The organism is Paenibacillus elgii NBRC 100335 (assembly GCF_004000865.1).
Taxonomy (GTDB): domain Bacteria; phylum Bacillota; class Bacilli; order Paenibacillales; family NBRC-103111; genus Paenibacillus_G; species Paenibacillus_G elgii.
The window spans coordinates 1-85,874 of sequence record NZ_BIMB01000030.1 but is presented as its reverse complement, the minus strand read 5'-3'; the positions used below and the strand labels follow the sequence as shown (position 1 = coordinate 85,874).

The window sequence follows — 85,874 nt, the reverse complement described above, 5'->3', positions numbered from 1 at the left end:
GAGCCTATATTCGTGACGCTTGCTGCGGCGGGAGCGGCTCCCCGCACGGTATGGGCCGTGCCCTCGGCAGTCGGCCTGTCTCCGCTAGTATGACTTGACCGTCAGTTGGTCCAGGCTCTTGAATTCGTAGCCCTGCTGCCGGGCGCCGTCGATGATTCTTCCCAGCGCGTCCGCGTTATCTTTGGATACCGTGTGCAGCAGGATCACAGCTCCGGGGTGAAGCTGGGCCATGACTTGATTGTAGGCGTAATCGGCCCCTTTTTGCGCCCTCGTATCCCAGTCCTTGTACGCGACCGACCAGAATACGCTCGTATACCCGAGCTCCTTGCTAACCGCGAGGCTGCGGTCGTTGAAGATGCCCCGCGGCGGGCGCAGGTAGATCATCGTCTGCCGTCCGGTAATTTGCGCAGCGTCCGCTTTTACCTTCTCCAGCTCGTCCTTGATTTTGTCGCTCGAAATCTGAGTCATGTCGGGATGGCTCCACGAATGGTTGCCGATCAGGTGGCCTTCGGCCGCCATGCGCCGCAGCAGCTCCGGCTGATCCTTGATGTAGTGACCGGTGACGAAAAAGATCGCGGGGACCTTTTTTTCCTTCAGCACGTCGAGCACGCGGGCGGTATACCCGTTCTCGTAGCCGTTATCGAAGGTGAGATACAGCTCCTTTTGCGTCGTATCCCCGAGAAAAATAGCCCCGTGCTTCTCCACAGTGGGCTTGAAGCCTTCTTCGTCGATGGAGGGACGGCTGCCGTTCTTACTCTTCTTAAACCCGAAATGGTAGGCGCCGTCCCCTGCGGCGGCCGCTTGGACCGGGACCGCTGCCAGCAGACCGGCCAGCAGGAGGGTGGCAATTGCGATACGTTTCAAGGGTTGGGCTCACTCCTTCTTGTTTTTGTCAGCTAGAAGTCATTATCCCTCGTCCCCTGAAAAATATGTGCCTTCTCCGGCTTTAGTGAAACCAATGATCAATCGAACTCGTCCATAACATGTAAATATTTACTGAATTTAAAAAAGGAGGATTTTGCAGCATTCATGCTTCGGTTCAATCGCTTGCTTATGGTTGCATTGTTGTCGGTTGCCCTGCTATCCGGCTGCTCAGACAAAACGGAACCCCTGCTCCCGGAACTGGGGAAAGAAAAAGTAAGTATCAAAGTTGCCTATTACGATAAGAATGCATTTTACCAGCAGTATGGAAATTTATTTATGAGCCGGTTCCCGAACATTAGTGTGGAAGTCGTTTCCACCGAAAGCCTTTTTCATCCTGATAAAGATGTGATGGCTGAATTTCAGAAGCTGATGGACAGCGAGCAGCCGGATATCATCTATTTCCAGACGATGGATCTGTTCCAAGAGGCTATTCGCAAGGGCGAGCTTTACGGATTAAACGAGATCATCAAACAAGATAAGTTTGATATCGAGAATATGTTGCCCGGCGTGACCGAGTTGATTAAAGCGAAAGGCGAAGGAACGCTCTACGGGCTGGCGCCCACTTTTTCCAGCCAGGCTATCTATTACAATAAAGACTTATTTTCGGAATACGGGGTCCCTTTCCCGAAAGATCAAATGACTTGGGAGGAGTTAGTTCAACTCGCCCGGCGATTTCCTTCGAACGGGCAAGGAAACGAGCGGATTTACGGTTTTGCTCCTTCCTACCCCGCCGCAGCACAGGTCGGGTTTCATTATTTGAGCAGCATCGCAGCGGCCAAGGGGCTGTCGTTTGTCGATCCTGGCCAGATGAAGGTTACCATTCGTACGGAAGAGTGGAAACAAGCAGCCCAGTTGACCGTAGAAGGGATGAAATCAGGGGCATTCTATGTACCGCAAAAAAATCCCGCAGCGAACCAAGGGAAGCCAAAGACTATGGAGGATGTTCTAAAAAGAAACTTGTTTATTACAGGAAAAGCAGCCATGATTTTAAGCTCTTCCAACTTCATGGAAACCATTCAACGGGCCAAAGATACGCTGAAGGATGTCTCCCCCGTGAATTGGGAGATCGCGACGGTGCCGATCGATCCGCGTTCCCCGGACGCTTCCCATGCCATGTCCGTATCGAGGATATTCTCGATCAACGCCAAGTCGGCCAATATCCGCGCAGCCTGGGAGCTGGTCAAATTTATTAACAGCGATCAAATGGCAAAAACAAACGATAACAGTTCTCCTGGCGAATTGCCTTCCAGATCGGCTTATTTAAAAGAACGCGATGGCCATAGCCTCGCCTCTTTCTACAAGCTTAGGCCGAGTGAAGCAAGTCTCAACAAAGATTTGGAAAATGTTCCACAAAGTTTCTTTCCTTCCTTTGACCAATTAGTCTCCCAAGAACTCCAACAAGTGGTTGAAGAAAAAAAATCGTTGGACGACGCCTTAAAAACGCTGCAGGAAACCGGGCAGCAGGAACTCGAAAAAGCAAAGCAGGCAAAGAACTAAATTTAACAACTCCAAAAAACCGGAGACGCTGCCTCCGGTCCTCTTTAGGATTTACGTATATCTATAAGCCCCAATATCAATCCATCTCCATCGGATGAGGGTAACCGTAAGCGCCGTAAAAGGTGCAGGTCTTTGCCGCGCAATCCGCGGCGTAATCGAGGGCCGACTCCATCCCGCCGTGTTGGATGTACGCGGTAAGAAAACCGGCGATAAAGCTGTCACCAGCACCCATCGTATCGACAACTTCGGTCGGCTTAACGCCCTGAACATAGCGCTCACCGTTTCGCGAAAACAAAGCTCCTTTGCCCCCCAGCGTAATGCCAACGATTTCGACTCCGAGACGATGGCAAGCTTCAATCAACGGGTCGAGCTGATCATCCGGCAGGTCCGCGCCGGAGAAAAAGGCATATTTGATATGAGGGCATACCCTCTGCAAATAGTCCGTGCCGACATTCGTCGAAAAGTCGAATGAAATGTCGCACGCGGTTTTGATCTGAGCGAGCTCTCCTTCGATATTGGAATAGCAGCTTGTATGACATACGTCGAATTGAGAAATGTACTCCATATCGTGAGGAGTCAGCCTTAAGCGAACGATGTGCTGCGCCGTATTTTTCGGGCCGCCTACGAAGACGCGATTTCCATCGACCAGTTGAACACCAGGTGAACCGCTCGGAGCGTACACTTGTCGGGAGAGCTCATAGCTTACCTGCTCGTGGTCAAGAGATTTCCTGATATGCTCCGCTTTTTTGTCGTTCCCGAAGACGCCGATGTACGCGCATTCTTCGAAACCGTTTCTTTTGCAATTGACTGCCACATTGACCGCGTTTCCGCCCGGATAATACAGCTGTTGATCCAGATAGCAATCGACGACATTGTCTCCAATCGCAATCATTTTCATAATTACGGCAACCTCCCTTGATTCAGGCTCGTTCACCCTTTTACCGAGCCTGCGGCAATTCCTCGGATAAAGTATTTTTGCATAAAGATAAACAACAGAATCAGCGGCAGCGCCGACATGACCAAGCCTGCCAGCAGCACGCCCCAATCCGTGGACAGAGCGTCTTTAAAGCTCATCAGCCCCGCCGGAATCGTCTTGTATTTTTCGGAATCAATGAAGATGATAGCGAATAAAAATTCGTTCCATGCATAATAAGCGATCAGGATGGTCGAAGTCAAAATAATCGGAGTCGACATCGGCATGAAGATGCGCCAATAAATTTGGAACGCGGTGCAGCCGTCGATTTTCGCTGACTCCTCGATTTCTTTGGATACGCCGAGAAAGTACGAACGGATCAGCAGAACGATAAGCGGCAGCCTGAATGCGATATAAGGCAAAATTAACGCCAGAAGCGTATTGTGCAAATGCGTTTGCTGCAACAGGATGTAAAGCGGCACAAGACACACTTGCGGGTTAAGCATCATTCCGCCCATAACGAACAGCAGTGCCGCTCTGTCGAATTTGAAAGAATATCTGCTGAGACCGAAGGCGCACAGCGATGCAAGCAGGACGACACCCGCGATTGTGCTGATCGTCACGATGCCACTGTTCACAAAGTAGTTGGCCACGCCTTTGCTCCAGGCGGTCGCATAATTGGAGAACAGCCATTTGCTCGGCAGCCCCCAGACCGAGCCGAAGATTTCATCGTAGCTTTTGAACGACGAGGCGAGCATCCAGGATAATGGATAAAGGATTACGACAACACCCGCGGCGAGCAATAATAAAATGATCGTTTTACTAATGCTGAATTTGGCTGTCACAGATTAATCCCCCTTGCCTGTTCTGAAAAATACAGTCTGCGCGAAAGCCAGTACAGCCGTGATAAGAAACATCAGCATGGCAATCGTAGAGGCATAGCCCATGCTGTCTTTGAAAAATCCGGTTTGATACATATGAACCGCGATCGTAATCGAGCTCGTTCCGGGACCGCCGCCTTTCGTCATAATAAACGGTTCGTTAAATACCATGAACGCGCCCGTGATCGTAATGACCGAAGTTACGAAACACATCTCCTTCACCTGAGGCAGCGTGACGTTGAAGAAGCTTCTGATCTTCCCGGCGCCGTCGATTTTAGCCGCCTCGTATAGATCGGCCGGTATTTTCTGAATAGCGACGATGAACAGCATCATGCAGTAGCCGACGCTTTGCCATTGCGAAACCGCGATGACGGCATAAATCGCCGTGGAGCCCGATCCAAGCCACGGTTTCGCCCAGCTGCCGAGCCCGATCGCTTCCAGAAAAAGATTGAGCAGACCGTCGGTAGGATGATACACAAACGTAAACAGCAAGCAAATGACGGTGATCGAAATCACGACCGGGATAAAATAAATCGTCCGGAAAAAAGGAGAAATTTTGCGGAAGGCTTCGTCTTCTAATACGGCGGCCAAAATCAGCCCGAACCCCACCTGAAAAATGACCGAGATGACAGCGTATTTTACATTGTTGATTAGAGCGGTAACGATAACGGGGTCGGAAAAGAGCATTTTGTAATTGTCCAATCCGATAAAGCTTCTTTTCCCCGAAAGCATGGAAAATTCCTGAAAGCTGTAAACCAGGTTTTGTATGAGTGGCATATAGACGAACAACGCCAGCATGAGCAGGCACGGAAAAATAAACAAAAAAGGAGCCAGCTTGCTTGATTTCACTTTGTCTCCTCCGATCTATCACCTATCAGGAGCATTGGTTTGGTAAAAACCGAGTCGCAATGCTCCCTCGTTCCAATCCGTTCGTTACTTTGCACTTTGAAGCAATTTGGCCGCCTTCTGCACGCTTTCCATAACCTGCTGAGGCGTCATCGACTTGGACGCCATCGCTTGGCCGCCTTTCATGAAGGCGTCCGCTATGGCAATGTTCATCGCATTGTCGAGCCAAGGCGTCGTCTCGGAAGCGTTCATAATGACATCGACCGCTTCCAAAGTTCCCTTCGGAGAGTTCTCGGCGGTGGCGGAGCCTTTCACGGCGGTCATTGCCCCGGCATCCTTCTGGAATTTCGCCGCATTTTCAGGCGATACGATAAATTTCACAAACTTCTCGGCGAGCTCCTGATGCTTGCCTGTATTGCTGATCATGAATCCTTCCGGAGCCCCGGTTAACGCCCCCGGATTGCCCTTGCCTTCGGGAAACGCAGGGAAATTGAAAAAGTCGAAATCCAGCTTGGGGTTTTTCGTCAAATAGCCGAGCTCGGCAAACTGCAAATACATGACCGGCACCTTTTCCGCGATAAACAGATTTCTGGCGGCCTCGTGATCGATGGATGTCGCGGCCGGCCCCATGTAAGACACCAGCTTGTCCCAATATTCAAGAACTTTTACATAGCCGGGGTCCGAATATTGCGCCGTTTCCGTCTTGTAATCCTTCGCGATGACCTCGGGGCTGAGCATCCGCTGGTTCATCGTGCCCAAGTAGTGACTGACGGCCCATGTATTTTGCAGCCCTTCCATGAGTGGTGCGTCGTATCCGGCGCCCTTCAGCTTATCTAGCGCGGCAATTAGTTCGTCCCACGTCTTCGGCTTCTGTATGCCCGCCTTTTCGAACGCTTTTTTGTTATAAAAGAACGCCTTTCCGTCCATCGTAAACGGAACGCCGTAAATTTTGCCGTTAAACGTGAACGGCTTGATCTGCGATTTAATAATCGTATTCGCCCAGGTCGCATCGGAATCGAACATGGACGTGACGTCTTTAACCTTTCCGGAAGACACCAGGTTTTCCGCAAAGCTGTCGGACCAGGAAGTGAATACGTCGGGGATGTTGTTGGAAGAAACGAGCACCTTGATCTTTTCTTTGTAGCTGTCGTTCAGCACCGATTCCATTTCAATCTTCACGCCGGGATTTTGCTTCTCGAACTCCTTCACAATGTAGTTGAAATAAGAATTTCTCGGTTCGCTGGGCCAGCGGTGGAAAAATTTTAGCGTGACCGTCTGTTGGTCCTTCGACCCCGCCTGATCCCCGTTCGTGGAGCTGCAGGCTGCCGTCAGTAAAATGAGAACGCTTGCAAAGATTGCGGTTGTTTTTCTTTTCATAGATGATTTCACACCTCCGCTAAAGATAGACTCCGTTTGGATACGTCAATCCCCGCCTGCCGCTTCTTTGCCGCCGCTTTGGTTATGGCGGTAGTTCCCGAACCGGGAAACGCCATAACCAAAACATACGACAGCCTATCTTTTGATTCAAGCGGCAAATATTAATAGTCCATTTTCCACATGTAACGGCGGACGGAAAGCGGGTGTCCTCTAAATTCCGACAAATACTGAGCGTACTGTCTGAGCACAACGCCGGCGACCAGATTGGCGAAATAATTGCGCACTTCGGCCGAGATGCCTTCCATATCGAACGTTTCCGCATCGATAAGTACGATTTTGTCGGAGAATTTCTGGCAGAAATCATGTGCGCGGTCGTCCATCAGACGCGTCTCGCCGATTCCTTTGATGATAATGAAAGGTACGTCGTAATCGGTAACTTCGAACGGCCCGTGGAAGTATTCGCCGGCATGAATCGCGCTGGAATGAATCCACTGCATCTCTTGAAGAAGACAAATGGCGAACGAGTAAGCCAGCGAGTAATTGATGCCGCTCGCCATCGTGTAAATGATCGGCTCCCGCTTGTAATCGCTTCCGAAAGCTTTAGCCGCTTCCAGTGTATTGGCTTTGTTTCGTTCGAACACGTCGTGAAGGCTTGTCTCGACGGAGGCCACGGCGCGGGCATACTTTTCGTTCGGATAGAGCGTATTGAGAATGCCGAAGATCAATCGGTATAAAATGCCGTAATTGTTTTCTTCCGCACGCGCCTCTGTTCCCCAGTCGTAATGCAGTCTGTATTCGGCCGCGTTCCAGAGCGGCGAGTCGACAAGATGGGAAAGGCTAATTGTCAACGCGCCTTTGGAACGGGCAAATTCCGTCGCTTCGACGGTTTCAGGCGTATTGCCGGAATGAGAGCAGGAGATCACGACGGATTTGTCGTTAAGCGCTTTCGGAGATCGAAGAATAAATTCGTTGGATGAGTAAACAGCCGAAGGAATATCGATTTCTCTGTCAAGAATGTACTGCGCCGGGGTGAGAGTCGCCATCGAGCCGCCGCATGCAACAAAGTAAATGTTGCCGATTTCACGTGATTTTACTGCCTCGATCGCCGCTTTCAGTTGTTGTGCATGCTCTTGATTCATAGAAATTGTAGCCTCCTGTTTGCTTATATTCGTCACGTTACATCTCATAATGTATCGTATTGTAACGTGATGTACGTTATGTTACTATAGATCTTGTACAAATTCAACAGCAAAATAAAAAAATATCCCCGGAGACGATTGTGCAGCGATGTCGTTATACTCTTCCCGCGTAATGGTTTATAATGTGGGTAAGTTCTAATATATCCCTGGTGCTCCGTTACGGAGATTAGATTCGAGAAGGTGGAAATATGAGCAGACTGGACCAAGACAATGTTGTGCCGATGTATATTCAGTTGAAGCAGATTATTAAGGACGAACTGGCCAGCGGTAAGCTCAAGCCTGGACAGAAGCTGCCTACGGAATTTGAATTGTGCGAGATGTACTCGATCAGCCGCCGGACGGTTCGATCGGCGATTAACGAGCTTATTGAGGAGGGGCTGCTCACCCGGAAGCAAGGTAAGGGGACCTTTATCAGTTCTAACAAAATCGAAAGAGAGCTCGGGCCCATCCTGGGGTTTTCGGAAATATGCAAGATGAACGGACTAGCCGCTTCCTCGGAGGTCATCGAGCAAAAACGAATCGAAGCCAGCCCGTCGCTTGCAACGGCAATGGGTGTTCCCGTCCATTCCGAAATCGTTTCCATCAAGCGCGTCATGATGGCCGATAACGTGCCCGTCATGCTGGACTTCACGTATCTTCCTCCCCAATATATGTCGCTGCTGGACGAAGACCTGACGAACAAATCGCTCTATGCGACGCTGCGGGATCAATTTCACGTTGTTCTGAACAGGACTCGGAGATCGATCCAGATTGTGTTTGCCGATGCGTTCCAATCCAAACATTTGAAGGTAAAAAAAGGATATCCTCTCTTGATGATTCAGGGACCGGTATACTCCCCCGACATGAAAGTCATCCATTACGGAGACCAATACATCGTCGGCGATAAAATAAAATTTTATATCTAACCCCAAAACAAAAAAGCCACGATTAACGTGACTTTTCATGAGACGATATTCTTGTCTTAGAACACGGCGTTTCCCCGGAACAACCGCTCCCGCAGCAGCTTCACGAGAGCGGTCTTCCTGTTTCTAGTTTGAGCGTGGTAGGAAGCTATGGATATCGATACCGAGCCCTTGCGCGAGACGCATCCCGTACTCCGCATCCGCCCGGAAAAAGTTGCAGATGGCGCGCAGTTGAATGTCCTGCCCGGTCTGCTTCAGATCGTTGATCAGATTACGGATCAGGTTGTCCTGCTCCTGCTTCGTGTAGCTGCGGTACCGCTCGCCTGCCTGCGTGAAATCGTCGGTTTTCTCGATTTTTTGCCGGACCACAGGACCCGTCAGCGGCGCTTCACTTTCCACATAGGCCGGGTCTTCCTGCGGACTGCCGGAAGCGCTATTCGGCTCGTAGTTGACCGTGGACGTATCCTGCTTCACGTTCATCGCTCCGTCCCGCTGATGGTTGCGGACCGGCGCATACGGGCAGTTGATTGGAATCTGCAGATAGTTCGCGCCGAGCCGGTAGCGCTGCGTGTCAGGGTAGGAGAACAGACGGCCCTGCAGCAGCTTATCCTCGGAAGGCTCGATCCCCGGCACCAAGGCGCTCGGCGAGAAAGCGGACTGCTCGACCTCGGCGAAGAAGTTGTCCGGGTTCCGCTTCAGCGTCATCGTGCCGATCCGGTGCAGCGGATACGCATCCTCGGGCCATACTTTCGTCGCGTCGAGCGGGTCGAAGCCCCACCGATCCAAGTCCTCCGGCCGCATCAGCTGCACATGCAGCTCCCACTGCGGGAAGTTCCCGTCCCGGATCTGGTCGAACAAATCCCTGGTCGCATGGTTGAAGTCCCTGCCCTGCACCTCCCGGACCTCATCGGCGGACAAATTCACGACGCCTTGCAGCGACTTCCAATGATATTTAACGTACGTGACTTTGCCTTCCGCATTCACCCACTTGAACGCGTGTACGCCGAAGCCGTCCATTTGCCGGTAATTGGCGGGAGTACCGTGATCCGAAAACACCCAGGTCAGCATATGCGTCGATTCCGGCGACAGCGTCATGAAGTCCCAGTACCTTGCCGGGTCCTGAATATTGGTGTCCGGTGCGGGCTTGAGCGAATGTACCATATCCGGGAATTTCAGCGCGTCGCGGATAAAAAATACCGGCAAGTGGTTGCCGACGATGTCATAATTGCCTTCTTCTGTGTACAGCTTCACGGCGAATCCGCGCGGATCGCGGGCCGTCTCCGGCGAGCCGGTGCCGTGGATCACAGTCGAGAACCGAACGAATACGGGCGTCTCCTGCCCCACTTCTTGCAGAAAATGCGCCTTCGTATAAGGCTTCATGCTCCGCTCGACGCGGAATACCCCGTGCGCTCCAGCGCCGCGCGCATGCACGACCCGCTCCGGGATGCGCTCCCGGTCGAAGTGGGCCAGCTTCTCCAGCAGATGGTAATCCTCCAGCAGTGCCGGTCCGCGGCGGCCGGCCGTACGCGAATTTTGGTTATCTCCCACGGGAGCGCCTTGATTGGTCGTCAAACGATGGTTCATATCTTGATCTCACCTTTCATTTATATTTAGACTTGATCTAAATTATGAGATCATTGTACCATCGCTGCACGACCGAATCATGAGCATTCCGTGAGTTTTTCATGAAGATCGGATGAAGCGGGCGGCCGACGGTTTAGTCGGCCAGCCTGTATCCGACCCCGCGCACCGTTGCGATGTACTGCGGTGCGGCGGGATTGTCGCCCAGCTTTTTACGCAAGCTTTTCACATGAACGTCGACGACGTTGCTGCCGCCGACAAACGAGCTGCCCCAGATGCGGTCCATGATCTCGTCGCGCGACATCACGGCCCCTTGCGCTTCGAGCAGCATCAGCAAAATCTCGTATTCCGTCTTCGTGCATTCGATACGGCTGCCGCCGCGCAGAACGGTCATCTTCTTGGTGTCGATCTGCAGATCCTTGAAGGTGCCGACGCTACTCCCTTCTTCCGCATCGGCGAGACCGCTGAGCTTGCGCTCGATCCGGTACATCGCCTCTTGCAGACCCGTCGGCCACGGCTGCAGCTCCCCGAGTCCGGCGAAGCTGCTATCCTCCATCTCCCGCTCGCCGACCAGCAGCACCGAACGGGCCTGCTTCTTCGGATCGGAAGCGAGCGCCTCCCGGATGCCGGCCACGCCTTCCCATTCCGCTGTTGTCACGTCGAATACGAACAGATCGACGGCCAACGCATTCATGACCTGGGCCTCGAATCGGTGAAACACGAGAACGTCGTAGCACTCGCCTGCCAGTCCGTTGATCAGCGGATGCAGCGCCCCGGGGAACGGACTGATGACGGCCACGCGCTTCGTTTCGGCGCACAGGAAAGGCCGCGTGCTAGCCGTTTCTCCTGCGCTTGGAGCCATAGGAGCCGCCGGGCTTCCGGCAAGGCGCTCCGTGTCGGCCATTCCGGTGCCCTCAGCTTGCGAATAACCCATCCGCATGAGCGGCTGCATTACGCGTTCGGATGTTTGCATGAATAGCATACCCCCTCGAAGACGACTTGACTGTGATGCACGTCGTAGTTCGTTTTCGCCGCAACCTCCCGAATCCAATCGGCGGGCGGCGCGGACAGCACTTCATCGACCCGTCCGCACTTCTTACACACGATATGGTAATGGTCTTCCGTTCTTCCGTCGTAACGGCTGGCGGTCTCCCCCAGCTTGAGTTCCCGAATCAACCCCGCATCCGTCAAGTACCGAAGCGAGTTGTATACCGTGCCATAAGCAAATTGGTGTCCGTTCATACGCAGCCGTTCCATAATCTCGGCGGCCGTCGGATGATCCTCGCAGCTTTGGACAAGATCCAGAATCGCTTTGCGCTGCGTGGTTAAATTCAATCTGCTCATCAGGCTCACCCCTTAGTAGTATTTAGACTTAGTATAAATTTAATTGAGGCGAAGGTCAAGAGTGCTCCCGTTTTGTCCTTCTATCATTTTACCTCAACCTTCCATATTTCTCCATACACGAATCACTTTGAATGAACCGGTTCCCCTGCTTCGTAAGAAATTTGTAAGAAATCGGGTAGCTTTTTTGACAAAAGTCTCCTTTAATATAGACATATGCGCTTGCAAGCAGCCGTAAATTCGAATGCAGCATTCAAGGAGTAAGATGATGCAGAAGTACAATGTGCTGGTGGCCGACGATGAACCGGAGATTCGGGACGCCATCGAAATCTATTTGAAGAACGAGAATATGAACGTGTTCAAAGCGAGCCACGGCTTGGAGGCTTTGGACATTCTGGAGAAGGAAGATATCCATCTGATTATTCTGGACGTTATGATGCCCGGCTTGGACGGCATCCAGACGACGTTCAAAATTCGCGAAAGCTGCAATATACCGATTCTCATGCTGTCCGCCAAATCCGAGGATACGGACAAAATCCTGGGGCTGACCGTCGGCGCGGACGATTATTTGTGCAAGCCCTTCAATCCACTGGAGCTGACCGCCCGGGTGAAATCCCAGCTTCGACGCTACACGCTGCTGGGCCATTACAAAGCAACCGAGGACGAGCTCGAAGTCCGGGGCCTCGTGCTGAACAAACGCAGCAAAACCGTCTTCGTGGACCAGGAGGAGGTTCGGCTGACGGCGACCGAATATAGAATCCTTGAGCTCTTGATGGAGCATCGGGGGCGTGTGTTTTCGATAGAGGAGATTTATGAAAAGGTATGGAAAGAGCCGTATTTCAACGGCGAGAATACGGTAGCGGTACACGTGCGTCGAATCCGCGAGAAAATCGAAATCAATCCGCGGGAGCCCAAATATTTGAAGGTGGTGTGGGGCATTGGCTACAAAATCGAGAAGTAAGCTCGTCCCTTGGCTGGCTTGGGGCTTGCTCTCTTACCTGATTGCGCTTGGGCTGCTCGCAGCCTCGGACGTGCTAAAGAATCAGGAATATCTTCAGAAGGATTATTACTTTCGCTCTCCGGCCTTCTACGAGCAGCTTCAGCAGCATTTCAATCTGTTTCGGAACGTTCATGTGGTCTATAACCATTGGGAGGATAAGACGGATGCCGAGAAGATCGGGCAGGCCCGGATGGAGCAATGGACCCGGCATTTTGAAACGGTGAAAAACATCGAAGTCGAGCAAAGAAAGGCAGAAGTGCAGCATCAAATCCTGAACCTTCAGACGTTGTTGGGCGATGTAGTTGCGATAGCAAAGGAAAAGCGGGAGCAGGCCGCCAATTCCGCGGAAGACTCAGGAGCGGAGCAGGCCAAGGCACAAAGTCAGGACGCGCAGAACCCGCCGGACGCTGAAGAGCAGAACGAGATTGCGCGTATTAGAAAAGAAATTGCCTTACGGCAAGACACAGAGGCCAACATCTTACCGAACGCAGAGCGGCAGAAAAACGAGCGGATCGAGAAGGAAATCAAGAACTATCTTGATTTTCATAACAAACAATACGCTGCCGTCAAACACAGCTTGTCGGCCCGCAGCGGCTTCTTTGAATATTATATCAGAGACCTCGAGACCGGCAAGAATTATTCCAATAAGAGCGGGTATCCGGGTCAAGGGGATATGCAAGACGCGTTTTATGCCATCCGCTTGCCGCAAACAACGTTGGAAGGCGGCGCTTTGCAATCGATCAACCGTTCTTTTCAACAGTATCGGCTGGAAGGTATTTTTCTATTTCCCAAGGAGCCCCGTGGCTTCAGTCAAATGATTGCCGACCACGCCTACTTCAATACGCTGCGGCAGCGGTTAATTTACGAGCTATACCTGCTGGGGGCCGTCGTGGTGGCCACTGCCGTATTGATCTTCTATATGCGCCGAAATCGTTGTGGGATCGAAGTTGTACAGCAGAACTATACGGCTGTCATCCGCGGGATACCGCTGGAGCCTCGCCTGCTGCTCTTTTATGTTCTGACCATGTTTGCGTTAAGCTACGGAAGCTCCGCCGCCTTATTCCGGCTGCCTGTTGGTCCGAGCCATTTTGCACAATGGACGCTGCTGGCGCTGCTGATCGGCTGTCTGGGCCTCCTGCTTGGCGATGCCGTGCTGCTGCTGCGCAATCCGCAGGCGCTCCGGGAGCAGTGGGAGGCAGGGGTTTACCGCAAGCTGCAGGGCTATATCCAGGCTAAACTGGTCGATCGACTTATCCTGACGAAGGCCATCTTGATTTTCGTTATGACCGTGCTGTTCGGCGTCTTCCTGTTCAATGTTATGAAAAATTTCAACTTCAACAGCTTCACTTACTTTTACTACGGAACGCCCTTCCCTGAAGGATATGTTCTCTTTTATACGTTTGTCGTCATTCCTTACCTGTTCCGCCGAATCCTGACTTTTTCCCGCATCCTGACCGGGACGGAAGCGATTGCCTCCGGCCGGTTCGACCATACGATCGTGGAGAAAGGCCGCGGCAATCTGGCCCGGCTGGCGCACCTGCTGAACAACATCAGGCAGAGCATCAAGACATCCGTCGAACGCGAGACGAAGAGCGAGCGTCTGAAGTCCGAGCTGATTACGAACGTATCCCACGATCTGAAGACGCCGCTCACCTCGATCATAAACTATGTCGATTTGCTCAAGCATAAGGACTTGCCCCCGGAGACCGTCGCGAGCTATGTCGAGGTGCTGGATCGGAAAACGCAGCGGCTGAAGGTGCTGATCGACGATTTGTTCGAAGCGTCCAAGATGGCGAGCGGGTCCGTCGAATTGGCAGTGGAGCACGTCAACGTCGCCGACCTGCTGCAGCAGGCACTGGCCGAATTCAGCGACAAAATCGAAGCTTCCACGCTCACCTTCCGCGTCCGGGTGGACAACCCGAAGGTAACCGCTCCGCTGGACGGACGCAAGACATGGCGCGTCTTCGAGAACCTGATCAGCAATGCGCTCAAGTACGCGATGCCGCATACCCGGGTTCACCTCGCGTTAACCGAGGAAGCGGACAAAGTCGTCTTCACGATCAACAACGTTGCCGCCTATGAGCTTAACTTCGATGTGGACGAAATTTTCGAACGGTTCAAACGGGGCGACACGTCGCGCAATACCGAAGGCTCGGGCCTCGGGCTCGCCATTGCGAAAAGCATCGTCGAGCTGCAGGGCGGACAGCTTCGCATCGATATCGACGGGGACTATTTCAAGGTGCGCGTCGAGTTCGCCCGGGAAGCCAAGGCCGCCGCGTCTTAACCCTTACGATCCGCCGCCCCGTGCAAAAGGGCATGAAAAGAAGAGGTCCGGGATACAGCTCCCGCGGCCTCTTTGTCATCACAGTATACAAATGAGAACTATATAACAAAAATGTGCGTACTTACGCATTCGGGTGTTGAGGGTTATAATCCTTAACAGGAACCAATATTTTCCGAAAGCGAGGCGTTACTTATGGAAGCAAGAAAACAACAAATTATTGAGGCGTTTCAGTTCAGGCATGCGTGCAAGGAATTCGACAGCAGCAAAAAGATCAGCGACGCGGATTTCCAGTTCATTCTGGAGACCGGACGACTGTCGCCAAGCTCCTTTGGCTTCGAGCCGTGGAAATTTGTCGTCGTGCAGAATCCGGCAGTTCGCGAAAAGCTGCTGCCGTTCACTTGGGGGGCATCCAAGCAGCTGCCGACCGCCAGCCATTTTGTCGTCATCCTCTCCCGTACAAAAGCCGATATGGTCGCCGATTCCGACTATATTCAAAACATGCTGACAAACGTCAAGCAGTTCCCGGAAGAGATCCGCGCCCACTTCACCAATATCTACCATAAGTTTCTGGAAGTAGATTTCGACCTGCTCGGCAACGAACGCGTCATGTTCGAATGGGCAGCCCGGCAGACCTATATTGCCCTGGGTAACATGATGACGGCAGCCGCTCAGATCGGCATCGATTCGTGCCCGATCGAAGGGTTCGACAAAGCGAAGGCAGAGCAGGTGCTTCGTGAAGAAGGGATTCTTCAAGGCAACTTCGGCATTTCCTGCATGGCCGCTTTCGGCTACCGCGTGAGCGAACCCCGCCCCAAAACAAGACAATCGCTTGAGCAAGTCGTGCAGTGGGTGAACTGATCCCCGATCTGCCCCATAGACCAACCCCTTCGACCCTTAGCGGAAGAAGGGGTTGCTTGTTTTACCGGTCCGCCGCCTTTCGCTTAGGTCCCGCATACATTTGCTCGGCGAACGACTGATCGGATATTCTGAAATGCGTGTTCGAGGCAATTTTCGTGAAGTTGGCCAGGTTTTCTTCAAGTACCACTTCCAGCGTGGTCTGAACCTTCCCCGCGATCCGTTCGACACTTGTGAGTATGAACGCCGTACGGGCATCGGCATTGTACGGGTTCTCCACCTTCAGCGACTCGTCGGCAAAAATAAGGATCTCCCGGGCTTCCGCCACCCGGGCGCGGTGCAAGGTTTTGTCCCTGGAAGGAATCCCCCGGATAAACAGGAAGTTATGCTCGTCCAGCGGCGCTGTGGCGAGCCGGTCATCGATCAGCACGACGTCCGTGGACGGCTCGTTTTTGAGGATGTTTTTGATCGTGATCCGGGCGCGGCCGCTCCAGCCGATGACGACGACATGGCCGCCGCCGTGCTTCGTATAATCCAAGTCTCCGTTCTTCCTTCTCTCTTGCCTCTCGACCAGCATTTCATAGAGCCTCCCGATAAATAAAGTAAACAAACCGACCCCGCCGACAATGAGCAGAATGGCCCACAATCGGCCGAGATCGGTTTTCGGAAACGTGTCCCCATAGCCGACCGTCGCGAGCGTAACGACCGTCCACCACAGTCCGTCGTAAACCCTGGGAAACTGCTCCGGCTCCAGAATCGGCATCAGAACCGCGCTTGTGAGCACCAGCAGCCCGGTGGCGAGCGATAAGGTTCTCATACGGATTTGGAACACGGAAAAAAACAGCTTGCGAAATTGGAACCAGAACCTCACTTGATTTTCTCTCCTTCGCCATGTCGAATAACAGGATTCTACAAAGCGGATTTCGACAGCACACCGTAATGAAGGGATTTCCGCCCCCCTGATCTGCCGGTCGCATACGAACCTGCTTCCGATGCAGGCAGGCGTATCCTATGATATATACCGATAAATTCGCGCTGTAAAAATAGTTTCCTGCACCCGGAAAAAGACTTTTTCCGACAATGTTCCCCGTGAAACGATTTTATCCGCTGGAGCGCTTCACTGCGCGATTTTTCGTTCTTTTTCGCGTTGGTCCAAGCTGCAAAATATACAAAAAAAACCCTCCGCCATGAGGTCGTTTCCAACCCATGCCTGCGGAGGCTTCTTAACCATTAAGCTTTATTCTCATGCCGCCGCACGAGCAGCAAGTAACACAGCACCGAGCTGACATCGGCTGCGGCGATCACGATCCCCATCGGCACGGCGGTCTGATTGCCGGCGATGCCGACCAACGGCGCCACAATTCCGCCGAAGATGAACGACAGTACGCCGAGCAGAGCCGAGGCGCTTCCCGCCGATTCGCTCTGATTGCGCATCGCCAGCGAGAATCCGGCCGTAGACACGATCCCGACGCTGGATACGACGAAGAATAAAGGCACCAGAATCGCATAGAGCCCGGCTCCCGACACGATCGCAAGCAGCAGCGCCACACCGGCGACCGAGGCGAGCGCCAGCCCGCTGACCAGCAGCCGCTTGTCGCTGACCCGTCCGGCAAGCCGGCCCGTAACCTGCCCCGCGAGAATGATACCGAGGCCGTTAATCGCGAAGCAGACACTGAACATCTGCGGCGATACGCCGAAAATATCCTGAAGCACAAAGGGCGAGCCTGAAATGTAAGCGAACATGGCGGCAATGACGAAGCCCTGTGCCAGGGCGTAGCCCATGAACGTCCGGTCGCTCAGCAGACGGCGGAACGTCGTCAGCGTATTCCCCAGGCCTCCCTTGGACCGCCGCTCCTGCGGCAGCGTCTCCGGCAGGGCCAACACGACCGCGATCAGCATCAGAACGCCGATCAGGCCGAGTACGACAAACACGCCGCGCCAAGAGGTGACTTCCAGCAGCTGCCCGCCCGCGATGGGCGCGAGAATCGGCGCCGCCCCGTTCACCAGCATCAGCAGCGAGAAAAACTTCGTCAGCTCCGTTCCCGAGTACATATCCCGCACGATGGCCCGCGAAATGACGATCCCTGCAGAGCCTGCCATCCCCTGGATAAAGCGGAGCAATACCAGCAGTTCGGCGGATGGCGCAACAGCGCAGAGCACCGAAGATACGCCGTAGAGGATCAGGCCGATCAGCAGCGGCAGCCGCCGGCCGCGTACGTCACTGACCGGCCCGGCATACAGCTGGCCGAGAGCCAGCCCGAGCAGACAAGCCGTCAGGCTAAGCTGGGCCATCGACGTACTACTGTTCAGCTCACCCGCCAGCTTCGGCAATGCGGGCAAATACATATCGAGTGACAGCGGCCCGAATGCGGACAACGAGCCTAAGATGAACACCATCCATATTCGGCGCGACGGCACGGAGCCCTGCGCCGAAGCTTCGATCCGGCTCATAAGCCCACGCCTCCGTTCCGCATCCGATGCTCATTTCCCATCATCAGCATCGCAGCCGGATTTTGGTCAAGCACAACCTTTCCTACCCGATTCATACACCCACACATCTCTTTCTTATCCGTAATTGGGACAGAGGCAGCTTCTCTCTATTTTCTTTCTATTCTGCGGTCCTTTGTTGTAACAATTATAGTTACATGTAGGTTTAAAAGTCAATGCAAAATGCGCTCGACAGCCGAGACTAACGGCGCATGAAAGCCGTGCTGTCCGACCCTTACACTAAAAAAAGAACGCAGGCGGCCTCCCGTCCCGAGGCACCTGCGTTCTGCTGCCGATCGATTCCGGCCTATCCGCCGAGCTCAATCGTATAATAATCGTTCGCGTTCAGCGCCCGGAAGCCGCACGACTCGTACAGCCCGAGCGCTCGGGGATTGTCCGCCGCAACCTCCAGCTCGAAGCGGACCGTACCGCCTTCCCGGTATGCGCGCTCTATCGTCCGGGCCAAAATCTCCCGCCCGCATCCGCGTCCCCGGTACTCCGTTAATACGCAGAAACCGAAAATAAAGGCGACGCCTTCATCCACACGTACATTCAGCTTACCGATCGGCTTGCCGCCCAACTCCGCGACATACCTGTTCTCCTTCCCGTCAGCCACGGTCTTCTCTACGAACACTCTGGCATCCTCGTACGAAATATCGAACCCCTGCATGTCGAGCTCCGTCAGTACTTCGACATCGTCCGCCGTCACCAATCGGAGTTCCAGAGCTTCCGCTTGCCGCGTATCCGGAACTTTCGGCGGCTGCCCGTCCGGCACCCGCATCTCCATCCAATGTTCGGAGAACGAATAGACCGCTCCCCGGGCCTCTAGGAACGCTTTGCCCGAAACCGAACGCTCCTGACATATAAAGATCAATTTCGGAATCCCGCGGCGCCTGCATTCTTCGGTCGCTGCATCGGCCAACCGGGTGAACACGCCCTTCCGCCGGTGCTGCGGATGCACCATGCCGCTGATCTCCACTTCCGTCGTCCGGAAGGAGTAGATCCCCAGAAACCCGATAAGCTCTTCCCCTTCATACATCAAAAAGTCGTTCGTCACCCCGGCCGGCCGTTCGGAAAGCATTTCCCAGTTCAGCTTCAGTGTAATGCCGTCCTCCGCGTTACACAGGTCTGCGAGCACCCGAATATCGCGCAATTCTTGCTCTGAGAACCCTTGTTTCTCGACCAATTTCAATCCGTTTCCTCCTCTTCGTTACCATATTAGTCTTTAGTATACAGTCGTAGAGAAGGCTCCAGCGGATAATGATTGGTTTACAATCATTTTTTCCACAAGCATCCGCTCAAAACACACCGCTTATAACAGCAGCTCCAGCCACTCGTCCTTACTCACTTGCCCGAAATAGTGCTGCAAATTCACATCGTCCAGCACTCCGGCCAGCGCAGCCGTATCGTAACGGACGCCTTGCAGCTTGGCGGCAAACTCGGCCGCATCCCCTTGACCGAAGAAATCGCCATATACTGCGGCCTCGCGGATCACTCCCGCTTCCACGTACAGCCGGACGTCGAACGTGCCGGCAGACAGACGCTTCACGCGGTGAACATTGAACGCCGGGGACTTGCCGTAGTTCCAATCCCAGCTCCGGTACCGTTCGTCCGCAAGCTGCCGTACCGCATCCCAATCGGCTGCGCTCAGCTCAACCCGCTGAACCTCCGATCCTTCGAAGATCGAGTCCAGCAAATGCTGCCTGAACGCCTCAATCGTCATCGGCCCGCTCAAAAATTCCGTAATGTTCGCCACCCGGCTGCGGACCGATTTCACGCCCTTCGACTTGAACTTCTCCGGATTGACGTTCAGCGCGGACGCGACATGGTCCATCTGCGAATCGAACAGCAGCGTACCGTGGGTAAACATCCGCCCTTTGGTGGCAAACTGCGCATTGCCGGATATTTTCCGCTCCCCGACTTGAATGTCGTTGCGCCCCGTCAGCTCCGCCTCGACGCCAAGCCGATGCAGCGCCCGGATCACCGGCTCGGTAAACTTGCGGTAATTGTGGAAGGACTTCCCGTCATCCTTCGTAATGAAGCTGAAATTAAGGTTGCCGAGATCGTGGTATACCGCCCCGCCGCCAGACAGACGCCGCACGACATGAATGCCGCGGCCCTCGACGTACTCCCGGTTAATCTCCTCCGCCGTATTCTGGTTTTTCCCGATAATGATCGACGGTTCATTGATATAAAACAACAAATAATCATGGTCCGCCGGAAGCTGCTTCAGAGCATATTCCTCCAGCGCCAGGTTCAATGCGGGATCGGTAATGCCGTTATTGTCAATGAAAAGCATGCGCTTCTCCCCCTTTTCCTCTTCGAACGGACAACTCCCCGTTCCAGCTCTATTATAGCAAGGGCCGCGGCCCGGATCGAGCGTCCTGCCCGCCCCAGTCCGTGCATGAAAAAAACGGCGCAGGAAACCCTAGAGCAGACGTCCCCGAATGAACAGGGATCGAAGCTTGTTGATGGCAGGTTCCCCGGCCGACAAGCTCAAGCATTCATCCAAAGGAGCTCGCCAGATGAAGAAAACATTCGTATGTGTCGCCCTTCTCCTTGCCGTCTCGATGTCTGGTTGTAATCAACCCGCCAAAACGCCGCCGCCTGCAGATCAAGGAGCCGCAACCCCCGCCCCGGGAGGCGGAACCGCTACCGTGGATGCGCAAGCGATCTATAAGCAAAATTGCATCAGCTGTCACGGCGCCAATTTTGAAGGCGGGGTCGGCCCGAACCTGACGAAGGTAGGCGGCAAGTACTCCAAAGACCAAATTGCGGCAATTGTTGCCAATGGTAGAGGAGGCATGCCTTCCTTCAAGGGAAGGCTGTCCGATGCCGATACCAGTGCTATCAGTGACTGGCTCGCTGCTAAAAAATAAGGCTCTATTCGCGGTACCGAAACACACTGCTACTCCCCAATCCCCTGAACCCGCACGTTGTCGAACAATGGTGCGGTTTCTCCAGGGGATTTTTTATGTAAAATTGTGCCATTCCTTTTCTTGGGCGTTTCTGCTATTCTGTTATTCGATCGGGCTTCCGGCCCATCCGCGGTTCGAGACCATCCCGCGTTATCAAAACTAAGGGGGAAACCGTACGTGTTTAATTTGGCATGGGGAATTATGTTTGTTGTCGTGAATTTTGCTTTGTTTCTGCTTTGCTATCGTTTGTTCGGGAAGAAGGGACTGTACGCCTGGATCGGCTTCGCCACCGTGCTGGCCAATATCCAAGTCGTCAAAACGATCGAGCTGCTCGGCATCGTGATGACCCTAGGCAATACCGTCTACACGTCGATCTACATGTCGACGGACCTGCTCAACGAGAAGTATGGGACGAAGGAAGCGAAGCAGGCGGTATGGTTCGGCTTTTTCAGCTTGATCGCTTCGACGGTCATCATGCAGATGGCTCTCGTGTTCACGCCGCAGGAAAGCGACATCGCACAGAGCTCGCTCGAGACGATATTCGGCTTAATGCCGCGGCTGGCGGCGGGTAGTCTATGCGCCTATTTTATCAGCCAATTCCTCGATGTGAGGATGTACAGCTATCTGAAGAAGCGATTTCCGGTGTACAACCAGTTCTGGATTCGGACGAACGGCAGCACGGGGCTCAGCCAGCTTGTGGACTCGCTGGTCTTCTGCACCATCGCTTTTGCCGGGGTGTATACGCTGGACGTCTGGCTGCAAATTTTGCTGACGACCTACTTATTCAAATTCGTCATCTCCGTCGCTTCGACGCCGGTGCTCTACATCGCCCGCAGCTTCCGCATCAAGGAAGACGGGAATTGACTCGTTATAAAGGCGCTTCGGTTCGCATACGCGGCGGGAGCGCCTTTGTTGTTTAAGGGTTCCCCCGATTGTTAGAAGCAGGTTTTGAACACGTTCCTCACAGCTGAGAGGTGATGAAGCATGAAAGTACAAAATTGTCCTTCTTGTAATACCTACAGTAGAGAATGCATAATCGTCATCCAGAATGCGCTGAACCATTCGGAAGAGATTCTAAAGTGCAGTATCTGTTCCTGGAGCGGAAAGTGGTCGGTCATGAAAGTGCGGGAAATCCCAGAAGACAAACCGATCCCAGGCGTCGAACCGATTACTGATTATGGTGTGCTTCATTCAGATACAGCTAGAATTACATATACAGGAGGTTGTTGCCCTCATTGTGGGGGGAGTGATCCTTTATGCTGGTGTATGACGATCGATTTCTGTGAGCCTCCTGGGTAACAAGGCTGCCGATCTTCTATCAGACCCTGAAATGTTGGTCACACATCATGGTCCGCTGGACGCCAGCCCACGGCGCGCTGTAGTGAAACTTTAATAAGCGGAGAAAAGCCACCGAAGGCCGGTCAATCGGTGGTTTTTCATTTGCGCTGCTTACGTTTTAGTCATTAACACTTAGCGAACAGGAGATTTTTTGCCAAAATTAGTCCGCCATGTGAAAACACGCCCGCTTTTGTGATTCAACCCCCGCACTCCCCATCTCTTCAAAAAAACTTTATAACCAACTTTTGAATCCTGACATCCAGTTGTCAGTTAGGCTAAGGTATAGTATGTATATAAAGCTTAAAACATTTCATATCGGAGGTAGACAATCAACTCATGGGCAAAACAACCAACAAAACCGGGATGGTCGTAGCGGGGCTGCTTCTCGCGATCCTGATGGCCTCGATGGACAATACCATCATGGCGACCGCGATCGGAACGATCGTCGGCGAGCTTGGCGGACTCGATAAATTCGTCTGGGCCACCTCCGCTTACATGGTGGCGGAAATGGCAGGGATGCCGATCTTCGGCAAGCTATCCGATATGTATGGACGTAAACGATTTTTCGTCTTCGGAATCATCGTTTTCATGCTCGGCTCCGTGCTCTGCGGAACGGCCACTTCGATCGTACAACTAAGCATCTACCGCGCGATTCAAGGCATTGGCGGCGGGGCCTTGGTGCCGATTGCGTTTACGATCATGTTCGACACCGTCACACCGGAGAACCGCGGAAAGCTCGGCGGGCTGTTCGGCGCGGTATTCGGTATGTCCAGTATTTTCGGCCCGCTGCTCGGGGCTTATATTACCGATTACATTCACTGGAGCTGGATTTTCTATATCAACCTGCCGCTTGGCTTCATCTCGCTCGTCATGATTGCGCTCTTCTATAAAGAATCGCCGGTTCATTCGAAGCAGCGGATCGACTGGTGGGGCGCCATGACGCTGGTCGGAGCCGTCGTCTGCCTCATGTTCGCGATGGAGCTCGGCGGCAAGCAGTATGCTTGGGGCTCGGTTCAAATCTTGGGCTTGTTCGCCGGATTTGCGGTCCTTACCCTGCTGTTCCTGTTCGTGGAAAAGCGCGCCGAAGAGCCGATCATTTCGTTCAGCATGTTCCGGAACCGTCTCTACGCATCAAGCAATGCCGTTGGGATCTTGAGCGGGGCGGCGTTCATTACGGCCTCCGTGTATATTCCGATCTTCATTCAAGGCGTGCTTGGCGGCACGGCCACCAATTCCGGCCTCATGCTGCTGCCGATGATGCTCAGCTCGGTCGTTACGGCGACCTTGGGCGGTTTCTTGATGACGAAGATGCCGTTCCGGTCGATCATGATTCCGACGCTGGCTTTGCTTGTGCTGGGTCTTGCCCTTCTCACGACCTTGACGCCGGAATCGCCGCGTTTTATCGTCACGCTTTACATGATCTTGACGGGCCTTGGCATCGGAGCTTCCTTCTCCGTGCTCAGCAACGCGGCGATCCATTCGTTCCCGGCCAGCCAGCGCGGGGCGGCGACGTCTACGCTCAATTTCCTTCGCTCGCTCGGCATGACGCTTGGCATCACGCTGTTCGGCATCATCCAAAGCCATGCGCTGACCCGGAAGCTTACGGATGCCTTTACAGGTAGCGGTCAAGCCGCCGCTCCGAAGGGTATCGATTTCGGCGACCCGCATGCGCTGCTCGACCCGGCCACCCGAGCCCAGATCCCTCCGCAAGTACTGGGTACGATCACGGAAGGGCTGTCGTCCTCGGTCGTCCTGACGTTTGCCTGGAGCCTGATCCCGGCAGGCTTGGCGCTGGTTGCAGCTTTCGCGATGAGCAAGGAAAAGCTGGACCCGGCAGCCGAAGCGGCGGCTTCCCACTGATATGCGCTTGAAGCCTGTGTCCCCTTTGTGGAGACGCAGGCTTCTTTTTTTGCTTACGACAAAGCTTGTCCCAGACGGTTCACTTTCGCCAGCCAATGCTCTCGCTCCGTGTCCGTCAACTTGCCGACTTGACCGATCGAGGTTACCTTGACGGGCCGGATGCCGCAGAACTGCAACGTGGACACCTTCATCATCCGATGACCCGGTTGGCCTTGCACAAGCCGGTAATACCAGACAGGCCCATCCATCGTCACGATCAGCCTCGCCGTTCTGCCTTTGAGCAGCTGATCGGGCAGCGGGGAGCCTTTCTTGTATTTAAAAGCGTAGCCCGGCAGGAAAACGCGGTCGAGAAAGCCCTTGAGCAGCGCAGGCGGACCGCCCCACCAGATTGGATACGTAAAGACCAGATGCTCCGCCCACCGGATCGATTCCTGCGCCTTGACCAGATCGTCCTCCAATGGAAGCTTATTTTTGTAGCCGCCCGATAGATTCGGGTTAAAGTCCAGCTCCGCCAGACGAATTACCCGAACCTCGGCCCCGACAGCCGCGGCTCCCTCCGCGTAAGCATCCCCCAACGCCCATCCGTAGCTGTGCTCCACCGGATTTCCTTGCACGATCAAAATTTTTTTCATGACTGAACCCGCTCCTTTTAGTTAGCATTCACTAACTTTGTATACAAAAAGAAAAGGTCAAAGCTGACCTAATAAGTGGGAAAACCTCTGTTTCACTTCCGCTGCCAACGGCTCTAGGCGGGCCGGAAGCTCCCCATGCAGGCTGGAGAGCGCCATCTGATTGAACGCTCCGATAATCAGCACGGCCGACAACCGGGCATCCTGCTCGGGAAGCTCTCCACGCTCAATGCCTTGCTCGATGAAGGCAACGAGGGCGTCGAATAGCTGTCTCTCTCCGCTGCGGCTGGCTTCCATGAAAATTTCATGCTGCTGGGCAAGCAGCAGCATGCCGTACTGGTCCTCATCATGCATGCGCAGCACTTCGTCAATCAAGCGGTGGAACCGGCTGCGGAACGTCCCCGGCTGCCCGGCCATATAGTCGATCAAGCGCGTATAGCCGCCGCAGTAATGGGAGAACGCTTCGAGCGCCATCACCTGCTTGCTTTTAAAATGCTTGTAAATGGCGGCATCGGTGACACCGGCTGCCTCCCCGATCTCTTTGACGGAAATGCCGTCGATCCCTTTGGTGGCGAACAGACGCATGGCCGCCTGCAAAATATCCTTTTTCTTGCTATCGATATGAGGCTTTTTCATCATGAGAATATTGTAAGTGAACGCTAACCAAAAAGCAAGAGCAACGTAAACAAAAAAAAGGCACCCGGCAGGGCGCCCTCTTGTTAAAAATTAATAAGCGAGTGTAAACAGACCGTTGATATGAGTCAAATAGCGCATGTTGCTCGCTTCTTTCATCAGCGAAGCCGGAAGGCCTTTGAGGCGCGTTTGGTTTCCGCCAACCGTACCGATTGCGTCTTTGCGGCCAAGGCTCGCCAGCGTACCGGAGAATACCGGCGTGAACGTATCCATCGGCGCGTTGTTGAAGTAAGCGAAAATGTTATGTCCGATCGTCTCGCCCATTTGCCAAGCCAACTGTGCCGTCGGCGGGTAAGGACGTCCTTCGTTGCCCATAACGACCGCGCTGTCGCCGGCGAGGAAGATATCTTTATGGGACGTGGATTGCAAGCCTTCCGTTACCGTTGCACGGCCGCGGTTGACTTCGATACCGCAGTTGGCCACGACGGAGTTGCCTTGTACACCACCGGTCCAGACGAGCGTGTTCGTCTCGATGGAGCTGCCGTCCTTGAGGAATACCGTATTCTCCTGCATTTCCGTAATCGCAACGCCGGTCAGGAACTTCACGCCGCGCTTCTCGAGGCTTGTTTGCGCACGCTCGACAAGCTCTTGTGCGAAGCCGGCCAAAATGGACGGACCCGCTTCCACGGTATACAGGGAAATATCGTTAAAGTCGACGCCTTTGCTGCGGCAAAGCTTAGGCAGCATGTCCGCAAATTCGCCGACAAGCTCGATGCCGGTCAATCCGCCGCCGCCGACAACGAACGTCGCATCAGCTTTGTTTTTCGTGCGGCTGTACTCGTCGATGCGAGCTTCCACATGCGCGCGAAGGCGGTTGGCGTCGTTCACGGATTTCAGAACGAAGCTGTGCTCCTTCAGACCCGGAATGCCGAAGAACGCCGTTTCGCTGCCAAGAGCAATAACGAGCACATCGTAATCGTACGTTTTGCCGCTGGCCATCAGAACTTCTTTCTGGTCCGGGCGAATCTCTTCGACCGTATCGATCTGAAGATTGACATTTTTACCGCGCAAGAGCTTTTCCAACGGCAGGGCAACCGCTTTTTCCGTCAGGTTGCCCACAGCCAACCGGTGCAGCTCTGTAATAATCTGATGCGTCGGATAACGGTTAACGACCGTAATCGTCGCTTCTTCCGCCGTCATGTAATTCCGGGCCGTCAGGGCGCTCAGCAATCCGCCGTAGCCGCCGCCTAGTATCAAAATATGCTTAGCCATCCTGTTCATCCGCTCCTTGATTCAGCTTTCCTATATTATTGACGCTGCTGCTGGCGCTCAGCCAAGACATCCAAGAATGCCTGAGAAAAACGGAACATCTTTTGGACTTGCGGGTCTTTCAGCATTTTGAGCAAACCGAACAGACCGATCGTTGTGGATTCGTCCTGCGCACGGTCGTTCGCTTCGATTGCCGCGGATGCCAGACCTTTGGCTTTGTCCTGAATCGGCTTCACGAATTCTTCGACGCCGCCTTTGATGTCCTCGATAAAGACGCGGTCCGTGGCTACATTTTGTACCAAATCGTACGTTTTGGTGAGGATGGTCACCATTTCCGCCAGCTTCGGCAAATTCTCGACCAACACCGTTAAAGACTCCTGCACCTCGGGCTTCATCAACTGATCAAGCACATCCAAGGATTCCCGGGTGGGCTCGGCTGCAACTACCGCTTGTTGAGTGGATGCTACTGACATTAGAGAACGTCCTCCTTTACATTGGAATAGAAGTCCGTTAATTGTGTCGATACCTGGTCAGGCAATGCAAACATCATGTTTTTCTCGAAAATATAGGAAGCGAGAAGAAGCCCGTTCGGAGGCCCCCCTCACGCTTGTTACAATTTTCACATTTTCGGGAGCATGATCAGGTCGAAACGGAACCCTATATACTTATAGATTATACCTCCGAAGAGGGAGCCGTGGAAAAACAAATTTCGACATTTGTGAATATTTTGTGACTAACCAACGTTCAATTTTCAGGAATGTGTCCATTTGTAGTCAGGAACCGAAAGAACTGGGAAAAGTGCGGCCGCAGATTATTTTCGGGACCGGTGCGGCTTCCTTCATCCGGCCCATTCTTCTCTCCGAGCTACTTGCCAAAATCGGGCGGCTGTGTTATTATCATTGTTGTCCCTAACGCGGAGCCGTGGTGTAGAGGCCTAACATGCCTGCCTGTCACGCAGGAGACCGCGGGTTCGAATCCCGTCGGCTCCGCCATTGATTAACTTCATTGCAAGGGATGAGAACCCATAGGGTTCGTCGGAGCGTTCACTTCGATAGCGTTACTTCGCAGTCTCGGAGTGAAACGGAGAGTATCCCGTCGGCTCCGCCATGATTAACTTCATTGCAAGGGATCACATACATCATACATAACCAACCGGGCAGGGGAGATCCTGCTCTTTTTTGTATACCTGCGAGGTGATTCGATGAGACGCGGACGGTTCGCCCCGACGCCTTCGGGACCGATGCATATCGGCAACGCCTTTACGGCGCTGCTCGCCTGGCTGCAAATGCGGCACGCCTCCGGTACGTTCGTACTGCGTATCGAGGATATCGACGGGCCTCGCTCCCGCCCGGAATATACTCAGCTCATCGTAGAAGATCTAACCTGGATGGGATTGGACTGGGACGAAGGTCCAGCCACCGGCGGCCTTTACGGGCCCTATCTGCAAAGCCAGCGGCTGGAGCTGTATGAACAGGCGGTCCGGCGCTTGGAGCGCAGCGGACGGCTCTATCCTTGCTATTGCAGCCGGGCGGAGCTGGCCGCCATCGCCAGCGCCCCGCATGGCCTTGCCTCGGAAGGCTCCGTTTATACTGGGCTGTGCAAGGCGCTCAGCGAAGAGGACCGCGCGCGCAAAGCCCAGATTAAGCCCCCGTCCTTGCGGGTGGCCGTTCCGGAGCGCTCCTTCTCCTTCGCGGACGGCATGGCGGGCGTACAGCACGTGCTGCCCGGCGCTCTCGGCGATTTTGTCGTCAAACGCGCGGACGGACAGTTCAGCTACCAGTTGGCGGTCGTCGTCGACGATGCCGCCATGGAGATCACTGATGTGCTGCGGGGAGCGGATCTTCTCGATTCGACCCCGAGGCAGCTCGTCTTGTACGAGCTGCTGGAGGCGGCTCCGCCGAGCTTCTGCCACGTTCCGCTGCTCTGTGGTCCGGAGGGCGGCAGATTGTCCAAGCGGGACCGCAGCCTCTCTCTGGCCACTCTCCGCGCCGCCGGCATTCCGCCGGAGCGGCTGATCGGCCATTTGGCTTATGCAGCCGGCCTGCTCGACCGCCCCGAACCGGCAAAAGCGGCTGAGCTGGTTCCGCTATTCACGCTGGAACGCCTCTCCGGCCAACGAATTGCTTTAAGCCGGGAGACGCTCGGCCTTCTGACCGCCAGCGCTTGAATATATTTTAACCAAAAAAGGACCGTTCCACGCCTCATCCTCTGGCGCGAAACGGTCCTTTGTCTTTGCCCTGCCTACTCCTCTCCCATTGCCAACCATTGCTCATAGAGGCGGTCAAGCTCTTCCTGCGCAGCTTCCCGCTCCGCCCATCGCTCGCTAAGCGAACGCGTATCCGTACCCGCCTCCTGCTCCTGCTCCTGCATAGCAGCATCCAAGGCGGCGAGCCGTTCCTCCGCCTGGACAATGGCCCGCTCCAGCGTGTCGCGCTCCCGCTCGCGGTCCGCCGCTTTCCCGCGCCCGTTCGTCCTGCCCTGCGCCGCGGCTGGAACAGCAACCTTGGCCTTCACGGCCACAGGAGAGGCGGCTGCCCCGCTCTGAACGCCCCAGCTGCCGCGCTGCTTCCGCTTCTCCTGATACTCGTCGAAGCTGCCCAGATAGACGGTGATCCTGCCTTGGTCCAGCTCCCAGATGCGTCCGGCCAGCCGGTTGATGAAATACCGGTCATGCGAGATGGCGAGCACGGTGCCCGGGAACGTCTCCAGCGCTTCCTCCAGCGCTTCCCGCGAGGCGATATCCAAGTGGTTCGTCGGCTCGTCGAGCAGCAGCAGATTCGGCTTGCGAAGCACCAGCAGCGCCAGCCTCAGCCGCGTCCATTCCCCGCCCGACAGCAGATGGATCGACTTGAACACATCCGGGCCGTAAAACAAATATTTGGCCAGAATCCCCCGAGCCTCTCCTTCCTCCAGCCCTGCTTCGCTGCGGAAATAGTCCAGCACCGACTTCTTCGGCCCATCCGGGTATTCCTGCTGGGCCAAATAGCCGATGTCCACGCGCGCACCCCATTCGAAGCGCCCCTCATCGACGGCTTCCTCGCCGAGGATCAGCTTGAACAAGGTCGATTTTCCCGACCCGTTCTTCCCGATAAGCATAACCTTGTCGCCGTAAGCCAGCGCTCCGTCGACCGCGTCCAGCAGCTTCCGGCCTCCGTAGCTTTTGCCGATTCCTTCCAGCGTCACGACCTTGCGTCCCGAACGGTCCGCCTGCGTCAGCCCGAAATCGGCGCTCTTCGCCTCCAGCATCGGTCGTTTCAGCTTCTCCATGCGGTCCAACGCCTTTTGCATCGAAGCCGCCCGCCGGAAAAACTTCCCGTTGTCGCCGATCCGCCCCCACGTTTCCAGCTGCTTGATCGTCTCCATCATCTTCTTGATCTTTTTCTGCTGCTCCTGATAGTCGGCGAACTGCTGAAGCAGCCGCGCCTCCTTCTCCTTCATATAGCCGGTATAGTTGGTGAAGTACGACTGCGATTCGCCATCCTCCAGCTCGACAATCTTCGTGACGACCCGGTCCAGAAAATACCGGTCGTGCGAGACGATCAGGCACGAACCGTCGTACTGGGTTAAATAGTCCTCCAGCCATTCGACGCCGTGCAGATCAAGGTGATTCGTCGGTTCGTCCAGCAGCAGCAGCTCGGGCTTGCGAATCAGCTGCGAGGCCAGATTGATGCGGGTCTTCTCTCCTCCCGATAGCGTGGCGTACGTCTGGGCATAGCTGCCGCGGTCAATGCGCAGGCCGTCGGCGACCCGCTCGATGACGGCATCCAGCTCGTAGCCGCCCTCGCGCTCGAACTTCTCCTGCAGCGCCGCGTACTGCTCCAACCAGCCGGCCAACCGGTCCGGGCTGTCGGAGGTGCCAGGCTCCGACATGAGCTTCTCCAGCTCCGCCATTTTCAAGCGGCACTCCAGCAGCTCCCGATGGCCGAGAGCCAGCACGTCATAGACGGTCCGGCCTTCGAATTCCGCCGGAATTTGCGTCAAATAGCCGATTCGGGTCCCTTTCCGGACCGTAAGCTGCCCGGCGTCGGGACGAAGCCGTCCCGCGATCAATTGCAGCAAAGTCGATTTGCCGCTGCCGTTGCGGCCGATCAGTCCGATACGTTCGCCTTGCTGAATATCCAAGTTTACGTCTTCAAGAACAAGCTGTGCGCCATGGTACGCTTTTATATTTTGACAGTTAACGATCATCTTAAGGAATCCTCCTAGTATGATCCTAACCTCTGTATGCAACAAAAAGAGCCGCAGGAAAAAATCCCTACGGCTCTTCGGACTAACATCCGTTTGCGGTTAAGGTAGGATTATTTTCGCGAATGGTGAAACCGTATAGGCATTTTTGGACAGACCTCTCCCGTTGACGGAAAAAGCATGCACAATGCCAGCCAAAAGCATCAACAGCTGGCTAATACGGTTGTTCACCATCTCGTGATTCATCCTACCTCACCTCCTCTTGTTCAAGTTATTTACAACTTTACCATACCGGACGGGCGGTTGGCAAGCTTCACCGGCATTCACCGTCCCGGATGAGCGCCATCAACATCTCACGCTGCGGTTATGCGGCTTCGTGTCCGGCAGCCAATGAATGCGCGATTGCGGTGTACGGACAGTTTATTTTTTCAGGATGAGTCTTAATTGCACGGTCACATTGTTCTCGGTAGATACGACAACCGCGTGAGGATTTTTCAAACCGAAATCTTCGAAGGTAACGACCGTGCTGCCTTCCATACGGATCGCGTCTTGGCTATAAACCGCGTCGCTCTTGAACGTGACGTCCTTGGGTTTGCCATTCACGGTAAGCGTGCCGGTCATATCGAAGGAAACCTTCTCCCCCTCTTTCCACGTCTTGGGGAAGTTCTCGATTGACTTTAATGTAAATTTGGCTTCGGGGTTCGCAGCGGCGTTCAGGAACTTCTCCCCCCGGACATGCTCGTCCCTTTGCGAGTTGCCGGACGAGATCGATTTGAGGTCGAGCGCCGCCTCGGCTTTCATCTTGGACGGATCGGACGAATGGAGCGCCCAGCTTCCTTTCACCGCGCTGCCTTCAAAATTCACGGTTTCCTTGGAGGTCGTGACCGAGAAGTATACTTTGGAATCCGTGCTGATGTTCCACTGCCCGTCCAGCTTGCTTGCTTCAACGGCTCCCCCGGCGGCCTGCGCCGAAGCATTCGCAGGAATGACGTTCTGTACCGCAACGTGGTTCCCGGCATAATAATCGTAAGCGGCATAGCCCCCTCCGACGACGACGACAGCACCTACGGCAAAAGCGACCAACTTCAGTTTCATAATGATTTTTCCTCCTCGTCATATGAGCTGCGATGCAGCCTGTTTTCTTCATGGGCAGATACGCTTGGCCCCCGGAAACACTACGTTGTGTAGTGTTATTGGCGATAAAAAACCCCGCACGCTGATGCAAAAAACCATCGAGTTCCACTTCATCAGTATAGCACCATCGGCGACGGTTACACTACATATAGTAGTGTAATAGAGCGCGAATATATCAAGCCTTCCCCATACTTGAGGCCTATCGTAACCGGTCTGCCTTAATTTTAACTGAAGCGAAGATTAAAATAAGATTAAAAATTTTGCGAGACCCTCGGGGGCCGAAGGCCTCGCTTATTCGCTTCTACGGGTAAATCTTCTCGCCGCGCTCCAGCATCGTTACGAATTGCTGAATTCGTTTTGCCCGCGTTTCCGCCTTTTTCGCGCTGTGGATTCGGAACAGCACGGCAAACCGGTTCTGTTTATCGAGCGCTTCGAAGAAAGCTTTGGCTTGCGGATTGCGGTCCAGCTCACTTTGCAGATCGTCGGGTACGGTGGCGCGGCTTGCCGACTCGTACGCCTTGTCCCACTGCCCGTTCTCCTTCGCGGCTTCAATGGCCCGGAGGCCAGGAGGCTGCATCCGGCCGCTGGCGATCAGCGCTTCCGCTTTTTCCTTATTGACCTTGGACCAAATGCTCTTCGCCCCGCGCGGCGTAAACCGCTGAAGCCAAGTGCTCTCGTCGTAAGCTTCCTTCCGGCTGTCGATCCAGCCGTAGCACAAGGCGCTTTCCAGCGCTTCCTGATACGTTAACGTCACGACATCCGCTTGCTTCTTCGCCAGGTGCAGCCTTACTCCGGCCGATGCGTCATGATTTTGCTCCAGCCAAGCTTCCCAAGACGGCTGGTCTGCAAACAATAAGATCGGCAGTTCGCTTTCTTTCCTGGACATGCGTCACTCGCCTCCCGGACCATGTAATTTATCCGTCGGTTGACTGATTGGCCCCGCGCCTCAACGCAGCAGGGACAAGTCGAAGGACGGAACCAATCCTTCCTTCGCCGCCCGGCCAAGCAAGGCCTCCACCGCACCGTAGCCGCTCTCGCCCAGATTCTCCGTATATTCGTTCACGTACAGGTCGATGTGCGCACGGGCTACTTCCGGAGAAAGCTCCTGCGCATGGCTCATCACGTAGTCTTGGGAGGCTTGAGGTTGCTCCCACGCGTACTTGACCGAGGCGCGGGCCCATTCGGCGATCGCCTCGCGGTCCAACGACCGGCGGGCGATGATCGCCCCCAGCGGAATAGGCAGACCCGTGTCCGCTTCCCACCAGTTGCCCAAGTCAGATAGCAGGGTCAAGCCGTACGAAGGGTACGTGAACCGGGCTTCATGGATGACCAGCCCGGCATCGATTTGACCGTCCCGCACCGCAGGCATAATCTCGTGAAACGGCATCACGACGATCTCGCCCACGCCGCCCGGCACCTGCTGCGCCGCCCACAAGCGGAACAGCAGGTACGCGGTCGAGCGGTCGCTCGGTACCGCGACCCGTCGGCCGGCCAAAGCGGCAGGGCCTTCGGCGCTGACCGCCGGATTGTTCGTGAGCACCAGCGGCCCGCAGCCCCGTCCGAGCGCGCCCCCGCAGGGCAGCAGTGCGTATTCGGAAAGCACCCACGGCAGCGCCGCGAACGATATTTTGAGCACGTCCGGCCCTCCCGGCTCCGCTGCGAGCCGGTTGGTAATATCGATATCCGCGTACGTCACATCAAGCTTCGGAGCGCCGGGCACCAGCCCGTGAACCCAAGCGTGAAACACAAACGTATCATTCGGACAAGGAGAAAAAGCGATCTTCATCGTAGCACCTCCAGTAAAATTGCGCCCGCCGCTTCCAGCGCGTCCAGCGCCTCTTTGATCCGCCAAGCTTCGCGATCGCGCGGGCCGACTGCATTCGAGATGGCGCGAAGCTCCAGCGCCGGCAACCCGCGGTCGCGGGCGGCTACCGCCACGCCGAAGCCTTCCATGGCCTCGGCCGCAGCCCCCGGCATCCGGGCCGCCAGCTCCGAGGCGGTCGCCGCCGTGCCGGTCACGGTGGACACCGTGAGCACCGGACCCGTATGCGCCGGCAGCCCGGCACTTTGCAGCGCCTCCGTCAACCGCGCAGCGAGAGAGGCATCGACCGCGATCCGGCTGGAGCCGAAGCCCAGCTCGTCCACACTGCGGAAGCCTTCGGGCGTCTCGGCGCCCAGATCGGCGGCGACGATCGCGTCAGCCACCACCAGCGAGCCAATCTCCGCCCGGCCGGGAAAGCCCCCGCCGATCCCGGCGCTGACGACCATGCCGTATTCAGCCGCAGCCAAAGCCTTCGCGGCGCTTGCCGCCGACGCGGCCGGACCGACGCCTCCAGCCACGACGTCGAACCGTTCGTCGCCCCGCAGCCCGCGCAGCACGGCATCTCGCTCGGCCGGAACGGCCGTTATCACCAATACGCGCAGCCCCATCTGTTCCTGGCCGGCGTTGATTTCATGACTCATTGTTTATTTCTCCTTCACGACACCCTTGTTCCCTTCGGGCAAATGTTTTCTGAAAACGGCTGTCTTCCTTCTTTTTAACTTTAATACTTATAAGGAATGATGTAAACTTCCTGCCGCCACCGCGCCGCAGACCTTTTTTAACGAGTCATAATTGATATTGATTATCAATCTCAATACAAGTATGATTAAGTTGTGCGACTTTAGCAGGGGGAACGCGATCGCTCGTCCCAGCGGAATGGAACGGATGAGCACTTCGGGCAATGCCAGTTGATTGCAGGAGGTGTGTGAATAGAGCGCGTCGCTAATCTTAACAAGGGAGAGGATTACGAATGAAAAACGAGGAACTGTTTGACGTCACGATTATCGGCGGAGGGCCGGCCGGTCTTTTCGCATCCTTTTACAGCGGCTTAAGAGAAATGAAGACCAAGCTGATCGAATATCAGCCAAGACTGGGTGGGAAAGTCCATGTCTATCCGGAAAAAATGATTTGGGACGTCGGCGGTCTGACGCCAACGCTCGGCGAGAAGCTGATCGAGCAGCTCGTCCAGCAAGGGTTAACCTTCGATCCTACTGTGGTATTGAATCAAAAAGTAGAGCGGATTGAACGCGGCGAAACCGGCGTATTCGTCCTGCATACTTCTGCAGGTGAGCAGCATTACACGAAAACCGTCATTCTTGCCATCGGTGGGGGAATTTTGGAGCCGCAAAGAATCGAATTGGAGGGCGCCGAGAAGTTCGAGGTATCCAACCTGAGCTATACCGTCAAATCGCTGAGACGGTTTAAGGATAAAACCGTCATCATTTCCGGCGGAGGAAACTCGGCGGTCGATTGGGCAAACGAGCTGGAGCCGATCGCCAAGCAGGTATATTTGACTTATCGTAAGGATACGCTGTCCGGGCATGAGGCACAGGTGAAGCAACTGCTGAACAGCTCGGCCCAATGCTTCTTTCACACAACGATTACGAAGCTGATTGCGGCCTCCAATCAGGAGAAGATTGAGCGGGTGGAACTGACCAACCATGAGACGGGCGAAGTACAGGAGCTGATCATTGACGAAGTGATTATCAATCACGGCTATGAACGGGACAGATCGCTGCTGGAAAATAGCGAGGTAAAGCTTGAGATGGCGAACGAATACTTCCTGGCTGGTCAGACAACCAGCGCTACATCCGAGCCGGGAATTTATGCGGCGGGAGATATTATTTCGTACGAAGGGAAAGTGCATTTGATTGCCGGAGCGTTTCATGACGCGGCAAATGCAGTCAATCAGGCCAAGCTGTACATTCAGCCGGAAGCTCACGCAAGCGGCATGGTTTCTTCCCACAATGAAATTTTTCAGAGCAGAAATCGTGAACTTATTAAGCAATTGATAAAATAGTAAAATTTGTACCGGAAAATTTTAAGCCGGATTTCTACGATGCAGAAATCCGGCTTTTATAACACAAACCTATTGTCCTAGAAGGACAGAAGACCGACGGAATACAGGAACACCAGAATGATCATAATCGGTGATACGATCTTCAGCAGGAACATCCAAGCGCGGTACCAGAAGCCGCTCAGGCCCGCTTCTTCCCCGGCCAATTTCCACGCATAGCCGGTAAACAGCGTAACGACCAAGCCGCCGATCGGCATGAGCACGTAAGCCGTCATAAAGTCCACCCAATCGAAGATCGACTTTCCGCCGGGAGTGAAGGAGCCGAGCACGCCACCGACCGAGAGGGCGGACGGAATGCCGACTACAAAGCATGCGATAGACACGATAACCGCCGCTTTCTTCCGGGTCCAGCCCCAGCGGTTCATCGAATACGCAACCGGTACCTCCAGAATGGAGATAGCGGAGGTCAATGCGGCGATCGCGAGCAACAGGAAGAACAACCCCCCGAAGATCGCGCCAAACGGCATCTGGGCGAACGCGGCAGGAAGCGCCATGAAAGCCAGCCCTACCCCTTCACTAGGCTTCAAGCCGTAAGAGAAGACAGTCGGAAATATAACGATCCCGGCAATAAACGCATAAATCAGATCCCCGAACCCGATCGCAAGCGTTGCGCTGCCGAGGGATTGTCTCTTGTCGACATACGATCCGTACGTGATCATGATGCCCATCCCGAGCGATAAGGAGAAGAAGGCATGCCCTAAGGCAATGAGAGCGGACTCCGCATCCAGTTTGGAGAAATCCGGCTTCAAGAAAAACTCGACCCCTGCGCCGGCGCCAGGAAGCGTAAGCGAACGGAACATCAGCACCAGCAAAATGACCAGGAAGCCCGGAATCAAAATTTTATTGAACTTCTCGATCCCACCGGAGACGCCCCTCGCAAGAACCCAGGCGCAGACGATCATAACGACGGCTTGCCAGAACAAAGGCCAATACCCGCCCGCAAACGTAACGAACTTATCCTTGTAATCGGCGCCTTGCTGGAACAGCATCCCTGTAAACGATTCCAAGGTATAATGCAGCGTCCACCCGGCAACGACGGCGTAGTAGGACATGACCAAAAAAGCGGTGATGACGGATAAAAATCCGAAGTAGCTCCATACCTTTTTATTGGTCAGCTTGTAAAAAGCTAGCGAAGCATTCGCCCGGCCGCCCCGGCCGATCGTCATCTCGGCCAACAGCACCGGCAGTCCCACGATGATCAAACAAACGATAAACAACAGAAAAAATGCGGCTCCCCCATGCTTGCCTGTAATGTAAGGAAACTTCCACAGGTTGCCGAGCCCCACCGAGCTCCCGATCGCGGCCAGAATGAAGCCGCTTGAAGAAAACCTTTCTCCTTTCTCTCCCTTGGCTTTAGGAACGTTTTCAGAACCTTGATCGTTTTTCATACTCTACTCCCCAACTTTTATAGGATAATAACACTAGTATAAACAAATTATGGAATTGTCTGAAGGTAAAATTTTACATATGCTCCGACTTAGGTAGAATAACTTCCCCTCCTTAGGTCCAGTTCAAAAACCGCCACAGGTCGGTTTTCGCAAGATCGCTTGCAGACTACAATAAAGACATGAAGCAAGCACAAAACAACCGACTAACGAAAATGAAAAATATATATTTCGAAAAAGGAGAATGTTTTATGAACAAAAAATTATACCGCTCCCGCAGCAACAGCAGGCTGACCGGCCTTTGCGGAGGCCTCGCGCAATATTTCGGTCTGGACGCGACGCTCGTCCGCCTGCTGGTCGTCATCGCCGCCTTCTGCAGCTTCGGTACTGTCACGCTGATCTATTTTGTTCTCAGCCTGCTTGTCCCGAAAGCACCGTACGACGACTACGCAGTCATGAACCCTTATCATAACTACTAATCTACAAAAATCTACGTCAAACTATAAAATACGACAAAAGGAGCTAAAAACAACCATGGGAGTATTAACGAGACTATCCGATCTATCGAGAGCCACCGCACACGAGGCGCTTAGCAAGCTGGAGGACCCGGTGATGATGCTGAATCACTACCTCCGTACCATGAAGGAGGAAATCGACGCGGTCCAGCGGACGCTGAACAAGCAGTCCGGCGCAGAACGGTCGCTGAAAATGCAAATCGACGCCTACAACCGACTGGCTGCCCAATGCGATAAAAATGCCGCCGAAGCGCTGGCCGACGGCCGCGAAGCGGAAGCCCGCCAAGCGGTCGAAGCGAAGCTGCATTATTTGGACAAGTCGCTGGAATGCTCGGAGTGGTATGAAGCCGCCAAGCAGCGCTCGGAAGAGCTCTCTCAGCAGCTGGAAGAAACGAAAGCGGCCTACGCGGCCATGCAGGAGAAGCGTACGGAGCTCATTGCCCGCGCCCAGAAAGCGGAAGCCCAGGTCAAGCCTTCGGCGCCCCGCTTCCTGTACAGCTTCGAGGGCGGCGCAGCCACCCGCGGCTTCGAGCGGATCGAGGAACGAATTATGCAGTCGGAAGCGCTGGCAGAGCTTAGCCGCCGGCCTGCCGCTCAGCGGTAAGTTTATCGATAAAAATTAAGTAGGAGGGGGCGACTAGCCCCCGTCCTCTTACACTTTTCCTACTCGGGGCGCCGCCAGCAAAACGCTAAGGAGCTTTGAACATTGAAGAAAGCCGGTTTTCACCACTCTAACGGTGTAATCGGCTTTCTTGCTATCTCTGGTTCAACGGCAGCCGTCGATAAATCGGTCCACCACTTTAAAATTGAGATGTGTCAATCGATCAGTCAGACTTTTTGGTTATTCTTGGAACCACCCGCATAAGCAAAAAGTGGTTCACTAAGTTTGAATTCAAAGGTTTCTCTGTCAACTATACCAACAGTCATGTTGCTATCATAAAGCTGCAAGAGAAAACTGGCCATTTCATCGCTTGTATGGTATGAATTGAAAATTTTGTCATAGTCATACTCGCTCGTATTGTTTGCCACTTTTCCAAATTCGGTTTTGGTTGCCGCCGGTGCCAAAACTTTAGCTTGTAATTTTGCATTGGCAGCTTTCAGTTCATGGGCTAACCCCTCGGTAAACGCGCTGACAAAAAACTTGGAAGCACAGTAAGTAACGGCCGTTGGTACGAGTGTGTATCCGCCAGCTGAAGAGATATTGATTAATTGTGTACCATCCACGTCTCTATAATCACGCACATACAAGGACGAAAATATAGTTAGGGCTTCCACGTTTAGGCGCAGCATGGTTTCAATCTTTTCCAAGTCTTGACCGGAAACACTGTCATAACTACCGAAACCTGCATTATTAATCCATGTTTCGATTTGATACTCATTTAATTCTCGATAGAGTTGATGGGCGTTTTGACTGACGGATATATCGACTGCTTTCACCACAATATCCAGCTCGGGAATATCCTGCAAAATTTCTCTTTTCAGTTCATTCAGATTGCTTTCGCGGCGAGCAACAAGTACGATATTTTTCTTACGTTTTGCGAAAGCTTTAGCTGCCGCGTAACCTATACCGGAGCTTGCTCCGGTAATAACTGTATATTTCCCCTGTTTATCCATTCTAATCTTCCCCTTTAACTTAGCATACTGACAATTATGCAACAAATGAAAAGGTGGCCGGTATCCCATTCTTCTCAAATGATTGCCTAATACTCTCACAGCCATTTACGCTACGTACGAATCTGAATTATGATGGGACTATCAAGGATGGAGGAACGGGAGGATCTTATGTCTGAACGAATATATGAACAGCAGGGGGAGCTTGCCAAACTCATTGAGCGTTATTCAGGCCGGGACGGTGTTCACGCGACTGCAATTCCGTCTTTATTTTTCACTCGTCGATCTAACGTTACTGGATCAAATTTTGGAGTTTACAATCCTTCCTTTTGCATGGTCGTTCAGGGTGTGAAGGAGGTATTGCTGGCACAGGAGCGCTTTAGATACGGTCCTGCCGATTACCTTGTTGCATCCGTTGACCTGCCGGTTACCGGCCAAGTCATGGAAGCCTCTTCCCAAGTTCCGTATTTGTCTCTCAAACTAGAATTTACCCCAAGTCAAATCTTAGAGATTTCAAGCGATTCTGACAACCGAGTTGGCCCGAAAGAAAACGCTAAGCGAGGTATGTTTGTCAGCCGGATGGAATTATCTTTGTTGGATGCGGTAATCAGGTTGGCTCGTTTGCTGGATAACCCTAAGGATATCCCGGTACTTGCTCCTCTCATCACGAAGGAAATTCTCTATAGGGTTCTGCAAGGGCAGCATGGAGTCACACTGAAACAAATTGCTATTGATGGAAGCAGCACCAAACGAATCAGAGACGTTATCAAACATATCATGAATAACTATGATAGGTCTTTTCGGATTGAGGATCTTGCGGAAATAGCGAATATGAGTGTTTCTTCGCTACATAGGCATTTTAAAGAGGTAACCGCTATGAGCCCTATTCAGTTCCAAAAACAACTGAGGCTGCAGGAAGCACGGCGTCTGTTATTATCCGAGTCAACAGATGCCGCGGATGTCGCATTCCGGGTAGGCTATGAAAGTCCGTCGCAATTCAGCCGTGAATATTCCCGAATGTTTGGTTTTTCACCTATACAAGATATAAAGCGCCTGAAGGTAAGAGACGCATGAAGTCCCCCTGCTCAACGGAGGTTCAAACGACGTACAACGGCGCCTCTCTTTTTCATGCCTTCCGGTCGCTTGGAACCGGTTCTTTGCTTCGTTTCCATTGCCGATAGGCCAATAGCATGACTGCAAGAAAGCCCCCGTAAATGCCAACGGTAAGCCATACCCCTCCCGGCTCCGTCATCAAGGTATTGCCCACGAATGCGAACAAGAGCATGGCCGGGATTTTGCCCAGCGCGGACGCCGCGGCATAAGCGGCAAAGGAAACGCGGCTTAAAGCAGAATACGCATTGAGGATAATGGACGGAATGAAAGGAATAAGCCTGGCGAAAAGAATGGTCAGAAAGGCGTTCCGCTCGAACGGAACGGTCAGCTTGCCGAGACGTTCGTAGCGGTACAGCATTCGCTGGCCCCATTCCTGATACCCGTAACGGACAAATACAAACATCAGCAATGAAGCCGCCGTCGAGCCCGTCCATGTGATCACCGCACCGAGCACCGGCCCGAAGGCCGCGCCGATGACCCCGCCGACAACCGGATAGGGGATGACCGGAAACAAGGCCAACGCCGTTGCCGCAAGGATAACTCCAGCCACGTGGCTGGAGGTTTGAAACCACGCCACAATCTCTGCGCCGTACCTATAGATGAGATAAGCCGCGACGGCGTAGAGGAGGGCTAAGCTTATTTTTTTGAACATGAACCTTCTCCCGGGAATGGCATGATGACGATCTGGGCCACGGAGCCCTCACTCGCCAAGCGGAATGAAGCGCCACCGGTCCAAATCCAGTTGTCCGTTATCGGCAACCTCGACGCCCTCGCCCCGCAGGTAGAGCATTTGGAGCATGCGGCCTTCCTCGTGCTGAATCCCAATTTCCCCCTGGGCGTTGACTACCCGATGCCAGGGAAGCCCGTGTTTGCCGCTTGACGAATGAAGAATGCGCACGACCTGTCTGGCCCCTCTCGGACTTCCGGCCAGCCCGGCGATTTGACCGTAAGTCATGACATACCCTTCCGGTATGCCTTGAATGATTTCGATCACCCGCTGCGTAAATGGGTTCATCCGCTACCTCCTCTACTTCGAGACAAACCGGTTGCCGCCGATCCAAAAACGCCATGGATATTCGCGGGCTTCGCCGCTGTTCTCGATCCCGATCCGGGTACCAGTTTCCACCGGCCCGAATGCTTTTCCTTCGGCGATATAGAGCGGCGATTCGAAGAGCGGCCTGCCGTAATCGCCCATCGTAATGCCGAGCGCTTTCGTCAGCTTCCCCGGGCCGCTTGTCAGGTCCCGCTCCTTCTTATCCCGGCCTCGGCGTTCGTACATAAGATCGGTTCCCGTATAGGGCTCGACCGCCCGAATCAATACCACCTCTGGATGGTCCACCGGCCCGCTGACCACATTGAGGAGACAATGCGTGTGCATCACATAGGTATAGGCGTGGCCGGGAGGGCCGAACATCACTTCCGTTCGGGCCGTCCTCCGGTTGCCGAAGCTGTGTGCCGCCCGATCTCCCGGGCCGATGTAGGCCTCGGTCTCGACAATCCAGCCCGATGCCGTGCCGGCTTCGGTCTCCTTCACAAGCAGCATGCCGAGCAAGGAACGGGCCAGCTCCAGTGTCGGCTGTTGAAAAAATGAAGCGGTGACAGGTTGAAACGACATAACATGCACCTCACATCATGGGATCAACCGACCGATTTCTCCTTAAACACAAATTGTAAATGGAAATACCTCCTCGAAGCAAGTTCGTTGCGAAAAGAAAAACGCCGTCAAGGAAAAGGAACATACCGCGTCCCCCCTTAACAGCGCTTTTCGGTTTAGAACAGACCCACCGGGTTAAACCAGCAGCCTGCCTTTGTCTAAAATAAGCACGTCGTCGATATAAACGTCTGGCCGGTTCACGACCAGATCGATATGGACTCCAGCTTCGACCGTCCCGCCGAACGTGTGGTTGCTGCCGAAGGCCACGTGGATTGTGCCGTACACCTTCTCGTCTTCCAGTACGACGCCGGTAATTCTGGCCTTGTCGTTGGTGCCGATGCCGAACTCGCCGAGGAGCCGGCCTTGGCCGTCGCCGAGCCTCCGAAGCAGCTCCGCTGCCGCTTCTCCCTCCGCCTCGGTGAGGCGTCCGTTTTCCACCGTGATCGTCACTGGGCTATAGAGCTTGCCGATGTCCGCAATCGAGCCGTCGACCACGAGTTGTCCCGAAGCGGACCCTTCCAGCGGGGCGATATAGCCTTCTCCGGACGGCAAATTCCCCGACTCGCCCGGATTCACGTAGACGCCGGTGCTCGGAATGCCGCTGCGCCCTTCGATGGAGAAGGTCAGCACCTTGCCGTCCTTCTCGATCCGTACCCGCTTGCCGCGGCTGAGGAGGTCGGTCACTTGCTCAGTGACCCGTTTGACTTTATCGTAATCGGCGGCTATCGCGCCTTCGAGGAACATATCCCGGGTAATGCCGGGCATCGTTGCCAAGCGGGCTCCTTGCGCGGCCGCCTCTTTGCGCGCTTTCGTATGGGTGAGGGAATGCTCGGTCGCGCAGATGACAACATCGGCCTGCTTCATCGCCTCGCTGACCGGAGACGGCGGCTCTTGTCCCGACTTCTCCCGTTCCTTCATCACCATCAGCATCGCCTCCGCGCCCAGTTGCTTCCCGGCTTCGTATAACGCTTCGCCGATGTCTTTCTTCCGGTCGTCGGCGACCACCAGCAGCTTCTCGTGCGGCTTGAGCCCGAGGCAGCTTTGCAGCAGGCCGGAGCTTACTTTGACCAAAGACGTATCCATAGCATAACTTCCTATCTTGCGAATTTGACTTGCCTTTTTAGATCATCTCCGAAATCACCTTAGCCATCAGCGCATTGGACAAAATCACGGGCAGTCCCGTATGCCTCGCGACAAACGCCCGCATCGCTTCCGTATATCCCATGCAATCGAGCAGCACGATGTCCGCCTGATCCTTCAGCTGCGCGCATGCGGCAAGCGCCTGCTTTTCCCTGAAATCGTACGGCGAAGCCGCCGCGATGAACGGATCAAGCCCGCGATGTCGCCACTTCTCCGCCAAAGCCTCCTGCTGCTCGGCCAAAGGAACGAGGACGCCGAACCGCATGCCGCGAACCATCGCCGCGACGATTGGAGCAAGCAGCTCGTCGGGCTCCAGCAGACGGGCATTTTTCGTCGTCAATCCGTCGAATACCCCCGTGCAGAGAACAAGGATCTGCCGGCAGCCCAGTTCCTCCAGCCAATCGATCTTTTGCTGGAGCACCGGCGCGATTTTTTCCCTTGCCATCACGACGGCATCGCCGCTCGCCAGCCGCGAGGTCAGCACATAATGTTCCGGGTCCGGAGACAGCGAGGCGGCGATCTCTTGTTTCGTCATCCCATCCAGAACGCCGACCTGGAGCAGCTCAACCCGATCTCCCAAGTGCCGCTCCAGAATCGGAGTCACGTCCGGGCGGGGCGCTTGCCCGATGGTAACGGTACCTAATTTCTTCACTTCAGCCATCTCCGTTTCTGCCGGCGTATCCGCTCCGGACCGGGTATTAGGCGTTGACGGACGTGCCGCCCATCGTCTGAAGAACCTTCATCGAGCCGTAAAGCTGCTGAATTTTCGCAAATTCGTCCTTGCTGTAGAAAGAGCAGGTGCCGTTCGTGACTTCTTTCGCCGTTTCGACGGCAAATTTCACCGCGGCGGCAATATCCACCTCGTGGCTCGCCCCCGTGCCGCAGCCCGGAACGGTCGATTGCGCAGTGATCGCCAGACCGACTACCGGCGCATTCGTAGCGACCGCAGGCTGCAGGATGCTGTTGATATGGTACAGATCGTTGCCGTAAGGCGTAATGTCCTGCATCGTGATCGGGAAGGTGACCGGGTACTGACCGGTCGTCATCTCCATGATGCGCAACAAATCGTCGCTGATCCGCAAAATATAGCCTTCCTTCACGGTCGGCGAAATGGTGATGCCTTTATGGTTGATGACCCGGTTGCCTTTCGTCGTATCGATGGACAGGATCGCTTCCATCTCCGGCACAACTTCATATTGATTCATTGTCAAAATATCGACGGGGGAGTCCATAAAATCGACCGGCTCATGCGGCCGGGTCGGCGCATCCGGGCAGATGTGGGTCGTGACGATCACGTCGCCCCGGAGATGATCACCCTTTCGCTTCATGTCCGCCAGCTTCAGCGCGCTGGCTACCGCTGCCACGGCGCCGTCCGCATCGGATACGATGCCGATCCGGGACGGGCGGGCTCCGATGCCGCCAAGGCGTCCGATAATGCCGAACGTCGGCGCGGACCCACCGTTCCGCTTCCCATTCGTGCCCGGAATAACGATTTTGACAAAATCGGTCGAGCCCTTCTCGCCCTGCACCGTCTGGACGGTGACCTCTACCTCCGGATAGGCTGCGAACAGCTCTTTGATTTGGTTCCCGTTAACATAAGCGCTATCCATCGTTTCATAGACATGCAGCGTTTGCTGTAAAGACATGGTGTCATTCCCCTCTCCTCTTCAAAAACTTGCGTTTTTCCGATCGATCAGCAGTCGGCGATCAGCGGGTGGGAATTCTCACATTCCTTGTCAGGATATCGGATGACGCCGTCCGGCCACAGACGAGATGCTCAGCTTATGCAGGCACGCTTCAATCTCGTCGCGCTTTCTGCGCATCATATCCAGCACCTCCGACACTTTCGCTTCCGGCATCCGGTACTCCGGTCCGGCTAGCGTAAGCGACGCCACGATTTCACGTCGCTTGTTAAAAATCGGAAGCGCAATCCCGAACGTCGCGTCGGAGTATTCTCCAACGGAGTAAGCCCAGCCCGCCTTGCGAATCGCCGCCAAATCCCCCATCAGCTTCTCCGGATCGATGACCGTCTTGCCGGTCTTGGGCTTCAAGCCCTTGTCGATGATCGCCTCCTGAGCGGCCTTCGGCAAGTACGCCATAATGACCTTGTTGGAGGCTCCGGCATAGAGCGGCGTCCGGTCTCCGACCGAGGACATCGCATATTTGATCCGCTGCGGACTTTCCGCAATTTCCACGCAGATCCCTTCATGATCGTCCAGCCAGGTAAGGAACACGGATTCTCCCGTTTCCTCGGATAATGTATGCATAACGGGCAGGATCACATCGGAAATACGGAGGTTATCCCTAATAATGGAACCGTATTCCCACAGCTTCGTTCCCAGCTCGTACTTTTTCGTTTCATCGTTCTGAATCAGGAAGCCGCGGGACTCGAAGGTCGTCAAGATGCGGTGAACGATCGAGTGGCTCATGTCCATCTCTTTCGCCAATTCCCGCACGCCCCAAGACGGCGTCTCCCTTGTAAAATATTCCAAAAGCTCCAGCGCATTATCTAATGTTTTCAGCATGACAGCTTAGCCCCCAAACCCATAATTGCCCATCACTTTTAAATTTATCATGAATACAAGTGACAAGCTACGCTCCGCCCGGGAGAGACTTCCTTCCACTCGGGCGGGACGCTCCCGCATTCGGGCTTGGCGACCGGGCACCGGGTATGGAACGCGCACCCGGCGGGGGGATTTTGCGGATTCGGCACGTCGCCGGTCAAGATGATTCGCTCCCGCTTCGTCTCGGGATCGGGCACGGGCAGGGCCGACATCAGCGCCTGCGTGTAAGGATGCAGCGGCTTGTCGTACAACTCCTCGGTCGGCGCCAGCTCCACCATACGGCCCAGGTACATCACCCCGACCCGGTCGCTGATGAACTTCACGACGGACAGGTCATGGGAAATAAACATGTACGTAAGCGAAAACTGCTCCTGCAGCTCTTGCATCAGATTAAGCACCTGGGCCCGGATGGACACGTCCAGTGCGGATACCGGCTCATCGCATACGATGAACTTCGGCTTCAGCGCGAGCGCGCGGGCAATCCCGATCCGCTGCCGCTGACCACCGGAAAATTCATGCGGGTAACGGTGAGCATGGTACGAGGACAGTCCCACGACCTCCATTAGCTCCGCTACGCGGCGCTTAAGCTCGTCCTCGGGCAGCTTCTCGTGGGTGCGGAGCGGCTCCTCCAGCGTCTGCTGCACGGTCCACCGCGGATCGAGCGAAGCGTACGGGTCCTGGAACACGATTTGCATCTTCGTGCGGAACTTGCGCATTTCCTCCGTCGACAGCTTGCGCACGTCGGTTCCCTCGAAAAAAATATCGCCTTCGGTCGGCTCGATGAGGCGCAGAATGGAACGGCCCGTCGTCGATTTGCCACAGCCGGATTCCCCGACGATCGCGAGCGTCTCGCCTTTTTCGATGGTCAAGCTGACGCCGTCGACCGCCTTGACGACGCCGACCTGCTTGGAAAACAAGCCTTTGCGGATCGGATAATGCTTCTTCAGATTGCGAATTTCCAGCAATGCGCTCATAATAGTCCCTCCTGAACGAGCAAGCAGCGGCATTTGTGACCGGCCTCGACCTCCGTCAGCTGCGGAGGCACGGTATCGCATGCATCCGTCCGGAAGGCGCAGCGGGGAGCGAACCGACAACCCTTCGGCATCTCCGCCGGATTCGGCACGCTGCCCGGAATCGGCTCCAGACGGTGCTGCTCGCCCGCAAGCTGCGGCAAGGAAGCCAGCAGCCCCCGGGTGTACGGATGCTTCGGCTGCCGGAACAGCGTCTTCACGTCGGTTTCCTCGACCACCTGACCGGCATACATCACCACGACCCGCTGGCATGTCTCCGCCACGACGCCGAGGTCGTGGGTAATGAGCAGCACGGCCGTCCCCTGCGCTTCCTGCAGCTCGCGCATCAGGTCCAGAATTTGCGCCTGAATCGTTACATCGAGCGCGGTCGTCGGCTCGTCGGCAATCAGCACCTCGGGGCCGCACGCCATCGCCATGGCGATCATGACCCGCTGCCGCATCCCGCCCGACAGTTGATGCGGATATTCCATAGCGATCTGCTCGGGACGGGGAATGCCTACCTTGGTCAGCATCTCGACCGCCCTTCTCCAGGCTTCCTTCTTGCTAAGCTTGAGGTGGAAGCGGACCGTCTCCGCAATTTGCGAACCGATCTTGAACACCGGGTTGAGCGAGGTCATCGGCTCTTGGAAAATCATCGCCATCTTATTGCCGCGAATTTTCCGCAGCTCGGCGGCGGATAAGGAGAGGAGACTTTGGCCGTTATACCGGATGTCTCCACCGGCAATCCGGCTGATCCCCTTGGGAAGCAGCCCCATGATCGACATGGAGGTGACGCTTTTGCCGCAGCCCGATTCGCCGACGACCCCCAAGGTCTCCCCCTTGTGCAGCACCAGATCGACCCCGTCGACCGCCCTTACCACGCCGGAACGGGTGACGAACTCCGTTTGCAGTCCCTGAACCTCTAGTAAAGCGTTCATTACCCCGTCCTCCTTTCTGGGTGGTTACCGTCATACCGTCAGTTGCCGCCGGTCGTGCCCAAATATTTGAGCGCGGTCAGCGCGTACACTTTGGCCGCTTGAACGACTTGCCAAACCGGCGCGCGCTCGTTGAAGTTATGGATCGTGGACAGCTCCGCCGGCCCGTACTGCAGCACCGGAATCCCATGGTTGCGGAAGTGGCGGGCATCGCTCGACGCCCATTGCAGCACGCCGTAAGCTTCCTTTCCACTGACATGGGTGATGCTTTCGACCAAGTAACGCACGATCTCCTCCGTCGAAGGCGTCCAGTTCGCATTGCCCCGGAAGCCGATCGGTTTCAGCTCGGCGTCGATCCCGACTTCAAGCAGCAGACGCTTCGCTTCGTTCAATACATCGCGGTAGTCGATGCCGAATGGCACGCGCGAGTCGACCTCGATCGTGCAGCGGTCTGCGACCACGTTTGCCTTCGTCCCGCCGTGAATCGTTCCGATATTGACCGTCACGTGATCGTAGACGGCGCTGACATCGGTCTTTTCCCGCTCACGGACATAGTTCTTCGAAATCTCGATAATTTCGCGCATTTCCTCGGGAATGTTCGGCTTCATGTCCGTCAGCCGCTGCAGCACCTCGATCGCTTTGGCCGCCTTGACAATCGCGCTATCGCCCTTGAACGGCGACAGGCTACCGTGGCCCGGCGTTCCCTCAACCGTAAATTCGAACCAGGCGCTGCCTTTTTGACCGATGGTCGGATGCTCCGGAGAGGACGGCTCGGCGATGACCGCCGCCGTCCCTGTAATCAAGCCCCGCTCCAGCACCCACGGCACGCCGAAGTGTCCTCCGGTTTCCTCATCCGGCACGATAAATAAGGAGAGCTCCCCCGCCAGCGGCACGCCGAGACGTTTCAATAATGCGGCGACGAAGATCAGTCCGCCCAAGCCGCATTTCATGTCCGAAGCGCCGCGGCCGAGAATGTAGCCGTCCTTCACCTCCCCGGCAAAGGGAGGGAAGTCCCAGCGGGACAAATCGCCCGCCGGTACGACATCGGTATGCCCGCAGAAGAGCAAATGCTTGTCGCTCTTCGTCCCCACGGTGGACAGCAGATTGAACATATGCTGCTCCGACTCGTGCGCGGCCGTCTCGATTCCAGCTTCCTTTAAATAGTCGGTAATGAACTTGCTGATGTCGCGGGTATCCCCCGGCGGATCTTCGCTTGGAAATTGAATCAATTTACAGCACAAGTCTATAAGCTCGTCCTGACGTTTATCGATTTCTTCCAATACCTTCTTTTTCCAATCCATCGCTTTAGCCTTCCCTTCTGCCTGGAACTGTTACTGCCCCTTGCTCATCGGATAGAAGCGGAGAATCTCATCCGGGTAGTACACGTAGCCCTTCAGGTTTTTGTTCATCCCCACAATGCGGTTGTATTCGTACAGGTACAGCCAAGGCGCGTCCGCCGTAATCAGCTCCTGCGCTTGCTTGTACATCTCGTTGCGCTTCGCTTGATCCGGCTCGTTGTTGGCTTTTTCCCACAGCTCGTCGACCTTCGCGTTCTTGTAGTTGCCGTAGTTGGATGTGCCTTTTCCGTACAGCAGGAAGCCCAGATGGTAGCTCGGATCGTTGACGAAGGACGTCCATTTCGAGATGTAAGCCGTCAGGTTACGCTCTCTTTGCATTTGCAGGAATTGGGCGCGCGCGACCTTTTGGATGTTCATCGTCACGCCGATTTTGGCGAATTCGGCCTGCATCAGGACAGCGTCGTCCTCCCAGTCCTGGAAGCCCGATCCAAGCGTGAGGTCGAAGCTGAGCCCATTCTCGTAGCCCGCTTCTTTCAGCAGCTGCTTCGCTTTGTCCAAGTCATGCTTATAAATAAATCCGGAATCGGAGTACCCCGGCGTGTTACTAGGTACCGCGCTTTTCAGCTGCTTCGCCTGATCGTACATAACGTCGTGCACCAATTGATCGTAAGGAACGGCGTAAGCAAGCGCTTGTCTGACTTTCACGTTGTCGAACGGCTTCTTGGTCGTATTGAGCGCAAAATACAGAATCCGGTTGCTCGCATCGGACTTGACCGTCAGGTTGGCGTTGTTTTTCAGATCGGCGACGTCCTTCGGAGGAATCTCGATCGCGAGGTCGACATCGCCTTTGCCGAGCAGCATGACCCGGTTCGAAGCTTCCTTCAAAAACTTCATCGTCACTTTGTCCACCTGCGGAGCGCCCTGCCAGTAGTTTTTGTTCGCCGTCATGACGGCTTCCGAGGCCGGGTCCCATTTCTCGATGGCAAACGGACCGGAGCCGGCTGCATTTTTGGCCAAGAAGTCGTTGCCCTTCTCTTTGATCACTTTCTCATCCAGTACGGAGAAGTTATAGAGTGCCAGCATTTGCAGGAACGTGTGGTTTTCTTTTTCCAGTTGGATGGTGATCGTCTGCGCGTCTTTCACGGTGTAAGCTTTAATGCCGGACAATTGGTAGAGGAAGCTGCCCGCTTTGGAGTTTTTCAGATGGTCGAGCGAGAAGGCGACCGAATCCGCCGTTACCGGATTCCCGCTCTGGAACTTGGCGTTCTCCTGCAGCTTGAAGGTGTAGGTCAGCTTGTCGTCGGATACGGTCCAGCTCTTAGCCAGCATCGGCTTGATTTCGTCGGTCTTGGCCACCTGCCCGCCATCCACGGTTTTGACCCCGTACGTCACCAATTGGTCGTACGCGGCGACGACCAGCGTGTCGGAGGTCAGGTCGCTCGCTTCGGCCGGGTCCATAGTGGTGCCGCCGTCCGAGTAGGCGATTGTGATGATCTTATCCTTCTTGCTTTGCTCCGGCGCGGCGGAGGCGTCCGGCTTCTGGTTCGCATTCGGGCTGCAGCCCACGGCCGTCAAAAGCAATGCGCTTGCGGCAAGTCCGGCTAACCATTGGTGCTTCTTCATGTGTTCTTCCCCCTCAAAGTTGTCAGATGGTCCAGCATATCAAGTTATTTGCTTGAGCGAAGCCGCGGGTCCAGCACGTCGCGCAGACCGTCGCCAAGCAAGTTAAAACCGAGAATCGAGGTGGCGATGGCTAGTCCCGGAAAAGTAACGATCCACCAGTCGCCGGAAATAATGTAGCCGCGGCCTTCGGAGATCATGGCGCCCCATTCCGCCGTCGGCGGCTTGACCCCAAGCCCGAGGAAGTTCAGGCTGGCCGCCGTCAGAATCGCGAAGCCCATGCCGAGCGTCACCCGCACCATAAGCGGAGCCAAAGCGTTGGGGAAAATGTGCCGGAACAAAATGACGGAGTCCTTCAAACCGATGGCCCGCCCCGCTTCGACGAACTCTTTCTCCCGCAGTGAGATGGTCTGTCCGTGCATCAGCCGCGCGAACTCGGGAACGCCGACGATACCGACGGCAATCATCGCGCTGGTCAGTCCCGGCCCCATGGAAGCGGCGATCGCCATCGCCAACACCAGGGAAGGAAATGCGAGCAGCATGTCCATGATTCGCATGATGATATTCCCGAGCATTCCGCCGTAATAAGCGGCGATCCCGCCCAGCGGAACGCCGACGCAGAAGGAAATGCCAACGGCGATCAGGCCGGACCAAATGGTGATTTGCGCTCCGTAGAGCACCCGGCTGAAGATATCCCGGCCGAAATTGTCCGTCCCGAACCAATGCGCCACGCTCGGCGCCTGCAGCTTGACCGCCGTATTGGTCTCGTTCGGCCCGTACGGAGCGATGGCGGGCGCGAGCAGAGCCAATACGGACCAGATGACAATAAACGCAAGGCCGATTACGGCGAGCCGATTGCGAAGCAGCAGTCTGAGCGTCGCCGCCGCCTTATTGCCTTCCCGCGTCTTCGCCTTGGCAGCCGGAATGGAAGCTGTAAATTTACTCACGTGTCGAACTCTCCTTTCCTCGGCAGTTATTCGTATCGAATCCTCGGATCAATGAATCCGTAAAGCAGATCCACCGCCAAATTGATGACGCTGTACAGAATGGCGCTGATCAGTGTAAACGCTTGAATGGGCGCATAATCGGTCGCCAGGATCGATTCGGTCACATAGCCGCCGATCCCCGGCCAAGCGAAGATCGTTTCGGTAATGACCGCGCCGCCCAGCAGATAGCCGAACTGCAAGCCGAGTACGGTCAAAGTAGGAATTAACGCGTTCACGAGGGCGTGCTTCAGAATGACGCTGCGCTCGTAAATCCCTTTGGCGCGGGCCGTGCGGATAAAGTCCTGTCCGATCACTTCCAGCATGCTGGAGCGCATCATGCGGGCGATAATCGCCATGGTGCCCGTACTGAGACAGATGGCAGGCAGAATCAGATGTGACAGCGCTTTCTGAAAAGCAATGAAATCCCCTGAAAGCAGACTGTCGAGCAAGTATAATCCGGTAACATGCGTAGGCGGGTTAATGTCTTCGCCGATGCGGCCCAGCGGCGCCGGGGCCCAGCCTAATTTGGAATAAAAAATGGAGATGAGGATCAATCCGAGCCAGAAGACGGGAACACAGGCCCCGATGAGCGAGAAAATACGTGAAATGTGGTCGACGACCGATTCTTTCTTCGTAGCGGCGATAATTCCGACAGGAACGGCAACGAGGACAGCAATGATGAAGCTCGCAATGGTCAGCTCCAGCGTGGCGGGGAAGCGTGTGGCAAAATCGCCGAGCACCGTATTGCCCGTATGCCAGGCTAATCCGAAATCCCCTTGCAGCAGCTGCTTGATGTAATCGACGAATTGTACGTAGAGCGGATTGTTCAGCCCCATCTCTTGACGAATTTTCTCGACTACAGCCGGAGGGGCTTGTTCGCCTGCCAGCATCACCGCCGGGTCGCCGGGCAGGACTCTTGAGATAATAAACGTAATCAGTGCAATCCCGATCAGCCCCGGAATCATAAACACGATTCGCCGAAGGATGTAGTTAACCACCATCTCTTACCCCCTTTTTGTAAAAATAAGTAACGGCATTGTAGCTATTGTGTGCATGGAAGGAGATGTTCATGTAGCGCCGTCCGTACATCCTAGATGGGTCCTTCCCGCGTCACTCCCGGGCTTCAAGATGATGGAAGCTTATGAGCCGTCCCTCCCTTTTTGTACCTATTATCGGTACAGTGGTTCTTTTTTAAATTTTTTGTTAATTTCGATTATACTCACTTTTCTTAAAAAATCAATCGTTTTTCACAGCTTTTTTGACCACTTGTGTTAGTTAAGGTGACACAAAAATTTTCCAAGTCTGTTCACGCTATAAAAATAAGCCCTACAGGATCCGGAAGATCCTATAAGGCTTAGAGTGACAGGCCAAGGGTTCAACGGCCCGACTTGGTCGGCTCTCCATTTTCCGCCAAGCATATTCGTCCCTGAATGGCTCATTCTATACCATGTACGCCAATTCACCAGAAAAGGAGCAAGCTTATGCCAGCGACGATGACCCCTCCCGCTCAGCAGACGCAGCCGCCGATTCCCGTTCCGCCGCGCGTGATTACAACGAAAGATTTGCTTTACCTGAAGGACGCGCTGTCTTGGGAGCTGTCGGCTTTTAAGAAATTTCATTTTTTTGCCCAGCAGGCGACCAACCCGCAAATCAAGCAGGCGCTCGATAAAGCCGGACAGATGCATCAGCGCCATTATGAAAAGCTGCTTACGCATCTGCAAGTGAACAATACCGCAGCTATGGCCAACCTGCCCCGTCCGCAGCAGTCACAGCAGGCGTCTCAATAATTCAAATGTAAGGAGGATGCAGCCGATGCCAGGCCAGCAAGCCCAGAACCCTAATGAAATCGCTAATCCGCAAACCGGACAGCTGCCACAGGTTAAAGGACCGGAGATGAACGACCGCGACTTCCTCAATGACGGACTGGCCACATGCAAATTGTTGACCGACAACTTTAACGTGGCCGTCCGCGAGGCCAGCCACGAGCAGCTTCATGCCGATATGCTCCAGATTTTGACGGAAACGCATCAAAGCGCCCGCGACCTGTTTAACCTGATGTTTCAGAACGGATGGTACAAGTTGGAGGCCGAGGAGCAGCCGAAGCTTCAGCAAGCGCAGCAGCAGTTCAGCGGGTATTCGTCGCAGTTCCCTTATCAGTGAGTTGGGAAAGCTCCTGCCTTTTTACGGCGGGGGCTTGATTTTTGTCTATCGGAGCTCTTGCTTGAGAAATTGATACAGCTTTGCCCCTGCCAGCTTCAAAGGAACCTCCGACGTTTTGCAGAGCAGGCCGAAGGTCATCTCGATGAGATCGCCGCTGATGGCCCGGGCCGTCGTTCCTTCCGGCAGCGAATCCACGGTAATCTTCGGCACCAGAGCAACGCCTAATCCACCGGCGACATAATATTTCAAGGCCGTCATGCTGCCGATTTCCATCGTGTTTAACGGCATGCCTCCGGCATCCTGCATGACCATCTCAAGCTTCCGCCGATACGGACAGGTGGTTGAGGTGATGAGCAGCGGGTATTCCCGGATCTGATCCGGTTCGACGACCTCCTGCTTCGCCAACGGATGGTCTTCGGGCATCAAGACGAGAAATGGCTCTTTGAACAAAGGCTCGAAGTAGAGCTCGGCTCCCAAATCCGGCGCGGAGCAAAGGGCCAAGTCGATGTCGCCTTGAAGAAGCCGTTCGCTCAGCGCCGGCGTGCTTCCGAACTCTACCGCAATGCGAATCTTCGGATAGAGAGTTAGAAACCTCTTCAAAACAGCCGGCAGCCGGTAGCTTGCCGTCGGTTCCGTCACGCCCATACGAAGGCTTCCCGCCATGCCCCACTGCAGCTCGGACATATGTTGCTGTACCCGCTCCATGTCTCTGACAATCGGCAGGCTTTGTTCGTAGAGCAGCCGCCCCGCCTCGGTTAGCCGGATTTTCTTACCGCGCTCGATCAACTGAACGCCCAAATCGGATTCCAGCTTTTGCATCTGCATCGTGACAGTAGACTGGGCATAATTCATTTCTTCCGCGGCGCGGATGAAGCTGCCGTGCTGCACGATCGTCTGAAACGTTTTTAGCATTTTCAGGTCCATTCTCATCCCTCGGGTTATCGAATTCAATTTTTATGAACTTGGTATTCACTTAATTCAATTATACAGAACATGATTCCTGACGTACAATCGACTTATAACAAGCAGCGAAGAATAAGGAGGGCATTTTCGATGAATTTGCGGAATAAAGTAGCGCTGGTCACGGGCGGAGGTACGGGCATCGGCAGAGCGGCCTGTCTTGCGTTGGCTGAACGGGGGGCGGCGGTTATCGTGAATTATTCGCGATCCGCTGCCGATGCGGAAGTAACGGTTCAAAGCATCAAGGACAAAGGCGGGCAAGCAGTGGCGATCCAGGCCGATATCTCCCTAGACCGGGAAGTGCGGCATATGGTCGATCAAGCGGTCCGGCAATTCGGGACCGTGGATCTGCTCGTGAATAATGCCGGGATTACCCGGCACATTCCGATGGACGATCTGGAAGCGGCAACGGATGAGGTGTGGGATGAGCTCTACGGCGTCAATGTGAAGGGGACGTTTTTCTGCGCGAGGGCCGTGGCTCCTTTCATGAAAAGCAACAAGCAGGGAGCCATCGTGAATGTAGGCAGCATCGCCGGGATCACTGGTTTAGGCTCTTCGCTGCCGTATGCCGTATCGAAAGCGGCCGTGCACGGCCTGACGAAATCTTTGGCGCGCGCCCTGGCGCCGTATATCCGCGTCTCCTGCATCGTTCCCGGAGCCGTCGCGACCCGTTGGTGGGACGGCAAGGAAGAGCAAATGAAGCGGCTGGCCCCGCAGCTATTGCTGCAGCGCATTTCCACGCCCGAGGATATCGCCCGCATGATCTGCGCCGCCTTGGAGCAGGAAGCCATGACCGGCCAGATCATTACGGTCGACAGCGGGCAGACGCTGTAATGGGATTCTGGTGCGGAGGTCCGCGGTTCTTCGGCGCTAGGCGTGCCCTGCCCCGTAGAGCCATACCCGCAACGAGGCCCGTAAAAAATACCAATGGAACCCGGTACTGTGGTCGCTTGAGTTTTAGGGCCGGTGAACTGGGGGACCCATGCCTATCGTTTGAGAAGCCAAGGACTTGATAATAAATTCGAAGAAAACCAAAAAAACGGCTCTTGCCGCGTAATGCGAACAAGAGCCGTTTTTTTGCATTGTTCCACGAAATCAGATTCGCCGCCCAGAGTTAATAAGAGTGGAAAATAGGAACTGGGACTGTTATACCAATAGTTCCATACCATCCATAAAAGTCTACGTAAGTGCCTGCTCCTTTGTCTGTGTTTATAAGCATCCATGCTCCAGCTGCTGCAACGGCGGTCACCGCAGAAGCAAACCAAGCAGGAGGAGTCACCGAAAAGAAAAGCATAGTAGCTTGCATGGCAGCAATTGTTCCTGCAACAGATGCAGTATATAAAAGAACATTGTCCTTAAATTTTTGAACAAATTCATGAGAGAAGTGAATCTGAGTTCCCCACCAAGCAATATCAAAAGAAAAATTATCACCTAAATTGATAGCAGCGCGTTCGAATTGTGTCGGCACTAATGTACCGTTGCTGGAGATAGACAACTCCTGTGCATGTTCTCTCACAAAATCATTCGTCTTTTCGATTACTTCTTTGGCTGTCTGAATGTCTGCTTTGCTTAAGATTTTTTCTGCTTCTTTGGTCAAATAAAACTGTTTAGCAGAATCAATTTTTACATATGGATTAACCTTATCGATAAAAGCCTGTGAAAGTTGTGAAATTGCCTGATCAGCTTGAACAGTAACTTCTTGAGGAGCAGCAAAAGCAGAGCCGACCTGACTTCCCAGTAAGGCCAAAGATAAAGACGAAGCGACAATAATTTTTTTCACCCCGAAAACCTCCTATTATTTTGAAATAAATGAATATTTTTGCTAACAAATTAATATTATCAATTTAAGGGTATATATTCAATAAAAACCTAGATATATAAAATTTTTTTCAGTTATCATAGCGCAAGAAATTCGATAATATGGTAAAATTAAACAAACTCAAAAGGGAGAAATTATACAATGAAACAAGTACTACTTAATTTTTTAAAAAAAAGACTACCTTGGAATATTTTGAATTTTATTATTTTATTCACAATTTTGCCTAGCATTTTGAACGTAGATCTTCAAACATCTCTTTTGGTAGGATCAATAGTTTTTGTCGTAGTGGGCTTAATAGAAATTATTGCAATGGCACTGTGGGGACGAAAATAGTTGATCAATAAATTGAACAGAAGGGCTAAAAAAACACCATGTCGGTAATACTTGAACTGTAACCCCCTTTGTGGACAGCATTGAAAAAGTGACTATGGTCTTTTAAGCAGCTAAGAGATGGCTTCTGAATTCATCAGGAGTCATCTTTTTTAATGTCCATTGATAGCGTTCTGAATTGTAATGGGCCATATACTCATTAACCTGTAGCGCAGTTCTTTAAGAGATTGACAATCTTTGTAGTTAAGTTCGTCCTTCATATGACCAAAGAACGACTCCATGGACGCATTATCCCAGCAGTTTCCTTTACGAGACATCGACTCACTTGTTGATGTTCTGTATACCGCGTCATGTATGCTTTATGCCGTAAAGCTTTTCAAAGATTGTGCCCATCCGGCCAAGGTAGAAAATCCGCCCTTGACTTTCCCGAACAAGAAGGTCGGTGGGGTAAGTTACAGTCTGCTTAAAAAAAAGAAAAACCGGACGCCCCAAGCTCGTCGCTTGGGCAAGTCCAGCCTCAAGATATAGATATATTTCCGGTCTCTATTTTGAGAGTTCCCGCCTCGCCCAGCATCGCTCCGGCAATCGTCAGAAAATCCTCCCGCGCGATCTCGAAATGGCCCGAGCGCAACTTATACCCCCAATGCCGGTTCCCGCGCGTAAAGCTGAGCCGATCCAGCAGCGGGGCGATTTTCACTACGCTGCAGGGCACATAGCGGATATCCCGGCGGAACGGCACGAAGGAATCGGACATCCGGTATTCGTAAACCCGGTCGTCCGCCACCTGTCCGATAGCGGTAAAGGCTTGCAGCGGCTCCCCTTCCTTCATGTCCGTACGCGGAGAATAATAAATGAGCCAGTCTCCGGGGCGCATCCTCCGGAGCGGCGCAGACTTGCCGTGGCACAGCTGGGCGAACCCGCCCTGCACGCCCCGGCTTACATGGGAGGCGGAAACAACGCCAATCCAGTAGCGCTCTTGCCCGGGTATCGATTGGTCCAGCATTTGTCATTCCTCCTGTTCATTCCCGCTGCAGTTAAGCGTTAAGCAAGAGAGCTTGCTTCAAACGGTCCTTCTGCAGAAGATGGTGGCGGTAATGCATTTCGACGAGCCTGAACCATTCTTCCGCGGTCAGTCCCCCAAATCGGGGATGGGCGACGGTATGGTGCAGCGGCACATTTTCCAGCTTTGGCGCAATCTCGTTCATGCGGCGCACGACAGATTTCAACCCTTCGACAAGCTGCTCTTTGCTTTCGGGCTGCTGAGGCGTATATTGCGGTGAAGGCGGGACCTGGATGCGCACCGGCGGAAAGCTTCCTTGCTCGAATATGGCTGCCCCCACCTCCGTCTTTTCGCCTGCAGATATGGCGTCATTCCCCTCCGGCGTCAGGCAGCGCTCCGCGTTGGCAAGCTGCATGTACAATGCAGCGTTAATCAAATGCTGATACATTTGTCCGAGCGACCATTCGTTCGCTCCCGGCTGCCGCTTCAACTGTTCCATACTGAAGCCTTCCAGCTCCTGAATGTAATGCTCTGTAATTTCCTCAAAACCCCGCAAAATTTCCGTTGTATTCATAGCTTATTCCAGCTCCTTTTCATCATCTGCTCTTACTATACAAAAACGCTACTGACAACAGTATGTCAGTAGCGCTTCAACATCTTTTCGGCTTCTTCCCGGACCCGGATCTTCAGCGCCTCCGGCTCCAGCACCACCGCATTCGCTCCCCAGCCGAGCACCCAATGCAGCAGCTCCTCGGGCTGCCGGACGCGAAACGTGATAACCAAGCCTTCCTCCCGATCCTCGAAGGCTTCCAGGTAAAAGCTGCACGTTTCCTTCACCCGATCTGCGATCGCCGGACTTACCAGAACCCGCACCCGGACGTTCCGGTCATCCGCAGGCAAGTAATCCTGCAATTGAAAATCCGGAGGAAACGAGAACGGGTCCTCCAGAGCGGTCAGGCCGCTCATTCGGGACAAACGGAAATGGCGCAGCTCCTGCCGCAGCTCGCAATGCGCAACCAAGATCCATGAACCCCGAACAAGGACAAGACCATAAGGGGCGGCCGTGCGGTGGCTGTGGCGGTTCCCATCCATCTCCGGCCTGTTCTTCGAGTAATGGAACTTGACCTTCCTCCGCTCCAATATCGCTTTCCGCAGGGCTTCCACATATTGTTTCTCTTGCCCGCTGATTGGCGCATCACCTGCAGCCAGCAGCCGCATGGTCGCGCGGACCCGGGACGCCTCATTGCTGACGCTCTCCGGCAAGACGGCTTCGATCTTCCCCCGGGCGCTCTGCGCCTTCACACCATACCCGGTATCGAACTTTTGTTCGACGAAGTCCGTTCCGATCAGCAGCGCCACCGCTTCTTCCACCGTAAAGCTAACCGGAGGCAGAAAATACCCCTCCATCAAGGAATAGCCCTGCCCCGGAGCGCCGACAACCGGTACCCCCGCTTCGCTAAGCGCCTGAATGTCCCGGTAGATGGTCCGCGTGCTCGTCTCGAAGCGTGCCGCCAAATCCTCCGCCCGCAGCACCCCTTTGCGCTGTAATTCGATGACGATGGCTAACAAACGATCCGTCTTGTTCATCTCGGCCGCGTCCTCCCCTATAGGATCGAATGCTATCGAAAGCTATTATTGCTCTACTGCTCATATTATTACAATAACCAAATGAAAAATATAAGACTTTCATAGCAATGTTAAACAGATTTTTACTATTCATTCTCCTGCATTTGATGCTAGACTTAAACATAAGAATCTAGCGTGCAGCAAGGAGGTCACACACAATGTCAATTGTCCCGAGCTTACTGGAATTCAATAAGAAATTCGTTGCCGAGAAACGGTATGAAGATTACTTAACGGATAAATATCCCGATAAAGAAGTCGCCGTGCTGACCTGCATGGACACGCGGCTGAGCGAGCTGCTTCCGAAGGCGCTGGGCCTCAAAAACGGAGATGCAAAGTTCATCAAAAATGCTGGCGCGATTTTGACTCAGCCGTTCGGCAGCGCCATGCGCAGCCTGCTGGTCGCCGTCTACGAGCTGGGCGCGCGCGAGGTGATCGTGATCGGCCACCACGGCTGCGGTATGACGGAGATTGATCCGGCGCGCATGGTGAACAAATTCGCAGAGCATGACATCGATCCGTTAGTGATCGAGACGCTTGAGCGATCCGGCATTCGCATGGAAAAGTTTTTGCGAGGCTTTAGCTGTGCGGAGGAAGGCGTCATGCACAGCGTGAAAATGATCCGCAGACATCCGCTGTTCCCCCAAGCGATCCCTGTTCACGGCTTCGTGATGGACCCCGAGACCGGGGCGGTCGAGGTCATTGTCGAGGACTACCGGGAAGGCTGACCCGGTCATAGCATGGAAACCTCCTGCTTTCCTAAACATTCGAAACGCGGCAGCGAGAATGCCATACATTTTTTCACAATGGTGGTTATCATCATGAAGGGGGACGTTTTGTGCGAATTTCCAAGCTTTTGATGGTCATTTTTACGGCTATGATGTTTATTGTTATTTTCCCTTGGCATACGCATGCGGCAGGTAACGAAGCAGATGCCGATCTGACGAGCATTCATCAGGGTGCAGGGGCGCTCTCGCCCGCATTTTCACCGTCCGTGTCGGAATATTGGGTGAAGATGCGCAGCTCCGAGCAAGGCTTCTTCACCGCCGCCACCCCTGCGAACTCCGGGGCGACGATGGCGTACTCGATGAACGGAAGCTCCTGGATCACGCTGGGCGAAAATACGTCGACCGGCTATATCGCGACGAATCGGGGAGACAACAAGTTTCAAATCAGGGTTACCTCGGCCGATTCATCCACGATCAAGACGTACTTGATCCATGTGTATTTTCCGGCGACAAACGATGCGGATTTGAGCGATTTGCGTATAAACGGAGCGGCGTTAACCCCGGCTTTCCAGCCTTCCGCGACGAGCTATACAGCAAGCGTTCCTTATGCGACGAGCAGCCTGTCGCTCACCGGGGTATTGGACGACCCCGCCGCCTCCTTCAGCATCAACGGATCGGCAGCAACCGACGGGACGGCGTCCGCCCCTGTTCCTTTGAACGTCGGCAGCAATACGATTACGGTGCAGACCACATCGAACGATAAAACGGTCAATAAAACGTATACGATTACGGTCATGCGGGCTGCGCCGGGCACGAATTCGGAGTTGAGCGCTTTAACCGTATCCGGGAGCACGCTAAGTCCGCCTTTTCAACCGTATCTTATGGGATATGTTCTGGCGGATGTCAGCTATGCGACCCAGGAAATGACGGTCACACCGACGGCGGCCGATACGGCAGCGACCGTGCAGCTTCAAATTAACGACGGAGGCTTCACAACGATTAGCAGCGGCTTGCCCAGCCAGCCGTTTGCCTTGAACGTCGGGAGCAACCGCATCCAGATCAAAGTGATCGCGGAAGACGGAACGAAAACGAATATCTATAACATGACCGTGAAACGGCAAAACAACGACGCATGGTTAAACAAGCTGGACGTGGCCCCCGGAACCTTGAACGAAGCGTTCGCGTCCGAAAAGCTGGCCTATACGATGGCGGATGTCCCGTACTCTACGTCCAGCTTGGCGGTAACGCCTGCGTTATCCGATGTGAACGCCTCCGTCTACGTTCGCGCCAACGGAGGCAGCTACATACCGGCGGCGAGCGGCTCTCCCTCTACCCTGCCTCTGACGGTGGGCAGCAATACGCTGGAGATCAAAGTATTGGCCGAGGACCCGTCCGTGGAAAAAATATATACCCTCACCGTAACAAGATTAAAGAGTAACGACGCCAGCTTGTCCAGCTTAACCGTTTCGCCCGGACACCTTGACTTCTCCAGCCAGGTAACGGACTATTCCATAACGGTAAGCCAATCCGTCCCATCGCTGACGGTAAAGCCCGTGCTACCAGACGGTAACCGGGTTGCTACGATTCAGGTCCGCGTCAACAGCGGCAGCTACGTTCCCGTTCAGAGCGGCATGGACAGCCCGGCGCTGCCCTTGATCTCCGGCACGCAAAATGTCATCGAAGTGCTGGTTACCGCACAGGACGGGACGACCCGGGTATACGCCATTCGCGTGTCTCAAGCCGGAACGCCAGTATTGACGAAGCTGGTCATGGATGGGATGAAGGTCCGGCTGACCTTCTCCGAGCCGCTGCGGTCCGTTGCGGATGCGTCCTACTTCAGCGTCACCAATATGAGCCGCAACACGGCGCTGTCGGTAACCGATGTCGTCTACACGCCGGGAGGCGCCGAAGCAGGCTTCACCGCGAGCGGGCCGCTTCAGCCGGGGGATGATCTGGAATTCCGTGTCCAAGCCGGCGCGGTACGCAGCCTTAGCGGGGAGACGAACGCGGCCGTAAGCCTCAAGGTAGTCTACGGAGACCCTATTCAGCAAATGCAGCGCAGACTGGCCGATTTCGATACCGACCATGACGGGATTGGCATTCGTGAAGTTCTCGCTTATTTGAACTCGCCGTACGGGCATAATGACTTGAACGGAGACGGTCAATTTACCCGTGAAGATGTGGCGATTGTATTGAAACAGATCGGGGCGAAATTCGTTTCGCCGCAGCAATCATAGAAAGCAGCCGTTTCCCGGCATCGGGGGACGGCTGCTTTTTCGCTCATCCGGAGGCGCAATTGAACCGGACACAAATGCATGGTAAAATTTGCATTAATATGACTGGAAAGGCGGTTAACCGATGAGAATATTAGTTGTTGGCGCTACGGGAACGCTTGGCAGAGCTGTCGTCGACCGATTGAAGGATAACCACGAGATTATAAAAGCGGCACGGCGCGGTGGCGATGTGACCGTAGATATGACATCAACGGAGAGCATCGCAGCGATGTACGAAGCGGTAGGAGAAGTCGATGCGGTCGTTGTCACGGCGGGAAGCGCCAAGTTTCTTCCACTGACCGATATGACCCCGGAGGATAATCAGGTTGCCATCGACGGCAAGCTCAAAGGCCAGGTCAATATCGTTCTGCTCGGATTGGATTATGTCCATGACGGCGGCAGCTTTACGCTGGTGTCAGGCATTCTGATGGACGATCCTATCGCGCAAGGAACCTCTTCCGCGATGGCCAACGGCGCCATCCGGGCGTTCGTCAAGTCGGCTGCGATCGAGATGCCGCGGGGCATCCGGATTAACACCGTCAGTCCAAACGTGCTGGAAGAATCTTGGAACGATTATGCCGGTTATTTTGCCGGATTCGTGCCCGTTCCCGCCAGCAAAGCGGCCGCCGCGTATCAGAAGAGCATCGAAGGCAAACAGACCGGACAGTGCTACGAGGTTTATTAACCCTATTTCACATCGACTGCAAAAATAGATCTTGTTTGTTGGTTTTTATTCCAGTAGGCATAGATCGAGATCGTGTAGCGTTCGGGTTGTTTGGGTAAGTGCAGCCGATCACCGTCCAAGGGCACCGCCTTATCTTCTTTTTTGCCGGCATCCGATTCGGACGCCATAGTAACCTCCAGGTGCAAGGGCTTCATGCCCTTCGGGTATGTAATGACAATATCCGATTCCGGCTTCACGGCCACCGGAGGGTATTCGGCTTGCTTGATCATTTCTGATGCCAGGCCGGGCCCTGTGTAGGGATTGAAGCAATCCGTCCAACATGCGTTGCCATCAAGCAGCGGAATCTCCTGCATCCAGACGATTCCGCTCTCGGTTTTCTTCTCATAGGCAACGGAGGGAACGGGCGCGAAGTTCCGTCCGTCAAATTTGACGCTTTGTTGCTGAATATACGTTGTCCGCTCGTCCTCTCGGTAATCAATGTCCGCGGCCATCTGTTCCGCCACGAAGCGCAGCGGGACATAGACGTGTCCGTTATAGTTGATCACGGACAACCTTTTGCCTGCCCCGTTGATGACGAATTTCTCGGACGTTAGAAAGTCCAGAGAGGAGCTTGCCCCGTAAGCCGCAACGGTAATCACTACGAATACGCAGACGATCGAAGCTATAATATATTTTCTCAAAAGATACCGTCCTTCCTTTTCCGCATCTTGATCCATTATATTACGCGGAGCGGCTTTTTGCCGCTGCTGCGACTGCCATCGTTACGGTTGCGGCATACGTCGGCTCTTCCCGCCGTGATGTTTCCTTATTCGTTCAAGTAAGTTGTCGTCCGGTTCTGGATCAGCTTCGCGACTTCCTCCGCGGACTTCTGGCCGCTGAAGAACGCTACGGCCTCGTCATAGATGATGTTAAACACTTTAACATCCTCGTCAGCATAACGATCGGCCGTATGAAGGAACTGCTTGAATCGGGCAAAGTCCTCCTCCGACACCTTCGCCGTTTTTCCATCCTCAAGCTTATACGCTCCGCCTTTCGTTTGCTTCTGAAGCTCGTCCAGCTTCTTCTCGTTCACCGATTTCAGGAGGGAAAATCTGTCCTGGTAGGGAGACGACTGCACTTCTTCGGATAGCAAGAAGGCCATAAACTTCCACGCCTCCTCTTTGACCTCGGATTTGGCTTGTATCGCAAGCTCCGAGGTGGTAACGATCCGGATTCCGCCGGTTTTTCCTTCCGGGTGCGGCTTTTGCAGCAGCTTCGGATTGGAGAATTTTGCATAGGGGCCCTTGATAAAATCGGCCGGCGAGAAGATCCGCTGGGTGTAGAACAGCGGATTTTCTTTATCCGTCGCTTGGGCTATCATGATTTTGTCGTCATACAGCTTTTTAACTTGCCGCAGCATGTCCGTGAACGCGGGGGAGTCGAATTTGGCTTTCCGGGTCGCGCGGTCGATCAATTGTCCGTAGCTGTCCGTCACCCTTTCCTGCAGGATGTAATGCGGCGGATTACTCTCCAAGAAATTGCGGCGGTCCTTGCCGCTCGCTGTCTGCTGCACCAGCTTTCGGCCTATCTCCTCGAATTGCTTCCAATTCCAGCTTTTGTCGTCGACCTTTATGTTGGCCTTCTCCAGAATGTCCCCGTCCCCTACGAGTGCAATCAAGAAGAAACTGGCAGGCATCGTATACAGGCCGCCGTTCAATTTCATCGCGTCCAAAACGTTCATCTGCAAGTTGCTTTTATTCACCGTTTTGTCCTGGTCCAGCATATCGCTCATGTTCAGGAAAAGCTTTTGATTCACATATTTGTCGGTGGGCAAGCCGCTCGTGTCGATAATATCCGCGCCTTTTCCCGATAGCAGCGCCGTGTTCGTCGTTTTTATATATTTCTCGTTATCGACACGCTCATCGCCCGGTTGCTTGAAGCTCTGGATTTGCACGTCGATGTCGGGATACTTCTCCTTGAATTTCTTCGCAGCCGCCTCGTAGTACGGACTCGGCTCTTTTAGAGATAAGGTCACAACCTTCTTTCCCTCTTTCGAGTTCGGCTGCTCCTTGCTTGCCGTCGTCTCATTGCCGTTTCCGCATGCGGTTGTCGTGGCAAGAATCGCGCAGGCGAATCCAATCCCCAATCGTTTTTTCATCGTAGATTCCTCTTTTCCATCCAATGATTTATATTCGTGCGCGGCTACTGCAAACGCACCCGATTGCCATCCTGCAAGGGCTCGCTGCTTTCCAGAATGATCAGATCGCCCTCGTACACGCTGCCATCCTCCGGAACCTTCGTTACTTTGTCATTCGTTTCCGTGGCACGAATTTGGACCTTGCGCACAATAAACACATCACCCAAAGCGCCTTTCCGTTCTTCCACTTTATAGATGAACTTGCCTGCGCGATCCTCATGTATGGCCTCGTTCGAAATCAACAGCCCCTCTTGCTGCGAGCGCTTCGTGAGTTTGACCCATGCCTGCTCACCTCCTTTCAGTTCGGAGGCCGCCACCTTCACGCGCACCACTTTCCGGGCGATCGTAGCTGTCTGATTGGCCTTTTTATCGGACGAGCTCGCCATGCGCGGCTCGGCATCCGCCAACTCCAGAATGGCACCTTCCAGCATAGTCGGCTGCTGACCCCCTATGGCCTGAACTTCGACCTGCACCTTGTCCTCCAGGGAAATTCCCAGATTGGTCAACAGCGGCGCATCGGCGATAAATTCGAACCGGTAGCCCCGGCTTTCGTTCGTGATCACAACATCTGGCTCTCCCGCGGAAGCCAAGCCCACGACGGCATTCAATTTCGTAATCATCCCGTCGAACGGGGCGGAAATTTCTTTTTGGCTGGCCAGACGGTCCTCCAATTGCTTGATTTTGCGTTCCTGGATGCCCAGATCGATTTTTTGCTTCTCCAGATCGCGGCTAACGCTCCGCTTCTTCATCTCGTCCGCTTCCTGTGCCGATACGATGAAGCGGTCCTGGGTATTTTGCAGCTCGATTTGTTGCTTTTCCAGTTGCGCCTTTTCATCCTGCAGTTCCCGCTCAGCGGACGAGCTGTCATAGGTGACAAGCGCCTGTCCCTTCGCCACCCGGTCCCCTTCCTTCACGTGAACCGCTTTGACCTTCCAGCCGCCGGGATTCGTTAGCTTGGCCTCCGCGATCGGCTTCAGGTTCCCGCTTCCTTCAAGCGTATAGACCAAGCCCGCGCGCGTCGGCTTCTCCGTTCTGACCTTTGGCAAGGTCAACGACTGCAGCGTATTGCCGAATAAGGTGAACAGCACGAGCAGCGCGATAAAGCTGCCGAACACCGCGCGAAGCTTTCTTTTGCGACTACGTTCTACGGGCTCTTCGTTCGGTCCCATTTCCGCGTCCCCCGCCTCCTAACCGTACAAGCTACCCCTTGATGCCGGACAGCTCGATGCCTTCGATGAAGTAAGTTTCTGCATACAAAAACAGCAGCACCATCGGCGTCATATAAAGCATGGACGCGGCGAAAGCAATCCCCCGTTCGCCTTCCTGCACTTTCGATAAATAAACCGACAGCGGCTGCTTGAGCGAATCGTCCAGAAAAACAAGCGGCTGCTCCACCATGTTCCAATAATCCGCGAACAGCAGAACAACGAGCGCCCCCAGCCCCGGCTTGAGCATCGGGACAATGATCTCGCTGAAAATCCGCACATGCCCGGCCCCGTCCATCTTGGCCGCCTCGATATAGGAAAACGGAATATGCAGCGCGAACTGCCTGAGCATGAATACGCCGAATGCCGCGAACACGCCGGGCCATATGATCGCAGACGGACTGTTCAGCAGCCCCAGCTTATCGGCCATCATATAGTTGGGCACCAGTGTCACTTGGAACGGCATAAGCATCGTCATGACATAAACGAGAAACAGCGCATCCCGGCCCCGAAAACGCAGCTTAGCGAAGGCATAGGCCGCCAGCGCACCGACGACGGTCTGTCCCGCAATGATCGGCACTACCAGGAAGACCGAATTCCAGAACATCCTCAGAAAGCTTGAATCGAGGACCAGCACGCTCGCATACTGCTCCAGCGACGCCAGATTCGGCAGCAGCTTTAAATTCACAAACCGGTTCGCGTTCCCTGCGGCAGCGTCGGTCATTTTCCCGATCAGTCCGTAATTGCTGCCGATTTCCCATTCGGTCATCAACGAATTTGTGAAAGTAATCACGATGGGCATTAGCAGTGCCGCCGCGATCACGGCCATGACGGCCGTTAACGCTCCTTTTTGCCAGGCTCTTGAACTTCGCAGCCGAATCACCTCCCGCTATTCCATGAACTGCCGGAAACGGCGCTCCAGCGCAAACAACGCGAAAACGACAAGCAGAAGGCAGCCCGCCATCAACGTTGCCGCCGCAGTCAATTTCTGCATCTCGAGCGTCATGAACATATTGTTCATATAGTGCTGCAACGTATAGATGCTGTCGTGCGGATAATCACCCGCGATCAAGTACGTCTCCCGGAATATTTTAAACGAGCCGGTGATGGACATGATGACGACGAAAAACATCGTCGGCGTTAAATAAACGAGCGTAATGCCGACGAACTGCCGGAGTCGTCCGGCGCCTTCCAGCCGGGCGGTTTCGTAGTAATCGCTTGGAATCTGCTGAAGCCCGGCCAGAAATAAAATCATGTTGTAGCCGACGTTTTTCCATAAATAAATGACCATGACCACATGCCGGGCCGCCTCCGTCTTCATCCAGTCCACACGTTCGAGTCCGAAATAACCGAGCCACGCGTTCAGCGAACCGTTCCAGTCGAACAGCATCTGCCAGATGAGAACAACCGAGGCTACGGGGACGACAAGCGGCAGCACGTAAGCCGTTCTCAGCATATTGCGTATGTACATCTTCCGGTTCAGCAGCAGCGCCAGCCCTAAAGACAGCCCTATGATGAGCGGCACGCTGACCGCGGTAAAATAGAACGTATTGGACGCCGCTTTCCGAAACGAACCGCCCGCAACCAGCTCACCGTAATTTTCCAGCCCAACGAACCGGCCCCCGACCGGGCGATCCAGGAAGGAGTCGTACACCCCCGCAGCAAATGGAATAAGGTAGAACAGCGCGAAGCCTGCGACGCTGGGCGCGAGAAACAGCAGGGCCGCCGCCGCATCGCTCCGGGTCCAGCGTTTCATTCCTTGCGTCAGCATGAACTGGCAACCACCGACCAGCCGTCATGGTCAAGCCGCATGGCAGCTTTCCTGTTGTTCATCGGATCACTCCCGCTTTCTGTGCGTGATAACAAAAAAACCTACTTCTTCATCCCCAGCTCTGTCCTATCCTTCACTTCTAGGATAGGAAATACTGTTTAAAAAGAAGTAGGGTAATCTTAAAGTTTTTCTTAATTTGTTAGCGGCAGACGCACTTCAAAGATGGTACGGTTCGTGCTGCTATGGGCGGTCACCGTTCCGTCATGCTGCATGACAATGTTCTTCGTGATATACAGGCCGAGGCCCGTGCTTCCCTCTTGATACGTGCGCGCCTTGTCGCCGGTATAGAACATATCGAAGATGTGCGGCAGCTCATCGGGCTGAATCGGGACGCCGTAATTGATCACTTGCACCACGACCGCTTCCGCTTCGGAATAAGCGTTCATATCCACGAACCGGCCGTCTTTTCCGTAACGGATGGCATTGGTCAGCAAATTCTCGAACACGCGCGCCAGCAGGTCGCCGTCGCCCAATACCGACAAACCGGGAGCTACCTGCAGCCGGGCCGTCAATTGATGCTTCTCGAAGGCGGGATACAGCTCCTCGTTCAACTGGACCAGCAGCTCGCTGAGATCGATGGTTTGTTTTTCGAACGCAACCATGCCGTAGTTCATTCTCGTAATTTCGAACAGTTCGTCGACCAGCTTCTCCAGACGCTGCGACTTTTGAAAAGCAATATCCGCATACTGTCTGACCTGCTCCTTGGTCAACTGCTCGTCCTTCAAAATAAAATCCAAATAGCCGATCACCGAAGTCAGCGGCGTACGCAAATCATGCGCCAAATTCAGGACCAGCTGATCCTTGCTGTTCTCCGCAAAGTCTCCTCTTTCGACGGCCTGCTGCAGCTTTTCACTCGCCAGATTGATGTCCGTCGCAATGTCCTCGAACTCGTCGCGGGAGGAAATGTATACGCGCTGCTTAAAATCGCCGTTGGCCAGATGATGAATCCCCTTGGAAATTTTATTGAAATAAGTGGCGTAGGGCTTGGTGAGGATAAAGAAAAACAACGTCGCGAGCGGGATGAAAAACAGCAGAAAGAAGTTAATATCTCCGACAATGTTGATGAACATGCGAACATAAGCCAGCGGATCTTCAAACTTCACGAACGTTCGGTAATAAAACTGAAGGATTTTATAGAACAAATACGTAATGGTGCCCGCGAACAGCATGCTTAAACCGAGCAGCAGAATCATTTTGGACCGGAAGGTGCGCACCATGCTAGCCATTAAATGTATATCCCACCCCCCATACCGTTTTGATCAGCTTATGTTTCCGTTCATCCTCTTGTAATTTTTTCCTCAGCTTCCGGATATGAACCATCACCGTATTGCCGCCTTCATAGTAATCTTCGCCCCACACCTGCTGAAAAATATTTTCCGCGCTGAACACTTTCTTCGGATAGCTGGCCAGCAGATACAGAATATCGAACTCTTTCGGCGTGAGATCGACCGGTTCGCCATATAAGGTAACCGTACGCTGATCGGGATAAATGGCCAAGCCTCCCGCTTCCAGCACGGGCTTGTTCTCCGCCGACGCTTGGCTGAGCAGTCTGGAACGGCGCAGTTGGGCGTTCACGCGGGCGATCAGCTCCATCGGGTTGAACGGCTTGGTCATATAATCGTCCGCTCCCCTCACCAAGCCTGCGATTTTATCCATGTCGGACGTTTTCGCGCTCAGGAAAATGATCGGCATATGATTCGTTTCCCGGATTTGCCGGGTCACTTCGTAGCCATCCACTTTGGGCATCATAATATCCAAAATCGCCAGATCGATCGAATGCGCCTGAACGGCCTGAATCGCTTCCTGCCCATCCGCCGCTTTAATGACATGGTAGCCTTCTTTGGCTAGATGCAATCCGATCAAATCGGCAATCGCCGTCTCGTCATCCGCGATCAAAATCGTGATACGCTTCATCGCATTCACCCTCTGCATAGAGTTAACCATTCCATTGTACCAGAACTTCCGATCATGGAAGCAAGGTTACAATGACGCCGTCCATATTGTTTCCCGATAGTTCATAGCTGCGGCCGACCGGCACCGGAATCGACGTATTCCCGGACACGGGATAATACGAGACTTCGTAGGCTTTGCCCTCTACCGTCGCCGAAACCTTCTTTTGCTCCTTCAGGAAATCCAAATATTGCTCCAACGTCAAGTTTTTCTCCTGCATGATCGCACTATGCGGCAAGCCGACATAGCGAAAATGCCACGGCTCGTATTTAATGCCCGTGATCTCCGTCTTGTCCTTGGGATAGCGCAAAATAAATCCGTAAGCCCAAGCGTTTTTTTGCAGCCATTTTCCTTCCGGGGCGCGGTTCATCTCCGTTTGCGTCGATCCGATATCGAGGGATAAGCCTAAGTTATGCTCACTGTAGCCCGCAGGCAGCGCATAATCGGCGCCCATACTTTTATACAGCTGGCCTTGTTCTTTGTTGTCCCGGTAGCCGCTGCTGATCATAAAACTGCTCACGCCTTCTTTGGCGGCGGCATTGACCATCGTTTGAAATTTTTGCGCCACGTCTTGCGACAGCCGGATCGTCTTATCGAGCACCACGTATCCCTGGGTCAGCTCCTTATCCCGAAACAGGTTGACCACATCGGCCGTAACGCCCTCTTCATGCACCGGATACTGCTTGTTGACCAGCAGCAGATTGCCTTGGTAAACCTGGCTTTTGGTTACTTTTATCGTTTGAGCCTTTGTTTGAGTCTTCGTTGGAGCCTTCTTTTGGGGAGCCGCCTCCCGGGCTTGGTCGCCCGTATTACTGTATTCCACGTTTATGGCTTGCGGCTCCTGTTGAATGGCTTCACACCCCAGCGGCAAAAGCATGACAAGCAAAAAAACCCACTTCTTCATCTACGTTTCCTCCTTACGCTTTCATCCTGTAAGGATAAAGAATAACGTTTAAAAAGAAGTAAGGTAAAGATAAAGATTTTATTAACATTTTAAATCATAAAACAATAAACAGATTTTCAGGCTCGGGCGTTATCGTTTGCACCAGTTGACCGGCCTGCCCCGGTTGGGACGCAACCGCCGGCTGCCCGGTAACGGGGGTTCCTCCGCCATTGCCGCCGTTGCCGCCGCAAGCCCCTCCGCCTCCGCCAACGGTAAGGATGCCGGTAACCCCGGGTGCGTTACCTCCACCCGTGCCGCCATTGAACTGCATCGTTCCCGTAATATTGGGCGAGCTTGAAGAAATCAGATGGATAATTCCGCCGCTGCCGCCTCCGCCGCCTCCCTCGCCATCTCCGCCGTTGCCATCCCAGCCGTCGGCTCCGTTGCCGCCGTTTGCAGCGACCGTCCCGGCAATGGTCAGCCCGCCTTTCGCAACGATGACAATGACCCCGCCTGCACCTCCACCGCTTCCGACAATGCCTTTTCCGGCAATTTGAGGGTTCGTGCCGTTGCTGCCGTTTGCAGCTACAACAGCCCCGCCTGCGATTAAAACCTGCCCTTTCGCAAGCAGGACTAGACCGCCGCCACCCTCGCCGCCGCCTCCCAGCAGCACCCGGCTTCCCGCACCTCCGGCCGCGGCCTTCGGAATCACCTGTGAAGCCTGGAGCGTATGGAGTCCGATTCCGCCGTTATACGGCCCTGCCTCCGCAACCGATACGCCGGGATTCGGGGAGCCGTTGCCCGAGTCTGCAGAGCCCGTCAGGACATTTACGATCCCTGTTATGGTAATATCGCCCGTGGATTGCAGCACGATGCCGCTTGGAACAATGAGCGAGCCTGCAATTTCGATTCTGGAGAATTGCAGGTTCAGCCCGGCAGGCAGTACGGCAAGACCTCCGGGGGTGCTCAGATCCAGCACCTGTCCGCTAACGACGATGAGCTCACCCGCCGAGCCGTCCCCATAAACGCCAAGCGCGCCACCAGCTCCCTGCGGGCCAGCTGGACCTTGCACTCCTTGCGCTCCCTGTGCTCCTTGCGCTCCTTGTGCTCCTTGTGCTCCTTGTGCTCCTTGTGCTCCTTGCGCTCCTTGTGCTCCTTGCGCTCCTTGTGCTCCTTGTGGACCTTGAGGCCCCTGGGGTCCTGGTACACCTTGAAGCCCTTGCTCGCCTTTGAAGCCTCTCGGTCCTCGCAAACCCCGACGCACCAAAAAGCAACGCTGTCTGATCAATTTCAACAGGAATCTTTTGCAATTCAAGCTCTTTTTCTTCGCTTCGCCCGGGCATCTCCCTTGATGCTCGACTTTTCTTCGATGCACGACCTTTCTTCGGTCAACGAATCTACATTTACATCCTGACATGACCATCCCTCCTCCCGCTATTTGACCAGTGTATGCGCCAAAAGCAGACAAGAAGTGGTCAACTGACTATAAAGGAGCCTAATTGTACAAATTCCGGATTCCGGATTCAAGGCCGGGACGGGAATATCCCTCTCAAGGCGATGCAGTAATTCAGCACAAGAAAAGGCTGCATATTATTGTGCGGCTGATTGCCGCCGACAGAACTGATGGCGGTCGGGCTCATCTGCGAGTTCCCGGATTGGTTATACGTCAGACTATCGGCGAGCGCCCACGTGCTATTGACAGGAAGAACGCTGTTGGCGGCATCCGAGCTCCCTATCGCTTGATGCGTATGGCTCGGCAGTTCGGGAATCGTCAGGGTATGCGATACCTCGCCTCCCGTCTGGCCCTGCGTGAAGCTGGCTGACCGATGGATCGCTACTCTGCCTTGCAAGTCGGGAAGAGCGAAATTGGTTGTCCCATTCCCCCCGTACGTAGTTCCTAGCAGGGAAAATAAGGCTTGGTTTTGATTGATAGGTAGCAATTGACCGTCGCAAAACGCCCATCCGTCCGGTGCAAAGGTAAAAGCAAACAACCGGATTTCGCCCAGAAAAGGATCTGCCACTTGAATTCCTCCTATTTTTCATCAATTTGTGCTCCACTCCATGGCTGCGTAAATTCCGTCTCCCTCAGCCAAACGAAAGCCTAGACGCTCGTATAAAGATACGGCTGCATTGGAACGGATGACATGGAGCCGGATGGGTTTCCCACGTGCTGCGGCCGTTTCCTGCAGTCTCTTCAAGAGAGCCGTCCCGATACCGCCATCTCGGTATTCCGGTACAAGGGACACGTCGATCAAACGAATTTCATGAGGCGTCTCCTGCAGAATGATTCCTCCTACCCTTACGCCGTTTTGTAAAATAATACCATGTTGGGCCAGAGGGTATTGGAGCGCATATGATCGCTGCCGGAGGTCAAATTGCATACGCAAAAACGCGTCGAGCTCCCCGTCCCCCCAGCCCCAGGCGGATACTTCTTCGATTCGCGTACTGCGATACAGTTCATAAAGAAACGCCTGATCTTCCGTTCTAGCATCAACTATGGTTACCATGGGATGAACTGTCCTTCCCTTGCCAAATGATCAAAAGCCACAGCTGGTTTACAGTTTATGCTCGCCGATCCGAGTAAGGTACAGCGAAACGCGCCCCACCGCCCCACGGGCCTCGTAATTGCGGCGCTTCCCTGCTCTCGGCCCCGTCTTACGCCTTCCCGCAATGATTGCATGGACCGCGCCGCCGGTAATAGTAGGCTATGGCAGCAAGACCAAGCGCCAGCCCCCACGGTACCCAGGACAGCATCGGGCCTACTGCGCCATAGAGCTGGCGGAGCACCATGTCATCCACCGGCATGAGCCCAAGGGTGGCGGCGAAAAAAGATACGGTAAAGACAAAGCCCGCCGCAGTCACCGCAATAGCTACGCCCGTGGCGGGAATCACCGCGAGCGAAATCGGCACCCTTTTGCCGCCAACGAACGGAAACCAGCGGGGAAAGACCTCCCCCCATCGCCGGATCAATCCGAGCGTAAGGAGGCCGCCGCCAAGACATACCGTGCCGAACACCCATTCTATGACATGAGCCGCTTCATTTGCTTCTGAAAAATGCTGAAGGTCTTGCGGGTCGATCCCGAGCGGGATATTCAGCGCCCAGGCGAAGCGCGACATGGCATACGGTAGCGGAGCGAGAGCGGCGATCCAGGTCATCCAGCGCCCCCAGCGGACAAGCGGAACCGATGTTCCGTTCTCCGTTCGTCCGCAATATTCGCAGGCATGACGCACTCTTCGCCGATACGCCATTGCAGCAAAGATCCAGAGGAGCGCACCGATCATGCACAGGAGCTGATTCGACAGCTGCCAGCTCCATTGGCCTTTGAACAGGAAGGCATAAGCCATGAATGCAATCAAGCCGATATCCGGCACCAAGAGAAGCAAGGCGCCAGCCACTCCCCAGGCATAGGCGAGGATCATCCACCGGGGGACGACTGTTCCCCACGGCCGCTGCATGGCAAGGCCAGCACCGATGCCCAAGACACACAGAACGACAAAGACGGCACCTCCGGCTTGGGCCGGAAGATAGGTCACCATGGCCGAGAACAATCCCGGCGGCTGATCCTTGAAGGGGTACCCGGGCCCTCCTAGAAGCCAGTACAGATGCAGAGCTCCATAGAGCGCCGACCAGACGATCGCGCCAGATCCGATCCAGGACGGCCACCCGTTAAAGCCGATTTTTTTCGGTTTGTTCTTACGTTGGGGCGATGTCATCTCCATACCGATCCTCCTCTTCGTTCGAAGCGATTATTCACGGCCGCACACTGAGCACTGCCCGCGTCTGCGGTAATAATAGGCAAGCGTAGCCGCTCCCAGCGAGATCCCCCAAACCGGCCACCACATCATCGGATTGGTCATAAAAGCGCCGCTGAGAAAACCAGACCAATTCATGCGGATGACCGTCAGCCCGCCGGTCATCACCACGACGGTAATAAAGGTTGCGGGAACAATCGCAAGCGCCGGAGGAACACGCTTGCCGGACAGTCCCAGCGTCCAACGCGGGAAGATCTCGCCCCAGCGTTGGATGAGCCCCAAGGTTAGCACCGAGCCGCCGGCTGCTACGGTTGCCAAGCCCGCTCCGGCCAGCCATAGACCGTTGGTGTGAAGCTCCTGAAGGAGCTCCCGATCAATTCCGAGAGGGATGCCAAAAGCCCACGCCCACCGCATCCCGGCATAGCCGAACGGTAAGACAAATGCTACGTAGACGGCCCATCTCCCCCAACGCGCCGCAGCTTCGGGTATTGTCCAGCCCGCAGTGGCGCTGCTGCCCGTCCGGCCGCAGCTCCCGCAGGCTTGCCGGGATCGGCGGTAGGAAGCGAGAGCCGCCCCGGCCCACAGGAACCCGCCTGCCATGCAAATGAACTGGTTAATCACTTCCCAAGGGAAGGCTTTCTCCAAATAATTGACCGGTGGCCAATCGAAAGGAGCACCGATCAGACATATAGGCGCATACCCGACGGCCATAATGATTCTGGCATCCGGAATGACGATCAGCAGGATGGCCGAAGCGGCGCAAGCGAAAGCCAGAACGGCCGTACGAACGATTCCTTTCTGCTGCAGCCGCGTTGCCGCTACTGCCACGAAAGCGCCAACGAAACCAAGAGCGGCTATCCACGGCGCTCCGCTCTTCGCTTGCAAACCGCCCAAGAACGACATATTGGGCTGGGAATCCCCTTCGCCGAAGGGAAAGCCGCTGCCCCCTAAAGCCCAGTATAAGCCTAGCAGCCCATAAACCAATGACCAAGCAGCCGCAGCGTAACCGATCCAGGACGGCCACCGTACGACCCGCGAAGACGGATTGCCGGTTGCTTGCAGGAGAGAATTTTTCGCGGTATCCATCAAGAACAACTCCCTATTTCCAAGAATCGAATTATGAACCGGCGGCCATCCACAGCGGACCCTTCCGCCATATGGAGAACGTGACCTGTTCCTCCTTAATCATAGGGCAGCCAAGCGAAAATGGGACGCGTCTGCAGATCTGTTTATCCCCCCGACCAGAGGTCCGTCATAAACAGAACCGGCTCCCCTTCAAAGGGGAGCCGGCAGAGGAGAAGATAGGTGAATGCTGAAGGAAAAACGAATGCTACGAGAGAAAGGAAGGATTGCCTGAGGCGATAGAGAGGGGAAGAAACGCAGCTCTCACTGTTCATCCGGGCGCATGAGTCCCTGCTGCCAAGCGAAAACGGCTGCTTTGGTGCGGTCCAGCATATGCAGCTTGCTTAAAATATTGCTGACGTGGCCTTTCACCGTCTTCTCGCTGATGATCAGGCGCTCGGCAATCTCTGCGTTCGTCAGCCCGCCTGCGATCAGGCGCAGCACTTCGAGCTCGCGTTCGCTCAACTCGGCGAACGGGCTGTCATCCGTCCGACGCGTATCGCGTATCTCCTGAACGACCCGCGCAGCCACGCGCGGATGCATCATCGACTCGCCGTGTACGGCTCTGCGCACGGTCTCGACCAGTTGTTCCGGCTCGATATCCTTGAGCACGTAAGAGAGCGCACCGGCGCGCAGAGCCGGAAAAATATGCTCGTCCTCATGATAAGAGGTCAGTACTATCACCTGAGAACGGGGACTGACTTGCTTGACCTGCCTCGTAGCCTCTACACCATCTATGCCGGGCATCACCAGATCCATAAGAACGACGTCAGGCACAAGCTCGGCGGCCAAGCGGACGGCGCTTTCTCCTGAATCGGCTTCGCCTACGACCCGGCAATCGGGCTGAATCTTGAACAATGCGCATAAACCCTGACGTACAATCGAGTGATCGTCGACAATCAGAATTGTGATCGGTTCCGTCTTTGTCATGTTGCCCGCTCCATTCGAAAAAAGGTCTTTTATACCGCTTGAATCTCTGTTTGCCGGCAGCGGACGACAATTGTCGTGCCCTGTCCCTTCTCGCTGCGGATATCGATATGGCCGCCCAGCGCCTGCACCCGCTCGCGCATGGAGGACAGGCCGACGCCCTGCCGGTCTGCGAGGCGGACATCGAAGCCGCAGCCATTGTCCCGGATGGAGAGCGTCACCGTCTCGTCGCACGCCAGCGACAGCTTCATCGCGCTCGCCTGGCTGTGGCGGGCAATATTCGCCAGCGCCTCCTGGGTGATGCGGAAGAGGGCTTCTTCAATAAGCGGCGACACCTGCTGCCCGCCGTGCGCCTCCACCTCTACGGCAATCCCCGTCTGCTCTTGCCAGACCTTCACATAATCCTCCAAGGCATGTGCCAGATCCTTGCCCTCCAAGGCTACCGGACGCAGCTGATGGATTAACGCACGCAGCTCCTGCTGCGTTTGGCGTATCAGCTTTTCCGCCTCGACCAGATGCGAACGCGCCGCATGCTCATCCTGGCCGATCAAGGTTTTGGCCGTATTGACCCAGATCGAGACGGCAAACATCTGCTGCTTCACGCTATCGTGCAGCTCTCTGGCGAGCCGGTTGCGCTCGTCCAGCGCCGCAAGGTCCTGCCGCGTCCGGAGCAAATGCTGCAGCTGCTTCGCCATTTGATTAAGCCGGTGCGCCAGCCGCCCCAGCTCGTCGCCGGAGGGATCGTCAACAAAGGTGGTAAAATCGCCTTGACTCCATCGGTCAGCCGACGCCAGAATCCTTCGCAAACGCCGCACAAGACTTCGCGACGTTACGATTCCGAAGGCGAGACCGACAATCGCCGCGCCTATAAAAAAGGCAATGATGCTGAAGCCGAAAAATTGAAAGGCCTTCGGTATAAACTCCCACAAATTGTTCGCAGACGTCCGGACCTGTTCGGCTTTCACCACCAAGGCCCCCTTGATCTCCTTCGCATTGACAATCGGAGCCACAATATAGATGGCGCCCTTTTCCTCGTAGGCAGACGTATTCATGAGGGGAATCGAGCCGGGCTCTAAAGCCAGAGCCGTCCGAATGTGCCTCTGCACGCTTGCAGGCAGCCCTGCCCCGAATCCGCCCGCCTCGGCCCAATGCTCTCCTGCAACAGCGATCAGCTGCCCTTCAGGATCGACCACTGCGGAAAACCCCTGAAATTCGGTACCGTTTTCCAAGCGCCAATCCCTCAGAGCTTCATACAGCCGATTCCGGTTGATGAAGGGCCCCGTGAAGTTGGAGCCTACGTTCTGCGCCACCACCCCCACTTCGTAGGCAAGCGTTTGTCTGACATTATATTTGGCTATGCCAAACATGATCAGAAACCCCGCCATTTCGAGCACGATCAGAACAACCATCGTTGTGAGGATATAAAACAAGGTCAGCTTCCACTGCAATCGACGGAAGCGCTGGACAAAATGGGATAGGAATTTCAAATTTTTTCTTTTCCTTCCTGGCAAAAAAGTAATCTTTTCCACTCCCTCCATCTTATCATCTACTCGGCGGATCTGTCTGTGTATGACAAAATTATCATTGTTTTTTACAACAAAAAAGCCCCCCGCAACAGAGGGCCTCCGAATATAAATCCGCCGGTTTCCTATAAACCGCACTAGATTTTTTTTACAAATTCCGATTTTAATTTCATCGCTCCAAAACCGTCGATTTTGCAATCAATATCGTGATCCCCGTCAACCAAACGGATATTTTTTACTTTTGTTCCCATTTTCAAGACCGATGAGCTTCCTTTTACTTTCAGGTCCTTGATGACCGTTACCGTATCGCCATCGTTTAAAATATTTCCATTGGCGTCTTTGACAATCTTGTGGTCTTCGCGATTTTCCGTATCTGCTTCTAACGTCCACTCATGGGCGCATTCCGGGCAAATCAGAAGGCTTCCGTCCTCGTAAGTGAAGGTTGAATTACATTTCGGGCAATTTGGCAAATTAGACATCAGTTCTATGGCTCCATTCATTCGTATTAGATAGACTTATACTGTCATAGTCTTCTCCTATTTGCAAACCTTCGAATAAAATTGAATTTCTTCCAGCTCGCTCCGCTGCTTCTCCCCTCTCAAGGACAATTTATAAAAAAAACTTATTGACAACGTTTACATCCAATAATAGAATATTGCCTACAAGTAAAAATTGATGACGGAGACACTGAGACTCATACTTTATGGCACTTTCGCTGAAGAAAGTGTTATAAAAGTATGGGTTTTTTCGTAGTTTCTGTTGTTATTCATTACATCAAGGAGGACAACGATGTTTAATCTTTTCAAACCTGCTCCGCCGATTGACAGGTTACCAAACGAAAAAATTGATTCCGAGTATAAGAAGCTCAGACTTCAAGTTTTTCTTGGCATCTTCATCGGGTACGCAGCGTACTACTTGCTTCGCAAAAACTTCTCGCTGGCGATGCCCTACTTAACCGCGCAGGGCTTCTCCAAAGCGGAGCTCGGCTTTGCATTGTCTGCCATTTCGATTTCTTACGGCATCAGTAAGTTTGTGATGGCTACCATCTCCGACCGAAGCAATGCCAAAATGTTTTTGCCCGCGGGCCTGATCCTTTCGGCCATCGTTAGTTTACTGATGGGGGTCGTTCCATTCTTCACCTCATCCGTTGCTATCATGTTTATTATGCTTTTCCTAAACGGATGGTTCCAAGGGATGGGGTGGCCGCCGTCCGGCCGCGTCCTTGTTCACTGGTTCAGCTTGAATGAACGCGGAAACAAAACCGCCATCTGGAACGTGGCCCACAACGTTGGCGGAGGCGTTATGGCGCCGCTTGCCGTTGCAGGCGTTGCGATTTTCGCGGGAATGTCCGGTTTCTCCCAATCGGGGTATGAAGGCGTCTTTATTTTACCGGCTTTGGTTGCGATTGTTTTCGCCGTTGTTTCTTACTTTTTAATCCGCGATACGCCGCAATCGGTCGGATTGCCGTCGATCGAGGAATACCGCAACGATTATCCGAGCGCTACGAAGAAAACGTTCGAAACTGAGCTCTCGACCAAAGAAATTCTTTTCAAGTATGTGTTGAACAATAAGTGGGTTTGGGCAATTGCGTTTGCGAACATCTTCGTTTACTTTGTCCGGTACGGCGTGTTGGACTGGGCGCCGACGTATCTGAGCGAAGAAAAAGGCTTCAACATGAACAAGTCAAGCTGGGCGTACTTCTTGTACGAATGGGCAGGAATCCCGGGAACGCTGCTCTGCGGCTGGATCTCGGATAAAATGTTTAAAGGCCGCCGCGGACCGGCAGGCGTCGTATTTATGATCGGCGTATTGATCGCGGTTCTGGTGTACTGGTTTAACCCGCCCGGCAATCCGACGGTCGACATGCTATGCTTGATCGCGATCGGCTTCCTGATCTACGGTCCGGTGATGCTGGTCGGTCTGCAGGCGCTGGACTTCGTACCGAAGAAAGCCGCCGGGACGGCAGCCGGACTTACCGGTTTGTTCGGTTACCTGGGAGGTACGGTAACGGCGAACGCTTTGATGGGCGTGATCGTCAGTGCCTCCGGGTGGAATGCAGGGTTTACACTGTTGGTCGTTTCATGCGCGATTGCAGCCGTGATCTTCGCCCTGACTTGGAATGTCCGCGGGCAAGAAGTCGTGAAGAATCAGCATTAATTGAAAAAGAAGGAGTAAAAATCCGTGCGATTTTTGCTCCTTCTTTTTGTGTTTTTCTCCAACGGATACCCCACCCGCCTGCTGTTAATCCCCGGCCAGGGTTGCCCCGGTTTCAAGGAATGTCTTCATGCCCGAGAGCACAATCGGTACACCATTTTCAAGAATGGCGGCGGTATTTAAAGCCTGCTCGAATTCATCGTGCACGACCGTAACAAGAGTCACCCCTTGCAGTTCGGCATGCGGATCGATTTCCCATGTCATGCGCGACGGGGAATCGCCGGCCGTATGGGGAAACGAAAGAAACTTCCAGCTCACCGTCAGCCTGTGCGGACGGTTCAAGTCGAGAATGGTGCCTTCGACTTGCTTCTTCCCTTGCGGGTTCCACAATTCGAAAGGAGAGCCGATCTCCCAATCGGATCGGATCGAGCAATTGAACCAAAACTTCGAGGTTTTGGCCGGATCGGTAAGGGCTTGCCAGATTTGTTCGGGTGTCGCTTTAATGGCAATCCGGTTAACATGCCGGGGTTTGTTCTCCATTGTCGTTTCACGCTCCAGTTCGTTTTTCAGAGATGTTAGTTCGATGGCCCAAGGCTCGGCGTATTTGCTCACCCACCGGTCGTAGATTTGACGAATCGGCACCGCATTCAAATAATGCAGCTTTTCCCGGCCGACTTTGCGGGTCGTAATGAGACCGGCTTCCTCCAAAATGTTCAGATGCTTCATGACGCCGAATCTCGACATTTGCAGAGGGGTGCAGAGATCGTTCAGCGTCCGCCCGTCGGAGGCGTGAAGCAGATCGAGGAGCGTGCGCCGGCTGGGATCGGCCAATGCCTTGAAGATTTCATTTTCCAATAAGAACACCTCCTTCCGAGACAGCATGCTGCAGGATTTTAATTTTACCCCTTGACACGTTACCATATGGTCACATATTATAAGGGTGACAATATAGTCACATGTTATCACAAACCAATCGGTTTGCAACCATCAAAATGAGAGTGAAAGGTGATGTTTTATATGAAAATTACCCTAATTGCCGGCAGTAACCGCGAAGGCGCTTCGAGCACGTCTCTTCTTCGGTCCATCGAGAGTCTGTTGAAAGCCCAAAATATTTCGGTTACGTTTGTTGATCTGCGGGAACTGCCCTTGCCGCTGTATTCCCCCGATGCCCAAGCAATCCATCCGAATGTCCAACGGTTGACAGAAGCGGTCTCGGACGCCGAGGGCCTCATCCTCGCGACCCCGGAATACCACGGCTCCATATCGGGAGTGCTGAAGAATGCCCTGGACTACTTGCATGGCGGTCTGGTTGCCGGGAAACCGGTGCTTTCCGTAAGCGCCGCCGGCGGTCCGATGGGGGTCAGCTCGCTGCTGCATCTCCAGAGTATTGTACGCAATCTGCACGGCGTTAATAGTCCCGAGTGGATTTCCATCGGAGCCGGGTTCCACAGCTTTGATTCGGACGGTCATCCGTCAGACGAGGGAATGCGGGGAAGGGTCGAAAACGCAGTCGGGATGTTCGTAGACCTCACCCGGAAGCTCAAGGCCGGAGTCGAAGCAGCTATATAATCGAACAACAAAGGAGATACGCTGCCATGAAAACGGTGGAACAAAAAAATATCGAGATCGTCACCGCGTTTATCGAAGCTGCCGGGAATCGAAGCGAGCTGGATCGCACGGAGCAATTTTTTGCGGAGCAGTTCGGCGAGGCCTTTACGGACCGGCACTATGCGGTGGACGAAATTTTGGCGCAAGGCGAGAAGGTCACGGCCAGAATTGCAATCACAGGCACGCATCAAGGCGCGTTTGCCGGAAAAGCGCCTACAGGCCGATCGGTAAAAATTACGCAGTTCCGTGAATTTCGCGTCGTTGACGGCCAGATTGTAGCGCATCGCGGGTGGTTCGATACCGGAACGCTGCTGCCCCAGCTTCAAGCCAATTAAAACGAAAGGAAGGAGATGTTGGATGATGCAAACAATGGAGCAGAAAAATATCGAAACCGTTACGGCGTTTATCGAGGCGTTCTGGAATAAAAGCGACATGGAATGTACGGACCGGTTTTTATCGGACGATTATCAAGAGCTCGCTTATGAATCCAAAGAAGGGCTGAAGCGATTTGCCGGCAAAATACTCGCCCTCAATAACTGTAAAACGACCGCAAATTTTCGGGCAGAAGACCGAGCATTTTTGGGTTTTTAATTGTCGGAACAGCAGGCCGATTGACAGCAATGTTTTTTAAGCATCAATACGCACAGCTTGCAGCAACAGGCTTATTCTTTTTTGGTGGAAGTGCCTCAAAATCCCATTCAAAGATTCATTTCTTATTTGGTTTGTAGCCACGATACAATTAAAAGGGCAATTTTCCGATTTTATCAAAGGTCTTAAAGAACGCAAAAAACAAACGACTCAGGATCCACCGGCCACAGCGCATCTTGGGCGACCCCAGTTAGATCTGCTGCCGCCCGAAATTGCAGCGAAGACGTCACGTCCATTCCAAATCTGTGGACGACACCGAAGGGGACGGTGGTGCCACGAGCATCAGCACCGCGAGGGCTACTGCAGACCGCGGCGCGGGAAGGCCGATCGAGGAGGTGCATGCGGTTTTTGGCCATTCGTTCCTGGATTAGCCGTTACATCACCGGCATGCTCCGGACGAAGGCGGCGGTGCTGGAGACGGCCATGAGCGCCAGGGCGCGGGAGTCGCTGCAGACCGCCGGCGCGTAAGGCTGATCGAGGAGGCGCAGTGCGACGTTTGGCCATTCGTTCCTGGATTAGTCGGTCATCTCCAGGCGAAATCCGGGCGAAGGTAGTTGCGCGGCGATTGGCCACGGTCACTAGGACCACGGGGATCCGCTGCAGGCCACCGGCGCGGAAGGCGATTGAGGAGCTGGCCCATTCGCATCCTGAAGCAGTCGGTGCATCGCCGGCATGCCCGGACGAAGGTAGCTTCGTCCCGGGCAGCCGAAACGGCGGCGCTGGCGATCGGCACAAGCAGCAGGTCCGTGATCATGGACCTGCAGTGTCCATTCGTTTCCGGCGTGCATGCCAGCATGATCCAGACGAGGGGCGGCTCTAAGACCAGAATACCGCAAATAACCAGATCTTTTATGAGCCGGTTTCTATCTTTCCAACTGGGGTAGAAAAAATTAACTGCGGATTAGCAGATTTTCAATCTTAAAAACATCTTCTTGAAGCTTCTTACTTAATTTTTTGAAGTAAGCAATATGATGGTCTTCCTTCGTGATTGATGTCACATCTTCTGGATATACTTCTTGTCGAGATATTAGTGGTCCAGTTACGCCCATAGCTAAATGTCCAGTAGCCAGTGTGTATGCTATATTGAGCACTAAATCTGTTCGTGAGTACCAAACGGAAGTTCCCATTATAGGTCCGTCAGGTGTGCCGGCAATAAGAGGAGCTAGACGAAAGGCCCCAGTATTGGTGAATCCGTTAGATGGTACTGCAGCCGCCATACAGAGCCAAGCGGCAAAACATCTATTCTCATTGCTTTCCTTTAGGAGCTCTTGTGCGGCAGTTGCAAACGTGTAGCATCCCAACGAATGTGTAATAGCAAAAGGTCCAATCCCGTTCATTTCTTCAATCGATTTGTAAAAACTCGACAATGTTTTAAGAAAAGGAACTAGAAATTTCCCAGTAACTTCTGCGCGTCGTTCTAATTCTCTCCAGAAAACTGCTAAAATCAAGGGCTCAGGATCGCCTAATGCCCCAATTTTGATGAAAAGTTCGAAGGCAGCTTTGATAATCTTTTCATCAGTACCGGTTAAATCCGTATCATAGCTCACCAAATAAAGGTCATGATTTTTATATTCATCATGCCTAAAAATTTTAACATGTTCTTCGATATCCCAAAAAAATGAGTATGCTGAATCCTTTGTTGCGGTGTGACCTTTACCGTGAACAAATAGGCATGGATATCTCCCGGCTGGAAATTTGTAGTGTTCAACATCGATTTTTCTAGCTGAATTCAAATCAAAGGGATTAGGGACATAATATACAGCCGGTTCAGGATCTTTTTCAATACTACTGTGTACAACACGTTGAGTTGAATCTCCTGCTCGAGCTGGCGTTCAGAACGAATGCCGTACAAATAGCCAATGAACATCATTTTGAAGAGCATGATCGGATCGACCGAAGGGCGGCCGTTATCTTCACAGTAATATGGCTTCACTTTTTCAAGGATAAAGGAAAAGTCAATGTGTTTGTGGATCTTGCGGAGCAAATGATTTTGAGGAACGAGTTCTTCCAAACAAACGAATTCGTAGCTGTTTTGCACATTCGGATTAGAGCGAAGCATGCAACCACCGCCTTGTTAGGATAACAATATTATACCATATTAACGCGGTGAATAAATAAATAACGGAAACAAAGAAATAGCCTGCTGAAGGTTTCTCAACAGGCTGAAACAACTCAAAGTGAGTTGTTTTTTTTTGCTTTAGTCCTTGTAAAAACATTACGTAGGATCGCTAAAATAGCCAAGGTAACTTATTTTGAAATCGGAGGGTCAGACTGAATTACTTCGCAGAAACGTTATAGCCACTATCCTAAATGCTTATGATAGGAGATCAGAATAAGCGATGAAGCATTTCGTGAGCTCTGATAAATAATTGGGGCAACAACCTATATTGTAGTTGATCCATAATGAAAGGGGGGAAATCGTAGTGTGGATTAGAACAAAGAAAGTAGCACGTAAGACGTGGGAGTATGTTGGTATGATATGTCGTAAGATATGGAAGATTCTTAACTCCCCTTTCGTAGTGGCGGTAATAAGATTCTTGTCTATGTTCTTTGGTTCAGGGGCTGGATCTCTTGAGAAAGTGGTGAGCGTAAAATGCTTTGTGCCTGTCGTTTTACGAAATCTGAAGCAGGGGGATTGATCATGAGCGAAAGACCTGCACGCAAAAATTTACCGGAAGGTTACAGACCCGTAGTGATTCCGAAAACTCTAAAAATGATTCATGGAGGTAGAAT

Annotated in this window: 86 protein-coding genes, 1 tRNA gene and 2 pseudogenes; 26 read left to right on the top strand and 63 right to left on the bottom strand. The window is 54.0% G+C overall.

What is annotated here, in order from left to right; translation table 11 throughout:
• Positions 1-84: 84 nt before the first annotated feature.
• Positions 85-864: a delta-lactam-biosynthetic de-N-acetylase gene (gene pdaA / locus PEL01S_RS21245; protein WP_127461727.1), complete on the bottom strand. Its 780-nt coding sequence runs from the start codon at positions 862-864 to the stop codon at positions 85-87.
• A 165-nt stretch (positions 865-1,029) separates the two neighbouring features.
• Between pdaA and PEL01S_RS21240 the strand changes: the two genes are divergently transcribed.
• Complete coding sequence (locus PEL01S_RS21240) at positions 1,030-2,421, top strand: ABC transporter substrate-binding protein (protein ID WP_127461726.1); 1,392 nt, start codon at positions 1,030-1,032, stop codon at positions 2,419-2,421.
• A gap of 76 nt (positions 2,422-2,497) precedes the next feature.
• On the opposite strand, the gene PEL01S_RS21235 is transcribed toward PEL01S_RS21240, so the two are convergent.
• The 5 genes from PEL01S_RS21235 to PEL01S_RS21215 all read right to left on the bottom strand — a co-directional run bounded on the left by PEL01S_RS21235 (position 2,498) and on the right by PEL01S_RS21215 (position 7,577).
• A complete protein-coding gene (locus tag PEL01S_RS21235; RefSeq protein ID WP_127461725.1) occupies positions 2,498-3,319 on the bottom strand; it encodes a PfkB family carbohydrate kinase in 822 nt (273 codons plus the stop codon).
• 32 nt (positions 3,320-3,351) lie between these two features.
• Entirely contained in the window at positions 3,352-4,179 is an 828-nt protein-coding gene (locus PEL01S_RS21230; protein ID WP_063185261.1) for a carbohydrate ABC transporter permease, read from the bottom strand.
• A gap of 3 nt (positions 4,180-4,182) precedes the next feature.
• Complete coding sequence (locus PEL01S_RS21225) at positions 4,183-5,013, bottom strand: carbohydrate ABC transporter permease (RefSeq protein WP_108532443.1); 831 nt, start codon at positions 5,011-5,013, stop codon at positions 4,183-4,185.
• A gap of 135 nt (positions 5,014-5,148) precedes the next feature.
• Positions 5,149-6,438, bottom strand: a complete 1,290-nt coding sequence (locus PEL01S_RS21220; RefSeq protein ID WP_063185263.1) for an ABC transporter substrate-binding protein — start codon at positions 6,436-6,438, stop codon at positions 5,149-5,151.
• A gap of 161 nt (positions 6,439-6,599) precedes the next feature.
• Entirely contained in the window at positions 6,600-7,577 is a 978-nt protein-coding gene (locus tag PEL01S_RS21215; RefSeq protein ID WP_063185264.1) for an SIS domain-containing protein, read from the bottom strand.
• 248 nt (positions 7,578-7,825) lie between these two features.
• On the opposite strand from PEL01S_RS21215, the gene PEL01S_RS21210 reads away from it, so the two are divergent.
• Positions 7,826-8,542 (top strand): GntR family transcriptional regulator, encoded by a 717-nt coding sequence (locus PEL01S_RS21210; RefSeq protein ID WP_063185266.1) that lies wholly within the window; start codon positions 7,826-7,828, stop codon positions 8,540-8,542.
• A 123-nt stretch (positions 8,543-8,665) separates the two neighbouring features.
• Here PEL01S_RS21210 and PEL01S_RS21205 read toward each other — a convergent pair whose 3' ends face one another.
• The 3 genes from PEL01S_RS21205 to PEL01S_RS21195 form a co-directional block, all read right to left on the bottom strand.
• Positions 8,666-10,123 carry a catalase gene (locus tag PEL01S_RS21205; RefSeq protein WP_127461724.1) on the bottom strand — a complete coding sequence of 486 codons (1,458 nt, stop codon included), beginning with the start codon at positions 10,121-10,123 and terminating at the stop codon, positions 8,666-8,668.
• Positions 10,124-10,256: 133 nt separating this feature from the next.
• Positions 10,257-11,093 carry a response regulator transcription factor gene (locus tag PEL01S_RS21200; protein ID WP_163768366.1) on the bottom strand — a complete coding sequence of 279 codons (837 nt, stop codon included), beginning with the start codon at positions 11,091-11,093 and terminating at the stop codon, positions 10,257-10,259.
• A complete protein-coding gene (locus PEL01S_RS21195; protein ID WP_010500253.1) occupies positions 11,072-11,464 on the bottom strand; it encodes a Fur family transcriptional regulator in 393 nt (130 codons plus the stop codon). The genes PEL01S_RS21200 and PEL01S_RS21195 overlap by 22 nt, the downstream gene beginning before the upstream one ends.
• A 265-nt stretch (positions 11,465-11,729) precedes the next feature.
• Here PEL01S_RS21195 and PEL01S_RS21190 point away from each other — a divergent pair, with 265 nt between their 5' ends.
• The 3 genes from PEL01S_RS21190 (at position 11,730) to PEL01S_RS21180 (ending at position 15,603) form a co-directional block, all read left to right on the top strand.
• Positions 11,730-12,422 carry a response regulator transcription factor gene (locus PEL01S_RS21190; RefSeq protein WP_127461722.1) on the top strand — a complete coding sequence of 231 codons (693 nt, stop codon included), beginning with the start codon at positions 11,730-11,732 and terminating at the stop codon, positions 12,420-12,422.
• Positions 12,400-14,745: a sensor histidine kinase gene (locus tag PEL01S_RS21185; protein ID WP_127461721.1), complete on the top strand. Its 2,346-nt coding sequence runs from the start codon at positions 12,400-12,402 to the stop codon at positions 14,743-14,745. The genes PEL01S_RS21190 and PEL01S_RS21185 overlap by 23 nt, the downstream gene beginning before the upstream one ends.
• A 192-nt stretch (positions 14,746-14,937) precedes the next feature.
• Complete coding sequence (locus tag PEL01S_RS21180) at positions 14,938-15,603, top strand: NAD(P)H-dependent oxidoreductase (protein ID WP_063185276.1); 666 nt, start codon at positions 14,938-14,940, stop codon at positions 15,601-15,603.
• 61 nt (positions 15,604-15,664) lie between these two features.
• Here the strand turns inward: PEL01S_RS21180 and PEL01S_RS21175 are convergent, their stop codons facing one another.
• The 4 genes from PEL01S_RS21175 to lplA form a co-directional block, all read right to left on the bottom strand.
• Positions 15,665-16,471 carry a potassium channel family protein gene (locus PEL01S_RS21175; protein ID WP_010500242.1) on the bottom strand — a complete coding sequence of 269 codons (807 nt, stop codon included), beginning with the start codon at positions 16,469-16,471 and terminating at the stop codon, positions 15,665-15,667.
• A gap of 359 nt (positions 16,472-16,830) precedes the next feature.
• Positions 16,831-18,051 (bottom strand): multidrug effflux MFS transporter, encoded by a 1,221-nt coding sequence (locus PEL01S_RS21170; RefSeq protein ID WP_063185278.1) that lies wholly within the window; start codon positions 18,049-18,051, stop codon positions 16,831-16,833.
• A 343-nt stretch (positions 18,052-18,394) separates the two neighbouring features.
• Positions 18,395-19,279, bottom strand: coding sequence for a GNAT family N-acetyltransferase (locus tag PEL01S_RS21165; protein WP_063185279.1), 885 nt, complete (start codon positions 19,277-19,279; stop codon positions 18,395-18,397).
• Positions 19,280-19,399: 120 nt separating this feature from the next.
• A complete protein-coding gene (gene lplA, locus PEL01S_RS21160; protein ID WP_127461720.1) occupies positions 19,400-20,386 on the bottom strand; it encodes a lipoate--protein ligase in 987 nt (328 codons plus the stop codon).
• A gap of 226 nt (positions 20,387-20,612) precedes the next feature.
• On the opposite strand from lplA, the gene PEL01S_RS21155 reads away from it, so the two are divergent.
• The 3 genes from PEL01S_RS21155 (at position 20,613) to PEL01S_RS21145 (ending at position 24,203) form a co-directional block, all read left to right on the top strand.
• A complete protein-coding gene (locus tag PEL01S_RS21155; RefSeq protein ID WP_127461719.1) occupies positions 20,613-20,966 on the top strand; it encodes a c-type cytochrome in 354 nt (117 codons plus the stop codon).
• A 216-nt stretch (positions 20,967-21,182) separates the two neighbouring features.
• A complete protein-coding gene (locus tag PEL01S_RS21150) occupies positions 21,183-21,869 on the top strand; it encodes a queuosine precursor transporter (RefSeq protein WP_127461718.1) in 687 nt (228 codons plus the stop codon).
• Between the two features lie 810 nt (positions 21,870-22,679).
• Positions 22,680-24,203, top strand: coding sequence for an MDR family MFS transporter (locus PEL01S_RS21145; RefSeq protein WP_127461717.1), 1,524 nt, complete (start codon positions 22,680-22,682; stop codon positions 24,201-24,203).
• A 53-nt stretch (positions 24,204-24,256) separates the two neighbouring features.
• On the opposite strand, the gene PEL01S_RS21140 is transcribed toward PEL01S_RS21145, so the two are convergent.
• The 4 genes from PEL01S_RS21140 to PEL01S_RS21125 all read right to left on the bottom strand — a co-directional run bounded on the left by PEL01S_RS21140 (position 24,257) and on the right by PEL01S_RS21125 (position 27,207).
• On the bottom strand, positions 24,257-24,835 hold the full coding sequence (locus PEL01S_RS21140) for an NAD(P)H-dependent oxidoreductase (protein WP_127461716.1): 579 nt from the start codon (positions 24,833-24,835) through the stop codon (positions 24,257-24,259).
• 57 nt (positions 24,836-24,892) lie between these two features.
• Complete coding sequence (locus tag PEL01S_RS21135; protein ID WP_127461715.1) at positions 24,893-25,471, bottom strand: TetR/AcrR family transcriptional regulator; 579 nt, start codon at positions 25,469-25,471, stop codon at positions 24,893-24,895.
• An 87-nt stretch (positions 25,472-25,558) separates the two neighbouring features.
• A complete protein-coding gene (locus PEL01S_RS21130; protein ID WP_127461714.1) occupies positions 25,559-26,737 on the bottom strand; it encodes an NAD(P)/FAD-dependent oxidoreductase in 1,179 nt (392 codons plus the stop codon).
• A 35-nt stretch (positions 26,738-26,772) separates the two neighbouring features.
• Complete coding sequence (locus tag PEL01S_RS21125) at positions 26,773-27,207, bottom strand: DUF1641 domain-containing protein (protein WP_063185293.1); 435 nt, start codon at positions 27,205-27,207, stop codon at positions 26,773-26,775.
• Positions 27,208-27,649: 442 nt separating this feature from the next.
• Between PEL01S_RS21125 and PEL01S_RS21120 the strand changes: the two genes are divergently transcribed.
• Positions 27,650-27,726: transfer RNA gene (locus PEL01S_RS21120), tRNA-Asp, on the top strand.
• A 209-nt stretch (positions 27,727-27,935) separates the two neighbouring features.
• Entirely contained in the window at positions 27,936-28,901 is a 966-nt protein-coding gene (gene gluQRS / locus PEL01S_RS21115; protein ID WP_063185295.1) for a tRNA glutamyl-Q(34) synthetase GluQRS, read from the top strand.
• A 74-nt stretch (positions 28,902-28,975) separates the two neighbouring features.
• Here the strand turns inward: gluQRS and abc-f are convergent, their stop codons facing one another.
• The 6 genes from abc-f to PEL01S_RS21090 all read right to left on the bottom strand — a co-directional run bounded on the left by abc-f (position 28,976) and on the right by PEL01S_RS21090 (position 34,516).
• Positions 28,976-30,922, bottom strand: a complete 1,947-nt coding sequence (gene abc-f / locus PEL01S_RS21110) for a ribosomal protection-like ABC-F family protein (RefSeq protein WP_127461713.1) — start codon at positions 30,920-30,922, stop codon at positions 28,976-28,978.
• 99 nt (positions 30,923-31,021) lie between these two features.
• Positions 31,022-31,165: a hypothetical protein gene (locus PEL01S_RS34595; protein WP_010500226.1), complete on the bottom strand. Its 144-nt coding sequence runs from the start codon at positions 31,163-31,165 to the stop codon at positions 31,022-31,024.
• Between the two features lie 174 nt (positions 31,166-31,339).
• Positions 31,340-32,014, bottom strand: coding sequence for a YceI family protein (locus tag PEL01S_RS21105; RefSeq protein WP_127461712.1), 675 nt, complete (start codon positions 32,012-32,014; stop codon positions 31,340-31,342).
• A gap of 340 nt (positions 32,015-32,354) precedes the next feature.
• Positions 32,355-32,939, bottom strand: coding sequence for a YdeI/OmpD-associated family protein (locus PEL01S_RS21100; RefSeq protein ID WP_127461711.1), 585 nt, complete (start codon positions 32,937-32,939; stop codon positions 32,355-32,357).
• A gap of 60 nt (positions 32,940-32,999) precedes the next feature.
• Positions 33,000-33,839, bottom strand: a complete 840-nt coding sequence (locus PEL01S_RS21095; protein ID WP_127461710.1) for a 1,4-dihydroxy-6-naphtoate synthase — start codon at positions 33,837-33,839, stop codon at positions 33,000-33,002.
• Entirely contained in the window at positions 33,836-34,516 is a 681-nt protein-coding gene (locus tag PEL01S_RS21090) for a futalosine hydrolase (protein WP_204343703.1), read from the bottom strand. Before PEL01S_RS21090 ends, PEL01S_RS21095 begins: the two co-directional genes overlap by 4 nt.
• Positions 34,517-34,845: 329 nt before the next feature.
• On the opposite strand from PEL01S_RS21090, the gene PEL01S_RS21085 reads away from it, so the two are divergent.
• Complete coding sequence (locus PEL01S_RS21085) at positions 34,846-35,895, top strand: NAD(P)/FAD-dependent oxidoreductase (protein WP_127461709.1); 1,050 nt, start codon at positions 34,846-34,848, stop codon at positions 35,893-35,895.
• 77 nt (positions 35,896-35,972) lie between these two features.
• On the opposite strand, the gene PEL01S_RS21080 is transcribed toward PEL01S_RS21085, so the two are convergent.
• Positions 35,973-37,340: a sodium-dependent transporter gene (locus PEL01S_RS21080; RefSeq protein ID WP_127461708.1), complete on the bottom strand. Its 1,368-nt coding sequence runs from the start codon at positions 37,338-37,340 to the stop codon at positions 35,973-35,975.
• A gap of 248 nt (positions 37,341-37,588) precedes the next feature.
• Between PEL01S_RS21080 and PEL01S_RS21075 the strand changes: the two genes are divergently transcribed.
• Positions 37,589-37,816, top strand: a complete 228-nt coding sequence (locus PEL01S_RS21075; protein ID WP_063185309.1) for a PspC domain-containing protein — start codon at positions 37,589-37,591, stop codon at positions 37,814-37,816.
• A gap of 55 nt (positions 37,817-37,871) precedes the next feature.
• Complete coding sequence (locus PEL01S_RS21070) at positions 37,872-38,456, top strand: PspA/IM30 family protein (RefSeq protein WP_127461707.1); 585 nt, start codon at positions 37,872-37,874, stop codon at positions 38,454-38,456.
• A 224-nt stretch (positions 38,457-38,680) separates the two neighbouring features.
• Here the strand turns inward: PEL01S_RS21070 and PEL01S_RS21065 are convergent, their stop codons facing one another.
• Positions 38,681-39,466, bottom strand: a complete 786-nt coding sequence (locus PEL01S_RS21065; protein ID WP_127461706.1) for an SDR family NAD(P)-dependent oxidoreductase — start codon at positions 39,464-39,466, stop codon at positions 38,681-38,683.
• A gap of 168 nt (positions 39,467-39,634) precedes the next feature.
• Here PEL01S_RS21065 and PEL01S_RS21060 point away from each other — a divergent pair, with 168 nt between their 5' ends.
• Positions 39,635-40,537 carry an AraC family transcriptional regulator gene (locus tag PEL01S_RS21060; RefSeq protein WP_063185313.1) on the top strand — a complete coding sequence of 301 codons (903 nt, stop codon included), beginning with the start codon at positions 39,635-39,637 and terminating at the stop codon, positions 40,535-40,537.
• 52 nt (positions 40,538-40,589) lie between these two features.
• On the opposite strand, the gene PEL01S_RS21055 is transcribed toward PEL01S_RS21060, so the two are convergent.
• From PEL01S_RS21055 to PEL01S_RS20995, 13 genes are all read right to left on the bottom strand, one after another.
• A complete protein-coding gene (locus PEL01S_RS21055; RefSeq protein ID WP_127461705.1) occupies positions 40,590-41,228 on the bottom strand; it encodes a TVP38/TMEM64 family protein in 639 nt (212 codons plus the stop codon).
• A gap of 48 nt (positions 41,229-41,276) precedes the next feature.
• Positions 41,277-41,591 carry an MGMT family protein gene (locus PEL01S_RS21050; RefSeq protein ID WP_063185315.1) on the bottom strand — a complete coding sequence of 105 codons (315 nt, stop codon included), beginning with the start codon at positions 41,589-41,591 and terminating at the stop codon, positions 41,277-41,279.
• A gap of 12 nt (positions 41,592-41,603) precedes the next feature.
• Positions 41,604-42,191, bottom strand: a complete 588-nt coding sequence (locus tag PEL01S_RS21045) for a DNA-3-methyladenine glycosylase (protein WP_127461704.1) — start codon at positions 42,189-42,191, stop codon at positions 41,604-41,606.
• A gap of 174 nt (positions 42,192-42,365) precedes the next feature.
• A complete protein-coding gene (locus PEL01S_RS21040) occupies positions 42,366-43,313 on the bottom strand; it encodes an aminopeptidase (protein ID WP_127461703.1) in 948 nt (315 codons plus the stop codon).
• A gap of 37 nt (positions 43,314-43,350) precedes the next feature.
• Positions 43,351-44,031: an AroM family protein gene (locus PEL01S_RS21035; protein ID WP_127461702.1), complete on the bottom strand. Its 681-nt coding sequence runs from the start codon at positions 44,029-44,031 to the stop codon at positions 43,351-43,353.
• A 37-nt stretch (positions 44,032-44,068) separates the two neighbouring features.
• Positions 44,069-45,016, bottom strand: coding sequence for a DUF1177 domain-containing protein (locus tag PEL01S_RS21030; RefSeq protein WP_127461701.1), 948 nt, complete (start codon positions 45,014-45,016; stop codon positions 44,069-44,071).
• Between the two features lie 90 nt (positions 45,017-45,106).
• Complete coding sequence (locus tag PEL01S_RS21025) at positions 45,107-45,895, bottom strand: IclR family transcriptional regulator (protein WP_127461700.1); 789 nt, start codon at positions 45,893-45,895, stop codon at positions 45,107-45,109.
• Positions 45,896-45,942: 47 nt separating this feature from the next.
• Complete coding sequence (locus PEL01S_RS21020; protein WP_127461699.1) at positions 45,943-46,908, bottom strand: ABC transporter ATP-binding protein; 966 nt, start codon at positions 46,906-46,908, stop codon at positions 45,943-45,945.
• Positions 46,905-47,882 carry an ABC transporter ATP-binding protein gene (locus PEL01S_RS21015; RefSeq protein ID WP_127461698.1) on the bottom strand — a complete coding sequence of 326 codons (978 nt, stop codon included), beginning with the start codon at positions 47,880-47,882 and terminating at the stop codon, positions 46,905-46,907. The genes PEL01S_RS21020 and PEL01S_RS21015 overlap by 4 nt, the downstream gene beginning before the upstream one ends.
• A gap of 38 nt (positions 47,883-47,920) precedes the next feature.
• The gene (locus PEL01S_RS21010) at positions 47,921-49,180 is read right to left on the bottom strand and encodes a M20 family metallopeptidase (RefSeq protein WP_127461697.1); all 1,260 of its coding nucleotides are present in this window, start codon (positions 49,178-49,180) and stop codon (positions 47,921-47,923) included.
• Between the two features lie 30 nt (positions 49,181-49,210).
• Entirely contained in the window at positions 49,211-50,800 is a 1,590-nt protein-coding gene (locus PEL01S_RS21005) for an ABC transporter substrate-binding protein (protein WP_127461696.1), read from the bottom strand.
• A gap of 44 nt (positions 50,801-50,844) precedes the next feature.
• Positions 50,845-51,723, bottom strand: a complete 879-nt coding sequence (locus PEL01S_RS21000) for an ABC transporter permease (RefSeq protein WP_255320145.1) — start codon at positions 51,721-51,723, stop codon at positions 50,845-50,847.
• Positions 51,724-51,770: 47 nt separating this feature from the next.
• Positions 51,771-52,784: an ABC transporter permease gene (locus tag PEL01S_RS20995; protein ID WP_204343704.1), complete on the bottom strand. Its 1,014-nt coding sequence runs from the start codon at positions 52,782-52,784 to the stop codon at positions 51,771-51,773.
• A gap of 480 nt (positions 52,785-53,264) precedes the next feature.
• Between PEL01S_RS20995 and PEL01S_RS20990 the strand changes: the two genes are divergently transcribed.
• Both PEL01S_RS20990 and PEL01S_RS20985 read left to right on the top strand, forming a co-directional pair.
• On the top strand, positions 53,265-53,570 hold the full coding sequence (locus tag PEL01S_RS20990; RefSeq protein ID WP_063185333.1) for a ferritin-like domain-containing protein: 306 nt from the start codon (positions 53,265-53,267) through the stop codon (positions 53,568-53,570).
• Between the two features lie 25 nt (positions 53,571-53,595).
• A complete protein-coding gene (locus PEL01S_RS20985; RefSeq protein WP_127461693.1) occupies positions 53,596-53,943 on the top strand; it encodes a spore coat protein in 348 nt (115 codons plus the stop codon).
• A 45-nt stretch (positions 53,944-53,988) separates the two neighbouring features.
• On the opposite strand, the gene PEL01S_RS20980 is transcribed toward PEL01S_RS20985, so the two are convergent.
• On the bottom strand, positions 53,989-54,867 hold the full coding sequence (locus PEL01S_RS20980) for a LysR family transcriptional regulator (protein WP_127461692.1): 879 nt from the start codon (positions 54,865-54,867) through the stop codon (positions 53,989-53,991).
• A gap of 129 nt (positions 54,868-54,996) precedes the next feature.
• Here PEL01S_RS20980 and PEL01S_RS20975 point away from each other — a divergent pair, with 129 nt between their 5' ends.
• Positions 54,997-55,737 (top strand): SDR family NAD(P)-dependent oxidoreductase, encoded by a 741-nt coding sequence (locus PEL01S_RS20975; protein ID WP_127461691.1) that lies wholly within the window; start codon positions 54,997-54,999, stop codon positions 55,735-55,737.
• Positions 55,738-56,017: 280 nt separating this feature from the next.
• Here PEL01S_RS20975 and PEL01S_RS20970 read toward each other — a convergent pair whose 3' ends face one another.
• Entirely contained in the window at positions 56,018-56,683 is a 666-nt protein-coding gene (locus tag PEL01S_RS20970; RefSeq protein WP_063185339.1) for a hypothetical protein, read from the bottom strand.
• 180 nt (positions 56,684-56,863) lie between these two features.
• Here PEL01S_RS20970 and PEL01S_RS20965 point away from each other — a divergent pair, with 180 nt between their 5' ends.
• Positions 56,864-57,055 (top strand): hypothetical protein, encoded by a 192-nt coding sequence (locus PEL01S_RS20965; protein ID WP_127461690.1) that lies wholly within the window; start codon positions 56,864-56,866, stop codon positions 57,053-57,055.
• Positions 57,056-57,157: 102 nt separating this feature from the next.
• On the opposite strand, the pseudogene PEL01S_RS20960 reads toward PEL01S_RS20965, so the two are convergent.
• The 4 genes and pseudogenes from PEL01S_RS20960 to PEL01S_RS20945 all read right to left on the bottom strand — a co-directional run.
• Positions 57,158-57,375: pseudogene (locus PEL01S_RS20960) on the bottom strand (integrase core domain-containing protein); the annotation flags it as partial.
• Positions 57,376-57,569: 194 nt separating this feature from the next.
• On the bottom strand, positions 57,570-58,055 hold the full coding sequence (locus PEL01S_RS20955) for an EVE domain-containing protein (protein WP_127461689.1): 486 nt from the start codon (positions 58,053-58,055) through the stop codon (positions 57,570-57,572).
• 31 nt (positions 58,056-58,086) lie between these two features.
• Positions 58,087-58,626, bottom strand: coding sequence for a DinB family protein (locus PEL01S_RS20950; protein ID WP_127461688.1), 540 nt, complete (start codon positions 58,624-58,626; stop codon positions 58,087-58,089).
• Positions 58,627-58,691: 65 nt separating this feature from the next.
• The gene (locus PEL01S_RS20945; protein ID WP_127461687.1) at positions 58,692-59,639 is read right to left on the bottom strand and encodes a helix-turn-helix transcriptional regulator; all 948 of its coding nucleotides are present in this window, start codon (positions 59,637-59,639) and stop codon (positions 58,692-58,694) included.
• A gap of 197 nt (positions 59,640-59,836) precedes the next feature.
• Between PEL01S_RS20945 and PEL01S_RS20940 the strand changes: the two genes are divergently transcribed.
• The 3 genes from PEL01S_RS20940 (at position 59,837) to PEL01S_RS20930 (ending at position 63,361) form a co-directional block, all read left to right on the top strand.
• On the top strand, positions 59,837-60,403 hold the full coding sequence (locus PEL01S_RS20940) for a beta-class carbonic anhydrase (protein ID WP_127461686.1): 567 nt from the start codon (positions 59,837-59,839) through the stop codon (positions 60,401-60,403).
• 110 nt (positions 60,404-60,513) lie between these two features.
• Positions 60,514-62,640 carry a cadherin-like beta sandwich domain-containing protein gene (locus tag PEL01S_RS20935; RefSeq protein WP_127461685.1) on the top strand — a complete coding sequence of 709 codons (2,127 nt, stop codon included), beginning with the start codon at positions 60,514-60,516 and terminating at the stop codon, positions 62,638-62,640.
• A 121-nt stretch (positions 62,641-62,761) separates the two neighbouring features.
• Positions 62,762-63,361 carry a short chain dehydrogenase gene (locus tag PEL01S_RS20930; protein WP_127461684.1) on the top strand — a complete coding sequence of 200 codons (600 nt, stop codon included), beginning with the start codon at positions 62,762-62,764 and terminating at the stop codon, positions 63,359-63,361.
• A gap of 2 nt (positions 63,362-63,363) precedes the next feature.
• On the opposite strand, the gene PEL01S_RS20925 is transcribed toward PEL01S_RS20930, so the two are convergent.
• The 16 genes from PEL01S_RS20925 to PEL01S_RS20845 form a co-directional block, all read right to left on the bottom strand.
• Positions 63,364-64,041 (bottom strand): stalk domain-containing protein, encoded by a 678-nt coding sequence (locus tag PEL01S_RS20925; protein WP_163768369.1) that lies wholly within the window; start codon positions 64,039-64,041, stop codon positions 63,364-63,366.
• Positions 64,042-64,166: 125 nt separating this feature from the next.
• Positions 64,167-65,498 carry an ABC transporter substrate-binding protein gene (locus PEL01S_RS20920; RefSeq protein WP_127461682.1) on the bottom strand — a complete coding sequence of 444 codons (1,332 nt, stop codon included), beginning with the start codon at positions 65,496-65,498 and terminating at the stop codon, positions 64,167-64,169.
• Between the two features lie 44 nt (positions 65,499-65,542).
• Positions 65,543-66,706 carry an efflux RND transporter periplasmic adaptor subunit gene (locus PEL01S_RS20915; protein ID WP_127461681.1) on the bottom strand — a complete coding sequence of 388 codons (1,164 nt, stop codon included), beginning with the start codon at positions 66,704-66,706 and terminating at the stop codon, positions 65,543-65,545.
• Between the two features lie 31 nt (positions 66,707-66,737).
• Positions 66,738-67,571 carry a carbohydrate ABC transporter permease gene (locus PEL01S_RS20910; RefSeq protein ID WP_127461680.1) on the bottom strand — a complete coding sequence of 278 codons (834 nt, stop codon included), beginning with the start codon at positions 67,569-67,571 and terminating at the stop codon, positions 66,738-66,740.
• A 60-nt stretch (positions 67,572-67,631) separates the two neighbouring features.
• Positions 67,632-68,498 (bottom strand): carbohydrate ABC transporter permease, encoded by an 867-nt coding sequence (locus PEL01S_RS20905; protein ID WP_127461730.1) that lies wholly within the window; start codon positions 68,496-68,498, stop codon positions 67,632-67,634.
• 206 nt (positions 68,499-68,704) lie between these two features.
• Complete coding sequence (locus PEL01S_RS20900) at positions 68,705-69,799, bottom strand: sensor histidine kinase (RefSeq protein WP_127461679.1); 1,095 nt, start codon at positions 69,797-69,799, stop codon at positions 68,705-68,707.
• Entirely contained in the window at positions 69,792-70,487 is a 696-nt protein-coding gene (locus PEL01S_RS20895) for a response regulator transcription factor (protein ID WP_127461678.1), read from the bottom strand. The genes PEL01S_RS20900 and PEL01S_RS20895 overlap by 8 nt, the downstream gene beginning before the upstream one ends.
• Before the next feature lie 52 nt (positions 70,488-70,539).
• Positions 70,540-71,427, bottom strand: a complete 888-nt coding sequence (vanY, locus tag PEL01S_RS20890; RefSeq protein WP_127461677.1) for a VanY-A/VanY-F/VanY-M family D-Ala-D-Ala carboxypeptidase — start codon at positions 71,425-71,427, stop codon at positions 70,540-70,542.
• Between the two features lie 94 nt (positions 71,428-71,521).
• Positions 71,522-72,478, bottom strand: coding sequence for a hypothetical protein (locus PEL01S_RS34885; RefSeq protein WP_218032553.1), 957 nt, complete (start codon positions 72,476-72,478; stop codon positions 71,522-71,524).
• Positions 72,479-72,929: 451 nt separating this feature from the next.
• Positions 72,930-73,427 (bottom strand): phage tail protein, encoded by a 498-nt coding sequence (locus tag PEL01S_RS20875; protein ID WP_127461676.1) that lies wholly within the window; start codon positions 73,425-73,427, stop codon positions 72,930-72,932.
• Between the two features lie 21 nt (positions 73,428-73,448).
• Positions 73,449-73,913, bottom strand: coding sequence for a GNAT family N-acetyltransferase (locus tag PEL01S_RS20870; RefSeq protein ID WP_127461675.1), 465 nt, complete (start codon positions 73,911-73,913; stop codon positions 73,449-73,451).
• A gap of 148 nt (positions 73,914-74,061) precedes the next feature.
• The gene (locus PEL01S_RS20865) at positions 74,062-75,126 is read right to left on the bottom strand and encodes a hypothetical protein (protein ID WP_127461674.1); all 1,065 of its coding nucleotides are present in this window, start codon (positions 75,124-75,126) and stop codon (positions 74,062-74,064) included.
• A 27-nt stretch (positions 75,127-75,153) separates the two neighbouring features.
• Complete coding sequence (locus PEL01S_RS20860) at positions 75,154-76,245, bottom strand: hypothetical protein (RefSeq protein WP_063185372.1); 1,092 nt, start codon at positions 76,243-76,245, stop codon at positions 75,154-75,156.
• Between the two features lie 300 nt (positions 76,246-76,545).
• Positions 76,546-77,211, bottom strand: coding sequence for a response regulator (locus PEL01S_RS20855; protein WP_127461673.1), 666 nt, complete (start codon positions 77,209-77,211; stop codon positions 76,546-76,548).
• A gap of 29 nt (positions 77,212-77,240) precedes the next feature.
• A complete protein-coding gene (locus PEL01S_RS20850) occupies positions 77,241-78,695 on the bottom strand; it encodes a HAMP domain-containing sensor histidine kinase (protein WP_239551487.1) in 1,455 nt (484 codons plus the stop codon).
• 173 nt (positions 78,696-78,868) lie between these two features.
• Positions 78,869-79,210: a zinc ribbon domain-containing protein YjdM gene (locus PEL01S_RS20845; protein ID WP_127461672.1), complete on the bottom strand. Its 342-nt coding sequence runs from the start codon at positions 79,208-79,210 to the stop codon at positions 78,869-78,871.
• Between the two features lie 310 nt (positions 79,211-79,520).
• Here PEL01S_RS20845 and glpT point away from each other — a divergent pair, with 310 nt between their 5' ends.
• Entirely contained in the window at positions 79,521-80,888 is a 1,368-nt protein-coding gene (gene glpT, locus PEL01S_RS20840) for a glycerol-3-phosphate transporter (RefSeq protein ID WP_127461671.1), read from the top strand.
• 84 nt (positions 80,889-80,972) lie between these two features.
• Here glpT and PEL01S_RS20835 read toward each other — a convergent pair whose 3' ends face one another.
• On the bottom strand, positions 80,973-81,740 hold the full coding sequence (locus PEL01S_RS20835; RefSeq protein ID WP_063185381.1) for an ArsR/SmtB family transcription factor: 768 nt from the start codon (positions 81,738-81,740) through the stop codon (positions 80,973-80,975).
• 162 nt (positions 81,741-81,902) lie between these two features.
• Here PEL01S_RS20835 and PEL01S_RS20830 point away from each other — a divergent pair, with 162 nt between their 5' ends.
• From PEL01S_RS20830 to PEL01S_RS20815, 4 genes are all read left to right on the top strand, one after another.
• Positions 81,903-82,454, top strand: coding sequence for an NADPH-dependent FMN reductase (locus PEL01S_RS20830; RefSeq protein WP_174806984.1), 552 nt, complete (start codon positions 81,903-81,905; stop codon positions 82,452-82,454).
• 26 nt (positions 82,455-82,480) lie between these two features.
• Entirely contained in the window at positions 82,481-82,828 is a 348-nt protein-coding gene (locus PEL01S_RS20825) for an ester cyclase (RefSeq protein WP_127461670.1), read from the top strand.
• Between the two features lie 22 nt (positions 82,829-82,850).
• A complete protein-coding gene (locus PEL01S_RS20820) occupies positions 82,851-83,084 on the top strand; it encodes a hypothetical protein (RefSeq protein WP_063185388.1) in 234 nt (77 codons plus the stop codon).
• A gap of 680 nt (positions 83,085-83,764) precedes the next feature.
• Complete coding sequence (locus PEL01S_RS20815; protein WP_127461669.1) at positions 83,765-84,025, top strand: hypothetical protein; 261 nt, start codon at positions 83,765-83,767, stop codon at positions 84,023-84,025.
• Positions 84,026-84,031: 6 nt separating this feature from the next.
• Here the strand turns inward: PEL01S_RS20815 and PEL01S_RS20810 are convergent, their stop codons facing one another.
• Positions 84,032-84,874: a hypothetical protein gene (locus tag PEL01S_RS20810; protein WP_063185390.1), complete on the bottom strand. Its 843-nt coding sequence runs from the start codon at positions 84,872-84,874 to the stop codon at positions 84,032-84,034.
• Between the two features lie 59 nt (positions 84,875-84,933).
• Positions 84,934-85,200 (bottom strand): annotated as a pseudogene (locus tag PEL01S_RS20805) (transposase); the annotation flags it as partial.
• Between the last annotated feature and the right edge of the window lie 674 nt (positions 85,201-85,874).

Excerpts from the sequence above, each read along its gene's own strand:
- PEL01S_RS21045 (WP_127461704.1), bottom strand. The coding sequence starts at position 42,191 with ATGTCGTTTCAACCTGTCACCGCTTCATTTTTTCAACAGCCGACACTG.
- PEL01S_RS20845 (WP_127461672.1), bottom strand. The coding sequence starts at position 79,210 with ATGTCTAATTTGCCAAATTGCCCGAAATGTAATTCAACCTTCACTTAC.
- vanY (WP_127461677.1), bottom strand. The coding sequence starts at position 71,427 with ATGAAGAAGTGGGTTTTTTTGCTTGTCATGCTTTTGCCGCTGGGGTGT.
- PEL01S_RS21020 (WP_127461699.1), bottom strand. The coding sequence starts at position 46,908 with ATGAGCGCATTGCTGGAAATTCGCAATCTGAAGAAGCATTATCCGATC.
- PEL01S_RS21220 (WP_063185263.1), bottom strand. The coding sequence starts at position 6,438 with ATGAAAAGAAAAACAACCGCAATCTTTGCAAGCGTTCTCATTTTACTG.
- PEL01S_RS20870 (WP_127461675.1), bottom strand. The coding sequence starts at position 73,913 with ATGGTAACCATAGTTGATGCTAGAACGGAAGATCAGGCGTTTCTTTAT.
- PEL01S_RS21025 (WP_127461700.1), bottom strand. The coding sequence starts at position 45,895 with ATGCTGAAAACATTAGATAATGCGCTGGAGCTTTTGGAATATTTTACA.
- PEL01S_RS20980 (WP_127461692.1), bottom strand. The coding sequence starts at position 54,867 with ATGGACCTGAAAATGCTAAAAACGTTTCAGACGATCGTGCAGCACGGC.
- PEL01S_RS20975 (WP_127461691.1), top strand. The coding sequence starts at position 54,997 with ATGAATTTGCGGAATAAAGTAGCGCTGGTCACGGGCGGAGGTACGGGC.
- PEL01S_RS21075 (WP_063185309.1), top strand. The coding sequence starts at position 37,589 with ATGAACAAAAAATTATACCGCTCCCGCAGCAACAGCAGGCTGACCGGC.
- PEL01S_RS20905 (WP_127461730.1), bottom strand. The coding sequence starts at position 68,498 with ATGAAACGCTGGACCCGGAGCGATGCGGCGGCGGCCCTGCTGTTTCTC.
- PEL01S_RS21080 (WP_127461708.1), bottom strand. The coding sequence starts at position 37,340 with ATGAAAAACGATCAAGGTTCTGAAAACGTTCCTAAAGCCAAGGGAGAG.
- PEL01S_RS21065 (WP_127461706.1), bottom strand. The coding sequence starts at position 39,466 with ATGGATAAACAGGGGAAATATACAGTTATTACCGGAGCAAGCTCCGGT.
- PEL01S_RS21085 (WP_127461709.1), top strand. The coding sequence starts at position 34,846 with ATGAAAAACGAGGAACTGTTTGACGTCACGATTATCGGCGGAGGGCCG.
- PEL01S_RS21070 (WP_127461707.1), top strand. The coding sequence starts at position 37,872 with ATGGGAGTATTAACGAGACTATCCGATCTATCGAGAGCCACCGCACAC.
- PEL01S_RS20895 (WP_127461678.1), bottom strand. The coding sequence starts at position 70,487 with ATGAAGCGTATCACGATTTTGATCGCGGATGACGAGACGGCGATTGCC.
- PEL01S_RS21030 (WP_127461701.1), bottom strand. The coding sequence starts at position 45,016 with ATGTCTTTACAGCAAACGCTGCATGTCTATGAAACGATGGATAGCGCT.
- PEL01S_RS20930 (WP_127461684.1), top strand. The coding sequence starts at position 62,762 with ATGAGAATATTAGTTGTTGGCGCTACGGGAACGCTTGGCAGAGCTGTC.
- PEL01S_RS21215 (WP_063185264.1), bottom strand. The coding sequence starts at position 7,577 with ATGAATCAAGAGCATGCACAACAACTGAAAGCGGCGATCGAGGCAGTA.
- gluQRS (WP_063185295.1), top strand. The coding sequence starts at position 27,936 with ATGAGACGCGGACGGTTCGCCCCGACGCCTTCGGGACCGATGCATATC.
- PEL01S_RS21195 (WP_010500253.1), bottom strand. The coding sequence starts at position 11,464 with ATGAGCAGATTGAATTTAACCACGCAGCGCAAAGCGATTCTGGATCTT.
- PEL01S_RS21050 (WP_063185315.1), bottom strand. The coding sequence starts at position 41,591 with ATGAACCCATTTACGCAGCGGGTGATCGAAATCATTCAAGGCATACCG.
- PEL01S_RS20900 (WP_127461679.1), bottom strand. The coding sequence starts at position 69,799 with ATGGCTAGCATGGTGCGCACCTTCCGGTCCAAAATGATTCTGCTGCTC.
- PEL01S_RS21010 (WP_127461697.1), bottom strand. The coding sequence starts at position 49,180 with ATGGATTGGAAAAAGAAGGTATTGGAAGAAATCGATAAACGTCAGGAC.
- PEL01S_RS21005 (WP_127461696.1), bottom strand. The coding sequence starts at position 50,800 with ATGAAGAAGCACCAATGGTTAGCCGGACTTGCCGCAAGCGCATTGCTT.
- PEL01S_RS20965 (WP_127461690.1), top strand. The coding sequence starts at position 56,864 with ATGAAACAAGTACTACTTAATTTTTTAAAAAAAAGACTACCTTGGAAT.
- PEL01S_RS20910 (WP_127461680.1), bottom strand. The coding sequence starts at position 67,571 with ATGGCCGTGATCGCGGCGGCACTGCTAATGCCCATCGTGATTACTTTC.
- PEL01S_RS21135 (WP_127461715.1), bottom strand. The coding sequence starts at position 25,471 with ATGATGAAAAAGCCTCATATCGATAGCAAGAAAAAGGATATTTTGCAG.
- PEL01S_RS20865 (WP_127461674.1), bottom strand. The coding sequence starts at position 75,126 with ATGGAGATGACATCGCCCCAACGTAAGAACAAACCGAAAAAAATCGGC.
- PEL01S_RS20995 (WP_204343704.1), bottom strand. The coding sequence starts at position 52,784 with ATGGTGGTTAACTACATCCTTCGGCGAATCGTGTTTATGATTCCGGGG.
- PEL01S_RS21145 (WP_127461717.1), top strand. The coding sequence starts at position 22,680 with ATGGGCAAAACAACCAACAAAACCGGGATGGTCGTAGCGGGGCTGCTT.
- PEL01S_RS21095 (WP_127461710.1), bottom strand. The coding sequence starts at position 33,839 with ATGAAGATCGCTTTTTCTCCTTGTCCGAATGATACGTTTGTGTTTCAC.
- PEL01S_RS21100 (WP_127461711.1), bottom strand. The coding sequence starts at position 32,939 with ATGTCCAGGAAAGAAAGCGAACTGCCGATCTTATTGTTTGCAGACCAG.
- PEL01S_RS20920 (WP_127461682.1), bottom strand. The coding sequence starts at position 65,498 with ATGAAAAAACGATTGGGGATTGGATTCGCCTGCGCGATTCTTGCCACG.
- PEL01S_RS34595 (WP_010500226.1), bottom strand. The coding sequence starts at position 31,165 with ATGAATCACGAGATGGTGAACAACCGTATTAGCCAGCTGTTGATGCTT.
- PEL01S_RS21060 (WP_063185313.1), top strand. The coding sequence starts at position 39,635 with ATGTCTGAACGAATATATGAACAGCAGGGGGAGCTTGCCAAACTCATT.
- PEL01S_RS21090 (WP_204343703.1), bottom strand. The coding sequence starts at position 34,516 with ATGAGTCATGAAATCAACGCCGGCCAGGAACAGATGGGGCTGCGCGTA.
- glpT (WP_127461671.1), top strand. The coding sequence starts at position 79,521 with ATGTTTAATCTTTTCAAACCTGCTCCGCCGATTGACAGGTTACCAAAC.
- PEL01S_RS20955 (WP_127461689.1), bottom strand. The coding sequence starts at position 58,055 with ATGCTGGACCAATCGATACCCGGGCAAGAGCGCTACTGGATTGGCGTT.
- PEL01S_RS21015 (WP_127461698.1), bottom strand. The coding sequence starts at position 47,882 with ATGAACGCTTTACTAGAGGTTCAGGGACTGCAAACGGAGTTCGTCACC.
- PEL01S_RS21180 (WP_063185276.1), top strand. The coding sequence starts at position 14,938 with ATGGAAGCAAGAAAACAACAAATTATTGAGGCGTTTCAGTTCAGGCAT.
- PEL01S_RS21190 (WP_127461722.1), top strand. The coding sequence starts at position 11,730 with ATGCAGAAGTACAATGTGCTGGTGGCCGACGATGAACCGGAGATTCGG.
- lplA (WP_127461720.1), bottom strand. The coding sequence starts at position 20,386 with ATGCTTTTCATTGACAATAACGGCATTACCGATCCCGCATTGAACCTG.
- PEL01S_RS20825 (WP_127461670.1), top strand. The coding sequence starts at position 82,481 with ATGAAAACGGTGGAACAAAAAAATATCGAGATCGTCACCGCGTTTATC.
- PEL01S_RS21055 (WP_127461705.1), bottom strand. The coding sequence starts at position 41,228 with ATGTTCAAAAAAATAAGCTTAGCCCTCCTCTACGCCGTCGCGGCTTAT.
- PEL01S_RS20820 (WP_063185388.1), top strand. The coding sequence starts at position 82,851 with ATGATGCAAACAATGGAGCAGAAAAATATCGAAACCGTTACGGCGTTT.
- PEL01S_RS20950 (WP_127461688.1), bottom strand. The coding sequence starts at position 58,626 with ATGAATACAACGGAAATTTTGCGGGGTTTTGAGGAAATTACAGAGCAT.
- PEL01S_RS20830 (WP_174806984.1), top strand. The coding sequence starts at position 81,903 with ATGAAAATTACCCTAATTGCCGGCAGTAACCGCGAAGGCGCTTCGAGC.
- PEL01S_RS20855 (WP_127461673.1), bottom strand. The coding sequence starts at position 77,211 with ATGACAAAGACGGAACCGATCACAATTCTGATTGTCGACGATCACTCG.
- PEL01S_RS20860 (WP_063185372.1), bottom strand. The coding sequence starts at position 76,245 with ATGGATACCGCGAAAAATTCTCTCCTGCAAGCAACCGGCAATCCGTCT.
- PEL01S_RS21125 (WP_063185293.1), bottom strand. The coding sequence starts at position 27,207 with ATGTCAGTAGCATCCACTCAACAAGCGGTAGTTGCAGCCGAGCCCACC.
- PEL01S_RS20940 (WP_127461686.1), top strand. The coding sequence starts at position 59,837 with ATGTCAATTGTCCCGAGCTTACTGGAATTCAATAAGAAATTCGTTGCC.
- PEL01S_RS21200 (WP_163768366.1), bottom strand. The coding sequence starts at position 11,093 with ATGCAAACATCCGAACGCGTAATGCAGCCGCTCATGCGGATGGGTTAT.
- PEL01S_RS20985 (WP_127461693.1), top strand. The coding sequence starts at position 53,596 with ATGCCAGGCCAGCAAGCCCAGAACCCTAATGAAATCGCTAATCCGCAA.
- PEL01S_RS21130 (WP_127461714.1), bottom strand. The coding sequence starts at position 26,737 with ATGGCTAAGCATATTTTGATACTAGGCGGCGGCTACGGCGGATTGCTG.
- PEL01S_RS21040 (WP_127461703.1), bottom strand. The coding sequence starts at position 43,313 with ATGGATACGTCTTTGGTCAAAGTAAGCTCCGGCCTGCTGCAAAGCTGC.
- PEL01S_RS21170 (WP_063185278.1), bottom strand. The coding sequence starts at position 18,051 with ATGAGCCGGATCGAAGCTTCGGCGCAGGGCTCCGTGCCGTCGCGCCGA.
- PEL01S_RS21105 (WP_127461712.1), bottom strand. The coding sequence starts at position 32,014 with ATGAAACTGAAGTTGGTCGCTTTTGCCGTAGGTGCTGTCGTCGTCGTC.
- PEL01S_RS21210 (WP_063185266.1), top strand. The coding sequence starts at position 7,826 with ATGAGCAGACTGGACCAAGACAATGTTGTGCCGATGTATATTCAGTTG.
- PEL01S_RS20915 (WP_127461681.1), bottom strand. The coding sequence starts at position 66,706 with ATGGGACCGAACGAAGAGCCCGTAGAACGTAGTCGCAAAAGAAAGCTT.
- PEL01S_RS21205 (WP_127461724.1), bottom strand. The coding sequence starts at position 10,123 with ATGAACCATCGTTTGACGACCAATCAAGGCGCTCCCGTGGGAGATAAC.
- PEL01S_RS21035 (WP_127461702.1), bottom strand. The coding sequence starts at position 44,031 with ATGGCTGAAGTGAAGAAATTAGGTACCGTTACCATCGGGCAAGCGCCC.
- abc-f (WP_127461713.1), bottom strand. The coding sequence starts at position 30,922 with ATGATCGTTAACTGTCAAAATATAAAAGCGTACCATGGCGCACAGCTT.
- PEL01S_RS21225 (WP_108532443.1), bottom strand. The coding sequence starts at position 5,013 with ATGCTGGCGTTGTTCGTCTATATGCCACTCATACAAAACCTGGTTTAC.
- PEL01S_RS20945 (WP_127461687.1), bottom strand. The coding sequence starts at position 59,639 with ATGAACAAGACGGATCGTTTGTTAGCCATCGTCATCGAATTACAGCGC.
- PEL01S_RS21240 (WP_127461726.1), top strand. The coding sequence starts at position 1,030 with ATGCTTCGGTTCAATCGCTTGCTTATGGTTGCATTGTTGTCGGTTGCC.
- PEL01S_RS21235 (WP_127461725.1), bottom strand. The coding sequence starts at position 3,319 with ATGAAAATGATTGCGATTGGAGACAATGTCGTCGATTGCTATCTGGAT.
- PEL01S_RS20990 (WP_063185333.1), top strand. The coding sequence starts at position 53,265 with ATGCCAGCGACGATGACCCCTCCCGCTCAGCAGACGCAGCCGCCGATT.
- PEL01S_RS21155 (WP_127461719.1), top strand. The coding sequence starts at position 20,613 with ATGAAGAAAACATTCGTATGTGTCGCCCTTCTCCTTGCCGTCTCGATG.
- PEL01S_RS21140 (WP_127461716.1), bottom strand. The coding sequence starts at position 24,835 with ATGAAAAAAATTTTGATCGTGCAAGGAAATCCGGTGGAGCACAGCTAC.